The organism is Paenibacillus hodogayensis (genome assembly GCF_039536325.1).
Classification (GTDB): domain Bacteria; phylum Bacillota; class Bacilli; order Paenibacillales; family NBRC-103111; genus Paenibacillus_AB; species Paenibacillus_AB hodogayensis.
Map to the genome: position 1 here is coordinate 230,687 of NZ_BAAAYO010000008.1, position 114,944 is coordinate 345,630.

115 protein-coding genes (2 of these 115 running past the window's edge) are annotated in these 114,944 nt (G+C 56.1%); 16 read left to right on the plus strand and 99 right to left on the minus strand.

Features of this window, described 5'->3' with window-relative positions; all coding sequences use genetic code 11:
* The 49 genes from pyrH to ABD796_RS17055 all read right to left on the minus strand — a co-directional run.
* Positions 1-112, minus strand: partial view of a UMP kinase gene (pyrH, locus tag ABD796_RS16815; protein ID WP_344909461.1) — the 5' portion only. It extends 617 nt beyond the left edge of the window; only the first 112 of its 729 coding nucleotides appear in the window; it begins with the start codon at positions 110-112; its stop codon lies off the left edge, out of view.
* A gap of 120 nt (positions 113-232) precedes the next feature.
* On the minus strand, positions 233-883 hold the full coding sequence (tsf, locus tag ABD796_RS16820) for a translation elongation factor Ts (RefSeq protein ID WP_344909464.1): 651 nt from the start codon (positions 881-883) through the stop codon (positions 233-235).
* Between the two features lie 121 nt (positions 884-1,004).
* Positions 1,005-1,703, minus strand: a complete 699-nt coding sequence (rpsB, locus tag ABD796_RS16825) for a 30S ribosomal protein S2 (RefSeq protein WP_344909466.1) — start codon at positions 1,701-1,703, stop codon at positions 1,005-1,007.
* A gap of 256 nt (positions 1,704-1,959) precedes the next feature.
* Positions 1,960-2,481: a hypothetical protein gene (locus ABD796_RS16830; protein WP_344909468.1), complete on the minus strand. Its 522-nt coding sequence runs from the start codon at positions 2,479-2,481 to the stop codon at positions 1,960-1,962.
* Positions 2,474-3,049, minus strand: coding sequence for a DUF6115 domain-containing protein (locus tag ABD796_RS16835; protein WP_344909470.1), 576 nt, complete (start codon positions 3,047-3,049; stop codon positions 2,474-2,476). The genes ABD796_RS16830 and ABD796_RS16835 overlap by 8 nt, the downstream gene beginning before the upstream one ends.
* Positions 3,050-3,131: 82 nt before the next feature.
* A complete protein-coding gene (locus tag ABD796_RS16840; RefSeq protein WP_344909472.1) occupies positions 3,132-3,458 on the minus strand; it encodes a hypothetical protein in 327 nt (108 codons plus the stop codon).
* Positions 3,459-3,533: 75 nt separating this feature from the next.
* The gene (locus ABD796_RS16845; protein WP_344909473.1) at positions 3,534-4,940 is read right to left on the minus strand and encodes a flagellar assembly protein A; all 1,407 of its coding nucleotides are present in this window, start codon (positions 4,938-4,940) and stop codon (positions 3,534-3,536) included.
* A 29-nt stretch (positions 4,941-4,969) separates the two neighbouring features.
* On the minus strand, positions 4,970-5,755 hold the full coding sequence (locus ABD796_RS16850; protein ID WP_344909474.1) for a FliA/WhiG family RNA polymerase sigma factor: 786 nt from the start codon (positions 5,753-5,755) through the stop codon (positions 4,970-4,972).
* Between the two features lie 15 nt (positions 5,756-5,770).
* Positions 5,771-6,184 (minus strand): hypothetical protein, encoded by a 414-nt coding sequence (locus tag ABD796_RS16855; RefSeq protein ID WP_344909475.1) that lies wholly within the window; start codon positions 6,182-6,184, stop codon positions 5,771-5,773.
* Complete coding sequence (locus tag ABD796_RS16860) at positions 6,181-6,681, minus strand: chemotaxis protein CheD (protein ID WP_344909477.1); 501 nt, start codon at positions 6,679-6,681, stop codon at positions 6,181-6,183. The genes ABD796_RS16855 and ABD796_RS16860 overlap by 4 nt, the downstream gene beginning before the upstream one ends.
* Positions 6,678-7,298, minus strand: coding sequence for a chemotaxis protein CheC (locus ABD796_RS16865; protein ID WP_344909479.1), 621 nt, complete (start codon positions 7,296-7,298; stop codon positions 6,678-6,680). The genes ABD796_RS16860 and ABD796_RS16865 overlap by 4 nt, the downstream gene beginning before the upstream one ends.
* 2 nt (positions 7,299-7,300) lie before the next feature.
* Complete coding sequence (locus ABD796_RS16870) at positions 7,301-7,762, minus strand: chemotaxis protein CheW (RefSeq protein WP_344909481.1); 462 nt, start codon at positions 7,760-7,762, stop codon at positions 7,301-7,303.
* A 15-nt stretch (positions 7,763-7,777) separates the two neighbouring features.
* Positions 7,778-9,820: a chemotaxis protein CheA gene (locus ABD796_RS16875; protein ID WP_344909483.1), complete on the minus strand. Its 2,043-nt coding sequence runs from the start codon at positions 9,818-9,820 to the stop codon at positions 7,778-7,780.
* Between the two features lie 24 nt (positions 9,821-9,844).
* Positions 9,845-10,954 carry a protein-glutamate methylesterase/protein-glutamine glutaminase gene (locus ABD796_RS16880; protein WP_344909485.1) on the minus strand — a complete coding sequence of 370 codons (1,110 nt, stop codon included), beginning with the start codon at positions 10,952-10,954 and terminating at the stop codon, positions 9,845-9,847.
* Positions 10,955-10,996: 42 nt separating this feature from the next.
* Entirely contained in the window at positions 10,997-11,866 is an 870-nt protein-coding gene (locus tag ABD796_RS16885) for a MinD/ParA family protein (RefSeq protein WP_344909487.1), read from the minus strand.
* Entirely contained in the window at positions 11,863-13,122 is a 1,260-nt protein-coding gene (flhF, locus tag ABD796_RS16890; RefSeq protein ID WP_344909489.1) for a flagellar biosynthesis GTPase FlhF, read from the minus strand. The genes ABD796_RS16885 and flhF overlap by 4 nt, the downstream gene beginning before the upstream one ends.
* Positions 13,119-15,152 (minus strand): flagellar biosynthesis protein FlhA, encoded by a 2,034-nt coding sequence (gene flhA, locus ABD796_RS16895; RefSeq protein ID WP_344909491.1) that lies wholly within the window; start codon positions 15,150-15,152, stop codon positions 13,119-13,121. The genes flhF and flhA overlap by 4 nt, the downstream gene beginning before the upstream one ends.
* Before the next feature lie 57 nt (positions 15,153-15,209).
* A complete protein-coding gene (flhB, locus tag ABD796_RS16900; protein ID WP_344909493.1) occupies positions 15,210-16,307 on the minus strand; it encodes a flagellar biosynthesis protein FlhB in 1,098 nt (365 codons plus the stop codon).
* 32 nt (positions 16,308-16,339) lie between these two features.
* Positions 16,340-17,128, minus strand: a complete 789-nt coding sequence (gene fliR / locus ABD796_RS16905; RefSeq protein ID WP_344909495.1) for a flagellar biosynthetic protein FliR — start codon at positions 17,126-17,128, stop codon at positions 16,340-16,342.
* An 11-nt stretch (positions 17,129-17,139) separates the two neighbouring features.
* Complete coding sequence (gene fliQ / locus ABD796_RS16910; protein ID WP_344909497.1) at positions 17,140-17,409, minus strand: flagellar biosynthesis protein FliQ; 270 nt, start codon at positions 17,407-17,409, stop codon at positions 17,140-17,142.
* 52 nt (positions 17,410-17,461) lie between these two features.
* The gene (gene fliP / locus ABD796_RS16915; protein ID WP_344909500.1) at positions 17,462-18,220 is read right to left on the minus strand and encodes a flagellar type III secretion system pore protein FliP; all 759 of its coding nucleotides are present in this window, start codon (positions 18,218-18,220) and stop codon (positions 17,462-17,464) included.
* Complete coding sequence (locus tag ABD796_RS16920; RefSeq protein WP_344909502.1) at positions 18,217-18,888, minus strand: flagellar biosynthetic protein FliO; 672 nt, start codon at positions 18,886-18,888, stop codon at positions 18,217-18,219. The genes fliP and ABD796_RS16920 overlap by 4 nt, the downstream gene beginning before the upstream one ends.
* A 5-nt stretch (positions 18,889-18,893) precedes the next feature.
* Positions 18,894-19,256 (minus strand): response regulator, encoded by a 363-nt coding sequence (locus ABD796_RS16925; RefSeq protein WP_344909504.1) that lies wholly within the window; start codon positions 19,254-19,256, stop codon positions 18,894-18,896.
* Between the two features lie 22 nt (positions 19,257-19,278).
* Positions 19,279-20,601, minus strand: a complete 1,323-nt coding sequence (fliY, locus tag ABD796_RS16930; RefSeq protein ID WP_344909506.1) for a flagellar motor switch phosphatase FliY — start codon at positions 20,599-20,601, stop codon at positions 19,279-19,281.
* Complete coding sequence (gene fliM, locus ABD796_RS16935; RefSeq protein WP_344909508.1) at positions 20,591-21,589, minus strand: flagellar motor switch protein FliM; 999 nt, start codon at positions 21,587-21,589, stop codon at positions 20,591-20,593. The genes fliY and fliM overlap by 11 nt, the downstream gene beginning before the upstream one ends.
* Positions 21,590-21,619: 30 nt before the next feature.
* A complete protein-coding gene (locus tag ABD796_RS16940; RefSeq protein ID WP_344909510.1) occupies positions 21,620-22,102 on the minus strand; it encodes a flagellar basal body-associated FliL family protein in 483 nt (160 codons plus the stop codon).
* A gap of 2 nt (positions 22,103-22,104) precedes the next feature.
* Entirely contained in the window at positions 22,105-22,326 is a 222-nt protein-coding gene (locus ABD796_RS16945; protein WP_344909512.1) for a flagellar FlbD family protein, read from the minus strand.
* A 75-nt stretch (positions 22,327-22,401) separates the two neighbouring features.
* Positions 22,402-23,223 (minus strand): flagellar hook-basal body complex protein, encoded by an 822-nt coding sequence (locus ABD796_RS16950; RefSeq protein ID WP_344909514.1) that lies wholly within the window; start codon positions 23,221-23,223, stop codon positions 22,402-22,404.
* Positions 23,224-23,308: 85 nt separating this feature from the next.
* A complete protein-coding gene (locus ABD796_RS16955; protein WP_344909516.1) occupies positions 23,309-23,692 on the minus strand; it encodes a TIGR02530 family flagellar biosynthesis protein in 384 nt (127 codons plus the stop codon).
* 12 nt (positions 23,693-23,704) lie between these two features.
* Positions 23,705-24,124 carry a flagellar hook capping FlgD N-terminal domain-containing protein gene (locus tag ABD796_RS16960; RefSeq protein WP_344909518.1) on the minus strand — a complete coding sequence of 140 codons (420 nt, stop codon included), beginning with the start codon at positions 24,122-24,124 and terminating at the stop codon, positions 23,705-23,707.
* A gap of 26 nt (positions 24,125-24,150) precedes the next feature.
* On the minus strand, positions 24,151-25,767 hold the full coding sequence (locus tag ABD796_RS16965; protein ID WP_344909520.1) for a flagellar hook-length control protein FliK: 1,617 nt from the start codon (positions 25,765-25,767) through the stop codon (positions 24,151-24,153).
* Positions 25,768-25,812: 45 nt separating this feature from the next.
* Positions 25,813-26,736 carry a MotE family protein gene (locus ABD796_RS16970; RefSeq protein ID WP_344909522.1) on the minus strand — a complete coding sequence of 308 codons (924 nt, stop codon included), beginning with the start codon at positions 26,734-26,736 and terminating at the stop codon, positions 25,813-25,815.
* Positions 26,737-26,769: 33 nt separating this feature from the next.
* Positions 26,770-27,207 carry a flagellar export protein FliJ gene (gene fliJ / locus ABD796_RS16975; protein ID WP_344909524.1) on the minus strand — a complete coding sequence of 146 codons (438 nt, stop codon included), beginning with the start codon at positions 27,205-27,207 and terminating at the stop codon, positions 26,770-26,772.
* An 8-nt stretch (positions 27,208-27,215) separates the two neighbouring features.
* A complete protein-coding gene (gene fliI, locus ABD796_RS16980) occupies positions 27,216-28,538 on the minus strand; it encodes a flagellar protein export ATPase FliI (RefSeq protein WP_344909526.1) in 1,323 nt (440 codons plus the stop codon).
* A complete protein-coding gene (locus ABD796_RS16985) occupies positions 28,531-29,376 on the minus strand; it encodes a FliH/SctL family protein (RefSeq protein ID WP_344909528.1) in 846 nt (281 codons plus the stop codon). The genes fliI and ABD796_RS16985 overlap by 8 nt, the downstream gene beginning before the upstream one ends.
* A complete protein-coding gene (gene fliG, locus ABD796_RS16990) occupies positions 29,369-30,385 on the minus strand; it encodes a flagellar motor switch protein FliG (RefSeq protein WP_344909530.1) in 1,017 nt (338 codons plus the stop codon). Before fliG ends, ABD796_RS16985 begins: the two co-directional genes overlap by 8 nt.
* Positions 30,386-30,397: 12 nt before the next feature.
* On the minus strand, positions 30,398-31,981 hold the full coding sequence (fliF, locus tag ABD796_RS16995) for a flagellar basal-body MS-ring/collar protein FliF (RefSeq protein WP_344909532.1): 1,584 nt from the start codon (positions 31,979-31,981) through the stop codon (positions 30,398-30,400).
* 43 nt (positions 31,982-32,024) lie between these two features.
* Positions 32,025-32,333 carry a flagellar hook-basal body complex protein FliE gene (gene fliE / locus ABD796_RS17000; protein ID WP_344909534.1) on the minus strand — a complete coding sequence of 103 codons (309 nt, stop codon included), beginning with the start codon at positions 32,331-32,333 and terminating at the stop codon, positions 32,025-32,027.
* A 43-nt stretch (positions 32,334-32,376) separates the two neighbouring features.
* Positions 32,377-32,826 (minus strand): flagellar basal body rod protein FlgC, encoded by a 450-nt coding sequence (flgC, locus tag ABD796_RS17005; RefSeq protein ID WP_344909536.1) that lies wholly within the window; start codon positions 32,824-32,826, stop codon positions 32,377-32,379.
* Positions 32,827-32,829: 3 nt separating this feature from the next.
* Entirely contained in the window at positions 32,830-33,201 is a 372-nt protein-coding gene (gene flgB / locus ABD796_RS17010; protein ID WP_344909538.1) for a flagellar basal body rod protein FlgB, read from the minus strand.
* A gap of 255 nt (positions 33,202-33,456) precedes the next feature.
* Positions 33,457-34,236: a GTP-sensing pleiotropic transcriptional regulator CodY gene (codY, locus tag ABD796_RS17015; RefSeq protein WP_344909540.1), complete on the minus strand. Its 780-nt coding sequence runs from the start codon at positions 34,234-34,236 to the stop codon at positions 33,457-33,459.
* Between the two features lie 46 nt (positions 34,237-34,282).
* Entirely contained in the window at positions 34,283-35,677 is a 1,395-nt protein-coding gene (gene hslU / locus ABD796_RS17020) for an ATP-dependent protease ATPase subunit HslU (RefSeq protein ID WP_344909542.1), read from the minus strand.
* A 27-nt stretch (positions 35,678-35,704) separates the two neighbouring features.
* Entirely contained in the window at positions 35,705-36,244 is a 540-nt protein-coding gene (gene hslV, locus ABD796_RS17025) for an ATP-dependent protease subunit HslV (RefSeq protein WP_379119541.1), read from the minus strand.
* Between the two features lie 203 nt (positions 36,245-36,447).
* Positions 36,448-37,776, minus strand: coding sequence for an FADH(2)-oxidizing methylenetetrahydrofolate--tRNA-(uracil(54)-C(5))-methyltransferase TrmFO (trmFO, locus tag ABD796_RS17030; protein WP_344909544.1), 1,329 nt, complete (start codon positions 37,774-37,776; stop codon positions 36,448-36,450).
* Positions 37,777-37,848: 72 nt separating this feature from the next.
* Positions 37,849-39,951, minus strand: coding sequence for a type I DNA topoisomerase (gene topA / locus ABD796_RS17035; RefSeq protein ID WP_344909546.1), 2,103 nt, complete (start codon positions 39,949-39,951; stop codon positions 37,849-37,851).
* Positions 39,952-40,027: 76 nt separating this feature from the next.
* Positions 40,028-41,125, minus strand: coding sequence for a DNA-processing protein DprA (dprA, locus tag ABD796_RS17040; protein ID WP_344909548.1), 1,098 nt, complete (start codon positions 41,123-41,125; stop codon positions 40,028-40,030).
* Between the two features lie 105 nt (positions 41,126-41,230).
* Positions 41,231-42,160, minus strand: coding sequence for a succinate--CoA ligase subunit alpha (sucD, locus tag ABD796_RS17045; protein WP_344909550.1), 930 nt, complete (start codon positions 42,158-42,160; stop codon positions 41,231-41,233).
* Between the two features lie 22 nt (positions 42,161-42,182).
* A complete protein-coding gene (sucC, locus tag ABD796_RS17050; protein WP_344909552.1) occupies positions 42,183-43,343 on the minus strand; it encodes an ADP-forming succinate--CoA ligase subunit beta in 1,161 nt (386 codons plus the stop codon).
* A 295-nt stretch (positions 43,344-43,638) separates the two neighbouring features.
* Positions 43,639-43,899: a hypothetical protein gene (locus tag ABD796_RS17055; RefSeq protein WP_344909554.1), complete on the minus strand. Its 261-nt coding sequence runs from the start codon at positions 43,897-43,899 to the stop codon at positions 43,639-43,641.
* Positions 43,900-44,064: 165 nt separating this feature from the next.
* Between ABD796_RS17055 and ABD796_RS17060 the strand changes: the two genes are divergently transcribed.
* Positions 44,065-45,603 (plus strand): YifB family Mg chelatase-like AAA ATPase, encoded by a 1,539-nt coding sequence (locus ABD796_RS17060; protein ID WP_344909556.1) that lies wholly within the window; start codon positions 44,065-44,067, stop codon positions 45,601-45,603.
* A 70-nt stretch (positions 45,604-45,673) separates the two neighbouring features.
* Here the strand turns inward: ABD796_RS17060 and ABD796_RS17065 are convergent, their stop codons facing one another.
* The 27 genes from ABD796_RS17065 to ABD796_RS17195 all read right to left on the minus strand — a co-directional run bounded on the left by ABD796_RS17065 (position 45,674) and on the right by ABD796_RS17195 (position 69,733).
* On the minus strand, positions 45,674-46,054 hold the full coding sequence (locus tag ABD796_RS17065) for a YraN family protein (protein WP_344909559.1): 381 nt from the start codon (positions 46,052-46,054) through the stop codon (positions 45,674-45,676).
* A complete protein-coding gene (locus ABD796_RS17070) occupies positions 46,051-46,362 on the minus strand; it encodes an EscU/YscU/HrcU family type III secretion system export apparatus switch protein (RefSeq protein ID WP_344909561.1) in 312 nt (103 codons plus the stop codon). The genes ABD796_RS17065 and ABD796_RS17070 overlap by 4 nt, the downstream gene beginning before the upstream one ends.
* Entirely contained in the window at positions 46,359-48,392 is a 2,034-nt protein-coding gene (locus tag ABD796_RS17075) for a hypothetical protein (RefSeq protein WP_344909565.1), read from the minus strand. Before ABD796_RS17075 ends, ABD796_RS17070 begins: the two co-directional genes overlap by 4 nt.
* Positions 48,393-48,486: 94 nt before the next feature.
* Positions 48,487-49,125 carry a ribonuclease HII gene (locus ABD796_RS17080; protein ID WP_344909569.1) on the minus strand — a complete coding sequence of 213 codons (639 nt, stop codon included), beginning with the start codon at positions 49,123-49,125 and terminating at the stop codon, positions 48,487-48,489.
* A 128-nt stretch (positions 49,126-49,253) separates the two neighbouring features.
* The gene (ylqF, locus tag ABD796_RS17085) at positions 49,254-50,159 is read right to left on the minus strand and encodes a ribosome biogenesis GTPase YlqF (protein ID WP_344909572.1); all 906 of its coding nucleotides are present in this window, start codon (positions 50,157-50,159) and stop codon (positions 49,254-49,256) included.
* 77 nt (positions 50,160-50,236) lie between these two features.
* Entirely contained in the window at positions 50,237-50,746 is a 510-nt protein-coding gene (lepB, locus tag ABD796_RS17090) for a signal peptidase I (protein WP_344910296.1), read from the minus strand.
* 235 nt (positions 50,747-50,981) lie between these two features.
* Entirely contained in the window at positions 50,982-51,323 is a 342-nt protein-coding gene (gene rplS, locus ABD796_RS17095; RefSeq protein ID WP_344909574.1) for a 50S ribosomal protein L19, read from the minus strand.
* Positions 51,324-51,465: 142 nt separating this feature from the next.
* Entirely contained in the window at positions 51,466-52,206 is a 741-nt protein-coding gene (gene trmD, locus ABD796_RS17100; RefSeq protein ID WP_344909577.1) for a tRNA (guanosine(37)-N1)-methyltransferase TrmD, read from the minus strand.
* Positions 52,206-52,730: a ribosome maturation factor RimM gene (gene rimM, locus ABD796_RS17105; protein WP_344909580.1), complete on the minus strand. Its 525-nt coding sequence runs from the start codon at positions 52,728-52,730 to the stop codon at positions 52,206-52,208. The genes trmD and rimM overlap by 1 nt, the downstream gene beginning before the upstream one ends.
* A gap of 110 nt (positions 52,731-52,840) precedes the next feature.
* Entirely contained in the window at positions 52,841-53,071 is a 231-nt protein-coding gene (locus ABD796_RS17110; protein WP_344909585.1) for a KH domain-containing protein, read from the minus strand.
* Positions 53,072-53,092: 21 nt separating this feature from the next.
* Positions 53,093-53,365: a 30S ribosomal protein S16 gene (rpsP, locus tag ABD796_RS17115; protein WP_344909590.1), complete on the minus strand. Its 273-nt coding sequence runs from the start codon at positions 53,363-53,365 to the stop codon at positions 53,093-53,095.
* A 95-nt stretch (positions 53,366-53,460) separates the two neighbouring features.
* Positions 53,461-54,843, minus strand: coding sequence for a signal recognition particle protein (gene ffh / locus ABD796_RS17120; RefSeq protein WP_344909593.1), 1,383 nt, complete (start codon positions 54,841-54,843; stop codon positions 53,461-53,463).
* Positions 54,844-54,886: 43 nt separating this feature from the next.
* Complete coding sequence (gene ylxM / locus ABD796_RS17125; RefSeq protein ID WP_344909597.1) at positions 54,887-55,237, minus strand: YlxM family DNA-binding protein; 351 nt, start codon at positions 55,235-55,237, stop codon at positions 54,887-54,889.
* Between the two features lie 136 nt (positions 55,238-55,373).
* Positions 55,374-55,703: a chaperone CsaA gene (csaA, locus tag ABD796_RS17130; RefSeq protein ID WP_344909600.1), complete on the minus strand. Its 330-nt coding sequence runs from the start codon at positions 55,701-55,703 to the stop codon at positions 55,374-55,376.
* Between the two features lie 5 nt (positions 55,704-55,708).
* Positions 55,709-56,656: a ribokinase gene (rbsK, locus tag ABD796_RS17135; protein WP_344909604.1), complete on the minus strand. Its 948-nt coding sequence runs from the start codon at positions 56,654-56,656 to the stop codon at positions 55,709-55,711.
* A gap of 58 nt (positions 56,657-56,714) precedes the next feature.
* Positions 56,715-57,707: a signal recognition particle-docking protein FtsY gene (gene ftsY / locus ABD796_RS17140; protein WP_344909608.1), complete on the minus strand. Its 993-nt coding sequence runs from the start codon at positions 57,705-57,707 to the stop codon at positions 56,715-56,717.
* A 109-nt stretch (positions 57,708-57,816) separates the two neighbouring features.
* On the minus strand, positions 57,817-61,389 hold the full coding sequence (gene smc / locus ABD796_RS17145) for a chromosome segregation protein SMC (RefSeq protein WP_344909612.1): 3,573 nt from the start codon (positions 61,387-61,389) through the stop codon (positions 57,817-57,819).
* A gap of 285 nt (positions 61,390-61,674) precedes the next feature.
* Positions 61,675-62,382 carry a ribonuclease III gene (gene rnc / locus ABD796_RS17150; protein ID WP_344909616.1) on the minus strand — a complete coding sequence of 236 codons (708 nt, stop codon included), beginning with the start codon at positions 62,380-62,382 and terminating at the stop codon, positions 61,675-61,677.
* A gap of 100 nt (positions 62,383-62,482) precedes the next feature.
* Positions 62,483-63,721 (minus strand): beta-ketoacyl-ACP synthase II, encoded by a 1,239-nt coding sequence (fabF, locus tag ABD796_RS17155; RefSeq protein ID WP_344909620.1) that lies wholly within the window; start codon positions 63,719-63,721, stop codon positions 62,483-62,485.
* 330 nt (positions 63,722-64,051) lie between these two features.
* Complete coding sequence (acpP, locus tag ABD796_RS17160) at positions 64,052-64,285, minus strand: acyl carrier protein (protein ID WP_139604180.1); 234 nt, start codon at positions 64,283-64,285, stop codon at positions 64,052-64,054.
* Positions 64,286-64,392: 107 nt separating this feature from the next.
* A complete protein-coding gene (gene fabG, locus ABD796_RS17165; protein ID WP_344909630.1) occupies positions 64,393-65,133 on the minus strand; it encodes a 3-oxoacyl-[acyl-carrier-protein] reductase in 741 nt (246 codons plus the stop codon).
* 16 nt (positions 65,134-65,149) lie between these two features.
* Positions 65,150-66,103, minus strand: a complete 954-nt coding sequence (fabD, locus tag ABD796_RS17170; protein ID WP_344909636.1) for an ACP S-malonyltransferase — start codon at positions 66,101-66,103, stop codon at positions 65,150-65,152.
* 39 nt (positions 66,104-66,142) lie between these two features.
* Positions 66,143-67,129 carry a beta-ketoacyl-ACP synthase III gene (locus ABD796_RS17175; RefSeq protein ID WP_344910299.1) on the minus strand — a complete coding sequence of 329 codons (987 nt, stop codon included), beginning with the start codon at positions 67,127-67,129 and terminating at the stop codon, positions 66,143-66,145.
* Between the two features lie 2 nt (positions 67,130-67,131).
* Complete coding sequence (gene plsX, locus ABD796_RS17180) at positions 67,132-68,133, minus strand: phosphate acyltransferase PlsX (protein ID WP_344909640.1); 1,002 nt, start codon at positions 68,131-68,133, stop codon at positions 67,132-67,134.
* Complete coding sequence (fapR, locus tag ABD796_RS17185) at positions 68,117-68,713, minus strand: transcription factor FapR (RefSeq protein ID WP_344909644.1); 597 nt, start codon at positions 68,711-68,713, stop codon at positions 68,117-68,119. The genes plsX and fapR overlap by 17 nt, the downstream gene beginning before the upstream one ends.
* 306 nt (positions 68,714-69,019) lie before the next feature.
* Complete coding sequence (gene rpmF, locus ABD796_RS17190) at positions 69,020-69,193, minus strand: 50S ribosomal protein L32 (RefSeq protein WP_344909649.1); 174 nt, start codon at positions 69,191-69,193, stop codon at positions 69,020-69,022.
* 30 nt (positions 69,194-69,223) lie between these two features.
* Positions 69,224-69,733: a YceD family protein gene (locus tag ABD796_RS17195; RefSeq protein WP_344909653.1), complete on the minus strand. Its 510-nt coding sequence runs from the start codon at positions 69,731-69,733 to the stop codon at positions 69,224-69,226.
* Between the two features lie 161 nt (positions 69,734-69,894).
* On the opposite strand from ABD796_RS17195, the gene ABD796_RS17200 reads away from it, so the two are divergent.
* The gene (locus ABD796_RS17200) at positions 69,895-71,205 is read left to right on the plus strand and encodes a tRNA(Met) cytidine acetate ligase (protein ID WP_344909658.1); all 1,311 of its coding nucleotides are present in this window, start codon (positions 69,895-69,897) and stop codon (positions 71,203-71,205) included.
* A gap of 14 nt (positions 71,206-71,219) precedes the next feature.
* Here ABD796_RS17200 and ABD796_RS17205 read toward each other — a convergent pair whose 3' ends face one another.
* Complete coding sequence (locus ABD796_RS17205) at positions 71,220-72,344, minus strand: SepM family pheromone-processing serine protease (RefSeq protein ID WP_344909661.1); 1,125 nt, start codon at positions 72,342-72,344, stop codon at positions 71,220-71,222.
* Positions 72,345-72,461: 117 nt separating this feature from the next.
* Between ABD796_RS17205 and ABD796_RS17210 the strand changes: the two genes are divergently transcribed.
* On the plus strand, positions 72,462-73,754 hold the full coding sequence (locus tag ABD796_RS17210; RefSeq protein WP_344909666.1) for a sporulation protein: 1,293 nt from the start codon (positions 72,462-72,464) through the stop codon (positions 73,752-73,754).
* Positions 73,755-73,765: 11 nt separating this feature from the next.
* On the opposite strand, the gene coaD is transcribed toward ABD796_RS17210, so the two are convergent.
* Together coaD and rsmD are read right to left on the minus strand one after the other, a co-directional pair.
* On the minus strand, positions 73,766-74,272 hold the full coding sequence (gene coaD, locus ABD796_RS17215; protein WP_344909670.1) for a pantetheine-phosphate adenylyltransferase: 507 nt from the start codon (positions 74,270-74,272) through the stop codon (positions 73,766-73,768).
* On the minus strand, positions 74,269-74,850 hold the full coding sequence (gene rsmD / locus ABD796_RS17220; protein WP_344909675.1) for a 16S rRNA (guanine(966)-N(2))-methyltransferase RsmD: 582 nt from the start codon (positions 74,848-74,850) through the stop codon (positions 74,269-74,271). Before rsmD ends, coaD begins: the two co-directional genes overlap by 4 nt.
* 501 nt (positions 74,851-75,351) lie before the next feature.
* Between rsmD and ABD796_RS17225 the strand changes: the two genes are divergently transcribed.
* A complete protein-coding gene (locus tag ABD796_RS17225; protein ID WP_344909680.1) occupies positions 75,352-75,543 on the plus strand; it encodes a hypothetical protein in 192 nt (63 codons plus the stop codon).
* A 264-nt stretch (positions 75,544-75,807) separates the two neighbouring features.
* Here the strand turns inward: ABD796_RS17225 and ABD796_RS17230 are convergent, their stop codons facing one another.
* From ABD796_RS17230 to ABD796_RS17240, 3 genes are all read right to left on the minus strand, one after another.
* A complete protein-coding gene (locus ABD796_RS17230; protein ID WP_344909684.1) occupies positions 75,808-76,269 on the minus strand; it encodes a YhjD family protein in 462 nt (153 codons plus the stop codon).
* A complete protein-coding gene (locus ABD796_RS17235; RefSeq protein ID WP_344909688.1) occupies positions 76,266-77,522 on the minus strand; it encodes a DNA polymerase IV in 1,257 nt (418 codons plus the stop codon). The genes ABD796_RS17230 and ABD796_RS17235 overlap by 4 nt, the downstream gene beginning before the upstream one ends.
* A gap of 477 nt (positions 77,523-77,999) precedes the next feature.
* Positions 78,000-79,055, minus strand: a complete 1,056-nt coding sequence (locus tag ABD796_RS17240) for a LacI family DNA-binding transcriptional regulator (protein WP_344909693.1) — start codon at positions 79,053-79,055, stop codon at positions 78,000-78,002.
* A gap of 403 nt (positions 79,056-79,458) precedes the next feature.
* On the opposite strand from ABD796_RS17240, the gene ABD796_RS17245 reads away from it, so the two are divergent.
* The gene (locus tag ABD796_RS17245) at positions 79,459-80,781 is read left to right on the plus strand and encodes an ABC transporter substrate-binding protein (RefSeq protein ID WP_344909696.1); all 1,323 of its coding nucleotides are present in this window, start codon (positions 79,459-79,461) and stop codon (positions 80,779-80,781) included.
* A 274-nt stretch (positions 80,782-81,055) separates the two neighbouring features.
* On the opposite strand, the gene ABD796_RS17250 is transcribed toward ABD796_RS17245, so the two are convergent.
* Positions 81,056-85,438, minus strand: coding sequence for a hypothetical protein (locus ABD796_RS17250; protein ID WP_344909700.1), 4,383 nt, complete (start codon positions 85,436-85,438; stop codon positions 81,056-81,058).
* Positions 85,439-86,256: 818 nt separating this feature from the next.
* Here ABD796_RS17250 and ABD796_RS17255 point away from each other — a divergent pair.
* Positions 86,257-86,448, plus strand: a complete 192-nt coding sequence (locus ABD796_RS17255; RefSeq protein ID WP_344909704.1) for a hypothetical protein — start codon at positions 86,257-86,259, stop codon at positions 86,446-86,448.
* Positions 86,449-86,599: 151 nt separating this feature from the next.
* Here ABD796_RS17255 and ABD796_RS17260 read toward each other — a convergent pair whose 3' ends face one another.
* A complete protein-coding gene (locus tag ABD796_RS17260; RefSeq protein ID WP_344909707.1) occupies positions 86,600-87,670 on the minus strand; it encodes an aminotransferase-like domain-containing protein in 1,071 nt (356 codons plus the stop codon).
* Between the two features lie 444 nt (positions 87,671-88,114).
* Between ABD796_RS17260 and ABD796_RS17265 the strand changes: the two genes are divergently transcribed.
* Together ABD796_RS17265 and ABD796_RS17270 are read left to right on the plus strand one after the other, a co-directional pair.
* Positions 88,115-88,981: a DMT family transporter gene (locus ABD796_RS17265; protein WP_344909710.1), complete on the plus strand. Its 867-nt coding sequence runs from the start codon at positions 88,115-88,117 to the stop codon at positions 88,979-88,981.
* Positions 88,982-89,292: 311 nt separating this feature from the next.
* Positions 89,293-90,381: an amidohydrolase family protein gene (locus ABD796_RS17270; RefSeq protein ID WP_344909714.1), complete on the plus strand. Its 1,089-nt coding sequence runs from the start codon at positions 89,293-89,295 to the stop codon at positions 90,379-90,381.
* Positions 90,382-90,416: 35 nt separating this feature from the next.
* On the opposite strand, the gene ABD796_RS17275 is transcribed toward ABD796_RS17270, so the two are convergent.
* Entirely contained in the window at positions 90,417-91,280 is an 864-nt protein-coding gene (locus ABD796_RS17275) for an AraC family transcriptional regulator (RefSeq protein ID WP_344909718.1), read from the minus strand.
* 122 nt (positions 91,281-91,402) lie between these two features.
* On the opposite strand from ABD796_RS17275, the gene ABD796_RS17280 reads away from it, so the two are divergent.
* Positions 91,403-92,695, plus strand: coding sequence for an ABC transporter substrate-binding protein (locus tag ABD796_RS17280; protein WP_344910301.1), 1,293 nt, complete (start codon positions 91,403-91,405; stop codon positions 92,693-92,695).
* Positions 92,696-92,892: 197 nt separating this feature from the next.
* Here ABD796_RS17280 and ABD796_RS17285 read toward each other — a convergent pair whose 3' ends face one another.
* The 4 genes from ABD796_RS17285 to ABD796_RS17300 all read right to left on the minus strand — a co-directional run bounded on the left by ABD796_RS17285 (position 92,893) and on the right by ABD796_RS17300 (position 97,124).
* The gene (locus tag ABD796_RS17285) at positions 92,893-93,273 is read right to left on the minus strand and encodes a Rieske (2Fe-2S) protein (protein ID WP_344909722.1); all 381 of its coding nucleotides are present in this window, start codon (positions 93,271-93,273) and stop codon (positions 92,893-92,895) included.
* Positions 93,270-94,400: an amidohydrolase family protein gene (locus ABD796_RS17290; protein ID WP_344909726.1), complete on the minus strand. Its 1,131-nt coding sequence runs from the start codon at positions 94,398-94,400 to the stop codon at positions 93,270-93,272. Before ABD796_RS17290 ends, ABD796_RS17285 begins: the two co-directional genes overlap by 4 nt.
* Positions 94,401-94,686: 286 nt before the next feature.
* Entirely contained in the window at positions 94,687-96,093 is a 1,407-nt protein-coding gene (locus tag ABD796_RS17295) for an ADP-ribosylglycohydrolase family protein (protein WP_344909730.1), read from the minus strand.
* A gap of 149 nt (positions 96,094-96,242) precedes the next feature.
* A complete protein-coding gene (locus tag ABD796_RS17300; RefSeq protein ID WP_344909735.1) occupies positions 96,243-97,124 on the minus strand; it encodes a hypothetical protein in 882 nt (293 codons plus the stop codon).
* Between the two features lie 295 nt (positions 97,125-97,419).
* Here ABD796_RS17300 and ABD796_RS17305 point away from each other — a divergent pair, with 295 nt between their 5' ends.
* From ABD796_RS17305 to ABD796_RS17315, 3 genes are all read left to right on the plus strand, one after another.
* Complete coding sequence (locus tag ABD796_RS17305) at positions 97,420-98,112, plus strand: response regulator transcription factor (protein WP_344909738.1); 693 nt, start codon at positions 97,420-97,422, stop codon at positions 98,110-98,112.
* Positions 98,090-100,369, plus strand: a complete 2,280-nt coding sequence (locus ABD796_RS17310; protein WP_344909742.1) for a sensor histidine kinase — start codon at positions 98,090-98,092, stop codon at positions 100,367-100,369. Before ABD796_RS17305 ends, ABD796_RS17310 begins: the two co-directional genes overlap by 23 nt.
* Positions 100,370-100,575: 206 nt before the next feature.
* Positions 100,576-100,806, plus strand: a complete 231-nt coding sequence (locus ABD796_RS17315; RefSeq protein ID WP_344909746.1) for a hypothetical protein — start codon at positions 100,576-100,578, stop codon at positions 100,804-100,806.
* A 109-nt stretch (positions 100,807-100,915) separates the two neighbouring features.
* Here ABD796_RS17315 and ABD796_RS17320 read toward each other — a convergent pair whose 3' ends face one another.
* On the minus strand, positions 100,916-101,725 hold the full coding sequence (locus ABD796_RS17320) for a class I SAM-dependent methyltransferase (protein ID WP_344909750.1): 810 nt from the start codon (positions 101,723-101,725) through the stop codon (positions 100,916-100,918).
* A 143-nt stretch (positions 101,726-101,868) separates the two neighbouring features.
* Here ABD796_RS17320 and ABD796_RS17325 point away from each other — a divergent pair, with 143 nt between their 5' ends.
* A complete protein-coding gene (locus tag ABD796_RS17325) occupies positions 101,869-102,048 on the plus strand; it encodes a hypothetical protein (protein ID WP_344909753.1) in 180 nt (59 codons plus the stop codon).
* A gap of 72 nt (positions 102,049-102,120) precedes the next feature.
* On the opposite strand, the gene ABD796_RS17330 is transcribed toward ABD796_RS17325, so the two are convergent.
* Entirely contained in the window at positions 102,121-102,990 is an 870-nt protein-coding gene (locus tag ABD796_RS17330; protein WP_344909756.1) for an AraC family transcriptional regulator, read from the minus strand.
* A 208-nt stretch (positions 102,991-103,198) separates the two neighbouring features.
* Between ABD796_RS17330 and ABD796_RS17335 the strand changes: the two genes are divergently transcribed.
* Genes ABD796_RS17335 through ABD796_RS17345 form a run of 3 tightly spaced genes read left to right on the plus strand, consistent with a single transcriptional unit; the run spans position 103,199 to position 106,117 of the window.
* Positions 103,199-104,485, plus strand: a complete 1,287-nt coding sequence (locus ABD796_RS17335) for an ABC transporter substrate-binding protein (protein WP_344909760.1) — start codon at positions 103,199-103,201, stop codon at positions 104,483-104,485.
* 38 nt (positions 104,486-104,523) lie between these two features.
* Positions 104,524-105,369 carry a sugar phosphate isomerase/epimerase family protein gene (locus ABD796_RS17340; RefSeq protein WP_344909764.1) on the plus strand — a complete coding sequence of 282 codons (846 nt, stop codon included), beginning with the start codon at positions 104,524-104,526 and terminating at the stop codon, positions 105,367-105,369.
* Positions 105,370-105,421: 52 nt separating this feature from the next.
* Entirely contained in the window at positions 105,422-106,117 is a 696-nt protein-coding gene (locus ABD796_RS17345; RefSeq protein WP_344909768.1) for a histidine phosphatase family protein, read from the plus strand.
* A gap of 56 nt (positions 106,118-106,173) precedes the next feature.
* Here the strand turns inward: ABD796_RS17345 and ABD796_RS17350 are convergent, their stop codons facing one another.
* From ABD796_RS17350 to ABD796_RS17385, 8 genes are all read right to left on the minus strand, one after another.
* Complete coding sequence (locus ABD796_RS17350; protein ID WP_344909771.1) at positions 106,174-106,830, minus strand: HAD family hydrolase; 657 nt, start codon at positions 106,828-106,830, stop codon at positions 106,174-106,176.
* Entirely contained in the window at positions 106,827-107,480 is a 654-nt protein-coding gene (locus tag ABD796_RS17355) for an HAD family hydrolase (protein ID WP_344909774.1), read from the minus strand. The genes ABD796_RS17350 and ABD796_RS17355 overlap by 4 nt, the downstream gene beginning before the upstream one ends.
* 146 nt (positions 107,481-107,626) lie before the next feature.
* Positions 107,627-108,052, minus strand: a complete 426-nt coding sequence (locus ABD796_RS17360) for a GNAT family N-acetyltransferase (RefSeq protein ID WP_344909777.1) — start codon at positions 108,050-108,052, stop codon at positions 107,627-107,629.
* A 58-nt stretch (positions 108,053-108,110) separates the two neighbouring features.
* A complete protein-coding gene (locus tag ABD796_RS17365) occupies positions 108,111-108,617 on the minus strand; it encodes an NUDIX hydrolase (protein WP_344909780.1) in 507 nt (168 codons plus the stop codon).
* Between the two features lie 118 nt (positions 108,618-108,735).
* Positions 108,736-110,295: a response regulator transcription factor gene (locus tag ABD796_RS17370; RefSeq protein WP_344909782.1), complete on the minus strand. Its 1,560-nt coding sequence runs from the start codon at positions 110,293-110,295 to the stop codon at positions 108,736-108,738.
* 2 nt (positions 110,296-110,297) lie between these two features.
* The gene (locus ABD796_RS17375) at positions 110,298-112,043 is read right to left on the minus strand and encodes a sensor histidine kinase (RefSeq protein ID WP_344909785.1); all 1,746 of its coding nucleotides are present in this window, start codon (positions 112,041-112,043) and stop codon (positions 110,298-110,300) included.
* A gap of 259 nt (positions 112,044-112,302) precedes the next feature.
* Positions 112,303-114,192: an ABC transporter ATP-binding protein gene (locus ABD796_RS17380; RefSeq protein WP_344909787.1), complete on the minus strand. Its 1,890-nt coding sequence runs from the start codon at positions 114,190-114,192 to the stop codon at positions 112,303-112,305.
* Positions 114,189-114,944, minus strand: the 3' end of a protein-coding gene (locus ABD796_RS17385) for an ABC transporter ATP-binding protein (RefSeq protein WP_344910303.1). It continues 975 nt past the right edge of the window; only the last 756 of its 1,731 coding nucleotides appear in the window; its start codon lies beyond the right edge, outside the window; its stop codon occupies positions 114,189-114,191. Before ABD796_RS17385 ends, ABD796_RS17380 begins: the two co-directional genes overlap by 4 nt.

Here is a 114,944-nt window from a genome sequence, read left to right on the forward strand (position 1 = left end):
CCTGCGAAGCGATTTCCGCAATCATCTGGGAGTCGATGCCGTAACCTTGCTGGCCGGCCAGCGCTTCTCCGCTTAATTTCAGTACTACACGTTTATATTTCGGTCGTTCCACCAGGGTCTCCTCCTACGTATCGTTCCGGTATAAAAGAAGGAACACCGCGTGTTCCTCCTGCCGGGCAATGATGCGACAACCAATACCTGAACCTTCGGTATTGGTTGTCCGCGAACGACCTTATTTTTTAACTTGCGCCATTACTTCTTCAACGAAGTTGTCTTGCTTTTTCTCCATGCCTTCGCCAAGCTCGAAACGAACAAAACGGCGGATCGAAATTTTTTCGCCGATCGTGGCGACTTTTTCGTTCAGCAGCGCGTTGACCGTCTTGTCTTGGTCTTTGATGAACGGTTGCTCAAGCAGGCAGTTTTCTTCGTAGTATTTGCTGAGACGGCCTTCGACCATCTTATCGACGATGTGAGCCGGCTTGCCTTCGTTCAGCGCCTGGTTGCGCAAGATTTCACGTTCTTTGTCCAGCGCCTCTTGCGGCACTTCTTCGCGGCCGACGAACAGCGGATTCGTAGCTGCGATTTGCATCGCGATATCGCGAACGAATTCGCGGAACGATTCCAATTTGCCGACGAAGTCGGTTTCACAGTTTACTTCGACAAGCACGCCGATGCGTCCGCCAGCATGGATGTAAGATTCGACTACGCCTTCGGTAGCGATCCGGTCGCCTTTTTTGGCTGCGGCGGCCAATCCTTTTTCGCGAAGCAGCTCAGCCGCTTTCGTCAAATCGCCGTTCGCTTCTTCAATCGCTTTCTTGCAATCGAGCATGCCCGCTCCGGTTTTTTCGCGCAACTCTTTAACTGCCTGTGCCGATACTGCCATATGGATGTAAACCTCCTTTAATGTATCGTCCATAATGGGATGGACTCCCGCTTGGTTTCCTCAAAAAAAGGGCGGCAAGAGGTTAAGTAACCTTCACCACCCTTTTGTCGCTAACCGTGCATTAAGCTGTTGTTTGCTCGCCTTGATGCGCTTCGACGACTGCGTCGGCAATCTTGCCAGTCAACAGCTTGACCGCGCGGATGGCGTCGTCGTTGCCCGGAATGACGTAATCGATCTCGTCCGGATCGCAGTTCGTATCGACGATGCCTACGATCGGAATGCCCAGCTTGCGAGCTTCTGCTACGGCGATGCGCTCCTTGCGCGGGTCGATAACGAAGAGGGCGCTCGGCAAAGCTTTCATATGTTTAATGCCGCCCAGGAATTTCTCCAGACGTTCCATTTCTTTGCGAAGGATGATAACCTCTTTTTTCGGAAGCAGGTCGAACGTGCCGTCGGCTTCCATACGGTCCAGCTCATGCAGGCGGTTAACCCGCTTTTGGATCGTTTGGAAGTTTGTCAGCGTTCCGCCGAGCCAACGTTGGTTGATGTAGTACATGCCGCAACGTTCTGCTTCTTCTTTCACGGAATCTTGAGCTTGCTTCTTCGTTCCTACGAAAAGGATCGTGCCGTTGTCGTCGGCGATCGATTTAACGAAGTTGTAAGCTTCCTCTACCTTTTTGACCGTCTTTTGCAGGTCGATAATGTAAATGCCGTTTCTTTCAGTGAAGATGTAACGATCCATTTTCGGGTTCCAGCGACGGGTTTGGTGACCGAAGTGTACCCCAGCTTCGAGAAGCTGCTTCATGGAGATTACTGCCATCTTCACACACCTCCTCAGATTTGGTTTTTGTGATTCCCTCCGCCCTTCGCATCTTCCGGTGAGACTCGGGTCTTACGGACCTAAGCACCTTCAGCGGAATTGAACGGCGTGCGTGGTTAACACCGTCAACTACTATACCACAACTGAAATGCCGATTGCAACACAACTTGGGCCGTTTCGACAATCGCCCTGCCCTTCGCCGCATCTTCGGGGGAAATGCGCGCCTGCGCCGGATCGGTAACGAAGCTGCCGGGCGCTACGGAATAATGATTTTCGCCAGAATATCGTCCACCGTTGCCGGTCCCTCGAACGTATAGGAGCCCGAACGGATCCGCGTCGTCAGCTTTTTCTCCGAAAGGGCCGACATCAAACCAGAGGCATCGGGAAGAATACCGGCTTTGGCGAACAAATCGGATACTTGGGCGGCGTCCATACGCTCGGAAATGTAAACGCTATGCACCGCTTTCGGGGGCGCCTGAACGGGGGCGCTTGAGCCGGCTGCGCCGCCGGGCTGCTTAGCCAATCTGGCGCGTTCTTCTTCCGCCGCCTTCTGTTTGAGCGCTTCTAGATCCTTATCCGAATACGCCGTTTGGTCCTTCGGCACTAGCTTGTAATTCAGCTTGTCCGCCTGCGCCTGAATCTGGGCGAGCGAAGCCGGTTCCGTCTGCCCCAGCGGCCGACCCTCCAGTTCTTCCGCCTTGAGCGTCAGCTGCAGCAGGATCGCCCCGGCAATGATGCCGGAACCGAGTCCGTACAAAAAAAGTCGGTTTTTAAACACGGGCCTGATCCTCCTGCTTGGCTAATTGAATGATCAGCATCACTTCGCCCTTGTTCATATCCAGCTTTTTAGCGATATACTCAGTCGATTTTCCTTGCTGATACAACTCGAAGACCGGAGCATACCGCTCCCGGATCAGAACCGGTCCCCGGTCGGCCGGCTTTTCGCCGGAAGCCGCAGCAACGGGCTTGTCCGTACCGACGGCCGCATACGCCGGAGAAGCTGGAAACGGCGCAGGCGGCCGATTGACCGAAGGCTCCGCGGCAAGCTTTAGCCCGTCGCGGCTCAGCGAAGCAAGCTGCTCGCTCACGAGACGGTTTTGCTGCTCCAACGCCTCGATTCGTCCCTGCAGCCTTGCGGTGTGCACCTCGTGCTCCTTTTTCATGCCGCTCACCATGTCCAGGAACTGCCGGTTCTCTTCCTCCAGGTCGGCGGAAAACTGCTCCATCGTACTTTCAATTTCTTTCATCATGTTCGTTTGCTTGGAGTCCGGCTCCCGCTTCGGCACGAATCTCGCGTAAACGACGAGAACAAGCCCGAGCAAAACGATATACATCCAAGCGTTCACGGCGTTCTCATCCTTTTTGCTTTCCTGTCGGAAATCAGATTTAGACGCAAACCGGCAGCTTCACCGGGCAGTTTCCCGCGCCTCATATCGTAATGTCGATATGGCGTCCTTTGTAAGGGTGAGCCGGCCCCGCAGCGCTGTCGTCCCGTTCTTTCGCCATGCCCGCCTTTTTGGTCGCTTTTCCGCGCCCTTTGCCGCCCGTTCCGGCCTCCCGCTCGTCCCGGATATGCGGAGCGTCCGAACCTTCCACGTTCGTGCTTTGCCTGAGCTGCCGCTCTTTGCGCTGCGTCATCTTGGCCGCCAGAGCGGTCTGGTCGTAAGTCGGCTTTTGCATCAAATGGTTTTGCACTTGTCCGATCTCGCTCGTACGCGGTATGGCAATTTGCATTTCAACCGATCTGAAGCTCATTCCTTACACCCCTCCCCGGATTGTCGTGCGAATGAACCGGCGGAACGCGCTTGCGTCCGACGCCTTTCTTGCCCGCTACTCGAGCGGAAGCATGGCAATATCGCCTTCGGCATAAACGAAATAGACGCGGGACGTGGCATCCTTGACGAACCGGGTGTACCGACCGATGACGACCTTCGTGCCCCCGTACACGACGGACACGACCTTCACTCTCGCCCGATCAGTATCCTCCAGAGTCTTCTCGATTTCCAGTATACGTTCTTTGAAGCCGTTCTGCTCTTCCACCGCCTGCTTCTTCGTATGCGACAGCTTGATCCGCATCGCCAGCTTTTCCGCCGACAAGGAGCCGCTCGCCGCCAGCTGATCCAGGATGACAAGCGCCTTCTCCGTCTTATCCAGCCCTTCCTGAAGCAGCTTGAGTTGCTGGCGCAAGGTGGTAAGCTCGTTGCGCAGCTCCGGCAGCACCCCGACTTCGAGCGCGGTAGGAGTTGACATCGTATTGCCGATCGTCCGCGCCATGACAACCTCTCCGGCCTGAATCGTGCCGCCGACGATAAGCCCCTTCGGACCGATGCACTGTACCGTTTGACCTGCCCGTACCTGGGAATGCAAAATGCTTTGCGATACGATGACATGCTGCCCCGCTTCGATCGTGGCATCCTGAATGAAAGAGCATTTCAGGTTGACGCCCGCTCGGATAACCGCCTTGTTATGCCCGAGAATGCCGGCGCTGATCTCGATCGAGCCAAGCGCCTCGACCTCCGCGCCTTCGACGCCTCCGGTAATGCGCACGTCGCCCGCCGCCCTTACCTTAAAGCCCGAAAGCACGTTGCCGCGAATGACGACCGTGCCCAAAAAGTCGATATTTCCGATTTTGTAGTCGACGTCCCCATTGACCTCGAATACCGGGAAGACGTTGATCTTGTCGTTTTCCGTTCTGACGACCATGCCGTCAATGGCGGCATAAAGCGCTTTCTGCTCCCCGTCGGCAACGACGTTCTTGCCGATCTTGAAGCGGGCTTCCTTGCCCTTCAGCCCCGGCACGCTTTCGCCGCTGACCGTTTGACCCGGCGTTCCGTCGCGCGCGGGCAGCCGTTCCGCAATCAGCTGCCCTTTGCGCACATTCGTAAGTCGGGTTACTTCTTTATAATCGACAGTGCCGTCTTCCAGCTCTGCCGGTTTTTTGCTTTGCGCATCCTTATCGTATAGATTTCGAATCTCTCCGTCGATGCCTTCGCCGGGTAGATCTCCGACTGCGACTACGGTTTTCGTTTGCATAAACGGCTTAGGATCCCGGATGATGGTATGTAATACGTCTGGCTGTATGCCGTAGCGCACGTTGTTTTTATGGAGTAAGGCAATAAGATCGTTAACCGTAAGAGGGAAAGAATCCGAAAGCGTAGCGATTTGGATGGAGGCGGAAAATTTGTCCTCGGCCAGGTTCACCGTCACATAGTGCTCCACAGGCAAGTCAGTGGACAATCCAATCTCTCCTTCCTAATGGGTGACGCTTATGGCTGCATCAATTGGTTTTTCCATCTGCCGAGCGAGCCCCTAAGCCGCAATATCGCTTTGGAATGCAGCTGCGAGATGCGCGACGGCGACAGGCACATGACCTCGGCGATTTCACTCAAGGACAGCTCTTCGTAATAAAACAGCGAGACGACGGTGCGTTCTTTGTCGGTCAGCTTGTCGATCGCCTTAGCCAACGATTCCTTCAAATAAAACTCGTTCACCTGATTTTCCGGGTTTTTCGCTTTCTCGTCGACCATGAGCGAAAGTCGCGTCTCCGCTTCTTCCTCCTTGATCGGGTCGTCGAACGAGCATACGGTCGTAACCGATATTTCCTGCAGCATGTGCTGGAATTCTTTCTCGGTGATGTGCAAGTATTCGCTCATCTCCGAATCGGTCACGGTGCGCAAGTAGTGCTGCTCCAGCTTCTGGTAGGCATCCTCGATTTTTTTGGCTTTCTCGCGAACCGAGCGGGGCACCCAGTCGCCTTGCCTCAACCCGTCTATCATCGCGCCGCGGATGCGCCAGGAGGCGTACGTTTCGAACTGCAGGCCGCGTTCGTAGTCGAATTTCTCGATCGCGTCGATTAAGCCCATTATACCATAGCTCGATATATCGTCCCTAGAAACGTTTTTGGGCAATCCGATAAGAAGACGGCCGACCACATATTCGACCAACGGCAAATAGTGCTCGATCAACGACTGTTTCGCCGAAAGCAAACCTTCACTTTTCCATTGTTTCCAAACTTCCAAATTGGACAAGGGGGATTGCTTTTGTTGAATCATCAAAGTCCGCACTCCTTACTTTTCTTTCAAATGTCGCAGCGCCTGCGCGAGCTGTTCGGGTTCGGTTTCGGAAACCGTAGCGAGCTTCTGAGGCTGGAGCGGCACGAAGCTGTCGTCGCCGTCCGGCTCGGAACGGTTCAACTGCTCCTTGAGCATACCGTTCAGCTCGTCCCGGTCGTCGGGCGTCGCCTCGTTGACCGCTTGACCGATATGTCCCCGATCTTCCCCGGCTTGTGGGGCAACGCCCTTCAGGCCAATCAGGGTACCCATTATCCAGCGTAAAGCAAAAACGACGGCAAACAGGATAATAAAGCTGTAAAAGCCTTGCAGCAGCGCCCGGCTCATATAGTTGCGTGAAACCGACAGCGCGAAGGTCAGCGTGAAGCCGACGAGACCGACAATAATGTTCCAGCGCAAAGTTCCGATCATAAGAACTGTTCCTTAACTCCTTGTTGGACGGTTCGCAGTACGAGTATGCCGCTTTCCGAGTGAAACTCGATCGTTCTGCCGTGATTGCCGCCCGTATCCTCGGCCAAAACCGGGATCGACAGCAGCCTCAGCTGCACCTTGCACGATTCCACATTGCGCGGCCCGATTCTCATCGTGTCGCTCGTCGTCTGAAAGGCGAACATTTGTGCGCCTCCGGCAAGCTTCGCCACCAGCCGGGCGTTTGCCGCTCCGAGCCGGTTCATCCGGCGGACAAGCTCCGGTATGGCTGTATCGGCATATTTGGCAATGTTGAGGTTTCCTTCCTTGGCTATGTCGGAGGATGGCAGCATCACATGCGCCATGCCCGCTACCTTCACCTTCGGATCGTAGAGCGTCACCCCTACGCACGAACCGAGTCCTGTCGTTTTTAAAATGCCCGTTACCGAGGCAACGTTCAAATCCGCCATTCCCACCTTGATGAGCTGATCCTGAATCATTCGAGCGGCACTCCCAACGAAGCGAATATTTTATCGAACGATTCGGGATCGGGAACGAGGAACACATGACCTTCCACGGCATCGTTTCCTTCAAAAAACTTGGTGTCGATGAACAGCGCCCGGTCCCCCATCTCCCCGTACTGGATGAGGCCGTAGCTGACGATGGCGCCGAGCATGTCGATCGCCAGCGCGGGTACGGAAGGAGTCATGCTCAACTTTGTAAAATCCGCCAGCGAGGACAAGTAAGATCCCGCCAAAATGTTGCCGATTTCGTTGAGAGCCGACAGCTCCATCTCCGAGTAATGCTCGTCGTCCCCGCTCGTGATGCCGGCGAGGTTGGTGAGCAGCATCTTGGCCGAAGGCTGGGTCAAGAAAAAGAACATATTGCCGGGAGCGTCACCGGTCACCCGCAGGAAGATGGCGATAACGACCTGCTCTGACCCGCCCAGCACATCGACAATTTCCTCGAACGGCAGCAGATTGACTAGCGGCACCTGCATATCGACCGGACGGGCCAGCAGTTTGGATAACGCCGTTGCCGCATTGCCCGCGCCGATGTTGCCCACTTCCTTCAGGACGTCCAGTTGAAAATCGGCAAAATCGTGAAAATTGGGCATGCTCATTCTCCGAATTGCTCAAGCTGGACGATCTCGCTTTTATTGAGCACTTCTTCCAGATTCAGCAGCACGAGCAGACGGCCTTCGCCGAGCTTAGCCAATCCGCGCAAATATTTGGCGCGAATGCCGCCGACGATTTCCGGGGGCTGCTCGATCGCTTCGCTGTCGACGTCGACGACATCGTTTGCCGTATCGACGATCATGCCGACCTCCATCTCCTTGACTGCCACGATAATGATCCGCGAGTTGTCGGTGTAGTCGGCTTCCTCCAGTCCGAAGCGGCCCCGCAAATCGATAACCGGCACGACGACGCCGCGCAGATTGATCACCCCTTTGACGAACGGGGGCGTTTTGGGCACCCGGGTCAACGGCTGCATCCGTTCGATCGTCCGCACTTTGTCCACTTCTACGCCGTACTGCTCTTGAGCCAGCGAGAATACGATCACCTTAAGCTCTTCTCCCATGATGGAACCTCCCGATTATTTAATTAGCGCATTCGTATCGATAATCAGAGCCACTTGTCCATCGCCCAAAATCGTCGCTCCGGATATCGCGAACAGGTTGGTCAAATATTTGCCCAGCGTCTTCAGGACGATTTCCTGCTGACCGATAAACTCGTCCACCATAAGCGCGGCCAGCTTGTCGCCCTTGCGGATCACGACGATTTCCGTCTCCGCCTCGTCCGCTTCCGAGAAGTCGGGGACCTCGAACAGCTTGCTTAGCGACAGCAGCGGAATGATGCTGCTGCGGAACTCCATCAGCCGATTTCCGTGAACGTCGCGAATTTGCTCTTTGCGGATGACCGCGGTTTCCACAATGGAAGAGAGCGGGATCGCGTATTTCTCCGAGCCGAGGCGGACCAACATCGCCGAGATGATCGACAGCGTCAGCGGAAGCTGTACGGAAAATTTCGTACCCGCTCCCAGCCGGGAGCTGACCTGTACGCTGCCGCCGAGCGATTCGATCTTCGTCTTGACTACGTCGAGCCCGACTCCGCGTCCGGAAATGTCGGATATTTTGTCGGCCGTGCTGAAGCCGGCGGCAAACAGCAGCATATACACTTCCTCGTCTGCCAGCGTCTTGGCCTGCTCCGGCGTGACGACGCCTCTTTTCAAAGCGATGCCGAGCACCTTGTCCCTATCGATTCCTTTGCCGTCATCCTCAATCTCGATGAAGACATGGTTGCCGCTGTGGAACGCCCGCAAATGCACCGTACCGGTCTCCGCCTTGCCGGCGGCCAGCCGTTCCGGGATCGTCTCGATGCCGTGGTCGACGGAGTTGCGCAGCAAATGGACGAGCGGGTCGCCGATTTCATCGATAACCGTACGGTCCAGCTCCGTATCCGCGCCGACAATGACGAGGTCCAGCTTCTTGTCCAGCGACTTGGCGAGATCGCGCACCATCCGGGGAAACCGGTTAAATACGTTATCGATCGGCACCATCCGCAGTTTCAGTACGATGTTTTGCAGATCGCTGCTGACGCGGGCCATATGTTCCACGGTTTCCGTCAGATCGTTGCGCCGCACTTCGCTAGCCAGCTGCTCGAGACGTACCCGGTCGATAAGCAGCTCGCTGAACAAATTCATCAGCACGTCCAGCCGCTCGATATCGACGCGGATCGTGCGCGAAGCGACCGCCGTCCCCCCGCCTGCCGCTTTGGGAGCAGCGGCTTCCGCGCGGGCCGCGGCCGGGGCGACCTCGTTTCTCGCCGCCGCTGCCTCCTGCTGCACGGCTGCGGCCGGCTGCTTCTTCTCCAGCCCCCGCTTCAGACCGTCCTCGTCCATCTTCTCGGCCGTAACCTTCTCGATCTCGCTAATATTGCCGAGCTGCCTTTCCAGCTCTTCGCGTCCCGTTTCGGAGACAAGGTAGACGGAGAACGTCGTATCAAACTTCTCCTTCTCGATATCTTCCACCGACGGATTCGATTTGACGACTTCGCCGTTTTGCTCCAAAACGTTAAAGACCATATATGCCCGGGCAGCCTTGAGCACACAAGTCGCTTGGACCGACACCTCGATCCGGTATACTTGCAGCCCCGCTTCCACCGACTGGGACAAGATCGAATACTGGAACTCGTCCAGCTCGGCTTCGCCGGATGCGGCTGCCGGCGCAGCGGCTGCGGAAGGAACGGCCTTCTCGTAATCGCCGGTAACGATCGATTTCAATACCGCAACAATCGGGGATACGTCGGCTTTCCCCGTTCCGCCGTTGATAATATCTTCCACCATCGCTTCCAGCGAATCGAGGCTTTTGAAGATCGTATCGAATATAAACGGGTTCATCGCCAGCTTATGGTTGCGGACGAGATCCAGCACGTTTTCCATCTCATGAGTCAGCGAAGCCAGGTCCTCGAAGCCCATCGTCGCCGACATTCCCTTCAGCGTATGGGCCGAGCGGAATATGGTCTGCACGATGGCGATATCTTCCGGACTTGCTTCCAGCTTCAGCATATTATCGTTCAACGCCTGCAAGTGCTCTCTGGACTCGTCGATAAACATGCTCAAATATTGATTCAGTTCCATCCGACAACCCCCCTGATTGTTTCGTTACGGCTTCCCGCCCGCGTCACGTCCGACAAGCTCGGTCAGCTTGGCGGCTATCCGGTAAAGCGGCAGCTCGTGCGTCACGCAGCTTAGCTCTACCGCGGCGCGCGGCATCCCGTACACGACGCATGTTTCGCTGGACTCCGCGATCGTCGTCAGCGCGCCTGCCTGCTTCAGCGCCTGCATCCCCCGCGCCCCGTCGCTCCCCATGCCGGTCATCAGTACGATGTGACGTTTGAGCTCGCGGAACGGCAGCAGCGATTCGAACAGCATATCGACCGACGGACGGTGTCCGCTGCGCGGCTCGTCCTTGGTCAAACACACTCTATAGCCCATATCGTCGCGCTTGACGATCATATGCCAGCCGCCAGGCGCAATATATACAACGCCGTTGCGCAGCCGGTCTCCGTTCGCCGCTTCCACGACCTTGATCGCCGAAGTGGAGTCGAGCCGTGTCGCCAACGATTTGGTAAAATTCGGCGGCATGTGCTGGACGACCAGCACGGGAGCCGGCAGCTCGGCAGGCAAAGCCGAGATCACCTGCTGCAGGGCGCGCGGTCCGCCCGTAGACGTGCCGATCGCCACGAGTCGTTCGACGCGGCCGCCCGAGCCGTTAATCGTCAATTCCTTCGGTTTTGCGGCCGGGAACGACGGGGTCGGGCGAACATTCGCGACTGGAGGGGTCGGCCTCACGGGCTGCGGACGCGCCATCCGCGTCATTACGGCTATGGCCAGCTTGTCCAGAAGCAGCGACTTCACCTTGAACAAGTCTAACGAGATCGAGCCCGAGGGCTTGCGGACGAAATCGACCGCGCCGATCTCCAATGCTGCGATTGTCTCCGCAGCCCCTTCCTCGGTCAAGCTGCTCAGCATGACGACCGGGGTCGGGTTATCCGCCATAATGCGTTTTAATGCTTCCAGCCCGTTCATTTCGGGCATTTCAATATCCAAGGTAATGACATCGGGCCGCAGCCGCTTTGCCTTTTCGACGGCTTCCAGTCCGTTTTTGGCCGTATCGGCCACTTCGAAACGCCCGTCCTCCGCAATCATGTCGGAAATGATTTTACGCATGAATACGGAGTCGTCGACAACCAACACTTTGTATTTGGTCATGGGATTCACCTCACCTGATGTCGTCATGTCTGGCCCGGTGACTTATTTCAACAGCTTGATCATTTTATTCAAAAAGCTTCGAACCGCTCCGCTGGACGTTTCGGAAGGGGCAGAACCGGTGACGAATTGCGCGGCAAGACGCTCGATGCTCTTCGAGGCCGGACTGTTGGGAAACGCGATCGTAAACGGAACCTGCTTTTTGACCGCCTTGCTCACACTGCTGTCATCCTCCACAAATCCAAGCGTCGGGATGTCCAGATTCAAAAATTGTTTGGCTACATAGCTGATCTTGTCCGCCGTTTGTTTGCCCTCGTGCGCCTCGGTAACCCGGTTGACCACCAGCCGGAACTTGACCTCATGGCCGAGCGACGTCACCATTTTGATAATCGCATAGGCGTCCGTAATGGCTGTCGGCTCCGGTGTCGTCACGACGATCGTTTCTGTCGCAGCTATGATAAACTTCAGCGTTTCCTTGGAAAGCCCGGCGCCCGTATCGAAAATGATAAAATCGACATAGCCGTTCAGCTCGTTGACCTGCTCGGCGAAATAGTCGATTTCCTCCTCGGTCAGACGCATCAGATCGTTAAAACCCGAGCCGCCAGCAATAAATTCAAGATCGTGATAGCCTTTATAAATAATGTCGCGGATGCCTTTTTCCCGTTTCAGCAGATGGTACAGACTGTATGCGGGGGAGGCGCCCATCAGCAAATCGATGTTGGCAAGCCCGATATCCGCGTCGAACACAAGCGTCTTGTAGCCCAGCTTCTGCAGGCAAAGCGCGAAATTGAGCGTAAAGTTCGACTTCCCGACGCCGCCTTTGCCGCTCGTAACCGTGATGATGCGGGTATTGCGCATCGGCGATTCCGCTTGGTTGCGCACCAGATTCCGCAGTCTCTGCGCCTGATCGCTCATGATTCGCGCTCCTCGAGAAGAGCATCGATCAGCTTGTCTTCATTCGTCTCGAGAATATCGTCGGGAACGTTCTGCCCGTTCGTAATATAGGAAAGCTGGAGCGGGAAATCGTAAAGCAGGTTGACGATCGATCCGTAAGAGTCCGTCTCGTCCATTTTCGTAAAGAGCACCTTATCGAGCTTGAACCTGGAAAAATTTTCGGTAATGGCCTTCATGTCCTTGTATTTGGACGTCAGGCTGAGCACCAGGAACGTCTCGCTTTTCCCGTTCGTCTGCAGCAAGGAATTCAGCTCCGACACATACATCTGGTTACGAAAATTGCGGCCCGCCGTGTCCATGAAAATGACGTCGCAATGCTCCAACTGCTGGAACGCGCGCGTTAACTCCTGAGGCGAGAACACGACTTCGAGAGGCACGTTCAGAATCGTCGCGTACGTTTTGAGCTGCTCGACGGCAGCGATGCGGTACGTATCCGACGTGATGAAACCCACTTTGCGGTTGCGCTTGAGCACCTGCTCCGCGGCCAGCTTGGCGATCGTCGTTGTTTTGCCGACGCCTGTCGGGCCTACGAAATGGGCGATTCGTGTATCGGGGTCAATTCCTTTGCGGCCTCCCGAATGGACAATACGCTTCAATTGGTTGCGCACCGCCCGATAAGCGGATTCGTCCGTCCGATCGGAAGCTTCGTCCGCAAATTCCTCGGCCGCCCCGCGCAGCAAAGCATCGGCCACATCCGGAGCGATCTCCTGATCCAGCAGAATACGTTCATATTTGCGAATCGGTTCCGGGTAAGGGAGCCCGTCCTGCTTGTCTGCCGCGAGCCTGGAAACCATTTCCTTCATCTGCCTGATTTCGTCCATCAGCAGGTCTTCTTTGCCCTTGTTACGGGGAGCCGGAGACGTTGACTGCGCAGGAGGCGCAAGCGGCGGAACGAAAGGCTCCTCCGACACGGCTGTCGGTTTGGCTGCAGCGGCGGCTTGTCTCGAGGCTACCGCGATCGCCTCCTGCATATGCGAGACGAACGATGCGCCTGCGGGGACCGCTTGTTTCAAAGAGGCCGCGGGGGTTGGCGATTCGGGCTGCTGGGCGGTGTCGGTCGCGGCGATGACCTCGATCTGCTTTTTACCGAACAGACCGAGAAATCCGCCGGAGCGGACTTCCTTCGTATTTAAAATAACCGCGTCTTTGCCCAGATCGGCCCTGATTTTTTGCAGCGCGTCCGGCATCGAATCGACGACGTACCGTTTTACCCTCATAAATTCACCACCCCTACGCTTTGAATTTCGGCTTGAGGCTCAAGCTCGCTGTAGGACAGCACCGTAATGTCCTGCATCGTTCTTTCCAGCAGCTGGCGCAAGTACATGCGGATCGTCGGCGAAGCCAGAATGACCGGCTGCTGCCCTTGCTGAACCAGCTTGCTTACCTGCTCCGTGACTTTTTGGAAAATCGTTTGCGACGATACCGGGTCGAGCGCCAAATACGAGCCATGCTCCGTCTGCTGGACGCTTTCGGCGATTTTCTTTTCCAGCGCCGGTCCGATCGTCACGACTTTCAGCGAGTCGCCCCCGGACGCGAACTGATTCGTAATTTGTCGCGACAACGCTTGCCGCACATATTCCGTCAAGATGTCCGGGTCTTTCGTATAAGTGCCGTAATCGGCCAATGTTTCGAATATCGTAACCAGATCGCGGATCGATATTTTTTCTTTCAGCAGCTTGGCCAGTACCTTCTGGATATCGCCTACGCTGAGCACGTTCGGGATCAGCTCCTCGACAATCGCCGGGTAGCTCTCTTTGACGTTCTCGACCAGCAGCTTCGTCTCCTGTCGGCCAAGCAGCTCGTGCGCGTGACGCTTCACCACTTCCGTCAAATGCGTAGCGACGACGGACGGAGGATCGACAACGGTGTAGCCGGACAGCTCGGCCCGCTCCTTCATGCTCTCGTCGATCCAGAGCGCCGGCAAGCCGAAGGCCGGCTCGGACGTCTCGATGCCGACGATGGAATCGTCCTCGATGCCCGGACTCATCGCCAAGTAATGATTGAGCAGCAGGTCGCCGCGCGCGACCGTATTGCCTTTGATTTTAATGACATAATCGTTCGGCCTTAACTGGATATTGTCATGGATGCGAATGACGGGAACGACCAGACCGAGCTCCAGCGCGCATTGCCTGCGGATCAGAATGATCCGGTCCAGCAAGTCGCCGCCCTGTTCGGTATCGGCGAGAGGGATGAGCCCGTAGCCAAACTCGAATTCGATCGGATCGACCGACAGCAGCGACACGACGCTTTCCGGGCTGCGGACTTCTTCGATCTTCTGCTCCTCGACCATATGCTCCGTCTCCTCCGCCTTGCGGCTCAGATTGCGCTGCATCCGGACAGCGGCCAAAATAAGCAGTCCGGCGATCGGAGCCGTCGTAATAAAATGAATCGGAGTAAAGATGCCGAGAAACAAAATCGTTCCGGCGACGACATAGAGCAGCTTCGGGTAACTGAACAGCTGCGCGGTCAAATCCGAAGCCAGATTTCCTTCGGAAGCGGCCCTCGTTACGATAATGCCCGCTGCGGAGGAGATAAGCAGAGCCGGAATCTGGCTGACCAGACCGTCCCCGATCGTCAGAATGGAGAACGTTTTTAACGACTCCGACAGCGTCATATCGTGAAAGGTTGCGCCGATAATCAAACCGCCGATCATATTAATGAACAAAATGACGATGCTGGCGATCGCGTCACCTTTTACGAATTTGCTGGCGCCGTCCATCGCTCCGTAAAAATCCGCTTCCCGTTCGATCTTCTTTCGACGATCCTTCGCTTCCTGCTCGTTAATCAGACCGGAGTTCAGATCGGCGTCGATCGCCATCTGCTTACCGGGCATCGCGTCGAGCGTAAACCGGGCGCCTACCTCGGCGACCCGCTCCGAGCCTTTCGTGATGACGATAAATTGCACGATGACGAGAATGAGGAAGACGACGAATCCCACGACCAGATTGCCGCCGGCAACGAACGATCCGAACGTCGCTACAACGTTGCCCGCTTCGGCTTCGGTCAGAATGTTCCGTGTCGTGGATACGTTGAGGGCGAGCCGGAACAGCGTCGTGATGAGCAGCAAAGTCGGGAAGATGGAGAAATCGAGCGCTTGCTGGGTGTTCATCGCAATCAAAATGATCATGAGCGCGATCGTGATGTTAATGATCAGCAAAAAGTCCAGCAGAGCAAGAGGGATAGGGACGACCATCATGAGAATGATCCCGATAATTCCCGACAGTATAAATAGATCTCTCGTTCGCATGGATGCGCCCTCCTTCCCGGTTCGCTTAATGTTTCGGTTCCGCTCCAGCCGCCTTCCTTACTTGACGGCCGTCTTGCCTTTCAATTTGTATACGTATGCCAGTACTTCGGCCACCGCCTGAAACAAATCGGCCGGTATCGTTTGACCGATCTCGACCTGATCGTACAGCGCGCGGGCGAGCGGCTTGTTTTCCATCTTGACGATGCCGTGTTCCTCCGCGACCTGCCGAATTTTCAGGGCGATATAATCCATGCCTTTTGCAATGACGACCGGGGCCTCGGCTTTTTTCGGATCGTAGCGGATCGCCACGGCGAAATGAGTCGGGTTCGTGATGACGACGTCCGCTTTGGGCACATCCTGCATCATCCGCTGCAAAGCCATCCGCCGCTGTTTCTCGCGGATCTTCCCTTTGATCAGCGGGTCCCCTTCGGTGTTCTTGTATTCCTGCTTTACTTCGTCCTTGGACATCCGCAAGTTTTTCTCGTATTCGTACTTCTGGTACATGTAGTCGAACACGGCCAGCACGAGCATAATGGCGGCGATTTGCACGCCGAGCATCAGGATCAGATGCGCAGTAAACGAGAACGTGTGAACGAGCGGCCAGCGCCCCATCTCGATAAAATCGCTTCTCGCATTCCATATGGAGAAGAAGACGACAAGACCGATAACGGTCATCTTCAAAACCGATTTCAGCAGCTCCACCAGCGAGCGAAGCTTGAACAAATTAGCAATTCCTTTGATCGGATCAAGCTTGCTGAACGACATCTTGAGCGGCTCCGTCGTAAAAAGAAACCCGATCTGCGAATACGAGGCCAATATCGCCATGACCATGGCCAAGCCGAACAACGGAGCCATCAGGATCAAGCCTTCGAATATAAGCCGTCCGAACATGGTCGACACGTTGTTCAGCGTCATCTCCAGCCCCATGTAATCGTGGAAGGTGGATACGAACATGTTCTCGATTTTGTCCCGCATCAAGCTCCCGTAGCCGAAGAGCAGCAGCACGATGCCGAACAGAATAAACGCCGAAGGGAGCTCCATGCTTTTGGCAACCTGCCCTTTGCGCCGGGACTCCTGCTTCTTCTTCGGCGTCGCCTTCTCCGTCTTCTCGCCGGCAAACAGCTGCAGATCAAGCGGCAGCGCAAATCGCGACACGGTTCATTCCCCCACACGCACAGCCTGAATGTTCATGACGGTCTTGTACCGATAAGCTTGACCAACTGGTCCAACGACTGGAACAAAGAGCCGAACAAATCCTGAAACAAGTAAATAAAACCCGGAAGAATAAGGACGAGCAGTAAAAATCCAACCAAAATCTTGATCGGCACCCCGACCACGAATATGTTGAACTGGGGGGCGGTTTTGGAAAGAATGCCGAGACCGACGTCGGTCAAAAACAGCGCCACGACAAGCGGTGCGGACATTTGCAGCGCAATCGCGAACACGTTCGAGAACGCCCGCAGCAGAAACTCGTGCACGGCGCCATCCTGGATGCTGCCAAACAGCCCGTTCGACAGCGAAACCATACCGTAGCTTTTCATGATGCCTTCGAACATGTAATGATGGCCGTTAAAAGTAAGAAACAGCAGCATCGCCAAAATAAACTTGAAATTGCCGATCAGCGGACTTTGCGCGCCGGTCATCGGATCAATGACGTTGGCAATGCCGAGCCCCATTTGAATATCGATGAACGATCCGGAAATTTGCACCGCGGTAAAAAACAAATAAGCAGTAAAGCCAAGCAGCAAGCCGACCAGAACTTCGCGAATGATCGACATTACGAACACCGCATCCATGTTCGCCGGCGTCTGAAGACCGACGGTCGGGAAGATCAGGAAGGCGATTATAGCCGATATGCCGATCTTCCACTGAGGCGGCACGCCGCGTGTCGAGAATACCGGCGCGGCCAGAACAAAGGCGGTAATGCGGCAAAATATAAGCAGCCAGTTCGGCAAGTAAGGAATCCACTGTTCCATATCGGAGCCCCTTACCCGATGAACTTGTACAAATTGTCGAGCAGATTAAACGTGTAGTCGACCAGCGTCTGCAACACCCACCGTCCGAAAACGAGAATGGACAACAGTACAACGACAATCTTCGGAACAAACGCCAGCGTCTGCTCCTGAATTTGCGTCGCCGCCTGAAACACGCTGATCAGCAACCCGACCGCGAGCGCCAGCACAAGCATTGGCGCGCTGGCCTTTAGTACGGTGTAGACGGCTTCCCCGGCTAGACGAATGACGAACTCGGAACTCAACCGCCGACACTCCTTTTGCAATTTCGGCTCGGCTGCAGCCCGCTTACAGCGGTCAGACGGGATGGAAGCTGAGCAGAAGCGATTTGACGACCAGATACCAGCCGTCGACCAGAACGAACAACAAAATTTTAAAAGGCAGAGAAATCATGACCGGAGGCAGCATCATCATCCCCATGGACATCAGCGTGCTCGCGACGACCATATCGATGACGAGAAACGGAATAAAGATCATAAAGCCCATCTGAAAAGCCGATTTCATCTCGCTGATGGCAAAGGCCGGTATGAGCGCCGTGAGCGGCGTATCTTCCACGCCTGCTGGCTTCTCCGCTTTCGAATAGTTCAGAAACAGCATCAAATCTTTCTCGCGCGTCTGCGCCGCCATAAATTTTTTCAGCGGCAGCGCTGCCGCTGACAGCGCCTCAGTCTGATTGATCTCCCCTTGCAAATAAGGCTGAATCGCCGTCTGGTTGACTTGCGACAACGTGGGCGACATCACGAACAGCGTCAAAAACAAGGCGAGACCAATCAGGACCTGATTGGGCGGCATCTGCTGCGTACCGAGAGCGGTACGGACAAAGCCGAGCACGATGACAATTCGCGTAAAGCTGGTCATCAGCACCAGAATCGCCGGCGCGAGGCTGAGCACGGTGATCAACAGGATAAGCGTTACCGTATTGGCAGCCGCTCCGCTTCCCGTACCGTTGCCGATGTTGATGTCGATACCCGGAATCGGATCCGCTGCGAACGAATATTCCGGAAACGCCAACAAAACGAGTAAAACGGCGCCAAGCGCCACGGCGTAACGGCTCATCGGTCGACCTTCCGGCCGGTGTCGTCATCGCTTTGCAAAATATCTTCCATAAGCTTTTTGCGGTCCGCCATATGCTTCATCTTCGATTCGAATACGTTTTGAAAAGAAGCGGCCACTTGATTTTCATCCTCCAACGTTTCCTTCTCGCCCTTCTTCAACCTGCCCAGCCAATCGCGAAGCTTCTGCCACCCCTGAAAAGGGGCTTCCCGCTCCGGAGACAGAACGGCGGATATGTAGGCTATTTCCTCGGGATCGTCTATTTTGTGGATCAGGTTCACCGAATCCCCTACTCCGAGTATATATAGCGATTTGCCGATCTCGACGATCTGCACCGATTTGTTTGGACCGATCGGCAAACCGCCCATCGTTCGGAACACGGTGCGCGCCGGATTCCAGCTCCATTTTTTTTTGGCCAAAACCTTCATTATGATCAGAAAGATGCCGATAATGATAGTAAGGAAGAAGATGACCTTGACTATCGCCATAAACATGGCGCCCGAATCTCCGGGAAGAGCCGCACCGTCCGTACCGGCACCAAAGCCCCCCGCTTTCTCTTCGGCGTACACGCCGGCCGCACCGTACAGCCACAGGATCGGCAGAGTCGCAACGCCGGATAGGGCCAGCCGCAACGAGAAGCGGGGCAGCCTCAAGCGTCCTGCCGCACGCATGCCGGTTAACCCAATGTCTTCTTGATCGCTTCGATAACGCGGTCCGCCTGGAACGGCTTGACGATGAAGTCCTTCGCGCCGGCTTGAATCGCATCGATGACCATCGCCTGCTGGCCCATTGCCGAACACATGATCACCTTCGCATTCGAATCGAATTTTTTAATCTCCTTCAACGCGGCGATGCCGTCCATCTCCGGCATCGTAATGTCCATCGTCACAAGATCCGGCTTCAGCTCTTTATATTTTTCTACAGCTACCGATCCGTCCTGCGCTTCCCCCACAACCTCATAACCGTTTTTGCTCAGAATGTCCTTGATCATCATTCTCATGAATGCTGCGTCGTCTACGATTAAGATTTTGTTAGCCATACCTGTGTCAGTCCTCCCGAGACTATTGTAATTTTTGAATGCGATCCATTTGGCTGATGATATCGGTTACGCGAACACCGAAGTTTTCATCGATAACGACGACTTCTCCCTTGGCGATCAGCTTGTTGTTGACCAGAATGTCGACCGGTTCGCCGGCCAGCTTGTCCAACTCGATGATCGAGCCTTGGGAAAACTCCAATATATCTTTAATCAGCTTCTTGGTTCTCCCTAATTCTACGGTAACCTTCAGAGGAATATCCAGTAGTAAATTTAGATTCGTATCATCCGCATGAACGGACGGTCCCCCGAGATTGGAAAACTGCGCAGCCTGAACGTTGACGTTCCGTCCCGGAATACCGCCATAGTTGGCTGGGGCCGACGGCTGTTGGTACATCGGCTGCTGCGGCATCATTGGAGGCTGCATCATCGGTTGGCCATACATTGGCTGCTGGTAAGGCATCCCCGGCGGCTGCTGATACATTGGCTGCTGCTGATACGGATCGTAAGGCGGCATCTGCATCGGAGCGCTGTTGGCGTATCCGGCCATCGGATCAGGCTGCGGCGTCGGCTGCGGCGCTGTATAAGCGGCCGCGGCAGGCGGCTCGATCACGGGCGCGGCAGATGCCGGGGCCGGCTCGGGCTCCATGCCCGCTCCGCCGAGCAGAGTCGATACCATCTCCTTGGAGAAGGAAACGGTCAACAGCTGCATCAAGGTAGAGTCGATCAGATCGCCGATAATAAGCCGGAACGAAATTTTGACGAAAACTTCCTCGCGCGGCAGCTGGTCTTTTCCTTCGCCGTTGGGCAAATCCAAAATATTGATGCCCGGCGGGGAAATGTTGACAAACCGGTTAAAAATAGTCGACATCGATGTCGCCGACGATCCCATCATCTGGTTCATCGCTTCTTGCACGGCGCTGATATGGATTTCGGAAAGCTCCATATCGTCGGTGACATTACCCGTGCCGCCCATCATCAAATCCGCGATGACTTGAGCATCCCTCGTTTTGATAACGAGCAGATTGATGCCGTCAAAGCCGTCGACATAATTGACGTGAATCGCCACGTGCGGCCTTGGAAACTCCTTCTCCAGCTCCTCGCGCGCGATCATGGACACTTTGGGCGTCGTGATGTCCACTTTTTTGCCCAGCAGGGTCGATAAGGCGGTAGCCGCGCTGCCGAAGGTGATGTTGCCGATTTCTCCAAGCGCGTCCTGCTCGATCGGGCTCAAATAATCGTCAACGTTCGGGCTGCCGGCAGAGGACGCGCCGCCGCCGAAATCTTCGCTCGTCTGCCGCAGCAGGGCGTCGATCTCTTCTTGCGATAAATAATCTTTACTCGTCATTTTCTTCTTCCCCTTCGCTGACAATCTCCGTCACTTGTACGGCAAGCTTGTCTTTAACGGTACCCGGACTTCCGATAAATTTGAGTTTATCCCCTACTTTGATGTGCAGCCCGTCGTTTACGGGCTTATTTAAGGTAATGACGTCTCCGGCAGCCAAATTCAGAAATTCCTTGACGGTAATCAGCGATTCGCCAAGCTCGGCGATGACGGGCAGGTGCGCTTTGTATACCCGTTCCTGCAGCGCCTCCACTTCCTCGGGCGCGCGGCTTTTACGCTGCGACAAAAACTGGTGATGCACGGACAAGCGCGGCATAATCGGCTCGATGACGACATGGGGGATACACAGGTTAATCATACCGGTCGTATCGCCGATCTTCGTCGTAAGCGAGATAAGCGCGATCGTCTCGTTGGGTGACACGATCTGCATAAATTGCGGGTTCGTCTCCAGCGCCTCCATTCTCGGCGTCAGATCGATAACCGTCCTCCATGCTTCCTGCAAGCTTTCGAACGCTCTGCTGAATATGCGCTCCATGACGATCGTCTCAATTTCCGTAAGCGCGTTGATTTTGGGAGGCGAACTTCCGGGACCGCCCAGCAGCCGGTCCAGCATCGCGAAGGCTACGTTCGGATGAACCTCAAGCACCATCCGGCCTTCGAGGGGCTCCGCTTCGAATATATTTAAAATCGTCATTTTCGGTATGGATCGGATAAACTCATCATACGGCAGCTGCTCCACCTGCACGACGTTAATTTGCACGAACGTACGAAGCTGCGCCGAAAAATAAGTGGTCAAGTAACGCGCAAAGTTCTCATGAATTCGCGTCAGACTGCGAATATGGTCCTTGGAGAAGCGGACAGCGCGTTTGAAGTCGTACGCACGCACCTTTTTCTGCGTCTCTTCTTTTTTGAGCTCCTCGGCGTCCATTTCGCCGGACGAAAGCGCGGCGAGAAGGGCGTCAATCTCGTTCTGCGATAGTACGTCTACCAAAATTCATCACCCCCTTATCCGCGCATCCGCTTAGTTATTCGTGATGTTGATGTCCGTAATGTCCACACGCACCAATTTTCCTTTGGATAATATCGGGTTGATCTTATTGATTAGCGTCGTACTTATCAGATCCTGCCCTTTGGATCCGCCGACTTGATCCACCGTCAAATCCGCAAGGGTCTGCAAAATAATCGCTCTGACCCGAGGGGTCAGCAGGACGAATTCGTCTTTCGATTTGGTGTTGTCCATCAAAAACGAAAAATTGACTTTTACGTAATTTTTGCCCGCGAGATTGGTCGTGATATCCTTGATCTCCACGCTATTTGCTTTCTCTTCCTTGGCGGTCATCTTCTTCGCCTTTACGTTATCGACAGAGCTCGCCGCCTGCTCGGACGGATCGCCGCTCGGCGATTTTTTGTCCAAATAATCCCACAAAATAAAGCAGGCAAGTACAATTAAAGTGATCGCGATCAAAATCATGATCAGCCATTGCAGCATTTTGTTCTTGAACATGATTAGGGACCCTCCGGGATATTATTGTTCACCGCTACCCTGATCGATCCGACCTGATGCAGGTAAGTCTTTACGAGGCTCACCACATCCGTTACCTTCTCGGTAACGATAAATTTTTTCCCGGTCGTCAGCGTAATGAGCGTATCCGGCGTTTCCTCGATCGTTTCGATCAACAATGCGTTAATGGTCAGCCTGCTGCCGTTTAACCGTGTCACCGGTATCATGCTATCCCTCCAGAAATCGCGCACGGAACGCCCGATGTCAGGCAAGGGGGAAGCCCCCTCGCCTAACGATTACGCTTATCGTTTCAAGCTGAGCACTTCCTGCAAAACTTCATCCGAGGTCGTGATGATTTTGGAGTTCGCCTGAAAGCCCCGCTGCGCCACGATCATCTCGGTAAACTCGCCGGTCAGATCCACATTGGACATCTCCAGCTGGCCGGAAATAATCGCTCCCGTACCGAGCTCAGGATCATTCGGAACCGCGTATTCCACATCGTCTACGGATGCGTTAGGCGATACGCGATACATGTTGCCGCCCATCTTTTCCAAACCGGACGGGTTCGTCACCTTTACGACCGCCAGCTGCATGCCGTCAATCGGGGCGGACGTGCCGTCCACGTTGACGCCGATAAATTGACCGCTCTGATCGATGGAGAAAGCCGTAACCGCAGCCGGATCGATCGCCGGCAAGGGCGCTCCGCCCACGCCTACGACCCGGTAGCCGTCGGACGTGACGATCTGTCCGGCCGCGTCCATCTTGAAATTGCCGTCACGCGTTAGGAATATGCCTCCGTCTTCTCCGGATTGGACCGCAAAAAATCCGTCTCCGTCAATGCGTACGTCGGTGACGACGTTCGTCGTCATGGCACTGCCCGGCGTATGAATCGTATCGATGGCCGCGAGCGTGACGCCCAGCCCGATCTGCTTGGCGTTGACACCGCCTCTGCCATCGGCCGGAGCCGTAACACCGGACACCGACTGGCTCAAAATGTCCTTGAACATCGCGCGGCTTCCTTTGAAACCGATCGTGTTGACGTTGGCGATATTGTTGCCGATTACGTCAAGCTTCGTCTGAAAGCCTCTCATGCCCGATACGCCGGAATAAAGCGATCTTAACATTCGCGTTCCTCCTAAAATGTTGGTCGGGCTGCTTCATGCGATCCGCAACCCCGGGCTTCCGAAAAGGGCCGGCCCGTTCGCGCCGCTACAAAATCACGGCACTGTCGATTTGCGTAAATACGTTGTCCTTCATCGCCGCGCCATCCATTGCGGTCACGATCGTTTTGCTGCGGACGTTGACGATCATCGCCATGTTGTCCATCAAGATGAGCGACTCCTTCGCCCCCTTGGCTGCGGCTTTGTCGATGGCCGAGTTGATTTTGTCCATCTGCTCCGGCTTGAGCTCGATTCCCCGCTGCTGAAGCCTTACACCTGCATGATGACTAATCCGGACCAGACTGTCGCTAAATACGTCCTGAAACGATTTTGCCCCGGCCGGCTGACGGGCGTTCGCCTCGGCACGTTTGATGCCGGCAACCGATGAGACGGCGCCCGGATACATCTGGCCGATCGTCATTCGATCCGTCATGGGGAACACCTTCTACTTTTTGATCTCAATAATTTTATCGAGCGGCACTTCCTGCTCGCCGACAACCGCGATTTGCTTGTTGTCTTTGATCTTGATCGAATCGACGACACCGGACTGCGGCTGCTCCTTGCCCTTCTCGTCGATCTTCATCCAACCGACCGTCTGGCCAATCAGTGACGAGCTGAAGCCGATCGACTGCCGGAGCAGCTTCATATCCGTCGCCATATTGGTCATCTGCTCCACCGAGGTGAACGTCGCCATCTGGGCAATAAATTCCTTGTCCTCCAGCGGCTTCGTCGGGTCCTGATTGGACAACTGAGTCATTAAAATTTTCAAAAACTCGTCCTTGCCTAGGCTGCTGCTGCCTGTTTTTTGTTTCTCAACGGCGTTTTTATAATAAAACGTACCGTTCGAAACGCCGACTGTAGGCATTCGAATTCCTCCATCTTTACGGCCCGCTACACCGTTTCGTTAAACGAAGCACCGGCTGTGGCCGCTTTCGCTCCGGAGACGTTCTCCAATTCGGTCAAGAAATCGACTGGCGCAAGCTCGCGATCCGCTTGGTCGTCATTCTGGCGGCCGGACTGACCCGATTGCCGTTGCTGCTTCGATTCCTGAAACGATCCGGATTGCGGCGGATTGTATTGCGACACTTCGAGCCGATCGACCTGCAAGCCTTGCGTTTGCAGCATCGCTCTCAACTGCGCGAGCTGTCCTTCCAGCATTTCCTTGCCGTGAGCCGTGTCAGCCATAAATTGCGCGACGACTTGACCGTTGTGCATCGTGACTTTGACGTCGATATGACCGAGATGTTCCGGCATCAGCGTAATACGGACTTCCGACAAGCCGTTCGCCGTATGTACCTTCATGCTTTTCAAAGCCTTGGCCATCTCTTCGGCGAAACGATCCGCGTGAACGACATGCTCCTGCGGCTGAACCGGCGAAGCTGCGTTCGCATGGCGCACGATCGAATCCGGCTGAACCGGTGCCTGAGCGGCGCCCGAAGCCTGCATGTCCGTCTCAGCGCCGGATGCTTCCTGCTGGACCGACTGCTCGGCCGGCTGGATCGCCATCATATGCGGCATAACGGAGGCTTTGGCGGCCAGCGCTTCCAGCCTTCCTTTCAGGTCGGCTCCCCGCGCCAGCGTCTGGACGGCGGCCATATGGCGGCCTTCTTCCTGTCCGGCAGCAGCGTTGGCTGTTTTCCATCTCGACGCGTGAAGAGTGGCGGCGGCTGGAACGGCAACCGGCGCTTGCGGCTCGGCAACCGAAGGTCCCGGGATGGCGCTTGCCGCTTGCGGCGTCGCTTGCCCGCCCTTATCGGTTTCCCTTTGCATCATGGGCGCCAGCAGCTGTTCGAAGGAATCGACGAGCTGCACGATTTCCGGCTGATTAGGCTGCTGCTGCCGAAGGTCGTTTAACTGCCTAAGCGTTCTCAACAGTTCTGCATAGTTCCGCGATTGCATGGAGCCGTCCTGCACCTGTTGTGCCGGAGTCCCGGGCGATTCCGTCTCCGCAACCGGCTTCGCTTCGACCGGCTGCCACTGCTGAATAACCGCCTGAGCCAAATCAAGCAAAGCGATCATATTGTCCAGCGCATTCTGGTGGTGATCCGGAATCGTATCTTCGCCCTGCAAGCCGTTCAGCCACTCCTCCAGCAATTGCCCGCTTGATGTCCGGGTTCCTTCCGCTCCGGAAGCATCCGAAGCCGCCAGCAAGCGGACCAGAAGAGCGTCAAGGACAGATGACTGACCGAATCCGCTGACGCCGTCCTCCCCGGCCGTACCGTCCGGACTGCCCAGCAGCAAAGCGAGCGCATCGGCCAACTGCGCCGAATCGTTAGCAGACTGCCCGGAGAACAGTTTGGCCAGCACGTTGGCTGCTAGCAGGTTGCCTTGACCGGAAGCCTGCAGTCCGGCGCCGCTTTGCGTAAGCAGCGACTGAACGAGCGTATTGGCAAAAGCCGCATCGCCTCCGTTCGTTCCGGCAGAAGCGTTCCTGGATACAAGCACGCCAAGCGGAGCGTTTCCCCCGGGTTGCGTGGCGTTAAGCATCATAAAAGGATTGTTGCTCATTTTAAATTATCACCTCCTTTCCATGAAGCGTCCGCAACCTTCGCTTTAAGGAGTCAGCTTGGAGCTGAGGGCCGCAGCGACCTGCTTGTTGGCGTCGGATATGGCTGCGAGAACTTTGGCCCGACCGGCGCTGTCCATCGCGTTCAAAATATCCAGCACTTTCGCCGGGCTGCCCGTATTCATTTCAATCAGGATCGCAGCGGCGCTTTTCGGAACCATCTGCGAGAACGTCTGTCCCAAATCGTTCTTCGTTGCCGCAGGCACCGGCTTCTGGTCCTGCTGCTTGTTGACGTCGAGTCTTTCCTGAAGCGCGGCAATCTGCATGTCTTTTGCCGGAACGACGTCTTTCAACTGGATCGAGGCTTCCGCCGCAACTGCCGGCGTCATTTTCTCCAGCACCTTGCCACGATCGGCCGGTTTCATCTCGCTCAAGACAAGTACGCGTTCCTTCAGAGTCAGCGCCTCGAGAATCGGGGCCGATTTGCTCGGCATCATGCCGGCGTAGATCGACGCCAATTGCTGTACCTGAGCGCGGTACTGATCGTCGGTCTGCGTCTTGTTCTTCATCTTGTCTTCCATCTCGGTCAGTTGCGTCTTCAGTTCCTTGATCGTCTGATCTTTCTGCTGGCTTTGGCTGGAGGCGTTTTGCAGTTCGCTCTGCGCTTTCTCCAGTTGTGCCTTTAATTGTTCGACTGCCGCCGAATCGCCGGCAGCCGTTGTAGCTGCGGTCCCGCCGGAGCTGGAAGGCAGCGTCACCTTGCTTGACTTATCGGTCGTCTTTGGATCGGGTATCAGCTTCTCCAGCACCGGAACCTTGTTCGCTGCCTTCAATACATTATTCATGATGTTCGAATCGAAGAGCGCAAACATGACGCCGAGAAGCACAAGCAGGAAAATGATCGGGGTCGCAAAAAACAGAAATCGCTCGAACGCCCCGTATGAAGATTTTTCCGCTTCCGAATCCGCCATATCGCTAACCCCCTTCCGGTTGTAAGCTGCCGTCTATATCGTCTGGATGCGGCGAGTTAAAGCGATTTCGTCCAGTTCCTCCTGCTCTTTCTTCAGAAGCAATGCGGTAAACTGCGCTTGCGCCTTTTCTTTGGCTTTGGACCAAACCTTCTCTTCCATCATCTTTGCGGTCAGCGCCTGCTGCTTGTCGGCTACGTTGGCCTTGGCCCGCTCCACGTCGTGCGCCTTCAAGCGAATTTGCTGCTCCAGATGCTGCGAATACTGCTGAAGCAGCTGGATTTGCGAGATTGTCGTTCCGCGCGCCGCCTGCTCCAGCTCTTCGCCGACGCTTCTGCGCTCAACTTCCAGCTCTGACAGCGACTGCTCTTCCTGCTGCAGGCGTCCGATCGCTTCGGACAGCACCCACTCGGCCTGTTCTTTTTCGTTCGTCTTCAAATCAACCAGCTTTTGCAATGGATACCGGAACCTCATGCGCCTCTTTAGCCTCCGCCGAATTGTTCGACCAGTTGGTTGTAAGCCAGATTGTAGTCGATCTTTTCGCTCGTTTTTTGCCGCAAATAAGACCAGATCGTCTGAATATAGTCGAGAGAGGTATCTATCTCCAGGTTGGAACCCTTCTGGTACGCCCCGATATTAATAAGATCTTCCGAATCCTTATAGATGGATAATAATCGCTTCAACCGGTCGGCGGCATCGGTCTGCTGCTCCGGCACGATCTCCTTCATGCAGCGGCTGACGCTGGACAAGACATTAATCGCCGGGTAATGGCCTTTATGGGCTAAATTCCGGTCCAGGACGATATGCCCGTCCAGTATGCCGCGCACCGTATCGGCAATAGGCTCGTTCATATCATCGCCATCCACGAGCACCGTGTAAAATGCGGTAATCGAGCCTTTCGGACCGGTCCCCGCCCTTTCCAGCAGCTTGGGCAAATTGGCGAACACGGAAGGGGTATAGCCCCTTGTCGCCGGGGGCTCGCCGATCGCCAGCCCGACCTCGCGCAGCGCCATCGCATACCGGGTCACCGAATCCATCATCAACATCACGTTCAAGCCCCGGTCGCGAAAATATTCGGCGATCGTCGTCGCGATCAGCGCGCCCTTCATCCGGATCAAAGCCGGCTGGTCGGACGTTGCCACCACCACGACGGAACGGGCCAAGCCCTCCGGTCCGAGATCCCGTTCGATAAAATCGAGCACCTCGCGTCCGCGCTCGCCGATTAGACCGATGACGTTCACATCCGCCGAAGTATTGCGCGCAATCATGCCCATCAGCGTACTTTTGCCGACGCCGGAACCGGCGAATATGCCTACGCGCTGGCCTTTGCCTAGCGTCAGCAAGCCGTCGATACAACGCACGCCGACGCTGATCGGCTCGTGCACGCGCGGACGGTTTAACGGGTTGTTCACAACCGCGTTCGTCGAATAGTGAGGCATTCGCGTCGGTAAAAACGATCCGTCCAGCGGCTGTCCGAGCCCATCCAGCACTTTACCGAGCAGCTCGTGTCCGACCTGTACGGTAAGAGGCTTGCCGGTACCGACCACATCGCAGCCGGGTCCGATCGAATGCAGCTCTCCGAGCGGCATAAGAATCACTTTATTGTTGCGAAAGCCGACCACCTCGGCCTTCAACGGCTGCGCAGACTTGAACGGATAAATGTAACATACGTCGCCGACGCTGGCGTCGGGTCCTTCCGACTCGACCGTAAGTCCGATGACCTGCGTCACTTTGCCGTTTACCCGGATCGGGTCGATATGCCGCAAATAATCGATGTATTTGTGCGCTTGGGGAGCATTATTCATCCGCGTAAGCTCCTTCGCTTCGGAATGCTACCTGCTGCAAGCCTTTTTTGATTTCGTTCAGCTGCGTGTCGATTCTCGCGTCGATGCTGCCGAACGAAGAACGGATCACGCAACCTTGATCGCGTACGGTCGGATCGGGAATAATTTGCAGCTCCGCTTGCGAATCGATAGCAAGCATCAATTCCTCGCGCGAGTCGACGACGAACTGGAAGTGATCGGCCGATACGCACAAGGTGATAATACCTTGCTCTCTGCGGCGGAGCAGCACTTTCTTGATCAGCTCGACGGACCATTCCGGCTCCAGGGACAGCTGCCTGCCGACAATTTTCTCGGCGATCGAGCAGCTCAGCTCGATCAGAAACGGCTCCGACTCCTGAATCAACTGATGCTTGAGCGTCACGGCGCTCTCGATGATCGTCCGGGCTTCGGCCAGCAGCTGCTCGTATTGGCCGTGAACTTCCGCGGTCGCTTCCTCGTAGCCTTGCCGATAGCCGGTCTCGCGACCGGCCTCCCGCGCTTCGTCGGCCGTACGCGCGTCCTCCGCCCTTCGCTCGTCCCACCAGCCGTTTATTTCATCGCTCGCTTCCTGACGAATACGAGCGGCGTCTTCGTTCGCCAGGGCGACGACCGATTCGGCGTAAGACTCGGCGTCCTGAATGATTTGTTCCTTCGCGGCAAGCGCCGCGGCCACCTCGGCGGGGATCGACTCCTCTTGAACCGCTTCGGCGTCCTCGCCTGCTTCCGGCTCTTGCTCGGAAAAAATTTCGGCCACTGCAACTTGGATCAGCTTTTTATCGTCTATAGGGATATAATGCGTCGCTTTGATGACGTTAGACAATGATATCGTCTCCCCCGCCGCGAGCGATAATGATTTCTCCTGCCTCTTCCAAACGACGGATTGTCGCCACAATGCGCGTCTGCGCCTCTTCGACGTCGCGCAGCCGTACAGGCCCCATATACTCCATTTCTTCCCGGAACGTCTCCGCCATGCGCTTGGACATATTCCGGAAAATGACTTCGCGCACTTCCTCGCTGGCCACTTTCAGGGCAAGCTGCAGGTCGGCGTTTTCGATATCCCGTATAATGCGCTGAATCGAGCGATTGTCGATATTGACGATATCCTCGAATACGAACATCCGCTTCTTGATTTCCTCGGCCAGCTCCGGGTCTTGGATTTCCAGCGAGTCGAGAATCGTCCGTTCGGTTCCGCGGTCGACCCCATTCAAAATTTGCACGATCGCTTCGATGCCGCCTGCCGATGTGTAGTCCTGCGTTACGGTCGAGGACAGCTTCTGCTCCAATACGCGCTCTACTTGGTTAATGACTTCCGGCGACGTGCTGTCCATCATCGCGATCCGCTTCGCTACGTCAGCCTGCTTTTCCTGAGGCAGCGAGGACAAAATGATCGAAGCCTGGTCAGGCTGCAAATACGACAAAATGAGCGCGATCGTCTGCGAGTTTTCATTTTGAATAAAGTTCAAAATTTGCGCAGGATCGGCTTTGCGCGCAAAGTCGAACGGCCTGACCTGCAAGGTGGCTGTCAGACGGTTGATAATATCCATTGCCCGGCTGGTGCCGAGCGCCTTCTCCAAAATTTCTCTGGCGTATTGAATACCGCCCTGCGAAATATATTCCTGAACCAAGCAAATCTGATGAAATTCGGCCAGAATCGCTTCCTTCTCGGCGCTATCCACTTTTCTCACATTGGCGATTTCAAGCGTCAACTGCTCGATCTCTTCCTCGCGCAAATGCTTGAATATTTGAGCGGATACTTCCGGCCCGAGACTGATGAGCAAAATGGCGGCCTTTTGTCGCCCGGTCAATCCTTGCTGCACCGCTTTTGCCACAGGAGTCCCCCCTTATTCATCCACTAGCCACGTACGCAGCAAATTTACGAACTCCTCCGGCTTTTTCTTGGCGAGCCCTTCCAACTGTTTGCGAACCTGATTTTCGTTGGCGTTTTCCATATCGATCGTCGGCAGTTCGATCCGAGTCGGCGGAGACAGCTCCTCTTCGGCCGGTACGGCCTGCTGCTGTCTTCTCCGGCGGATGAAATATCCGGCCGCTCCGGCAATCGCCATCGCCGCAACGCCGATGCCGCCCCACATCCAATAGTTGATCGCAGTTTGTGCCGTTGCCGGCGTATCCGCGAACGGCTGGGCGAACAGCGTCACTTTGCGCCCGATATCGTCCGGGGTAAACGTCTGCCCGCTGTCTGCAAGCGTTGCCGAGACAATGCTCACCAGCGTTCTTTGAATATTGTCCTTCATTTCCTGGGTCAGCGAGGCCGGATCGTTTTTCACAGGAGGCTCGATTCCGACACTTATCGACAAATCTTTGACGATGAAAGGACTGGACACGATCTCATTCGTGATCCGATTGACTTCGTAATTGACGATCCGATTCGTCTCTTCCGATTCCGTACGCCCGCCTGCCGCTTGCCCGCCTTGGTACGTCGGAACATCGGTAGTGCCCGTCCCCGGTACGCCGCCGGTCGGATTGCCGTTGCTCGAAGCGGACTTGTTGTTCTCCTGCGTACTGATTTCGATGCCTTTGCCGTCCACGGTATTCACCGGAGTCACCAGATTTTGCCGGCTGGTCTTCTGATCGAAGTTCAAAGTGGAGATAACGCTGACGACCACTTTGTCGGGAGCGTACATTTTCCCTAGCAAACTCATAATATTTTTTTGCAGCTCGTTCTGAAACTGATTCCTGACCTGGAATTGCTGCTGAATTTGACCGGAAGTGCCCGCTATCGCCCCGTTCGTTTTGGAGTACGCAAGCAATTCCCCATTCTGGTTGGAAATCGTAATATTCTCGTATTTCAGTTTCGGAATCGTCTTGGCGACCAAGTTGTACATCGTATCGATTTGAGCCTGATCGAACCGGTAACCGTTCTCGATAATCAACATGACCGAAGCTGTTGATTCCTGAGGCTGGGTCGACAAAAACGCGCTGTCCTTCGGAACCGTGATCAACACTTTGGAGCTGGCAACGCCGTTGATTTGATTGAACATTTGTTGAATTTCGCCTTGCATCGCATTAATCAGCTTTACGTTGAACTCGTTGTCGGACATCCCGAACGTATTGCTTCCTTCAAATGCGCCGTAACCGAGCGAGCCGTTCTTGTTCAAGCCTTGTGATTCGACATCGAGCTTGATCGAAGCGGCCGCGCTTGCCGGAACCGCTATGCTCGTGCCGTCGGGGCTGAGCTGATAAGCGACTTTGGCATTATCCAAATACTTCTTGATGTTGGCTGCGTCGTTCGGCTGCAGGTTGCGGAACGCCGTTACATATTCCGTTTTCGATAAATTAATGGATGTCAAAATAATGACGGCTATCAAAATTGCGATCGTGCCGAATATCATATATTTTTGATTTTTGCTTAGCTGTTTCCAATATTGAGTCGCTTTGTCCCGATATTGGACCAATGTCTCGTTCACTATGTCACCCCGCCCGGGAATCTGCTGCGCCTACCTGGTTGAATTAAATCTGGGTCCTCATTACCTCCTGGTACGCTTCGATCACTTTGTTGCGAAGCTGTACGGTCATTTCCAGGCTGAGCGAGAGCTTCTCCGCAGCTATGGTCAGTTGGTGGACATCCGCGATTTGGCCGGTTACGAATTGGTCGTTCAACTTATCGACGGCGCTCGTCTGTTTGTTCAACCCATTCATGGCGTCGTTCAGAAACGAGCCGAAGTCTTTGGCAAGCTGGGCCGCGCCTTCATCGGCGTTCGGTCCGGCGGACGCGGACACTAGCGGTTTTTTCGGTAAAAATCCGATTTGCTGAATCATGTTTCAAACCCCTCTGAGCGGTTTATAGTATGTATAACGGCTTTTATTTGCCGATCTCCAATGCTTTGGCGACCATCGATTTCGTAGCGTTCAGAGCGGTTACGTTTGCTTCGTAGGAACGGGTGGCCGACATCATATCGACCATTTCTTTCAAAATGTCGACGTTAGGCATTTCGACATATCCGCGCTCGTCGGCGTCCGGATGAGTAGGATTATAGACTTGTTTGAAGGGGGCTTCGTCCTCGAATACGCGGGACACGCGCACACCCTCGCCCGTCGCTTCGCCAAGCGACTTTTGCAGTAGCTGGGAAAAAACGCCCGGTTCTTTCGCCTCCATCGTCACCACCTTGCGCTGGTAAGGCACCCATCGGCCGTCGACCAGCTTGCCGCGGGTCGTGTCCGCGTTGGCGATGTTTGAGGATATGACATCCATGCGAAACCGCTGCGCGGTTAGTGCGGAAGAACTAATGTCAAATCCGTTTGTAAGCTTCATTCATTATCTCCCCCCATTCAGTGCGGTGCGGTAGTTTTTCAGATCGTGGCTGACCTGACCGATCAGGACGTTGTAGCGCAGCTGGTTTTTGGCCAGGAGCGTCATTTCGTAATCGATGTCGACATTGTTCATGTTGTTGTTCATGATCGTGTTCTCATCCGTTACGACCTCCGGGACGGCAGGAGCGGCAGGACGTCCGATCGGGATATGCCTCGCATCGGTACGGCGGCCTTGAATCGACTTATTTGTCAATTCCTTCTCTAGCAGCTCTTCGAACTGCACATCAGACCGTTTGAAATACGGGGTATCCTCGTTTGCGACGTTATTCGCTATCACTTTTTGTCGAAATGTGGCCGCTCCCAAAGTCCGTTCCATCAACCCAAGGCTCGGAGTATCCCAAAAAGCCATTCCAAATACCCACTTTCGCTAAAGTTATGTAATTTCTAATTCTTCATTCACCGCGAATATTCCTTCCGCGTGTTAGAAAATGTCTAAAAAAATTTTGTAAATTGTCTATTTTTGTAACAATGCGAACCATATATATATTCCATCTAGTCACAAAAGTTTACAATAAGCAAAAAGCCCTATCTTTTCCTCAAGACAGGGCTTTGGTCACTATATTCTAGTCATCTAGGCTCTGGCGTTAGCGACGCTCTGCATCAACTGGTCGTTTAATATTTTGATATAGGTCCCCTTCATACCCAACGACCGGGTCTCGATGACCCCCGCGCTCTCCAGCTTGCGCAGCGCGTTGACGATCACAGAACGGGTTATGCCGACCCTGTCCGCTATTTTGCTGGCCACGAGGAGCCCTTCTCTGTCCTTCAATTCCTCGATAATATGATCGACGGCTTCCATCTCGCTGTAAGACAACGAATTGACGGCGACCTGCACGACCGCCTTGCTTCTGGCGTCCAGCTCGATTTCCTCCGCATGCTCGCGCAGGATTTCCATGCCGATAATTGTCGAACCATATTCGGCCATAATGAGATCGTCGTCGATGAACGAATCGCCGCCCCGCGTCAGCACGACCGTGCCGAGACGGTCTCCCCCGCCAATGATTGGGATAATAGTCACATGAGCCTGAGAAAAAAACGAATGTATTTTTTCCGTAAACATGAAGTAAGGGCTATCCGAATCCCCATTGGACGAGGTTTCTTCGATTCGTTTTAAAATATTATTATACTCTTCGGGCAAACGCCGGCTCTGCACGATCATATCGTGAAGCGTGTCGGACGAAAACTGTTCGATAACCGCATAGCCGAGCAGCTTCCCTTTGCGGCTGATCACAAAAATATTCGCTGCGATCAGATCGCGCAGCACCTCCGACATTTCCATAAAGCTGACGGCGTTCCCCGCCGCTCTTTGCAGCAGACGGTTCAAGCTTCTTGTCTTGCTCAGTAAACTCATGATTGGGGCCTCCCGGGTATTGCAGAACCTGCCAGTCGGACAGAACCTACAAAATATATTGGCTCAAGTCGCGATTTTGCGCGATGCCGGCGACCTTCTCTCGTACGTATTCAGGCGTAATCAAGATGTGGTCGAGCGTAATGTCCGGCGCTTCGAACGATAAATCCTCCAGCAGCTTTTCCAAAATCGTATGCAGCCTGCGCGCGCCGATATTGTCCGTATTCTGGTTCACGTCGGCGGCGATGCGGGCCAGCTCGGCAATCGCTTCGTCGGAAAACTCCACGCGGATGCCTTCCGTTTCCAGAAGTGCCGTGTACTGCTTTGTCAGGGCGTTTTGCGGCTCGGTCAAAATAAGCACGAAATCTTCCTGCGTCAGGTTCGTCAGCTCCACACGGATCGGGAACCGGCCCTGCAGCTCGGGAATCAAATCGGACGGCTTGGCGATATGGAACGCTCCGGCCGCTACGAACAACACGTAATCGGTTTTGACCGGTCCGTACTTGGTCATGATCGTCGAGCCTTCCACGATCGGCAAAATGTCGCGCTGCACGCCCTCGCGGGACACGTCCGGCCCGCCGCTTCTTCCGGAGCTGGCGATTTTGTCGATCTCGTCGATGAAAATGATGCCCGACTGCTCGGCGCGCTTGACCGATTCCTGAACGACTTCGTCCATGTCGAGCAGCTTCTGCGCTTCCTCTTGAATGAGCACCTGTCTGGCTTCCTTGACGGTCAGCTTGCGCTTCTTCGTCCGTTTCGGCATCAGGTTGCCGAACATCTCCTGCATATTCATGCCCATCTGTTCGTTGCCTTGACCGGCAAACATGTCGAGCATGGATGGAGCGGCGTCCTCTACCTCGATCTCGATTACCTGATCCTCCAGCTCACCCTTCAGCAGCTTCTGCTTCAGCTCCTGACGGCGTCCCAATACGCCCGGATCGGCTTCTTCCTTCTCGGCGCTGCCTGCGTTCGAGCCGCTGAACAGCATCTCCAGCGGGTTGCGCTGCGTCTTGCCCGTGGAGGCGGACGGCGCCAGCAAGGCGACAATGCGCTCGTTGGCCAGCTCCTCGGCCTTGTCGCGCACCTTCTCCATTTTCTCCGCCTTGACCATGCGGATGGCGGTTTCGACCAGGTCGCGGACCATCGACTCCACGTCGCGGCCGACGTAACCGACTTCGGTGAATTTGGTCGCTTCGATCTTGACGAACGGCGCATTGACCAGCTTCGCCAGCCGGCGCGCGATTTCCGTCTTGCCGACCCCGGTCGGTCCGATCATCAAAATATTTTTGGGCACGATCTCGTCCCGGATCGTTTCGTCCAGCAGACTGCGCCGGTACCGGTTGCGCAGCGCCACGGCGACCGATTTCTTCGCCTGCTTCTGCCCGATAATGTATTTGTCCAGCTCCGCCACGATTTGCCTCGGCGTCAGAGCGCGATTGTTCATGGAAGTCCCTCCCGACCGCATAGGCGTTTATATTTCTTCCACAATAATATTCCGGTTCGTAAACACGCAAATATCGGCCGCCGTTTCCAGCGAAGCCTTGGCGATTTCTTTGGCTGACATCTGTCCCGCATACTGCTTCAGAGCGCGGCCGGCGGCGAGCGCAAAGCTGCCTCCCGAGCCGATGGCAAGGATGCCGTCGTCCGGCTCGATAATTTCCCCGTTGCCGGATATGAGCAGCAGGCTTTGCGAATCCATGACGATCATCATCGCTTCGAGCCTTCGCAACACGCGGTCGGAGCGCCAATCTTTGGCGAGCTCTACGGCCGCCCGGAGCAAGTTGCCCTGATGCTCCTCCAGCTTGGCCTCGAATTTCTCAAAAAGCGTAATCGCGTCGGCGACCGAGCCGGCGAAACCGGCCACGACCTTGCCCCGATATAGGCGGCGTACTTTCTTCGCCTGGGATTTCATGACCATGCTGTTGCCGAACGTCACCTGGCCGTCGCCGGCGATGGCCCCTTGGCCCCCATGACGAATGGCGAATATCGTAGTTGCGTGAAAATCGCCCACTTCAATCCCCCCTCATATGTAATTGCTATAGGACGGACAAACGAGAAACAGCACCAAACATCGCGTTCTGCTGCTGTTTCTCGTAACTGGCACTTATTTGGTCGATCGTCTAAACGGCATCACGCTTCGAATGCTAGCGAAATAAAATTCCAACCCCGCCTTCATTCTTCGAAAAACATTTTCATCGTACCATAGGACAACAACTAGTTACAAGTTAAATTGTGTACATTATATGAAAAATTCTGAATTGTTTCAAGAGCCCGTTCAACGAGCAGCTCGTTTTTGCGCTTTTTATCGCGGATTTTTTGCTCCAGCGGCGGCAGCAAGCCGAAATTGGCGTTCATCGGCTGAAAATGCTTCGAGTCGGCGGTCGTGATGTAATGAGCCATGCTTCCCAATGTCGTTTCCGGCGGCACGACGAGACAGCTTTGCCCTCTGGCCATCCGTCCGGCGTTCAGCCCGGCGATCAGGCCCGATGCGGCCGATTCCACATAACCTTCCACGCCGGTCATTTGTCCGGCGAAAAACAAGTTGTCCCGCCCTTTGAACTGATACGTCGGGTGCAGCAGCTTCGGAGAGCTGATGAACGTGTTGCGGTGCATGACGCCGTAGCGGACAAATTCGGCATTCTCCAATCCCGGGATAAGCGAGAACACGCGCTTCTGCTCGCCCCACTTCAAGTGGGTCTGAAAGCCGACCAGATTGTACAGCGTGCCTGCCGCATTGTCCTGGCGCAGCTGCACGACCGCGAACGGCTGCTTGCCGGTGTGCGGGTTGATCAGCCCGACCGGCTTCATCGGCCCGAACAGGGCGGTCTGGCGCCCCCGCTTGGACATGACCTCGATCGGCATGCATCCTTCGAAATAAATCTCTTTCTCGAATTCTTTGACGGGGGCCGTCTCGGCCGTAATTAGCGCCTCGTAGAAAACGTCAAACTCCGCCTCGGTCATCGGGCAGTTCAAATAAGCGGCTTCCCCCTTGTCGTAGCGGGAAGCCAGATACACTTTGCTCATGTCGATCGAATCTTTCTCCACGATCGGCGCGGCGGCATCGTAGAAATACAAATACTCCTCGCCCGTCAGCCGCTTCAGCATATCCGACAACGCCGGCGACGTAAGCGGACCGGTAGCGACCACGGTAATGCCCTCCGGAAGCTCGGTCAGCTCCTCGTTACGCACTTCGATAAGCGGATGGGACCGCAGCGTCGTCGTCACTTCTTCGGAAAAACCGTCCCGGTCGACGGCCAGAGCGCCGCCAGCGGGCACCGCGTGCTTATCGGCGCTACGCATAATAAGCGAGTTCATCCGGCGCATTTCTTCTTTTAATACGCCGACTGCATTCGTCAAGCCGTTGGCCCGCAGCGAATTGCTGCACACCAGCTCGGCAAATTTATCGGAAATATGGGCCGGCGTTTTGCGCACCGGCCGCATCTCGTACAGCACGACCGGAACGCCTTGACTCGCGATCTGCCATGCCGCCTCGCTGCCGGCCAAGCCGGCGCCGATGACGGTTACTTTGCTTGCCTCTGTCACGATTACAACCTCCAGCTCGTTCTCCCTTGCCTCTTCGGACCGGGGCAGGCGGACAGCCCCGGCCACCGCGGCTTAATCCGCGTCGCCTTCGGCGTCCGCCTGTTGATTTTCTTCTTTATATCCGCACTCGGCGCATTGCAGGAAGGCGCCGGCTTTCGTGTTTTTCTCCACCAGCATGCCGTTGCAGGTCGGGCACGGCTTCTCGGCCGGCTTATCCCAGGAAACGAAATCGCATTCCGGGTATTTGTCGCAGCCGTAGAAGACTCGGCCCTTTTTGCTCCGCCGCTCGACCACTTGGCCTTCCTTGCATTTCGGGCAAGTCACGCCGATGTCCTTGACGATCGGCTTCGCGTTGCGGCAGTCGGGGAAGCCCGAGCAAGCCAGAAATTTGCCGAACCGGCCCATTTTGATAACCATATGGCGGCCGCACTTTTCGCAAAGGATGTCGGTGACCTCGTCCTGGATCTCGACCTCCTTCATTTCTTCCTCGGCGACGGCCAGCCGCTTCTCGAAGGTCGAATAAAATTCGTCCAGCACTTTGACCCAGTCGACCTTGCCTTCTTCGACGAAGTCCAGCTCTTCTTCCATATGGGCCGTAAACTCCACGTTGAGAATTTCCGGGAAAAATTCAGCCATCAGTTGGATGACCAGCTCGCCCAGCTCCGTAGGCACGAACTTCTTGTCTTCCATGGCGACATAGCCGCGCTTTTGAATCGTCTCCAGCGTCGGGGCGTACGTGCTCGGCCGGCCGATGCCCATTTCTTCGCATACGCGAACGAGACGGGATTCGGAGTAGCGCGGAGGCGGCTGCGTGAAATGCTGCTTCGGCTCGATATCGTTTTTGACGAGCACGTCTCCCTGCTTCAGTACCGGCAAATATTTCTCGTCCTCGGTCGTACCGTCGTCGTTGCCCTCGACGTATACCTTCATGAAGCCGGGGAACTTGATCTTCGAACCCGCCGCCCGGAACGTCGTATCGGACACCGCAATGTCGACGGTCATCGTATCGAGTACCGCGGAAGCCATTTGGCTCGCCACGAAACGCTCCCATACGAGCTTGTAAAGACGGTGCTGGTCACGGCTCAGGAACGGTTTGAGCTCCTCGGGCGTTTTGCCTACCGCTGTCGGACGTATCCCTTCGTGAGCGTCTTGGGCGTTGGCGTTTTTCTTCAAATAAATGCGCGGCGTTTCCGGATAATAGTTCGCTCCGTAAGCCGACGCGATATATTCTTTCGCTTCTTCCTGGGCAACGGGAGAAATCCGGGTGGAGTCGGTACGCATATAAGTGATCAGGCCGACCGTCCCTTCTTTCCCCAGATCGATCCCTTCATACAGCTGCTGGGCGACCTGCATCGTCTTGGCAGCCCGGAAATTGAGCTTGCGTGCCGCCTCCTGCTGCAGCGAGCTCGTAATAAACGGCGGCGCCGGGTTGCGCTGGCGCTCCTTCTCCCTCACTTCGCTTACGGTAAAAGGCGATTGTTCGATCCGCGCCAAAATCTCGTCAACCTCGGACTGGCGGTTCAGCTCCAGCTTTTCCCCGTTTACGCCGTAAAATTTCGCATCGAATTCGGTGCCGTTCACCGCCAGTTTGGCCGTAATCGACCAATACTCCTCGGGGACGAACGCCTTGATCTCGTTCTCGCGGTCAATAATGAGCTTTACGGCGACCGATTGCACCCGACCGGCCGATAGTCCCTTCTTGACCTTCTTCCACAGCAGAGGGCTGATTTTGTAGCCGACAAGGCGGTCCAGAATGCGCCGCGCCTGCTGGGCGTTGACCAGATCCATATCGATCGGCCGCGGTTGCTTGAAGGCGTCCTTGACCGCCTGCTTCGTAATCTCGTTAAAAACGACCCTGCAAGGCTCCGTTCCGCTCAGCTCGAGGTAATGCGCCAAATGCCAGGCGATCGCCTCGCCCTCGCGATCGGGGTCAGCCGCGAGATAAATGTTTTTCACTTTGCGGCTGGCGTCCTTCAATTCCTTCAGAATGGACCCCTTGCCCCGGATCGTAATATATTTCGGTTCGAAATCTTTATCCACTTCTACGCCGATCTGACTTTTCGGAAGATCCCGGATATGTCCCATGGACGCTTTGACGATAAACTTGCTGCCCAAATACTTGCCGATCGTTTTCGCTTTTGCGGGTGACTCCACAATGACCAATGAATCTGCCATAGGCTAACCGCCCTCCCCTCGAACTTTATGAACTCCTGTACGCTGTATGCAAAGGTCTAGCCGTACTTTGCGAATGTTAAAGCTTCGTATAGAAAGAGCCGGGCAGCGGCTCAATCTCTTTTTTCAAAATTAAATTTAACAGAACTGAATGCAAATGTCCAAATTCATACCCGGTGAGGACAAGCAATTCGTCAAAGGCGACCGGCTCGGCGGCCAGTAAATCGAGCAGTTTGCGCTCGTCCCCGGTCCCCGCGAACCCAGTCGGGGCGCTGTTCCTGCCGCTTGCGCCGCCTGTCCGTGCGACGCCCGGATATTCCTCGAGAATATCTTCGACCCGGGCGACCATTTTCGCCCCTTGGCGGATCAACTCGAGCGTGCCCGAGCTTTTGGGCGACGTAGCCGGCCCCGGGACGGCGAACACGTCGCGCGATTGCTCCAGCGCCTGATCGGCCGTAATCAGCGAGCCGCTGCGTTCGGCCGCCTCGACGACGACCGTGCCGAGACTGAGTCCCGAGATGATCCGGTTTCGTTGCGGAAACAGCCCTGGCCTGATCGCCGTTCCGATCGGATATTCCGTCACGATGACCCCTTTCTGGATAATGTCGATCGCTAGTGAAGCGTTTTCAACCGGATACACGGAATCGGCCCCGCAGCCGAGTACGGCGATCGTGCTTCCTGCTCCGGCCAGCGCCCCGCGATGAGCGCTCGCATCGATCCCTCTCGCCAGTCCGCTTGCCACGCAGACGCCGGCGTCAGCCAGCTTCTTGCCAAGCTCATAAGCCATTTTCTTCCCGTATGCCGTCGGCGAGCGGGTCCCGACCATGGCAATCGCAGCATTCGACAGCAGCCGCGCGTCGCCCCGGACGTACAGCACCCAAGGTGGCTGCGCAATTTCTTTTAGCAGGGGCGGATAATTCGCGTCCAAAGCGGTCAGGACGGCTATTCCTTTTGTCCGGTACAGTTCCAGCCTCTGAACGATAAAGTCTTCTGTCAGGTTGTCGCAGATCGCAACCGCGATATTCGGCTTTAACCCGAATCCGGCCAAATCCGCTGGCTCCGCCGCCAACAGACCGCTCAAGGCGCCCGATGTCGCCGCGACCAGCCGTTCGATCGTTTTCCAGCCGATTCCCTTTAACTCGTGCAATCCAAATAATACAATACGGTCGTTTAACAAGTAAAGCCCTCCCGGAATAAGAAGTCATAAAAAAAAGCAACCCTCCGTCCCCGTCGGGGATGCGGAAGGTTGCTTACCTTCGAACGCTATTTCGTTAAGCTTGTCTTATTTTACGATGCATTTTTGCAGCAGGCCTTTTTCTTCCAGAACGCCGACGAGCGTCGAACCCATTTCGGAAGGAGTCGGAGCGACTTTGACGCCGCATGCTTCCAGCGTCGCCACTTTCTCCGCCGCCGTGCCTTTGCCGCCGGAGATGATCGCGCCGGCATGACCCATCCGTTTTCCCGGAGGAGCGGTTTGACCGCCGATAAAGCCGACAACCGGCTTCGTCATGTTCGCTTTGATCCATTCTGCGGCTTCTTCCTCGGCCGTTCCGCCGATTTCGCCGATCATGATGACCGCGTACGTGTCCGGATCTTCATTGAACAGCTTCAAAATATCGATAAATTCCGAGCCCTTGACCGGGTCGCCGCCGATGCCGACAGCCGTCGATTGGCCGATACCGCGGGTCGTCAGCTGATGAACCGCTTCGTACGTCAGCGTACCGCTGCGCGATACGACGCCGACATGGCCCGGCAAGTGAATGTAGCCCGGCATGATGCCGATTTTGCATTGGTCGGGCGTAATGACGCCAGGGCAGTTAGGACCGATCAAGCGGGTCTTTTTACCTTCCATATAACGGCTGACGCGAACCATGTCGAGAACTGGAATGCCTTCCGTGATACAAATCGCCAAATCCATCTCTGCATCGACAGCTTCCAAAATCGAGTCTGCGGCAAATGCCGGAGGAACGAAAATGAGCGAAACGGTCGCTCCGGTAGCTTGTTTGGCTTCGATTACCGTATTGTAAACCGGAAGCTTGACGGTCGTGCCGTTCTCCAGAGCAAACTCGACTTCGGTGCCGCCTTTGCCCGGCGTAACGCCGCCTACGAATTGGGAGCCGTATTCCAGGCCGCCTTTCGTATGGAACGTCCCCTGCGAACCGGTGATGCCTTGCGTAATAATTTTCGTATTTTTATCGATCAAAATGCTCATCGAATGTTCATCTCCTCTCGAGTTACTTCACCAGCGAAACGATTTTTTGAGCGCCGTCGGCCATCGAATCGGCCGCTACGATGTTCAAACCGGACTCGTTCAACTTTTTCTTGCCGAGATCGACGTTCGTGCCTTCCAGACGAACGACGAGCGGACGGTTCAGACCAACTTGTTTGGCCGCTTCGATTACGCCGTCGGCGATGACGTCGCATTTCATGATGCCGCCGAAAATGTTGACGAAAATGCCTTTGACCTTCGAATCGGACAAAATGATCTTGAACGCCTCGGTTACTTTCTCCGCCGTCGCGCCGCCGCCTACGTCGAGGAAGTTGGCCGGCTCGCCGCCGTAATATTTAATGATATCCATCGTCGACATGGCCAGACCGGCTCCGTTGACGAGGCAGCCGATGTTGCCGTCGAGAGCGATGTAGCTCAGGTCGAACTTGGATGCTTGAATTTCCTTCTCGTCTTCCTCGTCGAGGTCGCGCAGCTCCAATATGTCTTTGTGACGGTAGAGCGCATTCGAATCGAAGTTGAGCTTGGCGTCAAGCGCCATGACGCTGCCGTCGCCAGTAACGACGAGCGGGTTGATCTCGGCGATCGAGCAATCCTTGTCCACGAACGCAGTATAAAGAGCCGTCATGAACTGTACGGCTTTATTGACCAGCGCGGTAGGAATGTTGATGGCGTAGGCAAGCTTGCGGGCTTGGAAAGGCTGCAGGCCGATAGCCGGGTCGATGACTTCCTTGAAAATCTTCTCCGGAGTATGAGCGGCGACTTCCTCGATTTCCGTACCGCCTTCTTCGGAGGCCATCATGACGACGCGGCCAGTTCCGCGGTCGACGACGACACCTACATAATATTCCTTCTTGATGTCGCAGCCTTGTTCGACCAGAAGGCGCTTCACTTCTTTGCCTTCCGGACCCGTTTGATGCGTCACGAGCACCTTGCCGAGAATTTGCTCGGCGTATGTACGCACTTCGTCGAGGCCTTTGGCAACCTTGACGCCGCCCGCTTTGCCGCGTCCGCCTGCGTGAATTTGCGCTTTGACGACGACGACCGGCGTACCGAGCGACTTCGCCGCTTCGACGGCTTCCTCAACCGTGAAAGCCACTTTGCCCTGAGGTACTGCTACACCATATTGTCTCAGGACTTCTTTCCCTTGATACTCATGGATATTCATTCTCCGAATCCTCCTATCAAACTGTCTTGGGTAGTGTTGTATGCAAAAAAGGGCATAATGCCCCGCTCCCCACCGAACGAACCTCTTGCCCAAAAATGCCTTACTCATTGTACCATGTTTTTTCGACACTTTGCCGAATTTTTTGTGAACAATGTGTTATATTTTTGTTTTGGACGTCATAAAGACAGCGCTTCGTACGCTTAATTGGGTTATCGCCAAGCCGCCGTCACATGGAAAAAGCGCAGGCTTTCGGCTGAAAGCTTGCGCTGTCCCGCGCGGGTGCGGCCCGCCGCTTTTACCGGTAGAGCGGCTCCGTCGGGGTCATGACCCGAGGCTCCCGCTCGGCTTGCTTGACGAAACGCATTTCGTTGCCCGTAAAGCCGCAGACGAGGCAGCCGATCGTCGGCTCCGCCTCCTCCACCGTCACCGGCTCGGTCATATTTTGTACGGAACCCGTGACCGCTTCCTTCATGAACGATTGGGATGTCGTAAACAGTACCCGGAATTTCGTTCGATTCGACCGGCAATTCGGACAAAAATACGGTTTTTCCTGCATGTACATTCACCTCGTTTCCTTCTCTTCCATTATCTCCATTCTCCGCCATTTTATTTATAAGAGATGAAGGATTTCCGCTGTCCTGCGGCGAATGGTTGTCATTCAGAAGATAAGGAAGCACCTTTTTCTGGCGATTCGAATTCGGCGGAGAGGGGCTTTTTTCTTATGTACGATAAACAATACGCCGCTTGCCTGCACGGCATCGACGGCACGATTGTCGACGTGGAGGTCGATATCAGCAACGGTCTCCCTTATTTTCAAATTGTCGGCTTGCCCGACTCTTCCGTGAAAGAGTCGACCGAGCGGGTAAGATCCGCGCTTCGCAACAGCGGGGCGGTTTTTCCGCTGGAGCGCATTACCGTCAACCTTGCACCGGCCGATCTGCGCAAGGAAGGGGCTACGTTCGATCTGGCGATCGCCGTGGGCGTGCTCTGCGCCAGCGGACAGCTGCGCCTGCCGGGCATGGACCGCTGCCTGATCATCGGCGAGCTGTCGCTGGACGGGCGATTGCGGCCGGTGCGCGGAGTTCTCGCGATGACGGATGCAGCCAGGCGTCTCGGCATCGGCCAAGTGCTGCTGCCCCTGGAAAACGTCGGCGAAGCGCAATTGATCGAAGGGATGCGCGTAGCGGGGATCGGCAGCATCGGCGAGCTGCTGCAGCGACAGGAACATTTGTTCGTGAACATCCCTCCTTCGTCGGGCTTGCGCGACGCGCCGTATTTGTCGGAACGTGACGAAGCGATCGGGGAGGATTTTGTCGATGTGTGCGGACAGTTTCAGGCGAAACGGGCGTTAACGATAGCGGCCGCTGGCTTCCATAACCTGATTTTTATTGGGCCCCCCGGCTCCGGCAAAACGATGCTGATCCGACGTCTGCCGTCCATTCTGCCTGCGCTGACCGATGAGGAATCGCTCGAGGTGACGAAAATATACAGCGCCGCCGGGCAGGCGCCGGTGCAGAACCGGCTGATTCGACAACGACCGTTTCGCAGCCCGCACCATACCGTCTCGCTGGGCGGACTCGTCGGCGCGGGCAGCTATCCGAAGCCCGGCGAAGTGAGCCTCGCCCACCGCGGCGTGCTGTTCCTCGACGAGCTGCCGGAATTTCCGCGCGGCGCGCTTGAAGCGCTTCGCCAGCCGATCGAGGACCGCCGCGTTACGATTGTCCGGGCGAAGGCCGTATTTACTTTTCCCACCCATTTTTTACTGGCCGCGACGATGAATCCTTGCCCTTGCGGTATATTCGGGTTTGCTACCCGCGCGAGCTCGTGCATATGCAGCCCGGTCAAAGTTCACCAATACCGGTCCCGGGTGTCCGGCCCGCTGCTGGACAGAATCGATATGCACGTCGAAGTGCCGCGGATCGAGTACGATTCGCTCCGGACCGGCGGCAGCGCCTCCTCCGGCGAGCTCCGAGCAAGCGTCCAGCGCGCCCTGGCCCGGCAAGCGAAGCGATACGCGAACGCGCCCCTCCGTTTCAACGGGGAGCTGACCGGACGATTGCTGCGCGAGCATTGCCGTCTGCTGCCGGACGGCCAGAAGCTCCTCGCCGATTCGTTCGAGGCGCTCGGGCTCAGCGTCCGTGCGCATGACCGCATCCTGAAGCTTGCGCGAACGATCGCCGATCTGGAAGACAGCGATACGATCGGAACGCCTCATCTGGCCGAAGCGCTCCAATACCGCTGCCTCGACCGGAAGCTTTAGCGGCGGCAAAAGCTGCGCCAGCAAGGCAAAAAACCGCCCTCCTTTTGCCAAGGGCGGCGGTTTCCCGTTCTCAGAACGCATTTTCCAGATGGTTGAGCTTGCAAAAGCTTCCCTCCGGCGTAAACATTACCGTAATAACGTCGAATCTCACTTTCGCTTCAAGCGTCTTTTTGCGGTACAGATAGTATTGGGCGGTTTCGCGCACCTTGCGCTGCTTACGGGCATCGACGGACTCCTCCGGGCTGCCGAACTTGCCCGTAGCGCGCCGCGAGCGCACTTCCACGAATACGGTCACGCCGTCGCGCTCGGCAATCAGATCCAGCTCGCCGCTCGGACAGCGCCAATTGCGCTCTACGATCCGGTAGCCTTCCTCCACCAGACGGGCAGCTGCCAGTTCCTCGCCTTGGCGGCCCAGACGGATGCGGGAATGTCCGCTCTTGCCGGCCGTCATGGCTCATCGTCCTCTCTCGCCTTGGCCCGCGAATCGGTCCGGTAGACGAAGCTCAATATTTCCGCGACAAGCTGGTACAGCTCTTGCGGAATTTGCTGATTCAAATCCAGCTTGGACAGTACTTCCACCAGCGACGGGTCTTCCTGCATCGGCACGCCGTGATCCTTAGCCTTCTGCATAATCGTTTCCGCGATATGGCCTTTGCCCTTTGCCACGACGACCGGGGAAGCGTTGCGCTCGGGCAAATAGCGCAATGCTACCGCTCTTTTGATTTGTTCCTGTCCTGCTTGCTTTCTCTTTCCGCTCATACGCGCATATCCACACCCTTGTAAGGCTTGACCCGATAAGCCGAGGCCGCTCCTCCCGGCATGGCAGCGGAGGCCGCTTCCGTCATGCCGTCCACTCCGTCCGGCTGCGCCGGCTTCGGAAACGGGCTGCATTGGAGCGACATGCACCGGTAGCCGTTGCCGAGCAAGCCCTGCTCGATTTCGCCGCGGTATCGCTCCAACAGCAGACCCAGCACCGGGGTATCGTTATGCACCTGCAAATACACTTTGCGGTCATAAACTTGAACGTCAACCAGCGTCGACCCGAGCGTATGCATATTCAAATCGAACAGCAGCCGGCAATTTTGGGCATCGATCTCCCCTTTCCGGCCTTTGCGCGACTGAACATGTACGGCCGCCGTCTGTTCGCCGCCCTCGTGCCGCACGGGCAGCAGAAGCGTCACATGCGTCAGCACCGCACTGCGGTCGGCAGACAACAGCAGCTGCTGACCGGTTATGTGCTGCACCGCCTGCTGCGCCTGCTCGCGCAGCGCCTCCGGAACGGCCTGAGAGGCGCCCAGCTGCAGCAGCACGCTCTTGAGGCTGTCCGCCGCGGCGTGGCGCTGCAGCTCGCCGGCGGACGGGGCGCCTGTCGTGGGACCGGCATCCGCTCCAGGCAGCGCGTCTCCGGCGGTGACGTGCGCAGGAGGTGCTCCGTGCTCCGCCCTGGCGACAGCGCGGGAAATCTGATGCTCGTTATCCATCCCTACTGCCTTGAGCAGCCGCCCGATCCAATGGTCTTCGGACTTCGGCTGCGCTCTTGCCGGCTCGTGGCCGCCCTCTCGAGCGGCTGCCCGATCCGACCGGTTATCCGGAGAAGAATCGGCTTTTTCCGTTCCATGAGACCCGCTAGCGGACAACCCTCGTTCCCCTTCGCCGGCCGCAGTCGATGGCCGGGCAGGCAAAGCGGGTTGGCCCGGTTGCGTTCGCGGCGGCTCCCGGACGGCACGCCCCTCCGGATCGGCGGCGCTGCGAGCGGCGTCGGAACTGCCGGCCGCCGGCTGTCTTCCTTCCTGACGCTCCGCCGGAACGGGCGCTTTGCCCGTTCCTTCCGCCAATTGATCCCCCGCATTCGGCTGGCGACCGGCGGATAGCGGTTCGGTTGCCCCGTGCCGAGACGTCTGTCCGGTTGGCTCCGTCACTGGCGCTCTTTGTTCCGGGCCGCTTCGTGCGGTCTCCGCAGCGAAAGAACGCGAAGACCCGGCTTGACCCGCGGGTTCGGACGCTTTCCCTTGGACAGCCGTCCCTCCGTCCGGACGCCCTTGCCCCGCACCCGCCTGCGACTCCGGCAAAGCGCTCCGGGCCGCTGCACCTCCAGCGCTCCCCGACGCCTCCTTGACCGCGCGCATCGCTTGAGCGAGCTTCTCCAACAGCTCCCGCAGTTCGCCGCCTTGGGCCTCCGGCAGCTGCGCCAACGCCCGCAGCGCGGCCTGCGCCTGTCCCTCCAGACGATCCAGCTGTGCAGTCAACGGCTGCCCGAACATTGCCTCCCGCAAGCTTTGGACCGCCTCGCGGGTAAGGGGCAAATTCCGCTTGCTGGCAACGATCGCCGCCTCCAACGATTGATCGGCGGGGACGTCGGCGGGCGCGGCTTTCACGATGTCCGCAAAACGCTGCACATTTTCCCTCGTCAGCGGAATACCTGCCTGCTGCAATTGATTCCCCAGTTGGCGCGCCTGCGCTCCATCCTTGATTCCAAACTTCAGAAGCAGTTCGGTCAACGAATCGTCCGTCAGCAGCGGGGGCATTACGCCGACCGGCTTCAACACCGTCTGGCTCCCGTTCGACTCCGGCTGCACCTGTAGAAATGTAACCTGACCTTGCTGGAGCGGCGACTCGAGCTTGGCCCTGACGTGGACGCCGCCGATGTTGACGATCGCGTCCTGTTCGCCGAGCAGCTGGAGCACCATCCCTTTGACCACTTCTCCGGCTTTCAGCTCCAGCGTCTTCGCCTCCGTCGGCTGCACCTCGCCGAGCAAGCTGCGCATCATTTGACCGATTTGCATGCTCATCTGGTCCGCTCCTTCCGTATATCTATCCTGCTTGTCTTATATATCGGCAGCCCTGCCCGTTTTGTACAGCATGCGACCCGATTCGGCGGCCAATTTAGAAAAGCTCCAGCTGCTCGGTCAAAATACCGCGTAAAAACGTTTTGCGGTGCATCCCGCTCGGCCCGTATTGCATAATCGCTTCTCTATGTACTTTCGTTGCGTATCCTTTATGCGAGGCAATGCCATATTCCGGATAGTCCAGATTCCATTGCAGACACAGCCGGTCTCTTGTGACCTTCGCGATGATCGACGCGGCGGCGATCGACTGGCTGACGGCATCGCCGTGAATGATCGCCAGTTGGCCGATCGGGCTGTCCACCTTCTCGGCATCGATCAGCAGGTAATCGGGCTGCACCGTCTCCGCCAGTTCCTCCAGCGCATGCTTCATCGCCAGCCGGGCAGCCTGCTTAATATTAATGAGATCGACGGTCGCGGCATCCACTCTTCCTACTCCGATACCTAGCGCCTGCTCGCGAATAATCCCGTACAGCTCCTCGCGCTTCTTCTCGCTCAGCTTCTTGGAATCGTCGATTCCTTCGATAATTAGGCCGACCGGCAGCACTACCGCCGCTGCCACCACATCCCCGAACAAGCAGCCCCGTCCGACCTCGTCTATACCGGCGACGCTTTGCGCGCCGCGGCTCCATAAATCGCGTTCGTAATCCAGCACCGCAACGTTCCTCCACCCTTGCATGATTCCTTCATTGTACTTGGATTCGCGGCGGGAGGGAAGACCGGAAGGACGGATAAACGCAAAAAAAGGCCAGCCCGCAAGCTCCGGCTGACCCGATTATGATACGAAAAGCACGCTCCGCGTCCCCCTTACTCGGACGTCGGGCGTGCTTCCTTTGCTTCCGTTACGGTAACCGGACGTTCCAGGCTGATCCGTCCCAGCTTGCCTCCGCGCAGATCGCGCAAGACGACCATGGACGCTTTCTCCAAGTTCACCGAGCCTCCGCTTTGCAGACAGCCTCTTTTGCGGCCGATCTTCTCCATCACGTCGACGATCTCGTGCGCCTCCGCTTCTCCCGCCGGCACTTCCTCCAGCTCGTAGCGCTGCTTCAGCAGTTGGGGATAGGTAGCGCTCAAGCTCCGCAAAGCATGGAAGGCCACATCTTCCACGTGCAAAATCAGATCGCTGATCGAGCCGATCGCAGCCAGCCGGTAGCCGACCAACTCGTCATCGAACTTGGGCCATAAAATGCCCGGCGTGTCCAGCAGCTCGAGATCCCCGCCCGCCTTGATCCATTGTTGGCCCTTCGTCACTCCGGGCTTGTCTCCGGTAGCCGCCACGTGCTTGCCGGCAAGCCGGTTGATCAGAGTCGATTTGCCGACATTCGGAATGCCGACGATCAGCGCCCGCACCGATCGCGGGTTCATGCCTTTGCGGATTTGAGCCTCGATCTTCTCCCGCAGCGCATGCTTCGCCCTGTCCGGAATCGACCGTACGCCTTCGCCCGTCACCGCGTCGATCGGCACCGCCTCGATACCGCTTGCGGCAAAATAAGCAATCCACTCGCGCGTAACGGCCGGGTCGGCCAAATCGGCCTTATTCAATAAAACGAGCCGCGGCTTGTTCATTAGAATATCGTCGATCATCGGGTTGCGGCTGGACAACGGCACGCGGGCATCCAGCAGCTCGATGGCGATATCGATCAGCTTGAGCTTTTCCTGGATTTGCCGTCTGGCCCTTGTCATATGACCGGGAAACCATTGAATCGTTGTCATGCGTCACCTCCCGCTGCTTGATTGGTCTACAAGCAAGCGAAGCGCCGTTAACCGACGGCGCCCCCGCTTGCTTTTTTTTAATGAATGCGTCCAATGTCGGCCAATGGCCAAAAGACGATTTCGGCGCGTCCGACGACTTTACCGAACTCTACCGGACCGATCATTCGGCTGTCCGTGCTGTCCGAACGATTGTCGCCCATGACGAACACATGCCCTTCCGGCACTTTCAACTCCGGCGCATTCAGATCGTTGTAAGTCCGGCCCGCCTGCTTCGCCTGCTCGATCACTTCCTTCAAGTAAGGCTCATCCAGTGGCTGACCATTGATATAGACGGTATCGCCCTGAACCTTAATCGTTTCTCCAGGCAAAGCGATTACACGCTTAATAAAATCTTTGTCCTGGGTCGCATGGAACACGACGACTTCACCGCGCTTCGGCGCGCGTATGTCGTAGAGCAGCTTGTTGACGATCAAGCGCTCCCCCGTATGGAAATTCGGCTTCATGGAAGGTCCGTCTACGATGTAGGAGCCGAACAGGAAGTAACGGATCAGAAAAGCGAGGCCGAATGCGATCACGAGCGCTTTGATCCATTCCCACGCTTCGTTCTTAACCTTTTTCGCCGCGGTAGCCTGTCCCGGTCCGGCCGGTACGGCTTCGACGCCGGCTACGGACTCCGTCTCGCGGTCATCGCCTGAATCCGGACGGTCGTTCCCGCTTGCCTTCAAGTCGTTATCGCTCAAAGCATCCCCCTCCAGTCAGGGTCGTTTAGTGGTCTATCGAAAACAAAAAGGGGCTTGCTTGTGACAAGCCCCCCTTCCCGTATTAGCGGATTTCTTGAATTCTGGCTGCTTTACCGCGCAGTCCGCGCAGATAGTAGAGCTTCGCGCGGCGAACTTTACCACGGCGAGCCACCTCGATCTTTTCCAGCTTCGGCGAATGCAGCGGGAACGTTCTTTCCACGCCTACACCGTACGAAACTTTACGGACCGTAAACGTTTCGCTGATGCTGCCGCCGCGGCGTCTGATGACTACGCCTTCGAACAGCTGGATACGTTCGCGCGATCCCTCGATAACTTTTACGTGTACCTTCAGGGTGTCGCCCGGACGAAAGCTCGGCAGATCTTTGCGAAGTTGTTCTTGCGAAATTTCACGTACGAGATTCATAGGTTGACTTCCTCCTTCCACTCAGATGTTCGTACTCGCTCTTATGGCCCCATATTGGCCATCCTCATCGCGCGCAGAGGACCACCGAACTAAAACTACAACAGATGATATCTTACCATATATACGCAGGGAATTGCAAGTCTTATAGCTCGCCGTTCGCTTTCAGCTTCGCCAGCCATTCCCGCTCCTTCGGCGTCAACTCCGCAGCGTCCAGCAAATCCGGCCGACGCCGAAGCGTCCGGAGCAGCGACTGCTCGCGGCGCCACTTGGCAATATGATCATGATGCCCGGACAATAGCATGTCGGGAACGCCCCATTCGCGGAACTGGGCAGGGCGCGTATAATGTGGGTATTCCAGCAGCCCGTTGCCGAACGAGTCGGTTACCGCCGATTGCTCGTTGCCGAGCACGCCGGGCAGCAGCCGGACAATGCTGTCGATCACGACCATCGCCGGAAGCTCCCCGCCCGTCAGCACGTAATCGCCGATGGACAGCTCGTCCGTAATCAAATGCTCGCGAATGCGCTCATCGTAGCCCTCATAGTGGCCACACACAAACACGAGATGCTCTTCGCCGGACAGTTCCTCGGCTTTGCGCTGCGTAAACGGCTCGCCCTGAGGACACATCAGCACAATCCGCGGAGGACGCTCGGCGGTCGCCGTCAACGCCTCCACTGCGGCGAAGATCGGCTCCGGCTTCAGCACCATGCCACCGCCGCCGCCGAACGGATAATCGTCAACCGTGTTGTGCTTGTTATGGGCATATTCGCGAAAATTGACCGTATTCAAGCTGACAATGCCTTTGTCGCGCGCCTTTCCCAAAATACTGGAGCCGAACACCCCTTCGAACATGACGGGAAACAGCGTTAACACATCGATGCGCATCAGTCGATCAAGCCTTCCAGCACATGGACGCGAATCCGCTTCTCTTCCACGTTCACGTCCAAGATGCAATCATCGATTACCGGCAGGAGCACCTGCTTGCCTTTCGGACGATCGACTACCCAGACGTGGTTCGCTCCGGGCGCCAAAATATCCGTCACCGTGCCAAGCTCGACGCCTTCGTCCGTCACGACCGAGCAGCCGATAATTTCGTGATAATAATATTCGCCTTCCTCCAGAGGTTTCCGCTCCTCGTCCGCAACTTGAAGCAGCCATCCCTTGTACGGAAGCACATCGTTGATATTATCGTGCCCCTGAAACTTCACGATATATACATTTTTGTGCGTGCGGGCAGTCTGTACCGTAACCGGGAGCACGTTCGTCTCCTCGTTCGGATCGACGAGCAGCAGCTTGCTCCCTTTGGCGAAGCGTTCCTCCGGAAAATCGGTTTGCGCCACGATTTTCAGCTCGCCCCGGATTTCGTGGGTATTGACCGCTTTCCCGACATTAAATCGTTTTCCGCTCATGGTTCCCTCCCTATCGGCTCTTTCCCGTGCTAATGGACCTCGCATATTGGGAAAAGGGCTAGGTACAGGACCTAACCCTTCATTTCCTTTAAGCCGCGCCGTTTCCGTCGTCAAGAAACGATTTCCACGGACACACGCTTGTTATGTTTCACGGCCGCCGAAGTGACGACGGTGCGCAAAGCTTTGGCGATCCGCCCTTGCTTGCCGATCACCTTCCCCATATCGGAGGGGTGAACGGACAGCCGGTAAACGAGCTCGTCTTTTACCTCCACTTCGCTCACCGCGACATCTTCCGGATGATCAACCAACGCCTTCGCGATAACGGTGATCAAATCTCTCATAGCAACCTCCAAATCAACAGATTACTTCTGTTGTCTGATTTGGTGAAACTTAGTCAAGATGCCGGCTTTGCTGAGCAGGCTGCGAACCGTGTCGGACGCTTGCGCGCCGTTTTGAAGCCATTGCAACGCCTTGTCCTCGTCGATTGCGACGGAAGCCGGCGAAGTCAGCGGGTTGTACGTGCCGATTTCTTCAATGAAACGGCCGTCACGCGGGGAACGGGAATCCGATACAACCACGCGGTAAAAAGGAGCCTTGTGAGCGCCCATACGTTTCAGACGAATGCGAACTGCCATTATGTTTTCACCTCCCTTAAAAGAATCCCTGTAACGGGTGCGATGCTTGCCAAATGAACGGGCCGCTTAAGCGGGATTCCGGGGTATCCGCCGGTTTAACCGAACGGAAACTTGAAGCCGCCCCCGCCTTTGCCCATTTTGTTTTTCAACTGCTTCATGCCCTTCGGACCGCCTGGACCCATCATCGACGAAAACTGCTTCATCATTTTGCGCATATCGTCGAACTGCTTGATCAGCCGGTTGACGTCCTGAATGGTCGTGCCGCTGCCTTTGGCAATCCGCTTGCGACGGTTCGCGTTCAGCAGCTCGGGCTTGACCTTTTCTTCCTTGGTCATCGATTTGACGATGGCGACGACGCGTCCCATCTGCTTATCGTCCACCTTCAAATCTTTCATGCCCTTCATTTTGTTCGCTCCGGGCAGCATGTCGAGCAGCTGGTCGATCGGACCGAGCTTCTTCACCTGTTCCATCTGTTCAAGGAAATCCTCGAACGTGAACTCGGCGTTGCGCATCTTGCGCTCCATCTCCGCCGCTTTATCGGCATCGATATTCGCTTGCGCCTTCTCGATCAGCGACAGCATATCGCCCATGCCAAGTATCCGCGACGCCATCCGCTCCGGGTGGAACGGCTCGAGCGAGTCGACTTTTTCGCCCATCGAGGCGAATTTGATCGGACAGCCGGTTACCGACTTGACCGACAAAGCCGCGCCGCCGCGCGAGTCGCCGTCCAGACGCGACAGGATAATGCCGCTCAGCTCCAGCTGAGCGTGAAAGCTTTCGGCGACGCTGACCGCTTCCTGCCCCGTCATCGCATCGATGACGAGCAGCGTCTCGTCCGGCTTGACCGCCTCGACGATTTGCCGCAGCTCTTCCATCAGCTGCTCGTCGGTTTGCAGCCGGCCGGCCGTATCGATAATCACATAGTCGTTGCCGTTGTCCTTCGCATGCTGCAAACCGCCTTTGGCAATATCGACCGGGCTTGTCTTGTCCCCGAGCGTAAATACCGGCGCCTTAATCTGCTCGCCGAGCACTTGCAGCTGCTTGATCGCGGCAGGCCGGTAAATGTCCGCCGCCACCAGCAGCGGACGGTGCTGCTGCTTCTGCAGCAGCTTGGCCAGCTTGCTGGAAGCCGTCGTTTTACCCGCGCCCTGCAAGCCTACCATCAAAATGACAGTCGGCGGCTTGTTCGCCTTCGCCAGCTTGCTTTGCGTGCCGCCCATGAGCGCCGTCAGCTCTTTGTTAACGATATCGATGACGACCATGCCCGGCGTGAAGCTTTTCAGTACGTCCTGACCGATCGCCTTCTCTTTCACCTTGGCGATAAATTCCTTGACGACCTTAAAATTGACGTCCGCTTCCAGCAGGGCGAGGCGCACCTCGCGCAGCGCTTCGCTAACGTCATCCTCGGTCAGCTTGCCTTTGCCGCGGAGCTTGGTCAGCACATTTTGCAGCCGGCCGGTCAATCCTTCAAATGCCATGGTCATCCCCCCGCTTCTTCGGTGGATTGGATAAAGCTGTCGTTCAATCTATATTGTACAGGTTTCGCACCAGTCGTTTCAATTCGTCCTGTCCATTCAGCGAAGCTTGACCGAATATAGCCTCGATCTGTTCCGAAAGCTCTCTTCGCTGCTCGTGCTTCCCCAGCAGTCCGAGCTTCGTCTCGCACTCTTCGAGCGTCTGCTCGGCGCGCTTGATATGCTCGTAAACGGCCTGACGGCTAATCTCGAATTCGGCGGATATTTCCCCCAGCGAGTAGTCGTCGTGGAAATAAAGCCCGAGAAACGTTTGCTGCTTCTCCGTGAGCAGCGGCCCGTAAATATCGAACAGCATATTGATACGGTTCGTCTTGCGGAGAGTATCTTCGCCAGCCATCTCGCCACTCCTCCTGGAAGAGGATGCTGTAAAGGAAAAACACTTTACAACTTCAACAAACCTTATTGTACCGATTGTTCGGAACGTTGTCAAGTATTTTACCTTGTCAGCTTGGAGGATCGCTTTCAGATCGACTTCAGGCAATCGGAGCGCCGTTCGGCACAAGCGTATCCGGCCGCAGCAGAACGACATCTCCCTCTTCGGGAACAGCCCCGAGCACAAGCACCTCGGAGACGAAACCCGCGATCCGCTTCGGGGGAAAATTGACGATCGCCGCGACCTGCGTGCCGACAAGAGCATCGGGTTCGTATCGTTTCGTAATTTGGGCGCTTGTCCGTTTCAAGCCAAGCTCCCCGAAATCCACGACAAGCTTGATCGCCGGCTTGCGCGCTTCCGCAAACGGCTCGGCGGAGACGACCGTCCCGATGCGGATATCGAGCTCGGCAAAGTGTCCATATTCCGCCATTCGAGTCAAGCTTCCGCCCCGGCGAAGCTCTCCACCTGTTCGCGCGTCGGCAGCGACGACTGCGCGCCGAACCGGGTGACCGTGAGCGCCCCGACCTTGGAGGCAAAACGAACCGCCTCCGCCAGCTCCGCCCCTTCTCCCCAGCGGACGGCCACGCCGGCATTGAATGAGTCGCCTGCCGCCGTCGTGTCGACCACATCGACTTTGTAAGCCGGGTATGTCGCTCTCGCCCCGCCGATCGCGGTGCGGACTCCTTTTTCCCCGACGGTAATTAACAAGGAAGCGTGACCGGCAATGTCCTGCAGCACGGTCATGCGGTCCTCCAGGCTGCCTGCCCCTTCGACGGTGCCGTGCGCCAATATAGCCGCTTCCGTCTCGTTCGGCGTCAGTACGTCGACCAGCTCCAGCAGCTCGGCCGGCAGCTTCTGAGCCGGGGCCGGGTTCAGTATCGTCCGCACGCCATGACGGCGGGCGATGCGCAGCGCCGCTTCCACCGCGGGGAACGGAATTTCCAACTGGACGAGCAGCACGTCGGCCGAACCGATCTTCGCCTCAGCTTCCTCCACTTGCCCGACCGTAACGAGCGCATTCGCTCCGGGCACGACGACGATGCTGTTGTCTCCGTCTCCCAGCACCTGAATCAGCGCCACGCCCGTCGTCGCTTCCTGCTCGACACGCACATGCGACGTATCGATCCCTTCGTTCCGCAGTTGCTCGATCATTTTGCCGCCGAACAGATCGCCGCCAACGCAGCCGATCATGCTGACTTCCGCTCCGAGACGCGCAGCCGCAACCGCCTGATTCGCGCCTTTGCCGCCCGGAATCATCGAGAAGCTTTCGCCGAGTATCGTCTCTCCGGGAACCGGGGATTTGGCTGTCGTGACGACCAAATCCATATTGATGCTGCCTACGACGGCAATTTTCGCTTTGCGTTTGTTCGTTTCACCCGTCATGGTATCGCTCCTTCTTGTGCTATCGCAAGCTGATTTTATGTGGCGCTTCCAGGCTTCCTTAAGATTCGTCGGCGGCTTCCTTCTGAATAAGTCCGGCGAACAGCGCGTGCACGAACTGCTCCGAATCGAAATCTTCCAGATCGTCTATCTTTTCCCCGAGCCCTACCAGCTTGACCGGAATGTTCAACTCGTTGCGGATGGCGATGACGATGCCTCCTTTGGCCGTACTGTCCAGCTTGGATAGCACCAGCCCGGTGACGCCGGTCTTCTCGCCGAACAGCTTCGCCTGGATCAGCGCGTTTTGCCCGGTCGTGGCGTCTATGACGAGCAGCGTCTCATGCGGCGCATCGGGAATTTCTCGGCGAATGACCCGGTAAATTTTGTTCAGCTCTTCCATCAGGTTCGCCTTATTTTGCAGACGTCCGGCCGTATCGCACAGCAGCACGTCGACGCCGCGCGTTTTGGCCGCCTGGATCGCATCGAACATGACCGCAGCCGGATCGGAGCCCTCCGAATGCTTGATGACGTCGACCCCGGCGCGTTGTCCCCACACTTCCAGCTGATCGATCGCAGCGGCACGGAACGTATCGCCGGCGGCGAGCAGCACCTTTTTCCCCTGCTTCTTGAACCGATGCGCCAATTTGCCGATCGAGGTCGTCTTGCCTACCCCGTTCACGCCGACAAACAGAAAAACCGTCATGCCGGTCGGGTTCATATGCAGGCTGTTGTCTTCCGGTCCCTGCATCATGGCGACAAGCTTCTCTGACAAAATCGGCTGAAGGTCGGCCGGATTCTCGATCTTCCGCTTGCGCACCTCAGTGCGAAGCTGCTCGATCAGCTCCAAGACCGTATTGACGCCGACATCGGCGCCGATCAGAATCTCCTCCAACTCCTCGTAAAAATCCTCGTCGATCTTCTTGCGCCGAAGGATCAGATCCTCCACCTTCTCCACGAACGCGGAGCGGGTTTTGCTCAACCCTTCCTTAAACTTGTTCGTGACCGTTTCGGCTTTGGCGGATATACTTTCCCGCAGCTTTTTAAAAAAACTCATGGCGACTCTCCATCCGTCGTATTTTTCTATAAACCGATTCGCCTCGCACCCATGTCAGCACGAAAACGACTTCGCTTCAAACTCTCCGTCTTCCTTGTTCGTCCTACTGCTAGGCGGTCAATGGGTTGTCCTCGTCCAGACGGACGGACACGAGCTTCGATACGCCGCCTTCCTCCATCGTCACGCCGTACAGCACATCCGCCGACTCCATCGTACCTTTGCGGTGGGTCACGACGATAAACTGGGTCTGTCCGGAAAACTCGCGCAAATATTCCGCGAACCGGCTTACGTTGGCTTCGTCCAGCGCCGCCTCCACCTCGTCCAGCACGCAGAACGGCACCGGCTTGATGTGGAGGATCGCAAACAACAGCGCCATAGCCGTCAGCGCGCGCTCCCCGCCGCTTAGGAGCTGCAGGTTTTGCAGCTTCTTGCCCGGGGGCTGGGCCACGATCTCGATGCCGGTATCGAGCAGCCGATCGGGCTCGGACAGGATCAGATCGGCCCGGCCGCCGCCGAACAGTTTCGCGAATACTTGCACAAACTGCGTGCGGATGGCGTCGAACGTCGTCTTGAAACGTTTGGACATCTCTTCGTCCATCTCCCGGATGACGAGATAGAGCGCCGTTTTGGCTTCGACCAGATCGTTTTTTTGCTCGCTCAAAAACTGATAACGCTCGTTGACCCGCTGGTATTCCTCGACGGCCCCAAGGTTGACGTCGCCGAGCGCGGCAATTTGCCGCTTCAGGTCCTTCACTTCGTTTTGCAGGGCAGGCACGTCGTCCGGCACCGGATAGCGCTGCTTCGCCAGCTCGTAGCTGAGCTCGTACTCCTCGGCCAGCTTCTTCAACAGATTCTCCAGCTCGACATCGAGCCGGTTGACGCGCACTTCGGTATGACGCAGCTGCTCTTCGACCGTCTTGAGCTGGGTGCGCTGCTCCCGCGTCAGGCTCTCGCCTTCCTCCAGCTTTTGCACCCATTTGGCCCGCTCCGCCCGTTTGAACTCCATCTGCTCGGAAGCTTCCAGCTTCTTCAGGCGGAAATGGTTCAACTGCTCGGTCTGATGGACCGTCTGGTCCTCGTTGGCCCCGATATCCGCCTCCAGTTGCTTGAGCAGCCGCCTGTTGCCGCCGCGCTCCCGCTCGGACGCTCCCAGATCGTCGTCGAACCGGCGAAGCTGCTCCTCGAGGGACTGCTTTTCCTGGCTCATCGAAGCCGTCTTCACTTTGAGCGACGTCAATTGAACCTGCAATTCCTCCTTGGCCGATTCCTTGGCCTTGCGCTTCAGCTCGGCATCGCGAATCGACTGCTGAATCGACTGCTCTTCTTTCTGAAGCGCGGCAAGCGACTGCTCGGCTCCGCTCTTCTTCCGTTCGAAGTCGCCCCGTTCGGCGGAAAGCGATTCGCGGTCCTGCGAGTAGAGGGCGGTTTGCTGCTCGGCATTTTTCCCTTCGCTGTCCAACTGATTGAATTGGGAACGAATCTGCTGCTCCTCGATCCGCTGCTGCTCGCCAAGCTGCCGCAGCTCGTCCAGCGTCCGTCCGCCTTCGGCCAGCTCGCGGCGGATGCCCTCCAGCTTCTTGCGCAGATCGCCGAGCTGGCTTTCCGCCGCGCGGATTTCCTTGTCCATCTCGTCGATTTGCCGCTTCCGGCCGAGCAGGCTGGACGTCTTCTTGTTCAGGCTTCCCCCCGACATCGAACCGCCGGGGTTGACCACATCCCCGTCCAGCGTTACGACCCGGTAGCGGTACTGACATTTGGCGGCGATCCGATTCGCTTCCTCCAACGTTTCGGATATGATGACGTTGCCGAGCATGCTGGCGATAATTTGCTCGTACCGGTCCTCGAACCGGACGAGATTGACGGCGATACCGACAAAGCCTTTTACCTCGGACAACGTCTTCTTCTCATGCTCCGGAATCGAGCGACCGCGTATGACGTCCAACGGCAGGAACGTAGCCCGTCCGGCCTGCCGGCGCTTCAGAAAAGCGATCGCTTCGCGACCCGACGCCTCGTTCTCGACGACGATATTTTGCAGCGCTCCGCCAAGCGCCGTCTCGATCGCCGTTTCCACCTCAGCCGGCACTTTGACCAGTTCCGCCACCGCTCCATGGATGCCCTTCAGTCCGTCGGCCCGTTCCTTCGCCTTCAGCACTTCCTTGACACCGTGGGCGAAGCCGTCGTAATCGTTCTCCATCTCGCGCATCGTATCGCGGCGGGAGACGAGAGCCTCCAGCTTCTGCTCCCACTTGCGCACCATGTCCTGCACTTGGCCGAGCAGTTCCTGCTTGGCCTTCAGCTCTTGTCCGAGCGCGGAGTAGCGGTCGCGGTTTTCCTGCAGCTCCCTGGCCAACCGTTCCGCCTGCTCCTGCAGCTCGCCGCGCTGGCGCACAATCCGCTCATGCTGGCCGGACCACTTGGCATACTCTTCGTCCATACGCTCCATACGGCGGGTGAGCGATTCGAGATGCTGCTCCGCATAACGCACCTCGTTGCGCGATTGCGCCATCCGGTTCAGCGTTTCCAGCAGGTCGGCTTTCAGATGCTCCTCTTCTAAGCTGCTGACCCCGCCGGCAACACCGAGAAGCCGCTCCTCTTCGGATGTCAGCTTCTCTTGAAGCTCTCCCACTTCGCGCTCCAGGGACGCATATTTCATCCGGAAAGCGTCCGCCTCGCCTTGCTTCTCCGCGATACGGCGATCTTGAGCCGCCAGCGTCTGCTCCAGTTGGTCGCGGTTGCTCAGCAAGTTTTTGCGCCGTTCCTTGAGCACCTCACCCTGGCCTTCGCTTTTCTCGAACTCCTCGCTCAGACGGAGTACCGTCTCATGAAGACGGTCGATCTCCTCTTCCAGCCGCCTGGCTTCCATCCGCTCCTTCTCCAGCAGCGCATCGTGACGGCTGACGACCGTGGACAGCTCCAGCTCCTGCTTCTGCAGCGCCTTCAGCTTCTCGCTGGCCTCGGCCCACGAATGGTGAATCTGCTCGATCTGGTACACGTACGTGGAAATTTCCCCCGACTTCAATTGTTCCTTGAGCTGCTTGTAGCGGACCGCCTTTTCCGACTGATCGCGCAGCGGCTCCAGTTGGTCCTCCAGCTCGGATACGAGGTCGTGGATGCGCAGCAGGTTTTGCTCCGTATCGGACAGCTTCCGCTCGGCTTCCTTCTTGCGGGACTTGTATTTCACAATACCCGAAGCTTCCTCAAAAATGCCGCGCCGGTCTTCGGACTTCGTGCTGAGAATTTCCTCGATCCGGCCTTGACCGATAATCGAATACGCTTCCTTGCCGATGCCGGTGTCCATGAACAGCTCGGTAATATCTTTCAACCGGCAAGATTGCTTGTTTATAAAATATTCGCTGTCGCCGCTTCGATGAATCCGGCGCGTTACCGTCACCTCGTTGAAGTCCAGCTTCAGCGCCTCGTCCGTGTTGTCCAGCGTCAGCGACACTTCGCCGTAATTGACCGCCTTGCGGGAATCGCTGCCGGCGAAAATGATATCCTCCATCTTGCCGCCGCGCAGCGAACGTGCGCTTTGCTCCCCCAGTACCCAGCGGATCGAGTCGGAAATATTGCTTTTGCCGCTGCCGTTCGGCCCGACAACCGCGGTGATTCCCTGCACGAACTCCAGCTCGGTTTTGTCGGCGAACGATTTGAATCCGGCCAACTCCAAACGTTTCAAAAACATGGCTTCACCTCAAAACTTTGCGGAGCAAAGTGACTTCAAACGCGTCCTTGACTTTTCGCATGAAAAGCCGTTATTTCCGATAAATCGTCCATTCTATTGTAGCATACAACCCGGCCCGTACACATCTTCCCGCGCTGCGGGACGGCTCTGCGAGGTTCACCGATTACCGGCTCCGTCAAGCCTTCATCCCGCCGGTACGATGTTGCTGTTCCACAAGAAAGAGCGGCTTCCGCCGCTCTCCTGTGCCGGCTGCAAACCGACTTCGTTTCCCGTGACGCAGGCTGTTTAGGCCCGCTCGTTTTTGTGAGACGCGTTCAGCCGCGCAAGCGCCTGCGAAGCCGCCTGCTGCTCGGCATCTTTCTTGGAGCGTCCCGTGCCTGAACCGAGCATCCGTTCGTCCAGCCATACCTCGGAGACGAACACCCGGTCGTGCGCCGGCCCGCGCTCCTCGACGATCCGGTATTCCACCGTACCCATCCCGCGCTGCTGCGTATGCTCCTGCAGCTTTGTCTTGAAGTCGCCCGCCTGCAGCATCGCATCCTTGACCAAGTAAGGGAACAGATGCTTGTCCAGGAATGCCCGAACCGCCTCGATTCCCTGGTCGAGGTACAACGCCCCGACGAACGATTCGAATACATCGGCCAGCAAAGCAGGTCTCGTCCGGCCGCCAGTCAGTTCTTCGCCCTTGCCGAGAAACACGCATGAGCCGAAGTCCAGTCGTTCGGCGAACTGGACGAGCGATGGTTCGCAGACGATCGACGCCCGATGCTTCGTCAGTTCGCCTTCGGGCCGGTTCGGGTATGTATGGTACAAGTATTCCGATACCGTTACTTGCAGCACCGCATCCCCGAGAAACTCCAGCCGTTCGTTATCCTGCGTTTCGGTCGAGCGTTGTTCGTTCACGTACGACGAATGGGTAAACGCCTGCTTCAGCAAATGAGGCTTGCGGAACTGGATATCCAGCTCCACTTGCAGTTTTTTCAATGATTTCAACGAAATCCACCACCCATCGTTTCGATCCCGATAGTAGGATTCGCCCGCACGTGCCGTCCGTACCCCGTCTCGCTGTCCGCATCCGGCACGCCCGGAAGCCTTATTCCGAGAAACGCTTCAAGATGATCGTCGCGTTGTGGCCTCCAAAGCCGAACGAGTTGGACATCGCGATGTTGACGTTCGCCTCTCTCGGTACATTCGGCACATAGTCGAGATCGCATTCCGGATCCTGGTTATCCAGATTGATTGTCGGAGCAATTTTGCCGCGTTCGAGCGTTAATCCGGTAATGACGGCTTCTACGCCGCCGGCGGCGCCAAGCAGATGGCCTGTCATCGATTTGGTCGAGCTGACCGCCACTTTGTAAGCATGATCCCCGAGCGCCTTCTTGATCGCCGTCGTCTCGGAACGGTCGCCGACCGGTGTCGACGTCCCGTGCGCATTGATGTAGTCGATCTCCGACGGCTCAATGCCGGCGTCGCGGATCGCCCGCGACATACAGCGCGCCGCGCCGTCCGGGTCCGGATCGGTCATGTGGTAGGCGTCTCCGGACATCCCGTAGCCGATCACTTCCGCATAAATATGCGCCCCGCGTTTCTGGGCGTGTTCCAGTTCCTCCAAGATGAGAATCCCTGCCCCTTCACCCATTACGAAACCGTCGCGACCCGTATCGAACGGACGGCTGGCCTTCTCCGGCTCGTCGTTGCGCGTCGACATGGCACGCAGCGCACAGAAGCCGGCCATACCTGTCGGACGGATCGTCGCTTCCGCTCCTCCGCAGATCATAACGTCCGCTTCGTTGCGTTGGATCAGCTTATACGAATCGCCGATCGAGTGCGTTCCCGTCGCACAGGCGGTAACCGCCGTGCTGTTCGGGCCCTTCGCGCCGAAAATCATCGAGATTTGCCCCGACGCCATGTTGGCGATCATCATCGGGATAAAGAACGGGCTTACCCGCTTCGGCCCTTTTTCCAGCAAAATTTTATGCTGCTCTTCCCAGGTCCCGAGCCCGCCGATTCCTGAACCGACGTAAACTCCGCACCGTTCGGGGTCGGTGTCCTGACCGATGTCGAGCTTTGCGTTCTTGACCGCCAGTTGGCTGGCCGCAACCGCGAATTGAACGAACCGATCCATGCGTCGTGCTTCTTTTTTGTCGATATAGTCTTCCGGATTGAAATCGTGGATCTCTGCGGCGATATGAGTCGTATAATCGCTCGTATCGAACGACTCGATAACCGAGACGCCGGACTTGCCTGCCATCAGATTGTTCCAGAACGTTTCCAATTCGTGACCCAAAGAAGACATGACGCCCATACCGGTAATGACGACTCTTCGTTTCATCAGTTCCCACCTCTTCGACATGACGGCTAATAGTATGCTTTATTGGGAAGCTCCAGACCTGCGGCCGGAGACATCGTTTGCGCATTAAAGGAGGAGAAGTCCCGTTTCAGACAAGAAAACGGGACTTTGAAACGCTAGTTTGTGATTAGGGGCTCTGCTTTCTTGCGGAAGCGGAACCTGCGCTTGCGAAGCAAGCTTGCTTACAGAAAGCTCAACCTGTGCTTCCGAAGTGAGCTTTCCTAAGGAAAGCTCAGCCTGTGCTTCCGTAGCAAGCTTTCCTACGGAAAGCTTAGCCTATGCTTCCGAAGTGAGCTTTCCTAAGGAAAGCTCTTAGGTATGAGACTTTATGTATTCAACAACCTCTCCAACGCTTGTAATCTTCTCAGCATCTTCGTCGGAAATTTCCAAATCGAACTCGTCTTCCAACTCCATAACCAATTCGACTACGTCGAGGGAATCTGCACCCAAATCGTCTTTAAACGATGCTTCAAGGGCAACTTCAGACTCTTCTACCCCCAAGCGATCGACCACGATGCGCTTCACACGGTCAAAAATATCGGACATCCCGTTCACCTCCTCCATGGTATTATACGAGAAAAGAAAACAAATTGCCATACCTCTTGCGACAGGCTCCCGCGCCCGACAAGGTCCTTCAGGATTCGACGCGCTTTTTACATATACATGCCGCCGTCTACATGGATCGTCTGACCCGTCATGTACGACGAATCGTCGGAAGCCAAGAAACGGACCACGCGGGCGATATCTTCCGGCTGGCCGAGTCTGGCGAACGGAATTTGCTGGAGCATCTGCTCGCGCGTCTCCGCCGTCAGCTTGTCGGTCATATCCGTCTCGATAAAGCCGGGAGCGACCGCGTTGACGGCGATATTGCGGGACGCCAGCTCTCTTGCAGCCGACTTCGTCAAGCCGATAACCCCGGCTTTGGCCGCGACATAGTTCGCCTGGCCGGCGTTGCCGAGCACGCCTACGACGGAGGAGATGTTGATGATCTTGCCGGAGCGCTGCTTCATCATCGGACGCGTCACCGCTTTAATACAGTTGAATACGCCCTTCAGATTCGTGGCGATGACCTGATCGAACTCGTCCTCTTTCATGCGCATGATCAAATTGTCGCGCGTAATGCCCGCATTGTTGACCATGATATCGATTTTACCGAAACGGTCCAGCGTTTGCTTGACCATCTCGTCCACCTCGGCCGCGGAAGCGACGTCGGCTTTGACCTTGAACGAGCGGCGGCCCAAGCCTTCGATATGGCGCACAACCTCTTCGGCCGCCTGTTCGCTGCCCGCGTAGTTGACGACGACGTCGGCGCCGGCTTCGGCCAGCACGATCGCGATCGCCCGCCCGATCCCCCGGGACGCTCCCGTAACGAGAGCTACTTTTCCTTCCAGCATCGCAATCCCTCCACTATCAAGATGAGGACCGCACCGCCTGCAAATCGGCAGCGAATTTGTCCAAAGCCTCGCGGCTGTTGATCGAGACGACCTGCACCTGCTTGTCGATCTTTTTGATCAGACCGGCCAGCACGGTGCCGGAGCCGATCTCCACAAACGTTTCGACGCCTTGGGCGATCATCCAGGCTACGCTGTCTTCCCATAATACCGGGGAGACGACCTGGTCCACCAGCAGGCGGCGGATTTGTTCCGCTTGCAGCACCGAGTCGGCCGTGACGTTGGCCACGACCGGAATGCTCGCATCCCGCATGGGAACGTCCGCCAGAACGCCGGCCAGACGGTCCGCCGCAGGCTGCATCAGGGACGAATGGAAAGGTCCGCTGACTTCCAGCGGAATCACCCGCTTCGCCCCGGCTTCCTTGCCCCGCTCCGCCAGCTTCTGCACGCCCTCGGCGCTGCCCGACACAACGATCTGTCCCGGGCAGTTGATGTTGGCCATCTCGACGACGCCGGCCTCTTCGGTTACGGACCGGCAAAGTCCGGCCAACTGCTCGCGATCCGCGCCGAGCACGGCGGCCATCCCGCCTTCGCCGTTCGGAACCGCCTGCTCCATGAACTCTCCGCGGGAGCGAACCGTGCGCACGGCGTCCTCGAAGCTCATCACGTCCGCCGCCACCAGCGCGCAATATTCGCCGAGACTGTGGCCGGCCACGAAATCAGGTTCGACGCCCAACTCCTTGACAGCCTCGAGAATCGCGATGCTTGTCGCGAGCAACGCCGGCTGCGTATTCGCGGTTTTTTTCAAATCCTGCTCGGGGCCATGAAAGATAAGATCGGACAGCTTGAAACCGAGCGCCTCGTCAGCCTGGTCGAACCGGGCTTTGGCGCTTGCGGACGCTTCGTAAAAGTCTTGTCCCATGCCTACGGCTTGAGCGCCTTGGCCGGGAAATACAAACGCGATACGCGTCATCGTGCAATCCTCCTTGCTAACGTAAAAGGTGGAAAAAGCTTACCAGACAAGCACGGAAGAGCCCCAGGTCAAGCCGCCCCCGAAGCCGACGAACAACAGCTTGTCGCCTTCCCGGATGCGGTTTTCCCTGACTGCCTCGGCCAACGCGATCGGGATCGAGGCCGCCGATACGTTGCCGTACTTGTTCAGGTTGATCATGCACTTGTCTTCCGGAAGCTCCAGCCGCTCCAGCGCGGATTGAATAATGCGGATGTTGGCTTGGTGCGGAATAAGCAGGTCGATCTCGCTTTTGTCGATACCGGCCTTGCGCAGCGCTTCCTCGGCCGCGCTTCCCATTATTTTGACGGCGAATTTGAATACTTCCTTGCCCGCCATGTAGATGAATTGCGATTTGGAGTCGAACAGTTCCGGGCTGATCGGATGACGGGAACCGCCTCCGCTCGCCTTCAGCAGCTCGCCGCCGGAGCCGTCCGCGCCCAACTCGAACGATTGGAAACCGCGTCCCTGCGGCACTTCGCCCAGCACAACCGCGCCCGCCCCATCTCCGAACAGGATGCATGTGTTCCGGTCCGTATAATCGGTAATTTTGGACAAGCATTCCGCGCCGATGACAAGCGCGTTGCGGTACATGCCGCCTGCGATCAGCCCCGTCGCGTTAGCCAAGCCGTAAATAAAGCCCGAGCACGCCGCCGACAAGTCGAACGCCGCCGCCTTCTTGGCGCCGAGCCGGCTTTGCACGATACAGGCCGTGGAAGGGAACGACATATCCGGGGTTACCGTGGCCACGATGATTAGATCCAGCTCCTGCGGAGCCAGATTCGCTTGCCGGAGCGCTTCCAGCGCCGCCTCATAAGCCAGATCGGAGGACGCCTGCTCCGCCGAAGCGATGCGCCGCTCGCTCATGCCCGTACGGCTGACGATCCACTCGTCGCTCGTCTCGACCATCTTCTCCAAGTCTTTGTTCGTCAATACGCGTTCCGGCACATACATGCCGGTTCCCAAAATGCCAACCGGTATTCCGTTCATCCTCATCCATCTCGCTTCCTGCTGGTTTCCGTGGAAATCGCCCCGACCAAACCGTTCGACAGAGCGATGCGTGCTTGTCTAACCGCATTTTTAAAAGCATTGGCGTCCGAAGGTCCGTGACATTTCAGCATCAGGCCGTTGATGCCCAGCAACGGAGCGGCTCCATGCTCGCTGTAATCCATTTTTTTCTTAAAGGCGGACAGCCCGGGTTTCAGGATGGCAGCGGCCAGCTTGCTCATAAACGAACGGGTAAATTCGGTTTTGAGCGCTTTGAACACGAATTCCGCCGTTCCCTCCATCGACTTCAGCAAGATGTTGCCGGCAAATCCGTCGCACACGAGCACATCGCAATTGCCGTGCAGCACCTCCCTCGCCTCCACATTGCCGACGAAATGGATCGGTGCCTGCTCCAGCAAAGGATAAGCCGCTTTGGTCAGTTCGTTGCCCTTCCCCGCTTCCGTACCGACGTTCAGCAAGCCGACGCGGGGCTTGGGAAGCCCGTTCACCTTATTGCGGTAAATGCTGCCCATGATCGCGTACTGCAGCAGGTTGTCCGGCGTCGAATCCATGTTGGCGCCGAGATCGAGCGCCAAAAACCCGCTTCCGTCCATCGTCGGCAGCATCGGCGCCAGCGCCGGCCGCTCGATGCCGTCGATTCGGCCGACGACGAGCAAGCCCGTCGCCATCAGCGCGCCGGTATTGCCGGCGGATATCATCGCATCGGCTTCGCCTTCGCGGATCAGCCGGCCGGCCACGACCATCGAAGCGTCCTTCTTGCGACGCACCGCGCGCGCAGGCTCGTCGTCCGCGGCGATCACGTCCGCGGCGTGCAAAATCTTGACGTTGGCCGGCAGCGTTCCCCCGGACAAATGACCGGTTATTTTCCCCTCGTCCCCGACCAGGACGATCTCGACATCGCTCCACTCCTTAGCCGCCAGCAGCGCTCCCGCCACCGTCATCGCTGGGCCATGGTCCCCGCCCATGGCATCAATCGCGATTCGCATGCAGCTCTTCCCCTCTTTCACTCAATTCATTGGCAAACCGGTAAATCAGGAAGTTGCCGTGAAATACCGTTTCCTCCCCGACATAGGTGAACACTTCCACCTTCGCTTTGCCCTTCTGCCCGGAGATCGAACGCACATACGCCTTGGCAATGCATTTCTCCCCCAGCTTGACCGGTCGAATAAACCGGATATCCGCGGCGGCGGTCAACGCCATCTCGTTGTTGACGACAGCGATGGCCAACGAATTCGCCTGCGAAAAAATATGGTGTCCCCGGGCAATTTTCGTACGGGAGAATACGTGCTCCTCCCTCAGCTCGAACATCGAGATCCCGCTCTTGTCCAACTGCAAATCGATGACATCCCCGATAACCTCATGAATCGGCAACGAACGGACTTGGTCGTACGTACGCTCGGCCATCAGTTTCAGGCGCTCCCTCAGCTCCGGAATGCCAAGCTCGAGCCGGTCGAGACGAATGGTCTGGATGCTTACTTTAAAAATGCGGGTAAGCTCCTCATCCGTAACGAACGGGTTTTGGTCTAGCTCTTTGGCCAGCTGTTGCTGGCGTTGACGTTTTGGCATTCTTTCGATTTCGGGCCACCGCCTTTCCGATCTGCGCGAACTCGCTCATTTGCGTTATATGAATCGACCTTATCGATTATTACCAGGTACTAAATGTTAGTATAGAATATTCCGTCCTAAAAAGAAAGGGTGCATCTCCCCAAACGCAGGAGCAGTCGTATTGTTAAAAATCGGCGGCAAATCGAGGCTGCGGGGACCTTTCGCTCGTTGTGCGCGTCAAGCACGCTGTGAAGCAGGAGGACGGCGCTCAACAAGAAAAGGGCACCTCAGCTGAATGAAGTGCCCTTTCATGCGTCGTTTGTTTAATTAAGACTTGACGATCTCTCTGTTCTTGTAAGTGCCGCATACTTTGCATACGCGGTGAGAGAGCTTCAGCTCTCCGCAGTTGTCGCATTTAACCATACCCGGTACGGACAATTTAAAGTGAGTACGGCGTTTGTCGCGGGTTGTTTTCGAAGTTCTCCGAAAAGGAACTGCCATATTCCCACCTCCTTCATCATGCTTTAGAAATCATTGCTTTTTGTCCAGCAACTGCTGCAACACGGCCAATCGCGGATCGATACGCGCTTCCGGAATGGCTGCGGGATCGATATTGAGATTCGCCCCCGTCTCCGGGTTCAAGCCTTTGCATTCGGGCGTACATAACGGAATGTAAGGCAAGCCGAGCAGAACGGTTTCTTCGATAAACGGCATCACATCGACGACCTCTTCATCGATCACGTGCAGATCGTCTTCGTCTACACCCGAGTAGCTTTTGTCGCGCGTAAACCTTTCCCGAAACGGAATAGCCAGCCGCTGTCCGTAATGGCTCAGGCAGCGCGAGCAAACAAATTCGGCGGGCAGCTCCAGCAGCCCGGCGGCCTCGACGACTTGATCGACGGCAGCCACATGCAGCGCGATATGTAGCGGTTCAGCACGCACTATATCGCTATTCTCTTGAAGCAGAAGCCCAATATCGCGGTCTTCGTCGCGACGGACCTGTCCGGATTTGGAGACCAGATCCCGAATGTTTACATGCACGTTAATCACTCCAAACAAACATAGTCTATTATAGCGATTCCGTTCCCGCTTTGTCAACATTTTCAACGCATGATATAGTAGGATTATCCACCCGGGAAGCCGTCAAGTTGGATCACGTCGGCATTTCCCCGGGCGATCCTTGATCAAAGGAGCGCTGCCATTTGAGAACGGTAGGCATTATCGTCGAATATAACCCGTTGCATAACGGTCACGTTTATCATTTCCGGCAAAGTAAAATTGTATCAGAAGCCGATGCCGTCGTCGCCGTCATGAGCGGCAGCTTCCTCCAAAGGGGCGAGCCGGCGCTCGTCAGCAAATGGGCCCGCGCGGAGATGGCGCTCCATATGGGCGCCGATCTGGTCATCGAGCTGCCCGTCGCCTTCTCCGCCCAGCCGGCGGAATGGTTCGCTTTCGGCGCGGTATCCGCGCTCGAGGCGACCGGCGTCGTCGACGCCTTCTGCTTCGGCAGCGAAAGCGGCGACCTCGATCTTCTTCGCTCGGCGGCCCGCGAGCTGCACGCACACGACGGGAGCCGCATCTCCGTGCAGACGAGCCTGGACGACTCCGACGATTCCGCTTCGGAACTCCCGGCTCCCGCTTCGTCTCGGTTCCGCGACTCGATCAGGGACCGACTCAAAAGCGGAATGAGCTATCCCGCCGCATACGCCGCTGCCGCCGGACGTCTGCTCGCCGGGCAGGGAGACGAGGAATGGCTGGCGCAGCCGAACAATACGCTCGGGCTCCACTACCTGCTCGCGTTGGAGCGTCTGCAAGGACGGATGCGCCCTTATACGATTCGTCGCCACAAATCCGGCTATAGCCAGACCGACATTACCGACGAGCGGATCGCCAGCGCAACCGCCCTGCGCAAGCTGCTGGCCGGTCAAGCGGATGTCGGCGCTCTGGAGCCGTTCGTCCCGGATTACACGCTGCGCATTTTGCGCCGCGAGCTTGCGGCCGGGCGCGGTCCGGTGCGTTGGGAGGCGCTGTACGACCCGCTGTTTGCCCGCATCGCGGTGACGCCTCCGTCGGAGCTTGCCGCCTTCGGAGAAGTCGCCGAAGGTCTCGAACACCGTCTGGCGCGCTCTCTCGCCACGGTTCGTCCCGAAGAAGGCGAACGGTTCGAGCAGCTTGTTCAGGCGTTGAAAACGAAACGGTACACCCGAACGAAGCTGCAGCGCTTGTTGACCCGTCTGCTGCTCAACCACCGCAAAGAGCCGCTCTCTCCCGAGCGGCTCGGCGAGGGCGTCCCCTATTTGCGCGTGCTCGGCTTTTCTCCCGTAGGGCAGCAGCTATTGAAGTCCATGCGCCGAACCGCCTCCGTTCCTGTGGTCGTCAAGGCGGCTTCGCTGCGGCACCCGTACCTCGATCTGGACATCCGGGCGTCCACGGTGCACGCTTCCGCCTTTCCCCATCCTGCCCAGGCGGATCTGTTCCGCGATTATGCCGAGCCCCCCGTCCGGCTTGGCTAACGACCGGTTTCCGGTCAAGTTTTCGGCTTCAAGCCTTCCAGATAACGAACCGCCTCGTCCATCGTAGCGATCGGCACGACCTTCATGCCGGTCCCGATCTTCTTCGCTTGGTCGGCGGCATCGGAGGCGTTGGGCACGTCGGCCGCCAGGTTGCATTCGCCTTTTTTGCGGTCCGCCGGCGCGAAGAAAATATCCGCCTTTTCGCGGTCGGCAGCTACGATTTTTTGCCGGATGCCACCGATGGAACATACGTTTCCGCCCGGATCGATGGTACCCGTTCCGGCGATCCGGTACCCTTTGGACAAGTCGCCGGGGGTCAGCTGGTTGAAGATTTCCAGCGAGAACAGCAGTCCGGCCGACGGTCCGCCGATTTCCCCCGCATCGATCGTCACCTTCTTATCTCCCTGGCTGGGAGCGATCTCGAGCAGCTCGGCTGTAGATATACCGAAACCGATGCGGCTGACGCCCGACGGATCGGGCTCTTTGCCGTTCTCCTTGTCGATCGCGCTCAAGTCTTTTAACGTGATGGCCAGCTTTTTCTCCGTTTTGCCGCGTTTGACGGTCACCTCGACCGTTTCATCCGCTTTCCGCGGCTTCAGCTCGGTCAGAATGTCCTCATGCTTGACGATCGGCTTGCCGCCGACCTGCAAGATCTGGTCACCGGGGTGCAAAATGTCGTAGGCCGGGTAGCCTTTCACCGTTTGCATGACGATAACGCCGCGCGAATCGATCGTAAAGGGGATGCCGGCCTGCTTGTAGGCCGCTTGAATCGAGCTGCTTTGCGAATCGAGCATCACATACTCCTGACGCGTCGAATATTCTTCCTCGGAGCTGCCTCTCAGCACATCCTGTTTTTTGCGGATTTCCGCGTTCGAGCTTAGCTTCGCGGCGATATAGCTAAAAATGCTGGAACGGCCCATCGAAACGGTCGTCAGCATGAAAGCACCCTTCTCCTCCTCGTCCCCTCCGGCCACCTGCACCATCGGTTTGAGCTCCTCCGCCGTTCCCGGCTTATAAATGTAGTACGGCACCGGTATGAAATAAAAAGCGTAAGCCAGCGCAAGGGTAATCAGGAACGAGGACAGAAAACCGCGCGTCCATATCCGTTTCGTATGTTCTCTTCGACGACTGTCGATCATGCGTATTCGCTCCTTCCGTGCTGTTGCATGGCTGCCGCAGGCTGTCAGGCTTGGTCTAAAGCGCATCCTCCGCGCGTAAACATGTACCACTGATCGATTTGTCTGGAGGGATGCCGAATGCGGCTCGGGATGTTTCACGCAAGAAGCCGCGAGTATACGGTCGCGCTTGCGATGCTGACGGCCTTGCTGGTGCTCTCGATTTTGTTGTTTCCGGAACGCGCTTTTCAGGCTTCGCTCGGCGGACTGACGGTATGGTGGAACATCGTCTTCCCCTCGCTACTCCCCTTCCTGATGCTGAGCGAGCTGCTCGGCGGATTCGGGGCCGTTCGCGCCATAGGGACCTTGCTGGAGCCGCTGACCCGGCTGCTGTTCCGCATCCCCGGCTGCGGCGGCTGGGCTATCGCGCTTGGAGCCATAGCCGGCCTGCCCGCCGGAGCCGAGGCGGCCGGCAAGCTGCGGCGGGACAACCTCGTCAGCCGGGAAGAAGGAGAACGCATCGTCGCGCTCTCCCACGTGGCCAGCCCTTTTTTCATATTGACCGTTATCGGCGCCGGTTTTATGCACAGCGTCGAGACCGGGGTCATCATCGCTATTGTCCATTACAGCTCCGCTCTTGCAATGGGGCTTCTGCTGCGTCCGTTAGGCTCTCGCCCGCCAACCCATCCGTCCGACGGCACGGGCGCGAAAACACCGTCGCGAACCGGCAATAAGCCCAAATCCGTCTTCGTCCGCGCGCTGACGGACATGCACCGGGCCCGTCTGGAGGATGGGCGTTCGTTGGGCAAGCTACTCGGCGACTCCGTAACCGGCGCCATTCAAACGCTGATGATGATCGGGGGGACCATGATCGTATTCTCCGTCCTGCTCGGCGTTCTGGATACGATCGGAATCGGCCCGCTGCTGGCCCGGCTTGCTTCCGTCCTGGCACCGGAAGCCGCAGCCCCGCTCGATACGGTGCGCAGCCTTCTCTCGGGGATGCTGGAGCTTCATATCGGCACGAATCGGCTCAGCCACTTGGCCGCCCCGGGCGCCGTCACGACCGCCTTGATCGGGGCCGCTTTGGCCTGGAGCGGGCTGGCCGTCCATTTGCAAGTAAAGACGGCCATTCGCCATACCGACCTTCGATATCGTCGCTTCTTGCTGTCCCGCACTATTCATGCCGGGATAGCGGTCGTCATGACGTTTGCGCTGTACCGGCCGCTTTCGACCTGGATGCAGAAGGCGGAGCCGAGCTTTCTGGGCGGATACGCTAACGGCTCGAGCGGTGCGGAAGCACCCTTCCTATCGGCGTGGTCCTCCTGGAGCGCCATACCGGAACGGTTCGCGGGGCTCGGAATCGGCCTGGCCGCCGTCATGCTGTTGTCCCTTCTAATATCGCTCTGGTTCAGACCCGGCCGCACGGCCCGTTAAGGACATCCGGCCTACTGTTCGTCGCCGAGCTTCTCGCGCAGCGCATTTTCCACCTCGATGGGGACCAGGTCGGCTACCGGGCCGTTGTAACGGGCGATTTCCTTGACGATGCTGGAGCTTAAATACGAGTATTGCGGACTTGTCATCATAAAGAAGGTTTCCACGTTATCGTTCAGCTTATGATTCAACGAAGCCATTTGCATTTCCGATTCAAAATCGGAGATCGCGCGCAGCCCTTTGACGATGACGTTTGCTTTCTTTTCCACCACATAGTTGATCAGCAGTCCCCCGAAGCTGTCCACTTCCACGTTCGGAACGCCGCGGGTCGCTTCTTCCAGCAGCTTCGACCGTTCTTCGACCGTGAAGAGCGGATTTTTTTTGCTGTTGTTGAGCACCGCAACGATTACCTTATCGAACACTTTGGCGGCCCGGTGAATAATGTCGAGATGCCCAAACGTGACCGGATCGAAGCTGCCCGGGTAGACCGCAATCGTATAATCGTGCTTGTTCTCGCTCATGCTTCCATCTCCTCATCGGCTTGCCGCACGCTGCGGCGATATATGGATATGGCGGTCTCCCCGTAATCCGTATGTTTGATGCGATCCAAATCCCCGATCCGTTCGCCGAACGCGTTGGCGGCATCGTGCTCCACGACGACCGTGGCCTTCTCCGCCAGCAGCTCCATCTCAAGCATCGTCCCGATCAGCTCGGGTATGGCCGTCATCTTGTAAGGCGGATCCAGAAAGACGAGATCGAAGCGGGTCTCCCGCTTGCCAAGCACCTTCAAGGCTCTAACCGCGTCGTTCCGGTACACCTCGGCTTGCTGTTCCAAGCGGGCTGCCTGCAGATTTGCCCGAACCACGTCTACGCTGCGCTTGTCCGCATCGACGAAAACCGCCGACTCGATCCCCCGGCTCAACGCTTCGATGCCGAGTCCGCCGGTGCCGGCGAACAAATCGAGCGCGCTCCCCCCGGCAAAATACGGCCCGATCATGCTGAAAATAGCTTCCTTCACTTTATCTGTCGTCGGCCTCGTTCCCATGCCCGGCACGGCCTTTAACGGCCTGCCTCTGGCCGACCCGGAAATGACTCTCACCGTCGTCCCCCGTTCCTCTCGTGCAACTGTATGATGTCTGTCAGGCTTTTTTCGGCGGGGCATGTACCCTGTGCTTCGCATGGTACATAAACGAGCAGCGCAACAGGCGTTCCGCTCTCGCAAAACCGCTCCTGCTCCGCGTTTCGTTGACCTGCGCCGAAAGCGCCTTTGCTGCTGCTATCGTATCACATTCTGCAAATAAACCACAAAATTTTACGCAGCGCATGTATAGGTTTTTCCAAATCCGGACATATTGTAGATATCGACATCCAACCAATGTCGTAGACAACCGCGGAGAAGACTTACGTTTCCCCATAAGCTCTTCGTCCGGTTTCTCCTCTCCCATGAGGGGCCCTAGCAATAGGGCCTCGAGACTATTCAGCCGTCATCCCTTGTGGGTGGCGGTTTTTTTTGTGCCCATACTTCCTAAATACACCATCAGACATGAAGCAGGGATTACCCTCCATATGACGAATTGTTCTTTCGGGAGGGGGTTGTCGCATGATCGAAAAATATAAACTCGCCAACGAGCCTGATAAAACGATGTTCGTATTTCCCGCGCTGGCTGGTAAGGTCTATGGCCATATCGTCAAAGATCGGACAGAGAAGGGGCCGGCGAAGCTCGTATTTGAGACTGCCAAGTACGAAACGGTAGAAGCGCTGAAAGCCGACTATCCGGAGGCGAACATCTGAAGCTTGTCCACGGCTACGTGCTCCAATCATCCCATCACCTGCAGGTCGCTATGCATAATGGCCTGAATGTCGAGGTATGGCAACAACAAGGCTAAGATCATACAACAACTACGGACAATTCCTTTGAACGAGATCAATAACGTTGTTATGTAGTATTTGTTAGCGTAATAATAATTTCTGTAATCGATACACTCCAATCTGTAAAAACAAAAAAAGGAACAGCGGGGTAAACCCCAAATCTGTTCCTTTTTACATTGGCTGGACTTACCCTTTAATTTTATGAACAACCTCCGAAACGTACTTGGCAAGTCTCATGCTTATCTCCGATCGCATCACTTCTCTCACTATCCCTATACGCTCCTCATAGCCCCGGCAAACATAACGATAATAAACGACCATGTCCACCTGCTCGTCACCGTGTATCTTAATACTTCTGCGCGACAACTCCCGCCTCAAATCGTACAAGTCCCTGTTTATACTGCTCATGACTACCTCGGCCGACAGCAAGTAGAGCCGTTTCAAGATATTTGTCGAGTTTTTGATATCATCAATGCTTCGCTGGACCATAGTTAGCATGTGAGGCAACAGAACATAGTCCCGGATCATCGTCAACTCTTCGGTCGTCGGGTGCGTAGCCTTTTTGTCTCCGCGAGCCTCGTATTGCTCGATGTGCTCGGGAAGCGCCATTTTTGACTCCCATCGTCCGTTAGCATCCAATTTGCTCATGCCCAATGACCTCCGATTTGTACGGCTCTCTCACGTGCCTGCCCCGTCTCCAGAAGCGACGACGCCCGTATGATTGCTGCCGATCCGTAGCGCTCTTTTATCGTATCGACGGCCCGCTCGCGTCGGATATGGCGTTCGCGGTCGTCAAACAGGTCCAGTTGGTACACATCATCATGGGAAAGGTCGGTGAGTGTGATATGAAGACGCGTGAGCGGCATACGTTGCCAATGCTCCATAAATAGACGGTGTACGGCGGCGCCCACCTCATGCGGCAAATAACTGGGGGTGCGTAACGTTACCTGCCGGCCGAATCCTGACGATCGGTCCCCATCCGTTTCGGCAGCTCCGACCCCGACGACCCGTCCCATATACCCTTGTCGACGGGCGCGTCGGCAGACCTCGATCACCAGCTCCAGCATGATCGGCTCAATCTCGGCAAACGTTTTATACATCCCCCACTTAAGCGCCCGCCCGCAATTGATCACTTTAATCTGACTTCGGATGCCGTTGACCACCGGGCTCGGATCGATACCCCTGGCAGTCTGCCAATAATACTCCGCCTGAATATCGCTCTGCTTGCCCATCTCTCGGCGCATCATCCGTTTAAAGTCTCCCAGATCGAGACGGGCGATCGCTCCGATCGTCGATAATCCCATCCTCGTAAAATGGACGGTCATGCGGCTTGCGACCATAAACATCTGATGCACGGGCAGCTCCCATAAGTCGGACATGTTGTCGCTGTCCAGCCGGTACATGCCGTCGGGACTTTTTTTGGCAAAGTTGTCAGTTGCCATTTTAGCGAGTATTTTGGTCGGGCCGATGCCGACCCTCGACCGAACACCCGTCGCCAATTGCACCCGCGTCTGGATTTGGCGCACGATCTCCTCCGTTGATCCATAGTCAGCGAGCGACCCGGTCACGTCCAAAAACTGCTCGTCGATGCTGTACGGCTCAACCTGATCGGTGATCGATTCGTATATCTCCGAGATAAGCAACGATATGGAAATATACGTCTGCATCCTCGGCCGGATAACGACAAGGTCCGGACACTTTGCCAAAGCCCCGCTTACGCGCTCCGCTGTCGTTACTCCCCTCGCCTTCGCGAGCGGGCAGGCGGCCAATATGATGCCACTACGCCGGGATGGATCGCCAACCGCAACGGGCATATCGTGATACTCTGGATGAGCCGCCTTCTCCACCGATGCGTAGAATGACTGGCAGTCTGCAAGGAAAATCACCCGTTCCCTTTTCATAAGGCACCTCCGAACAAAATACGAACATCTGTTCTTATTATAGAGGTAAATGCGATTTTTATTCAACATGAAAAAAATTACTTGTCTGGGGATAAAAAAAAGAGCAGTGAGGGTAGCCCTCTTGCTCCTTTTCGCGCTGTACTCTTCCTCGATTGCTTCCAATATAAAGGCTTTCTTGGTCGTCCGGACCGTTCTTCCTCTTCATCCATACGTTCCCTGTCGCCTAATGAGAAAGTGATTACTATTGTTGGATTGAACATCGCCGAGATTGAAATTAGTGTGATGACAAGTCAGTGTTTGGGACGACGAATCCTTCCCTCTCCCAATTAGCTCAGGAACTGCCGGCTTGAGCCCGACCCTAATCAAGACCAGAAGGGCGTAGACGGGCAGGGCAGTTCACGACGGACGATGCAAGCATCGAATTAAAGCGCCTTTACCCACAGATTAAGAATTGATGGCGTATTGGCATCAAGCTCTTTACGGAGCTTCTGCCGGAAGAACACGCACCGTAGCTCCTTCAAAGAACGAGCCCTGCAACAAAATATGCTCGTAGGGCTGATGCGGATTGGCTAGACGCCAGAGCATGCGCTCCGCTGCTCTTATGCCGCTTTCCCGAATGCGGATCACCGGTCGCGACAGCTCGGGCATATGCGGCTCCTCCATATGATGCATACTGATGAGCGAGATGTCCTCGGGAATGCGCTTGCCCACCACGCTGCACGCATGATAAATCCAGGCCAGGTCGGTTTTGACTCCGCACAGTAACGCCGTCGGCTGATGAAGCCGCAGCTTCTCGATAAATTGTGTGTTCCATTGCGACTGATTGTCGTAGGCCACCATCTGGTCCTCCGGGCGGAACGACAGTCCAGCCTCAGCCATCGCCTGCCCGAACGCTTGCCAGCGGATGACAAACCCCCGATGTCCCTCCATCCGTCCCACATACATGATGTTGCGGTGTCCGTTGGCATGCAGATAACGCACCGACTGGTGAACAGCCGTCCCGACATCCCAGGCAATGCTGTCCACCGCGGCTGCCGACCCCGGAAAATTAATTAGAATGCGCGGCACCCGCTTTGCCAGCAGGCGTTTCTCCTGAAGCTGCCCGACCATCGGCGCAATAAACAGGCCGTCCATGTAATCCAGCGGATGCAGGGCCTCCCATTCGTCGTAGCTACTGCCTTCCGGAAAAACGTAAGGGACGACAATCGTCTCCATCGCATGCCCGTATTCGGCTAGTTTGCTCTGCAAGCCTCCGATAATGAGTTGATTGATCTCCATCGCCACCGAACGGTCCGGAATGATGAGCGCAAACCGGTACGGTTTGCCTGCGGTATAGAGCGGCACGCGCTCCATCGCATGAACCCGCTCCTGATCCTTGGTCCGGTAGCCCGCCTCCTGAGCCCGCCGGATCACTTCATTACGCGTATCCTCCGACATGCCGGGTAATCCGCGTAATGCCTTGGACACGGTATGCACAGACAACCCCAACTGCTTCGACAAGTCTCTCAAAGTTATGCTTTTCCTTTTCCTCACCGCTTATCCTCTCCTCCACGCCCACCTCAAGCGGCGAAGCCGCGCGTCTTGAATTGTCCGTTACTGTGAACCTCTCCATTTAAAATGTAACTAATTTTCAACTAGAAGAAAAGCTTTTTTTACATTTAAAATGAAATAGAATCAATTTGTCGACAAACTGTGCAGGGGGTATGCGGCCAAGTGCCGCAGCAGCAAACGAGAAAAGGAGGTATTGCTTCATTTGTTCTGCGCTCGCAGCTGAAGATGCGTATCGTATTTCAGAGATGTTTATAGATAGCGTTTTCACTGATGTGTTAGCGCTTACCCGCATCCGGAGGTCAGCGAGTCGGCACCTGTACGCGCCCGACATGTCCATGCAAGCTCTCGGCATTGCCATCATCTTCATTGCTCAGGAGGTTCATCCATGCACAACTCATACAAACGAATCGGTCTGCTGCTCGCTTCCGCTGCGGCTGCCGTATCCTTGGCCGCTTGCAACAGCGGCTCAAAGGAAAGTCAAGGGCAATCCGAAAAGCAGCAGCCCACTGCGCCCAAGGAAGTAGAACTCGTGCTGTATTCGGACGTGGGCGACCCGGAAGAGGAGATCAACCGCGTCTATATCGAGCCGCTGCAAAAAAAATACCCGCATATCAAAATGAAGTACATCCGGGCTGCGGCCAACAGCGGAACGACCATGACGGATATGTTGGCCAGCAACACCAAATTCGATATTTTTTACCACGGCCGCGGCCCGTTCGAAGAAAAACTGGAAGAGTTCAATCTCATGTTCGACATGACGGAGCTCGCCCGCAAGCATCAGATCGATCTCAACCAGTTGGAGCCGACAGCCGTCCAATCCATCAAAGATGCGTTCGGCGGCAAATTGTACGGGGTCCCGGTCACGCTGAACAGCTTGCTCGTCTACTACAACAAAACGCTGTTTGACCAGTTCGGTGTCCCTTATCCGAAGGACGGACTGACTTGGGAAGAAACCTTCGATCTGGCCAAACGCCTGACCCGCTCGGACGGCGAACGTCAGGTGTACGGCTTCGGCATGAACGGCACCGCCCAGTTTGTCGGCATGAGCTCGCTGCCGGCTCCGTTTGTGGACGGCAAGACGAATCAGCCGTCGATCAACAGTGATCCGCGCTGGCAAAAGCTGTTCCAGACGGTATTCGCCAATCCGGTGATGACCGAGACGTTCGCGCTTGCCAAGAAGCTTCCGAACTGGGCATCGTTCAGCAAGGAGCATGAGCTGGCAATGATTTTGTTCACGGCCTCCGTTCCGAATGCGTTCGAAGCCGAACTGAAGGCCATGAACTGGGACATGGTCGCGATGCCAGTGTTTAAGGATGCGCCCAAAGTCGGCTCCCGCACCAATCCGATTTATTTCGGCGTCACCTCGCTCTCAAAAAATCCGGATGCCGCAATGGAAGCCATCAAATTCTGGACATCCAACGAATATCAGCTTGAGATGTCGAAGACCGGCAAACTGATGGCATCGACAAGCAAAGAAGTCAGGGACGCGCTTGGCAAAGAGTCGGCTTTCCCGGACAAAAACTGGGGGGCGATCACGTACTATCCGTTCACGCAGCTGGCCCCGCTGACCAAGTTTGACAACAAAGTGCGCTCTGTATACACGAAGCATTTGAACACGCTTCTCGCCGGTCAAGCCGACCTGAACACCGCAATGCGGCTGATGGAAGAAGAAGCTCAGCAAGTCATCAAGGAAGAACTGAGCAAATAAGGAACATCAAAGAAATAACGCACCTGCCTGATGGCAACCGGACCGATATCAGTGAAAGGCCGGTTGCCATACAGGATGGTAACTTTGTTGATGCTCATTGATGCTTCTAACGGATGAGTTTGGCTACGACTGCTCCTAGAGAGACGCCGACCGCCCCATTGCTAGAATGGGACAGCGGTGTTTTTTTTATTTTGCCAAAATGTCCAAAGACGCTTCCCACCTTCACAATGGTTGGAAGCGTCTTTGCATCTCATTCCAGAGTTAAGCTTGTTCTTCAGTTCGGCGATGACGCCAGCGACTCGATTCGAATCGTCCTCAAGCGAATCGGTTCCGCATAAGTGGCATAGGTCACACTGCGGTACTCCAGCAAGTGAACGCCGACCGTCTCCAACTGAAGCGGCTGGCTGTACGACGTCCATGCTCCTCCGTTCATGCGGTAGACCGTATCGGTGACGCTGGAACCGTATACCGAAAGCGTCACGGTGACCGGTCCGACATATGCACCGCCTGCGTCCGGCCCTGCCGCTGCCGAAATTGCCGCTTCCGTCTGCGGCGGCGACGCGAGCGGATGAATCGTAATCGCAATATTGTAGTTGCTGTAATTGGCTACCGGCAGCGTGCTCGTCGGATGCACGACCAGAACCGTCGTACCGTTGGTGCGCACTTCGTTGCCGGCTATCCGACTGTCCAGCGACAGCGTCTCAGAGGTCGTCTTGTGCGTCAGCGTGCCGGTAATGCGCAGGCCGCTTAACAGATTTCCTGTCAGGGCAAACGGAAAGTTCGCGTTGGAGACGACGAATCGGTTTTTGCCGTCGCCTGTCCCTGAACTGTTGACGGCCATCGCCAGCGGTTCGAAATACCCGAGCTTCGGACGCGGATGAATCGTCAACGTAATGTTGTAATCCGTGTAGTTGGCCAGCGGAACCGCAGACGTCGGCGTAATCGCCAGTGTGGTGTCGCCGTTGGGCCGCATCTCATTGCGGATAATCAGACTGTCCAGGTTCAGCACCGAAGCGTTAGTTTTGTGCGTCAATACGCCGGTTACCCGCAAACCGTTCAGTAAATTGGCTGTCAGCGGGAACGGGAAAGACTCCCACGGCACGACGAAGCGAATTTCCCCCGTGGCCGTCCCCGTGCTCTTAACCGTCGATTCGATCGGTTCAAACCGTCCCTGCTTCGGAATGGCGATGCCGGAATCCTCGAACCCGTACGCCTTAAGCGTCCCGCCTCCCAAGGCTTCCGTGGTGTTGTCCGCCTTGGTCGCCGTCAACTGGTACGTAAAGATCTCCTCCGGATTGTCTACCTTAATCAAAAACTCGTACGGGTATCCTTCCTTCTCGATGGTATGCGACTGACCGTTGACCGTGTACTGCATCGTCAGCTTGCTTGTCGCGGCATTCAGATCATTCACATAAACGAAGGCGTGGTAGCTGTCCGGCGATACCTGGATCACATGCCCTTTGCCCCGCGTATGCTCGCTGACCGTCCCGCGCGGGTGGTTGGCAAAAGAGTAATCCGTTTTCGCATAGCCCGGAGCCCGCACGCCAGGAATATCGAGCAGCACCGAGCGAATACCCTTAGCCGGAATCGTCAGCGTAAAGCTGCCGCTGGTCACGGCTACGGTCGACGCTGTGCCGTCCGCCTCATACACGGCTGCCGTTCCGGAATACGAAGCGCCTCCCGGCACCTTGTCTCCAAGTGCAATGACAGTAGTACGTGCGGCGTTGTCCTCGTTCATCAGCGCCAGCCCCAGCTTGCCGTCCTTGCGCGCCGCAACGTAATCGATATTCACACTGTCCGGCTGGATAATGCCTCTGTCCAGCCACAGCCACATATCCTCCTCGCCGTAGAACGTGCCCGGCGCATGGCCGAACTGGTTCGACGCCAGAAACGCGTAGCCGGACTGGTACAGCGACGGAAACGCAATGTGCTGTTCGGACTTGGCCCATGCGCTGTTGATCAGGAAGTCCTCGAGCATGGAGATAAACGACGGAATATGATGCCAGTAAATCTGCGTGTAGTCCGGTCCGACGTACGGATAATTGTCGCGCATCTGATGCACGATCATCCGGTCCTGGTAATAGCCGGGATAATTGCCGTAGCGGCCGACCGTAGCGTTGCGGGCCATCATTTCGTAGAACGGATCGCCCGTATAGGCAGAGAGCTTGACCAACGTTCCCGCCCAGTTGTTCATCGTAATGATGCTGCCGAGTCCCGGCGTTCGCCAATGCTCCGTCCCCATGCCCGCCTTGGCCAGCATCCAGCCGGGCACCGTTTCTTCGACCAGCGGAGGACCGCTTTCCTGCGGCGGCTTGGCCTGCCCGTCCGGATTGCCGAGCCTCCATTGCTCCGATCCGTGCCACCAGCGCACGAACTGCTCGACGACCTGCATCCGTTCCGCTGTCGCCACCGGGTCAATCGTATAGCTGGAGACGTCATACCCGTCGTGGTAGCCCGTCGTCCACAGTCCGGTAACGAGCAGGTTAGCATTGTCCCGGGCCGCATCCAAATATTTGGCCTCGCCTGTCGACTCATACGCGGCCAGAAACGTCATTACCATCGGGATATACTCGCCGAACACAAAGCCGTTCACATACTGCGTCTCCCGATTGTCTCCGGCATTCGGATGGTTGGCCAAATATTGATCGGCCAACTCCCGCACCATCGCCAAATAATCCGTGTCGCCGGTGTAGCGGTACAGGGCCGCCTGATCGGTCACGCCGCCCAGATTAGCGTTTTGCGAAGCCAGGTCGATCGCGGTGTCCATCAAAAACGGCATCCGGCCCTGCGTCATCTCGTACAAGCCGCCGTATACGCTGGCGGTGTAATTTTTCACCGGCCCGCCAAGCGGGGACGGCAGAACGGTCGGATAGCTTGCGCCGCCCTTGTTCGTCGTAATTTTGAAGTGGTAGTTTTGCCTGCTCAGCATGAAAGCCAGCGTCGGAATCGCCCGCTCGTCGAGAATCGCTTCGTCCTCGGTCAGCAAGTAGCGCTGCAGCGCCGTCATTGCGTTGGCGAGCGTCGTCATCTCTTTTTCTTCCATATTGTAGTGGGCACGGTTGACCGGGTCCCAGCCACCGTAATCGTCGTCCATCATCAGGTCGGTCGCATTGTAAATCGCCTCATTGATCGAATGAAACGGATTGGTGCGCAAATCCTGCAAATTGTATAAACTCTCGGTCACATGCTTGAACGTGTCGTACCAGGAGCCGAGACGGTTCACGATGCGGTAGGACACCTCGTACTCGGACTGCGCCGCGAACAGACTCGACGGAGAACCGAAGAGCGGAGAGACCAGTTGCGGCCGAACCAGGCCTTCCTCATCGCGAAGCACAAGTCCGAACGGCGCCGTATCCGGAAAAAAGTACCCTTGCGGCACGCTGGACGGGTCCATTGCGATCCCGGAGGTCACTTCTCTGCCCTGGGCTTTGACGCCTCCCTGCGGAAAATGCAGCGTGGCCATCGGCGTGAACAGGTAGCTCTCAGGGTACATCACCGAACGCTCCGGAACGGCCTTTTTCACATACAGCAGCGGCGCGGTTACGGTTTCAAAATCCGCCTCGTTCACCCCGCTGCCGCTGAAGAGCAGGAACGAGTACGCCCCCTCCTGCGGAAATTCCGCGTTCAGCGTCACCAGCGGATCGTCGGAAAGCGCATCCAGCTTGAAGGTTACCTTCAGATCGGCTTCCGTGTTGGCAAAGCTCAGGAGGATCTCGCTGCCGGATACTTTGGCATAATCCGTCGGAAGAAACCACACCGGAACGCCCGAACGGAAAAAGTCGTCCGTTATGTAGCTGCCGGCCTCGCCGTTCAGGCTGACCCGCTGCAACAATTGCGAGTATTGGTCCTTCGTGCCGATCAGCTCCGTGCGCAGCGCGGCCATCATCAAGAAGCCGAGCGGTTCGGTTTTGTGCTTCACCTGCACCCATTGCGCGCCGTCCTTGATGAAGATTTCATTTTGCACCAGACTGCCTTCCGCTCCGATCCCCTGGTGAAACACCAGCTTCACGGAATCGTTCTCGATCGAATCGGTTTTCAGCGGCGTCACATCCACCTCCGCCCACGAAGGAAACTCCGCGGACGGCAGCTCGGCCAGCGGATCGTCCGGCTGCACGATGGCCAGCAGATCGTTCTTGTCCTCGGGTGGCACGAAGTTCAGATTATCCGTCAGCAGGAAGCCTTCGCTCCGGGCATAGGTAGCAAGCGTATCCAGCAGTGAAAATTCGTGAAGACCTGCCGCCAGTGTGAAGGTCCCGACCTCGGTCCAGCGAAATCCCTCCTGACCGTGAATGCCAAATGTTTTATTGACGGTCGTTCCATCCACAGCGACCTCAAACATCCGCGTCCCCGGCGCATTTGTAGCGTAATCGCGATCTCTTACCCACAGCTTGTAATCCCCGGCTTGCGGCAAGTCTGCCTCTACAATCGCCGGGCTATTAGCCGTTACAGAGCTGCTCGTCTTGCCGCGCAAATTTTGGTTTTCCAGCCTCCAAGTGCCAAAGGTCTTGAAATTACTCGGCGTCCAGTAGTAGTAAAGCGCTTCCTCGCTAGTTGTCACGTTTTCCTCCTCTGTATGCTTCTCCGCCTGCGCCGATGGTCCAGTCCACACCGGCGTCATCAGCAGCACCGTCAACAGCATTGCGATCCAACGTTTCATGGCAAGCCTCCTGTAGGTTCAGCCGGCTCCCTGCTCCTTCTCTCTATCAGACCCGCGGCGTTTGCGGCCTTTCCGCCGTCGCCCGGCCTATCCTGCCTGTCCTTGCTCAATCAGCGTTCCGTAACCGAAGCTCCTCAGCCAACACTCTGCGAATAACCCTCCGCAATCGGCATTCTGCAAGCAGACGCTGTAGTTGGGCAGTTTCAATCCTGTCCGTCGCTATCCTCCTCTCGCTCCGCCGTATCAAAGGTTTGTACATCTCGAATGAAAGCGGTTTTCGCCTTTATCTTAAAAGTCCGCGAAAGCTTTTGTATAGTTACATTTTAGCTTCATTATTATTTCCCCTTCCAGTTGAACGCTACTTTTACTTAACCAGGGAAACGCAACACATGGGCTAATTTCAAAGCATCAAGCCCAACCCTTTGTTTCGTGTTCATTTTGTGTTTAAAGGACTTCCCCAGCAACATATCTCTAAATCCTGACATGCTGTTTCTTATAGAAAATCTCGAATAATGTTCTGGTAAGGAAAGACTTGATACTGCTCAAATAGTATAGTGCGGGAATCAAAACGGAATCCAAAATGGCATGGGGAAAAGTCCTGTGCCATTTGTTTTTTTAGGGAATTCGCGTACTCATTCCTTGACGTAACCTCCTCGTTTTTTCAAGGGGCTAGCTCAGCATGTTTGCCGATATAGCCTTGGTTGGTCCCTCCGTGAACACCCCGGGATGTACAGAACAGAGCAAGCTTCTGCGCGGAGCCGATTCCGATCGGCTGCACCGTACGGACAAAGACAACTCCGTTCGTATGATTCGGACATATGCCTCACATCTCGCAAGTAAGGACCCGTGTCAAATATTACGCTTACTGGAACCGGAAAACTCGCTTCGCCAAGGAAACGGATCGCTACGGCAAATGGTGCGCCTTTGCCGTGGAGGACGAAGAGATCGCCTACCGGATCTGCTCGTCCGAGGGGACCGCCAAAAACGGTGACCTGTTGTTTTGCCCTTGATCGCGGAGCAATGCGGTTACCGCAATGGTTCCTACATCAGCCGTCTATTGGCCGCCAAGCTGAATATGCCCCCTTCCGAATTTCGTAAAAAGCATCGACTGTAGCGTCGCTGCCGAAGCTGCGCAAGCATGATGTGAATAGGAGCAGTTACTTAAAACCGAAAGAATGGCTTGGGGAGGCTGCTTGTAGATCGGGTACGCTCCAGTTCTTCGGCAATGATGCGGATCCCCTCTTCAATATCATGCTCATCGGTTCGAATGATGCTAAGGCGCAGCAAGTTAAGCTTGGGGAAAGAGGAAAGGAAATGCTTATCGGTTGCCAGGACATCGACGCCACGATTCTCCAATCGATTGACCAAATCTTCTGTATGAATAAAGTCTGGAAGGTGTATAGAAGCGAAGAGCCCCCCGCAAGATTGGGTGGTATATATGTACTTTTCAGGCAATAATCGCCGTGAAATTGCCCTTAGATGTTTAATGCGATGACTGTACAAGGCATTCATTTGCTTCGCATGATGCGCATACATCCCAGACTTCATATAAATCTCCAGCACGCCTTGAGAAAGCACTGACGTGCTGAGATCCGCCGAATGTTTATGCCATTGGAGTAAAGGAATAAACGAATCGGGTACTACAGCCGCAGCAAGCCTTAATCCGGGCATCATGACTTTGGAAAAACTTCTGAGATAAATGACATGGCTCGCTCCATTATAAGCATGAATAGGGTCCGCTTTACGGTTTGTTTCCAAATCGGCAAGATAATCATCCTCCACAATGTAAACATCATGGGCTTTGGCGAGTTCTGCCAGTCGCTGTTTGTCCTCCGCTGTGTAAGAAGTGCCTAACGGATTATGGAAGCGCGGGATTGTATAAAAAAACTTGATCATATTACTTTGAAAATGACGTTCCAACGTTACCCAATCAATCCCGTCAGGAGTTCTTTCGATGCCGATTACGGTTTGTCTTTGTGTCTTAAGCGCAGCGAGCATTCCCCAGTAGGTTGGCTGCTCGACCAGAATGTTGGTTTTTCCGTTTGGAAAGGGCATCCCGGCCAGAAGATGGAGAGCTTGCTGAGCACCTGAAAAGATAAAAACTTGCTGTGCCGAAGGGAAAACCTGTTGCTGCTGAAAAAGCTTCACGATCTCCTGGCGAAGAGAAAGCAATCCTTGCGGATCGGGATAAGTAAATATGGAGGCTTCAAATAATTCCATCGCTTTGTTCAAGCATTGACGAAAGTCGATTTGCGGGATCGACGCGGGATCGGGAGCCGCTGATGCAAAATCGATTCGATTTGTTTGCAGCAGGGGAAGAAGCGCTTCTTTGGCTACGACAAAATAACCGCTTTTCGGACGTGAATAGATGAGATATTGATTTTCGAGTTCCTGATAAACACTAATAATGGTGTTGAGACTGCAACTGAATCGTTGGCTCTGTATACGGATCGAAGGGAGCTTCTAACCGGGTTTGAGGAGACCGTTGACGATGTCCGAACGGATGATTTGCTGAATGGATTCCTTTTTATTTGTCATAAGTACCCCTCCGACTTGAATAATTCGATCTATTGTCTGTACCCTTACAGATGGATAAACATCCAATATACGCAGTATTTTGTATCTATTATAATACAAATAATCAAACAGAAATGTATGTTATTTGAGGTGATTGTAATGAACAAGACGACCAGCGGCTGGATCAATGGTTTCCTGGGTGTACTTATCTTCAGCGGCTCGCTGCCGGCAACACGGTTGGCTGTGACGGATTTTGATCCGTTGTTCCTTACCGTATGCCGTGCCGCCATTGCCGGGGTGCTGGCGGGAGTACTTCTCCTCGTCTTCCGGCAACAACGGCCTGTACGAAGCGACATCGTTCCGCTATTGCTTATAGCACTCGGCGTGGTAGCAGGTTTCCCGCTGCTGACAGCCATGGCGCTTCAGTATGTCACATCCGCACATGCAATGATCTACATTGGGCTTCTGCCACTTTCGACGGCCATCTTCGGCGTACTGCGGGGCGGTGAACGCCCGCGACCAACCTTTTGGATCTTATCAGCTCTAGGAAGCTTCCTTGTAGCAGGATTCGCCCTAACACAAGGGGCTGCATCATCGTCGGTCGGTGATGCGTTAATGCTGGCTTCTATCATCGTGTGCGGTTACGGTTATGCGGAAGGGGCGCGACTCTCACGGAGGTTAGGGGGCTGGCAGGTGATCTCTTGGGCGCTCGTTCTATCGCTTCCCGTTATGTTACTGCTCTCGTTTTATTACATGCCGGTTACGTGGGCGGGTATCGGCGGTTCCACACTTTTGAGCCTTGCTTATGTTTCCCTGTTCAGTATGCTCATCGGCTTTGTGTTCTGGTATCGTGGTCTTGCCCAGGGCGGTATAGCAGCGGTTGGGCAGTTGCAACTCCTCCAGCCTTTCTTCGGCCTGCTGCTTTCAGCTCTCCTTCTGCACGAGCCGATTGGTTGGCCTATCTTTCTAGTAAATATCGGTGTCGTACTGTGCGTGGCAATCGCACGGCGACTTTCCTCAAAATAGGTTCACCGTCAGCTCCGACAAGAAAATGAATATATCGAGATTCGACAGAGCCAAATTAAAAAAACGGCATCTCTGCCGTCGTCGGAAGGGCTGAATTTTCTGACTGCGGCTATCCGCGGGCTGCGTTCCGTTCATGGCATTGCCCTGCTGCGTCGTCCGTTCGTTTGTAGCTGCTGCTGAACCGTGACGCTCGTTATCGCCTACCTGACAAATCAACAAAAAAAATACGACCGCTCAGCATTTGTTCCCCACCGCCCTCCCCCTATAATGAGAGTGCATGACCATACAGAAAGAAAGGGGGTATCATTCCATTGTCAACTGCCAAACGAGCGATCATTGACGTAGATATCCATCATAATGCACCGAACGTAAAAGCCATATTTCCCTACTTGCCGAAAGAGTACTCCGACCGCATATCCGAGTGGGGGCTGCTGCTTCCCAGCTATCCGTATATGAACGGCGGCAAGGGAGGGCGCCGGGTGGACGCCAATCCGCCGAACGGCGGAGCGCCGGGAACGGATCTCGACTTTATGAGAGAGCATTACCTTGACCCGTTTCACGTCGAGTATGGGATTTTAACCGGCGAGTTTTATTCGCTGGGCTCGCATCCCGACGCCCATTACGCCGCCGCGCTCGCTTCCGCTTACAACGACTACACGAGAGACCATTGGCTGGACAAGGATGACCGTTTGCGCGGCTCGATCACCATTCCGAAACAGCATCCGCTGCTCGCCGCCAAAGAAATCGACCGCGTGGGCGATGATCGGCGATTTGTACAGGTGCTGGTGCCCGGAGGAAGCGAGAAGCCTTACGGCAATGCGATTTACGAGCCGATCTTCGAAGCGTGCGTACGGCATAATCTGGTGTTCACGATTCATATCGGCAACGAAGGCCAAGGCATCAATCCGTCGCCGACCGGGGCGGGCCATGTTACCCACTACATCGAATCGCGGGCGAGCCGGACGCAAACCATGATGGCGCATATGGCCAGCCTCCTATTCAGCGGAGTCTTCGAGAAATACCCAACGTTGAAAGTCGTGATGCAAGAAGCCGGCGTCATGTGGATCGCGCCGTATTTATGGAAGTTGGACCAAGACTGGAAAGGGCTGCGGGTGCAAACGCCTTGGGTGAAAAAGCCGCCAAGCGACTATTACCGGTCCAATATGTACGTATCGTCCCAGCCGATCGAGCTGACGCCCGACCCGGCCCTGTTTGTCCCGATGCTTGACGCGCTGTACGCCAAGGAGTGCCTCCTGTTCGCCAGCGATTACCCGCACTGGGACTTTGACTCGCCGCGCCTGGCGTTTCCGAAGCTCGACGCTTCGTACGCCGACTCGATCTTTTACCGGAACGCAGCCAATCTGTACGGGCTGCAGCCGCGCACGCCCGATCGTACGTAACAGCCATCGACTCTCCCCGTGTCGAACGCGGCTAGCTAATTTTCCGACAGCTTGGCTGCATGCATTCTACGCCATTTCCCTGGCGGTATGCCATAATATTTGCTGAACGCATGTGTAAAGGTGTAAGGATCGGAATAGCCGATCATGACGGCGATATCTTGAATCGAATGCGTAGTAATATGCAGCAGCTCGAGTGCCTTGTCCATTTTGAGCTTCTCCAAGTAGCGCATTGGCGTCACGCCAACCTTTTCGGTGAACACTTTGGACAAATAAGCGCGATGAACGGACAAATAGGCGGATACGTCTTGTACCGTTATCCGCTCCATGTAATGGGTTTGCATGTATTCGATGCTTTTCGGAATCCAGTGGGCCGGACCGTTCGCAGGTTTAGCGCTTTCTTCATCTGGTGTCATCAAGCTGAATGTGCGATAGAGGACGGATTGCAGCTCCAGACTGCGCCGGTAGCCTTCGCTGGGCGGAACGAACAGTTGCTGCAGCGTATGGTGCAGCTCCTTGCTCATCACCTGTCTCAAATAAGGCTCGCTTTCGGAAAAGCCCGCTTTCGTCAGCAAAGTGTGCGACTGAGCGCCTTCAAAGGATACCCAGAGCATTTTCAGCGGCTTCTCTCCATTACCTTGTCCGTATTTGTAATGGATGTTGGGAAACATGCAAAAGGCGTCTCCCTTATTCAGCAGTACATGCTGGTGGTCGTAATACATGTGCAGCTGCCCTTGCATAATGAAATGAATGTTATACCAAGCGATATTTCTGGGTTCTATCCGGTATTCGGGCTTAGCGATATTATGTCCTACGCGCAAAAGCCAGACGCCGCCGCTTTTGGCAAATGCATCGGGAACAAAGTAAACGGTTTCATAAAATTCGAAAGCTGTTTCTCGCATGAATCGTTCTCCTCCTGCATCCTGCTTCCCTTTGTCGATTATACCATTAATTAACGACAAACTAACAAAAAAATTGTAAATGATTATCCAATTTCGCAAGGGAGGAATTTCGATTGAACCGTATGAAATGGATTTCGTTTTCCTGTTTGGCATTGGCCGTCGCTATAACCGCTACCGGCTGCGGCAAGTCCGATTCGGCGGACTCCAAGGGGACAACCGGGGATAAAGGGGCAGCTCCGGCGGTGGAAGCGCCCAAGGAGCCGATTACGCTCAGAGTATTCGAGACGCTCGGGATGACGCCGGAGCATTTCAAGCTGCTGATCGCCGATCCGGTCAAAGCAAAATATCCGTATATTACGATGGAACGCGTGCAAGGCTCGCCTAAAGCGATCACCGAAGCGCTGGCAGCGAAAGACCAGGTCGATCTGTTTACGTTTTTCAACGGCAATTGGGGCGACTATAAGGACCTGGGAATCGTGACCGACTTGAAGCCGATGCTGAACGCAGCCAAATACGATCTGAACCGATTCGATCAAGGCGCTCTGAAAACGTTGACCGATTTATCCAAATCGGGCGAGCTGTACGGACTTCCCTATCATATGCAATTCAACGCCCTCTATTATAATAAAGATTTGTTTGACAAGTTCGGGGTGGCCTATCCGGGAGACGGTATGACCTGGGAGGATGCGATGGAGCTCGCCAAAAAAATGTCGCGCCAAGAAGGCGAAACGCAGTATTCCGGGCTAACGATGGACGTTTGGACGCGCTTGACGCTGCAGCTCGGTATTCTTCCGGTCAACGCGGCGACGAACAAGTCTAATTTGACGACCGATACGTTCAAAAAAGCGCTGGAAATCGCCAAGCAAATTTATTCGATTCCGGGCAATCCGCCGAAGTTGGGCGGCGATCCGTTTCTTAAAAACAAAACGACGGCGATGTTCGCCTCGATCTCGCTGCTCGACGTGCTGCCGACGTCCGGATTGAACTGGGACGTGGCGCAATATCCGAGCTACAAGGACAAGCCGAACATCTTCACGCAATACGATCTGCACATCATGGCGATCAGCAGCACGAGCAAATACAAGGATGACGCGTTGAAGGCGATGCAGGTGTTTTTGTCCGACGACGTGTCCCGTATCAGTACGAGCCAAACCGGCCGTGTACCGCTGCTCGTCGACCCGAAGTTCAAGGAATATTTCGGTTCGGAAAATCCGGGATTGAAAGGCAAAAGGCTGTCCAGCATTTTCAAGAGCAAACCAAATCCGAATGCCGCCGCCTTTACCAAATGGCACTCCAAAAGCTATGAGATCGCCAACAAGCATGTGACCGAATATTTAAATGATAAGATCGACTTGAACACGGCAGCCCGCAATGCCGACGAAGAGATTAACAAGTGGATTCAGGACAACCCGTAGGGCGAAATCGTCCGCTGTCCCTGGCATCAGCGGCATCCGCTTGATTCGAGGGACGACCGAGCGGCGTCCGCTGAGCCGGATGCCCCGTTCCTTGCAATACGCACGCACGGTTCTCCCGATTCCGATGGTACTTCTGTTACAGAAAACCTCTCCCTTTGGCGCCGCATCCGGCCCGTTTGGGAGAGGCTTTTCCTTTATTACATATGAACCACAATCAGATCGTTATCGACGGAGACACCGAATTTCTCCACCGTGACATCATATGTTTTGGTGCGCATGGCCGCATCCACGATCATGCAGCCTGTAGAAATGTCAAATTCCCACTGATGCCAGGGGCAACGCACAATTTCACCTTCTCTTTCAAACCGAAAGTCGCCCGGGCCTCTGGAAGAAACATAGGCTGTCACCAGTCCTTTGCACAGCTCTGCCCCTTGATGAGGGCATATATTGCGCAGAGCATGAAAGACCCCGTTAATATTATAGATACCCACACTCCGACCCTCAACCTCCACAATCTTATGAGTGCCAGGCGGAATCTCTCCTACCGTCCCTACGATGTGCTGCGAGCTTCGCTTCATTGGATCTCCTCCGTTTGGCGTTGAGGCAAACCATACAGCTTGGCTGCATTCTGATAGTAGATGCTGTCCCATAGCTCATGGTCCAGTTTGGGCAGCGCTTGACTCGGTGAATCGTAATCCCAATGCGGATAATCGCTGCAAAACATCAGCGTTTCTTTGGCATAGATGCTCTCTAACAAATGATCGAAAATCTCGCGGTTTGGCGTCTCCTCGAATGGCTGTGTGGTAACACGGATATGCTCACGGAAGTATTCGCTCGGCTTCTTGCGAACCCAAGGCGTTTGCACACGCAGCCCTTTCCATTCTTGGTCGAGCTTCCACAGGAACGGGGCAAGCCACAGGACGCCGGCTTCCTGCAAAACAACCTTCAAATCAGGGAAGCGCTCGAACACCCCATCGAAAATAAAGCTGGCCAAATGTGCGGCCATTACCGCGGGACGTGCGCACCGCTGCTCAATGTAGTGAGTCACATACCCGGCCCCGGTATGAGGGCTATTTATACCTTCGCCTTCCAATCCAACGTGGATGGTGAAGGGTAGGTTATGGCGAACGCAAGCCTCGTAAATAGGATCGTAATACCGGTTTCCATAAGGAATCGAGGCTCCGCTTGAAACAATGACCTGAACCATATCGGACCGGCCTCCGACACGATCAATTTCTTGTGCAGCAAGCTTCGGCTCTTGCTTCGAGATAAATACGGAGCCCCTCAACCTGCTTTCCCGCGAAAGCCAATGCTCAATCGTATATTCATTAATCGCCCGGCAGATTGCGGCAGCATAATCATAATTGGGAATAGCATGCACCGCATAACCTTCCCCGGTCAGAATGCCGTATTCCACATGGTAGCGATCCAGATGCTGCTTTTTCATCAAATCCAAATCACTGCCGGCAGAGCCGCCGCCTTTGGGAAACGCATCGGCCATTCGGCCGCCCACGCCTCCATTAAAGTGCATGCCTCCCGGCAGCGAAGGACCGTATTGCTGCACCAGCTCTTGATAAGCTCGCGGCAAATACGGTTTTATGGCATTCATCCCCGTTGCTTGATGAATGTCGCAATCTATAATGGATCGTTTCAGCTTCGGACGCTGGTCCGCCGGTACCTTTTTATCAGTATTCGAAGTCTGCATATCTTTTGCCCCTCCAGCAGTTTATAGTAGATAGCAACCTCATATTACGTTTCCGGCGGCCAAACAACAATGCTTTCGTGTCTTGTATCTTTTGCGATTTTGTAAGGTTGTTTATGTTCTTTCACCTTTTGCTGCCTTCGTGTTCTCCATATTAATGCCCACAAAAAATAGTGAATAGCTGGATATAAACGTTTTTAACTTTGTGATTTTGTAATCTGGAATATAGAACTTCCTTTAACAAAAAAACCAGCCCATCGGGCCGGTCTTTAATGACATCGTTTGCATGTTAGGAAGGCTTATGTACAGCGGAATATTGTGCAGATATCTTCTTAAACACCTCATAGCTGCGTTGGGCGCATTCCGAAATCGCGATCGGATGAAATCCTGTCACCATGGCGTATAACGTATCGTGAAGCGGCTCGACCCAATAGGCCGGAAGCTTGTCGGCTCCGAGCTTAGCGCCCATAATCGATCCGACGGTAGCTCCGTTGCAATCGGTATCCCAGCCGCCTAGCACTGACGTCGTAACGGCCAGTTCGAAATCGTCCTTCGCAAAGATGAGCGACGCGGCAACTAAGGCTGCATTATTGTTGGTGTGGACACAATGATAGTGCTTGAACGCTTCCCAGATCCGATCGACTAAATCCAATTGGTCGACAGCACTGCGCGCAATTTCTACAGCTTTGCGAATATCGTGAGCCAATCGGCAGTTGCTAGGAATTTCACTAAGTCCAATTTCTACAATGCGCTCATTATCCGTCTCATTAAAAGCGGCTGCAATCATGGCGGCCACAAACATTTCGCCGTAAATACCGTTCTTCACATGGGAAAAGGAAGCATCCCGCCAAGCCAATTCGGCTGCCAGCTCCGGATTTCCTGCCGCGCCGTAAGCAAAGCCATCGGCTCTGATTTGAGCTCCAATCCATTCCCGATACGGGTTTAACCAAGTTCGCACCCATTCCCTTTTCTGTTCCCAGTCCTCCGTCTTTTCACCTTGCATATGGGAGGTCACCTGAGCGAAATTCAAATAAGCCTGCGTCTCCGCCGTACACACTTGCTGATAGCTAAGATACTTGTGCCACAGCTTGCCAATATCCCAAGAATCGAAATGCAATCCTTTTTCCTCTAAAAGAATTAAGCCTAACACGGTATAACGAATATCATCGTCGGATTCCATAAACTGAATATGTTCTTTCCAGCTTTTCTGGCACCAGTCATTCACTTTCAAGTCGTACTCGACGGACGCCCGCGAACTCCCCGGGGTATATCCGCGAATGGGCCAAGCATCTGCCCCTTTGAACCATAGCTCAATATTTTTCCATCCTGCTCTTCCCCCGCTGCCCGACATAAATTGAGGGTTCTCAAACGGTTTCCCCAAGGCGCACCCTATACTTCGACCGAGCCACGCACCTTGAAATTGATTGAGCCATTCGGCTTCGGATTTAGCTGTCGTGAGTTGTCGCGCTCCTTCAGGCCGCAACGCAAGAATACCGGGTAAATCCGAAGGCTCTTGATAAGGGAAATCAGCGCTAATGTCGAGCGCCATCAACTGATGATATACCGCCATCAGCTTCGCTTCCTCATCTCCGGCAGCTGCCCACTTGTCCTGAAACCCGCTTACATCGCAGCCTTCTTCTCCCCTTTGTATAATTTCCAAACGTACAATTTCCTTTAATCGCTCCCAGCCAGCCATCGTAAAACCACCTTTTACTAAGAGATTTAAGCTGATTATACTGAATTGGCTTTAGCGAATCCTCTCAATTTTCTTCACGCTTTCTCAAAATAATGGTTAACGCCAAAAACGCTCGGAAACCCGAGCGTTAAGCGCCATTCCCCGCTATGTCAATGCTTCCCCCGCGCCCGCTGCATCTCGTCGACGCGATCCCGGGTATCGGCAGGCCGGTACTGCTTAAGAACGCCTTGGTCATAGGTGAAGAAGGCATAGAAGGCGTCGTTGCCGATCTCCATGAAATACGTCCCTTCCTCCGCAAAAAGCGAGGAATAGGAGGGCGTATGATTGTCGGCATCGGGGAACAAGCTTGCATCCATTTGGACAACGGTCGATTCAAATCGTTCACGCTCGGGAACCCAGCGATGGATCTCCACAGCAGGCGGAACCCAATCCGTCTGATTGCCGACCCACTCGGGCACGCCATCGCCATCGAGATCCAAGGGAACGGCTCGATGCCCTTGAAAATCGGCAACTTGCCAGGAGTCGGTCTGTTTGTTATACACAAGCAGTCCATTTTGGGAGCCGATGGAGCCGAACGGCACTTCGATCGAGACGCCGGACGCTTCCCCGCTTATGAATGGTAATGGATTGAACCAAGTCTGATCGGGATTCTCTCCGCCGGCAGGCAAGGGACCCAGCTTCCACTCCGACTTTGCTCCCTTCAAATACGCGGTCAAACTCGAGGCTGCGCCAGCATCGGAATAAATACGAACCTCCGCCTGGGAGTCCGGCAGGGCAAAGCTTCGAACCAAATGTGCCGAGGCGGAAGGCCCCCCTTCTTCAAGAGGTTCTCCCACACTTTCGCTGAATGGAAGCTTCACCTGCTCCGGGAATAGATCCGGCCGATAGACTGCCTGAACTTGTTGCGGGCTCGCATGTCCTGCGGTCGGCGTAAGGCCGATAGGCCGATCGATCGTTTGTTCGCTGCTGCACGATATGACGGTCGGCAGCAGCAGGATGCCGAAAGCGATGCGCAAAACGGTACTCTTCACCCTTACACTCCTCTCATCGGGGCACAAGCTGAAATCGGAGAACGTGCAGTCGTCCATTTCAGTGGAACCAATCTATCAGTTTGACGTAGAAACCGAGGCAAAAGTTACAAAATGGTGCCAACACGGACGGAGCCCTATCACTAATCGCCGATCGTTCGCCCTCCTCCACCGGCCGACTTTTAAAACATTTGTAAGAATTATGATGCTTCTTTTATAAAACATCTCTAGTACACTAGGGTTATCGCTTTTGTTGGCGCGCAAACGAAAGTCATTATCTCTGGCAAGGTGGTCGAACATGCAAACCTACAATGTCCTCGTCGTCGACGACGATGCCGAAATCGTGGAAGCCATCAGCATCTATTTGAAAAAAGAATATTTGAACGTGTATGCCGCCTTTAACGGGCTCGAAGCCCTGCAAGTGCTGGACAAACAAGAAATACATCTGATTGTGCTGGATGTCATGATGCCCAAGCTGGACGGAATCGAGGCAACGCTGCGAATCCGCGAATCCCGAAACATCCCGATCCTGATCGTCTCCGCCAAAACCGAGGACGCCGATAAAATTATCGGCTTGAACGCCGGGGCCGACGACTATATTAGCAAGCCGTTCAATCCGCTTGAGCTAACAGCCAGGGTAAGGTCCCAACTAAGGCGCTATACCCGGCTCGGCGATTACAAGCCGACGGATGAGGTGATCAGCATCCGGGGACTCGTTCTGAACAAAAACATGAGGACGATTACCGTCGATGACGAAGAGGTGCGCCTGACCGCCACTGAATACAAAATCCTGGAGCTGCTGATGGAGCATAAGGGGCGCGTGTTTTCCATCGACGAAATCTATGAGAAGGTTTGGAAAGAGCCGAACTTTAACGGTGAAAATACGGTGGCCGTCCATGTCAGGCGAATCCGCGAAAAAATCGAAATCAATCCGCGCGAGCCAAAATATTTGAAGGTGGTATGGGGCATTGGATACAAAATCGAAAAATAACCGGAAGGTCATTTGGGTCCGCTTCCTGCTTGTCGGTCTGGTCGGGCTTGCTCTTCAGCTTTCTGTGGGGCTCTACCCAGATCGGGACTACATATACGGCAATCCTTTTTTATACAAAGACGACGGCCCGTTCTGGAACATTCAAGTGGAAAGAAACGTATCCGATATCGCAACCTATTACTGGAAGTTTAACAACGCAGAACCGCTTGATGCGGGAGAACCAATCGGCGAAGAATTGCTCCGGCAGTGGAAAGAGGATTTTGATTATTTGACCGGCGAAATGACCGGCCAAGCCGGGCAAGCCCTTGAAGCACAGACGATCCCGTTCACCGAATGGACGACGGCTACTCCCTCGCTGTCTGCCTCCTTGCTCGCTCTGCAGGAGAAAACGGGGAAATGGATGTCGGAGGAATGGAACAAGGAAGTCCCGGAAGCTTGGCAAACGTACGTCCAGGAGCGTTCCAAACAGTATTTCGCCGAAAAAGCCAATGAAAAAGAAGCCTTGAAAAGAACGGTAGATCGTCTGGAGCCTGTCGTCAAGTATACAATTAAAGACAATCGTCGTAACATGACGTTTTCCAACCGGGAAAGCGGGCCGGAAGGAAGCCGGCTTCCGCCGGATACGGATACGGTGCGAACAATCTCGTTTCCGATCAAGGACCGAGCCCTGTTGGAGAAATGGGGACCGAATAGTCCCATGAGCGAATTAAGCGCGTTTTTCAACCAAAACCAGTTGGAGGGCAGCTTTACGTTCCATGCTAATGCGGAGCCTACCGAGTCGGTTTCCTCGATGGACTTCATTATCTCCAAGGATTACACGCGTCTGCTCGCTATCCGGAAGCAGCTCCCCTATGAAATAGCAGGCTTGTCCGCCGCCGTTCTCGGTATCGTTCTGCTTCTGGGCTACGAATGGACCCAACGGGGAGCCGCCGATCGGCAGTACGGTCGCATCATCGCCAGGTGGCAGCGTATCCCGGTCGACCTCCGGGCCGCTCTATTCGCTGCCGTTCTCATTACCGCGTTCGGTTACGGACGGACGATTTATGGTTGGGGAATGCACTATCCCCTGTTCAGACCCGTGTTCCGCTGGGCGCTATTCTCTCTGCTGGGTGCTTATGCGGGAATTTCGGTTTGGGATGGGCTGCGGCTTTACCGGACGAAGGGAGCGCTTGCCGAGCAATGGCGAAGCAGCTATACGCTTTATGTGTGTGGCCTAATCAAGGAAACGTTCGTCCGCAAAACGATTTTGCTGAAAGCGGGGCTCCTGTTTATGTCTACGGTGCTCGTAGGTTTGGCCCTATTGGCTGTCGCAGCCGACCTTCAAGGATTCCGGCTGCTCTCCATTTTTTATATAGCGTCCTATCTGCTAATCGGCATACCGTACTTCCTAAGAAAAGCAGCGGCGCTAAACGTCCTGCTCGCCGGGCTGGACGAAATGGCTGCCGGACGCCTGAACCTGACGTTCGCGGAACGCGGGAACGGTACGCTGTCCCATATGTTCCGGCAGTTGAACAATATGAAGCAAGGCATGCAGACCGCGCTGGACAAACAGTTGAAGAGCGAAAAGCTGAAAACCGAGCTGATCTCCAACGTTTCCCACGATTTGAAAACGCCGCTTACTTCGATGATCAATTATGTCGACTTGCTGAAGCAAGAGGACGGCGTCCGGACCGGCGAGTCGGTACGCTACATTCAAGTGCTGGAAGGCAAAACGAAACGGCTCAAGGCGCTCATCGACGATCTGTTCGAGGCATCGCAATTGGCGAGCGGCACGGTCGTACCGGTTATGGAGACGGTCGATGTAGCCGCGCTGCTGCAGCAGACGCTCGCGGAATGCGGGGATAAGATCGCAGAGTCCGGTCTGCAATTCCGGGTCCAAGTTCAGCATCCGCATCTGTACGCCCGGCTCGACGGCAAAAAAACGTGGAGAGTGTTCGAGAATTTGATCCGCAATGCGCTGAGCTATTCGCTGCCGAATACCCGCGTTCATCTCGCTCTGACGGAGCAGGAAGATAGCGTTATCTTTCGCATCCATAATATTTCCGCTTACGAGATCGATTTCGATCCAGAGGAGCTGTTCGAGCGTTCCAAAAGGGGCGACGCTTCCAGGCATACGGAAGGGTCCGGACTCGGACTGACGATTGCCAAGAGCATAGTCGAGCTGCAAGGAGGATCGATGCACATCGGCATCGAAGGAGATTTGTTCAAGGTTTCGGTCCATTTCTTAAAGGGAGACGGCCCGGGAACCGAAGGATGAGGCTTAGAAGACCATGGGCGGAACAGCTTTGCCGCAGGTTCGCGCGCAGCCGGCTCTTATGGCCGATCTTGCTGCGCGCTCAGATATTCATGAATGAGTGAAGCTTTTGGAGCGACAACCTACCTATCCGGAAATGTAAAGGTATAATATAATCCATGTAAAGCCGGGCTTTCAGTGGGCGACTTCTAACCCGAGGTGACGGATGTATGCTGGTTATTTGGGCTTACTGTCTTGTAATCTTCATTCTGGCGCTTGTCATATACCGAATTTTCCGTTATCGCTTTACCAAGCTGAATAGAGAGAATTTAGGGCTCTTGATCATTGCCGGATTGTCCTCTATAACCGCCAATTTCGTCCTGTACGCCAAAATACTGTTTCTCCTATCGTTCGTCGTCCTGCTGTCGATGTTCGTCGCCGCGGCGTTTAAACGCAAGTAGTCGGCGGCAGCAGCAGAGCTCTTCGCCCTGGCTTGGCCCCGACCAATCCGGCGTATGCCTCCCCCCTTTTTTACAAGGGCTCCGATTGCTCGGGCGGCTTATCGTACGATCATTCCGCCTTGAAGACGTAGCTCGACAAAGGCTTGATGCCGTGTTGTCGCTGGGCGGCGTCCAGCAATTCAATCTCGGCCTCCATCAGGGTCGTCAGCCTAGAAGGGAGCCGCTCGATGGCTGTCAGCTCGGCGCGGTGCTGCTGCAGCGTATAAGCGACCTCCCATTCCCCATCTTGCAGCTGCGGGGAGTACACGGAATCTTCGGCGACGACGGTCCACCCGGCCGCTTCCGCCAATGCCCGGAGCTGGTTCGGCGTGAACAGCGTGCGCACGTTGGAGATACTCTCCTTCTTCCAGGCTTCGTACTGGGCTTGAATCAAGACTGCCAGCAGATGCGGATACTGCTCCGGATGCGCAATCCGGGCGTCCCATTCGGCAAACAGCAGCTTGTTCCCCCACTCTCTGGCCCTCTTGAAAACATCTGCCAGCTGCTCGGCCGACTGAAAATACCATGAACAATGAGACAACACGACGCAGTCGAAGGAATGGTCGGAAAACCGCACATCCGGACTCGACGGATCGGTTTCAAAATCGATGCGGATCCGCTCCCCCAGCGGAGACTGTTTCAAGCGCTCCGCGGCCTCGCCCAACGTCGAAGGGCTGCCGTAATCGGGAGAAGCGATATCGATGCCGTGCACAAGCCCTGTCTCGCCGGTCAAATAAGCCAACACAGCGGTCGTGTCGCCCTGTCCGCAGCCGATTTCCAGTATCCGCTGCCCTTTCCCGACGCCCCAGAACTCGGCCAGTTTCAGCCGATGGGCCGTCTGGATGCGCTGAATGGCGGCCCCCTCGACGCTGCTATTCATGCAATTGACAATATATTCAATGGGTTTGATAATCCAAAGCCTCTCCTTTCAAGTGTAATCGCCAGTCAAGCGCAAATCCGCATAAATCCGTCCCCTCCGGCGAACAATATGGAAAAACATGCATGCGAAGGGAGCGATTACCGATGAGCGATAAAGAAATTACGGAGCAAACCGCTTTTATGATTGCAGGCATTCCGACGCCGCCGGACCAAGAAAATATCGGTTCTACGGACGGGATCAGCGAGGCGGTGGAGGCCATGATGGACAAGATCGAAGATACTTTTTATTCCGAGGACGCCCGGCAAGAAAACGATCGGGAGTAATCTCCACCCGTATTCTTCCCTATCGGTCCGGCTGGTACAAAGTCAGAACGGCAAGATCCCTCTGACTTTGTACTAGTCCTCTTCCGCGTGCTCCGCCCGTCCTTGCCCTTTGCGGAAGCCGCCCGGCGACACGCCGAAGCTGCGCGTAAACGCCCGGGTAAACGAATAAATATCCGGGTAGCCGACAGACAGCGCGATCTCGGTCACCGTCAGCGAGCTGTCCAGCAGCAGCTGCTTGCCCCGATCCAGGCGCATTTTCGCCAAATAGCGCGAAGGAGGCATGCCGACCTCCTTGGTGAAAATTTTGGACAAATACGTGCGGTGCAGCCTGACGTACTTGGCCACATCCTCGACCGAAATTTTCTCGCCATAGTAAGCGTGAATGAAATCGAGGCTCTGGCGCACCCAGTCATGGGCCGTATGCGGAGGATCGTAGTCTTTGTCCGGCAGCAGCTTGCCGAAGATGCGGTACATGAGGCTGTACATCGTCATCAGATGCTTGCGGCTGTGCCCCTTGCAATATTGAAACATCTGCTGCAGCACGATCTCCATATCTTTATCGACGACAGCGCGGCGGTAAGGCCGATCTTCGGCAAAGCCGGTCATGGCCAATATTTGCCGGGCCTGATTGCCGTCGAACGTCATCCATGTCATGCGCAGCGGCCGCTCCCCGGGCACAATCTGATAAGAATAAATCGTATCCGGAAACTTGCAGAAAATATCCCCTTTGCCTAAAACCACCTGCTGCCCCCCATAAAAAAGCTGCACCTGCCCCTCGCGGATAAAGTGCATGTTGCAATAAGGCGTCTGCCGCGGACCGTTCCGGTAGACAGGTTTTGCGATGTTGGTGCCGATGCGCACCGGCCAGACGCCCCCCAGCTCGTCAAAGCCGTCCGGCTTGAACAACCACATGTCTATAAACTCCAACGCCGTCTCGTGCATCGGATCGCACCGTCCTTTATGAAAGCGCATACCCTACCAAATGCTAAAAAGTGACTACTGCATGTCATTTTATAAAGCGCCGGGACCCGGTATGATTCAGATAGCGGCCGTCGCAATGCTAATTACGTTTTATCGTACCTGTTTTTCGTACCGGTGTACAGATCGATGCCTGGAAAGATCGCTTATATTCCATGATGGAGGGGCTTCTATGAGGAAACAAGGTACGGCGGCTTTAGCGCTTTCCCTACTTGTGCTCGGCTTCACGGGCTGCTCGACTGCAGGCGGCGGATCGGCGCCGGGCGAACCGGCTCCCGGCAAAGCCGCTCCGGCCAAAGAGCCGGACCCGGTGACGCTGAAGCTGTTCACGCACCAGCCGGTGACGGCGGATGATTTTCAGCTGCTCATCGCCGACCCGGTCAAGAAAAAATACCCGTATATAATCGTGGAGCTGCTGCCTTACAAATCCACCGATCTGGAGAACGTCGTCGCTTCCAAAGAGCAGTTCGACCTGATCACGATCTGGAACGGCAATATGAATCCGAACAAGGAGCTCGGCATCTTCGGCGACATCACGCCGCTCACCAAAACGGCCGGCTTCGATCTCGGGCGCTTCGATCAAGAGGCGCTGAAGACGCTGCGGTCGTTGTCCGATCAGGGCGAATTGTACGGTTTGCCATACAACATGCAATTTAATGCTTTGTACTACAACAAGGATCTGTTCGATAAATTCGGTGTTCCTTATCCGCAGGATGGCATGACCTGGGATGATACGCTGGCGCTCGCCAAGCGGCTGAGCCGCAACGAAGGCGGCGTCCAGTACAGCGGCTTGGGCATGGATGCCTGGAGCCGTCTGACGTATCCGCTGTCCCTGATCCCCGTCGACGCCAAAACCAACCGGGCTGCGGTCAACAGCGAACCGTACCGGAAAGCGTTCTCGCTCGGAAAGCAAATTTTTTCCATACAGGTCAATGCCGCCAATTTCACAACCAACGACTTTATTAAGGAAAAGCGGCAGGCCATGCTCGCCAGCGTCAATCTGCTCGACCTGCTGTCCAAGTCCGAAGGACTGAACTGGGATATCGCGCAGTTCCCCAGCTACAAGGAGACGCCGAACATCTATGGCATGTACGACCTGCACGTCATCGCCATCAGCAGCACGAGCAAGTATAAGGATGCGGCGATGAAGGCGCTGGAGGTGCTGTTCAGCGACGACAATCAGAAGATCAGCACCCGAAAAACAGGCAGGGTCTCCCTGTTGACCAATCCGGACATCCGCAAGGAGTTCGGGGCTGACAATCCGATTCTGAAAGACAAAAAGCTAAACAGTATTTTCAAGAGCACGCCGGCCTTTGCTCCACCGTTCTCCAAGTTCCAAAGCAAAGGCAGCGAAGTCGTGCTGAAGCATTACAAGGATTTCCTTGCCGACAAAAAGGACTTGAACACGATGCTGCGGGACGCCGAGGAAGAAATCAACCAATACATTAAAACGCAATAAAACGCAATGAGACTTGACCGTACAGGAGGAGCACAACCATGAACGTATCTACCTCGTTAAACGTATTCGACGCCTCGATCAGCCATCCCGAAGCCGTCCGCCGGTGCGCCGCCGCCGGATTCGCTTCGCTGGACATGAACTATTGGGATCATCAGCAAGAGATGCTGCGCCTGACCCCCGGTGAAGAGGAGGCTTGGGCGCAGCAGATCCGCGACAGCGCGGACGCGCATGGCGCACGCTTCACCCAGATGCACGGCCCGGTTCACGGGCCGCGGTTTTCCAAGCTGGCGGCGGGCCTTACGCTGGAATCGTTCGGAACGATGGCGGAACGGTCGCTCCGTACCGCCGCCATCCTCGGCGTACCTTGGGTCGTCTTCCATCCGTCATGCATCACCGGCGAGCAGGACGAGAATTACCGGGAAGTGCTGGACTTTAACGTCCGGTTTTACGCCCGCCTCATTCCCGTAATGGAAAAGACGGGCGTCGGCATCGCGCTGGAAAACATGTCCGACGGCCGTTATTGTTCCTCGCCGCAGGAGCTGGTCGAGCTGATTGACACGCTGAACCACCCGCTCGTCGGGGCTTGCTGGGATACCGGGCACGGCCATAAGCAAAAGCTGGAGCAGGCGGCCGGCATCGGCGCCCTCGGTTCGCGGCTGAAAGCGACGCATATCCAGGACAATAACGGGATCGCCGACCAGCATCTGCTTCCGTATCAAGGGACCATTCGCTGGGACGAGGTCGTGCAGACGCTCAAGCGCATCGGCTATGAAGGCGACTTTACGTACGAAACGCACAACAGCATCCGCAATTTGCCGGACGGTATCCGCGATGCAGGATTGAAATACGCCTGCGAGTTGGGGCGCTATGTCATAACCTTGTAATTCGAAGCGAACTGAATAGAAAGAGAATTTAACCGGGTGGGAGAGAAACGGCATGAAAATTTATTTGATCCGCCACGCCGAGCCGGATTACCCGAATCGGACAATTACCGCCGCGGGGCATCGGGAGGCGCAGGCATTGGCCGAACATTTGCAGCTGCTCGGGGTGGACCGTATTTACAGCTCGCCTGTGGAGCGTGCTGTCCATACGATGCAGTATACGGCCGCGCTGCTCGGCGTGAGCCCTACGATCGAGCCCTGGACCCGGGAATTGAACTGGCAGACGCCGGATGCCGGAGGACAGCCGATGGCGGCCTGGAACATACCGGGCGAGACGGTAAGGGCCGCCTTGCCTTTTCCCGGCCGCGACACCTGGGCCCAGTACGCTCCTTACGGGGATTATGCCCGGGATTACGAAACGATCTGCAGCGCCTCCGACGCTTTTCTGGAGCGCCTCGGATACGTTCGGGAGGAGGGCCGCTACCGGATCGCGGCGCCCAGCCGGGATGCCGTCGCCGTATTTTGCCACCTCGGCTTCGGCCTGACCTGGCTGTCGCACCTGCTGGAGCTGCCTTTCCCGCTCGTCTGGAGCGCATTCTGGCTCGCCCCCAGCTCGGTAACGACGATCGTGTTCGAGGAGCGGAGCGAGCAGTGGGTGGTTCCCCGCTGCACCGGTCTCGGATGCGTAGCCCATTTGCATAAAGCCGGACTCCCCGTCTCGACTATGGGGCTGCTCGCCAATCACGATTGAATCTAACGAAAGCCCCCGAATTCGCCTTAAGCGGTTCGGGGGCTTCTGAATGGAAATCAGTACAAATAATCGTCCAGCTCGCGCATGGAGCGGATGCGGCCGATCGTCGGCACCGCCCGCCGTTCCAGCTCTTCCATACGCGCGTTATAGGCCAGGAAGGGGATGCCGGCTTGCTCCGCCGCTTTGCCGTCGATCCACGAATCCCCGACGGCCAGCCAATCGCCGGCTTCCAGATGCGGATAATGGCTGCGAAGATAGACGATGCCGGACGGCGACGGCTTCAGAGCGGTCATCTGCTCGCGCCCGGCGATATGCTCGAAGCAGGACGCGATGCCGGTACGATGCAGCGCCTCAAGCGCGGCTTCCAGCGCATTGTTCGTCAGAACCGTCAGATGCGCTCTCCCCCGCAGCCGCTCCAGCATGTCCGCTACGAACGGCTCCAGCTCCGCACCGTGCATGCCTTGCCGCTCCCCTTTCACGACGATGTCCCATACCGCCGCCTCAAGCTCGTCCGTCAGCTTTTGCGTCAGCCGCGCCGTCTCGATCAGCGTTGCGATCGTATGCTCGGCGGCCGGGAAGCCGCGCGGCAGTATGCCTTCTTCGGCCAGAAGCCCGAACAGGTCGCGCTTGATTCCCGGGAAATCGATTGCGGAGCGGAGCAGCGTATTGTCCATATCGAATAAAATCGCTTTGTAGCGTAAAATCCGCGTCATCCGATTTTATCGAGGAAGGCGAGCAAACTGTCCATATTCGTGACGTATAAGTCCGGCTCCGTCTCAAAACGGTGCGTCTGCACATGCTCGAGCCAATGAGCGCCTACCGTAAATACTCCGGCCCCTTTGCCCGCCCGCATGTCCGCTTCGCTGTCGCCGATGAAGATCGTTTCTTCCGTTGTCGATCCGAGCGCGTTCATCGCCGTGAGCACGCCTTCCGGATCGGGCTTCGGCCGCGTCATCTCGTCGCCGGAGACGGTTACGCCGAAGTAGCGCTGCATCCCGAGACGTTCCAGCGAGATGTCCAGCGTCGCCCGTCCCTTGCCGGTAACGATACCCATCCGGTATCCTCTGGCATGCAGCAGATCGAGCAGCCTGATCATATCCGCATTCGGCTTCACCCGCAGATCGTGCTCTTCGCGGTACAGTTTGTAAAACAGCTCGACCCCTTCCTCAGCGGCAGCGCGGTTGCGCAAATTCAGGCGGATAATGTCGGCTTCGGTCGGTCCGAACATGGCGACAACCTCGGCTGCAGTCAGATCGACCCCGTCATGGTTCCGGAACGCTTCACCGATGGCATGAATGCATATCGGGAGCGTATCGGCCAGCGTGCCGTCAAAATCGAACAGGATGGTTGTAATAGAAGACATACCGGGAACAACTCCATTCATATCCGTAGTAGGCTTGCCAGAAAACGCAGATTGCTTAAATGTCATTAAACGAGTACGGAGAGTCGACGACGCTGATAAGGTTTGTATACCCAAATCGGCTGCGAGCGACGCGCGCCAGCTTATGTTTACGGAACATCCCGCGTGTACAGCAAAATCCCGCTGCGCCGCTGCCAACCGTTATTGGCCCAATAACGGTTGCCGATCTCGTTGTCCTCCAGCGTGAAGAGGTGGCATTTCTCAATACCCGCCGCTTGCAAACCGGCGAGGCTGAGCGCTACCATACGACCGGCCACTCCTTTTCCCCTCACTGCCGGATCAACCGCCACGTGGTACAGAAACCCGCGCCGGCCGTCATGCCCGCACAGGCTTGTGCCCGCGACTTTACCGTCCTGCGTGGCGACGAAACTGAGCCCCGCATTGCGGCGAAGAAACGATTCGATATTCGCCTCCGAGTCCGCTTCGCTGAGCACCAGCCCTTCCGTCCGTTCCCACAAGTCGATCATCGACCCGTAATGGGCTATCGTCATCTCCGTGATTTTCAGTTCTTGCATGCCTGTTCGATGCCCCTTCCCGTTAGGCGAAACCTCGTGTTGGATTTGTGTGTTCGGTTTATTCCCCGCCCTTGTCGGACAAGCCCAGCCAGCGAAGCAACATGTCCTTGTGCCGGGGAAACGCGATCTGCTCCAGAGGGATCTCCTCCGGCGCGAACCAGCGAAGCTCCATAGACTCGTCCGACTTGACCAGTTGGCCGCCGACCAGACGGGCTTCGTAGAAGACCGTGCATACGTGCTTCCCGCCCAATGCGTCCAGAAGCCGCACGGGTTCCACCAACAGCCCCGTCTCCTCGAAAACTTCGCGCATCATGCACTGCTCCATCGATTCGCCGCGCTCGGCCATTCCTCCGGGCAAAGCCCACATCCCGTAACCGGGCTCGATGGCCCTCCGTTCCAGCAAAATGTTCCCCTGCTCCGCCAAAAGCGCCACAGCCCCGACCGATTGACCGGGGTAGAACGTATAGTGTCCTTCCGGACAATGCCGGTAGCTCTTCCCCATCACATATGTGCCGGTCAGCGCTGTGCCGCATACGGGACAATACGCATATTCCTGATCGTTCATCAATCCGACCTTTCTCCGCGCCAATGCAAGCTTCCCTTGAATGGAACGACGTTTTTTGCAGCAAAACTCTATATCTTATTGTGCACGATCGGGTGATCCGTTGTAAACGATCTCTTGATTATTTTCCCAACTCGAACTCCTTCGGCGTACAGCCCACCAGCCGTTTGAACGTTTTGGCGAACGATTTCGGATCGGAGAAGCCGACGGCCTCGGCAATCTCGTACACCTTCATCTCGCCGGAACGCAGCTTGCGCTTCGCTTCCTCCATGCGGATTCGGGTCAGCGTCTCGCTCAGCGACTCTCCCATTTCCTTGCTGAACAGGTCGCTCAAGTAGCTGCGGCTCAGCTTCACATGATCGGCGATATCCACAGTGCCGATATTGCGGCCGTAATGCTCGCGCATAAATCGGACCGCCTTGCGGATGAACGGATTTACCGGCTCGCTACCCCCGCCTTCGACAAGCGGCTTTGCCCACAGCTCACGAGCCGTTTCCGTTACGAACGCGCAGAGCGGATCGACATGCGGGATGCTGCGAATCCGGTTGAGCGACTCGAGAGCGGCATCCTCCTCCGCGCCGTAAGCGTGCTGGTGCTGACGGGCAAAACCGAACGCCAGGCCGAGCATTTCGATCAGAAAGCTGCGCAGCTTGGCCACATTGGGCCGCTGCCGCCTAATCGTCTCGGCCAGCATCTCGCTCCAATGAACCGCCGCCTCCCGGTTGCCGTTCGAAACCGCCCGCAAGAAGTCGTTGCGTTCGACATGCGGCAGCGCCCCTTCCGTCCCTACCCCGTCCGGTTCCGGCGCGTTCGTTACAAACCGCTCGGGAGTTCCGTAGAAGCGGGCATGAAGCTGACGCTCGTACGCGGACAGCGCTTCGGAGAACTGTTCCAGCCTGGACATGGCCGTTCCGAGACAGACGAAGCAGTCGGCCGTTCCCGGGGACGACTCTTTCATCCGCGCGAACAAATCCCGTGCGCAGCCGTACATCCAGTCGTGGCGCTCCTTCTCCGATGCCGACTTGGCGAAACCGTACAGGACCAGCCAGGAACGATCGTCCCACTTGACGACTGCCCGGCAGTCGGGCAAATCCCATTCATCGACGGCAGGCAGCGCTCCGGAATCCCCATCGCCAACGATCCATACCGCGAACGCTCCGCTGCCCGGAGGAAACAGCTCGGCCTCCAGCCGTTCCCGGCCACTCCCCGTCTGCGCGTAGTGGCGAAGCGCTTCCGCGAGCCGGTACGCATCGGATTGCTGGAGACGGTCCCGCCACTCGGCAAGCACCCGCTTCGTCTGCCGTTCCTCCTCCAGCTTCCCGCGTACGGTTCCGAGAATCGCCACCAGCTCCTCCGGCTCCATCGTCGGCTTCAGAATATAGTCCTGAGCGCCCAGCTTCATTGCTTCCTTGACGCAGGCAAAATCGTCCAGGCAGCTCAGCACAAGCAAGCCGACATCGTCCCGGATCGCCTTCACCTCGCGCATCAGCTCCAGTCCGTCCATGCGGGGCATGCGGATATCGGTAATGACGATATCGACGGGCTCGCGACGGAACAACTCCAGCGCCTCCAATCCGTCGGACGCTTCGCCGGCGAGCCGGAAGCCATGCTGCTCCCAATCGACCAGCGAGGTCAGACCGATACGAATAATCGGTTCGTCGTCGACGATCATAACGTTCATGCTCAAGACTCCTCCGTTCGGTGTATCGGCATCGTCAGTCTTACCGTCGTGCCTTCGTTCGGCTTGCTGAACAGCTGCATCCCGTAGGCAGGCCCGTAATACAGCCTGATTTTATCGCGAATGTTGCTCAAGCCGATCCCGCTCATCCGCTCTTTAGCTTTGGCGCCGGGCGTCTGCGTTTCCGACGCGGCCAGCGACGGCTCCATGCCCTTGCCGTTGTCCCGCACCTCGCACAGCAGCATGTCCCGGTCCAGCCAGGCTTTGATCGTAATTTCGCCTTCCTTGGCGCTGTTTTCCAAACCGTGAATAAGCGCATTTTCCACCAGCGGCTGCAAGATCATTTTCGGTACGAGGCATAACGCGGCAAGCGGATCGATATCCAGCTCCATCCGCACCGTGTCCCCGTAACGGAACGACTGGATCGACATGTAATCGCGGATCAGTCCGATCTCCTCCTTCAGAACGAGAAAATCCCCTTTCTTGCCGAGGCTGGCCTGGAGCAGACGGACGAGCGCGCTGACGGCGTCAGATATTTGCGGCGTTTTGTGGATTTTCGCCACCCATTTGATCGTATTCAGCGTATTGTACAAAAAATGCGGGTTCAGCTGGTATTGGAGCGCTTCGATCTCCGCTTCCTTCTTCAGCGATTCCTCCTGCTTCGCCTGCTTGATGGTCTCCTCCAAACGATTGAGCATCTGGTTGTAGCTGCCCCCCAGCTCGTCGATCTCGCGCAACCCCCCGGACGTCCAGTACGCCTTCAGATCGCCCGACTCGGCCCGCTTCATCAGCTTGCGCAGCAGGCGGAGCGGCCGGGAGAACAGCTTGGAGAATACGAACGAACTAATTAGCGACACGGCCAGCAAAATCGAAAAAAACACAAGCACCGTGTTACGCAGCGTCGCTCTCAAGGACAAAATGTCCGTGTTGGGCGCCTCCAGATAAGTCATCCACGCCTGCCCCGGCACGGTCAGTGGCCGCTGGGACAGCCATACGTCCTCCTCGCTGCGCACATACGGCTCCTTGTCGGCAAGAAACAGCGTGGAGCCCCGACTGTCGGAGGGAGCCCTCCGGCCGCTCTCGAAAAGGACTTCGTCGGTCGCCGTATCCCACAGCGTCACATCGGACAGCGATTGATCCGTGCGGATCTCATCGAGCATTCGCGGCAAATCCATCATAATCTTGATATAACCGACAACGACAAAGTCGCCGGGATTGTACAACGGACCGATCCAGCCGATGCCGCCGCGGCCTGCGGGCTGAACGATAAAATCGCTGCGGTTGGCCGGAATGCGGTCGCGCTTGTCCTCGTAGTCGAACGGATTGCCGTTGGCGCAAAACGAAACGCTTCCTTCGATCGCGAAACATACGTCCGTTATGCTTTTATGGTACTCCAGCTGAAAGGCCGCCGAGCGGACGATCGCCTCCTTGACAAGTCGGGAAGCGGCGTCGCCCGTCATCCGGCCGTCGCGGCTGGACAGCACCAGTTGGGCGACGGCGTCGCTTTGCAGCCAGCTCCGGTACATGTACTCCAGCTCGCGCAGCTCCCGCTCCAGCCGCCGCTGCACCTGATCGTGCTTCTTGACGACGGCCGCCCGCCACTCGGTCTCGGAGCGTTCGGAAGCGTGCATATAGAAGATCGTCAGCGCCGCAAACACCGGAACCGAGCCGATCAGAAACAAATAGACGAACAAGCGGAGCTGGAAGCTGCGGAACGGCTGCGAGCCGAGCCAACCGAACAATCGTTTCATAGGTCACCATATCCAAGTGTATTCCATTCGTAGGCAGCCGCACTATTCCAGTAGAAAGTCGCGAATGGTGATCGCGTCAACTTCATGAACACTTCCAGTTACTTCGACAAAGGGGCGGCATATTCCTACCCGCTACGCCATCAACATGGATCGAATAAGCGCTTCAACGAGAAAAGGCCCGGTTTCCCGGGCCCTCCTCTGCTGCGTGCCTATTTCGTTACACGCCTCGATACAGGCGTCGTTTGCATGCGATATTCGCTCATCCGGCATCCTGCTTTTGCTTCGCCCCGGTGAACTGGCTGTTGTACAAATCGCTATAAAACCCGTTCAGGGTCAACAACTGCTCGTGGTTGCCCTGCTCGATCACGCGGCCGTGATTCATGACCAGAATCAGGTCCGCGTCGCGAATCGTGGACAGCCGGTGTGCGATGACGAAGCTGGTACGGCCTTTCATCAGGTCGGTCATCGCCTTCTGAATATGCGCCTCGGTGCGGGTATCCACGCTGCTTGTCGCTTCGTCCAGAATGAGAATCGCCGGATCGGCCAAAATCGCCCGCGCGATCGTCAGCAATTGCTTCTGTCCTTGCGACAAATTGGACGCCTCTTCGTTCAATACGGTGTTATAACCGTCTGGAAGCGTGCGGATAAAGTGGTCGGCATATGCCGCTTTCGCCGCCTGCACGATGTCTTCCTCCGTAGCTCCGTCCCGCCCGTAGGCGATATTGTCGCGAATCGTGCCGTTGAACAGCCACGTATCCTGAAGCACCATGCCAAACATGCTCCGGAGACGGCTGCGCTGCAGCTCGCGAATATCGGTACCGTCGATGGAGATGGCTCCTCCGCTGATCTCATAAAACCGCATAAGCAGATTGACAAGCGTAGTCTTCCCGGCTCCGGTAGGTCCGACGATCGCAACCGTTTGTCCGGGGGCAATGTCGATGGACATCCCTTCGATCAGCGGAGCGTCGGGCTTGTAGCCGAACGATACGTCGCGGAAGGCCACATGGCCTTCCGGCCGGCCGGAAACTGCCGCCTTGTCGGTCTCCGGCACTTCCTCCGTCTCGTCCAGCAGCTCGAAAACCCGTTCGGCGGAAGCCAGCGCCGATTGAATCAGGTTGGCGATGTTCGCCACCTGGGTAATCGGCATCGTGAACTGCTGCGAATATTGAATAAACGCTTGGACGTCGCCGATCGTGATCGCCTGGCGAGTGACGAAGATGCCTCCGACGACGCAGACAAGCACATACCCGATATTGCCGACGAACATCATGAGGGGCATAATGATGCCGGATACGAATTGAGCCCGCCAGCCGGCGTCGTACAGCTTTTCATTAATGCCGTTAAACGTCTCCACCGATTTCCGTTCATGCCCGAACGCCTTGACGATCGTATGCCCGCCATACATTTCCTCGACGTGGCCGTTAAGCTGTCCGAGCGTCTTCTGCTGAGCGGCAAAATACTTTTGCGAACGGCCGGCGACATTCTTGGTGACGAGTATGCTGAGCGGCAGCGTGATGATTGTAATCAGCGTCAGCAGCGGGCTGATCGTCAGCATCATGACAATAACGCCGACAAGCAGCACCAGCGACGAGATCAGCTGCGCCAGCACCTGCTGAAGCGTATTGCCGATGTTGTCCACGTCGTTCGTGGCCCGGCTCAATATTTCCCCGTGCGTACGCGAATCGAAATATTTCAAGGGCAGCCGGCTCAGTTTGTCCTGCACGTCTTTGCGCAGGGAGAAGACGATTCTCTGGGCGACGCCGGCGACGATGTACTGCTGGATGAACGTGAATAAGGCGCTCAGCACGTACAGGCCGATCAGCAGCAGCAGAATGCGTCCGATCTCATCGAAATCGATGGCGACGTTCAAGCCCTTCATCTTGGCCATTGCGCCCTCGAATAAAATCGTCGTCACGCGCCCCATAATCTTCGGGCTGACGATGCCGAAAACGGTACTCAGTACGGCAGCCAAAAGGACGATCAGCAGTTGCCCTTGGCGCTGCTTCAAGTAGCCGAGCAGCCGCTTCATGGCGCTTTTGGCATCCTTGGCCTTCTGTACGGGCATGCCCATCATGCCTCCGCCCCCCGGGCCGAAGCCCGGACGAGGACCGCCTCCGGATGGAGCATTGCTTTTGTGCCGCTCGCTCATGCGCTCTCCTCCTCCGATAGCTGGGACGTCACGATCTCGCGGTACACGTCGCAAGAGGCAAGCAGCTCGCGGTGCGTGCCGATCCCGGCCACCCTGCCTTCATCCAGCACGACGATGCGGTCGGCCTCCATGATGGTGCTGACACGCTGGGCTACGATCAGCAGCGTGGCTTCGGCCGTTTCCCTCTGCAGGGCGGCCCGCAATTTGGCATCGGTCTTGAAATCCAGCGCCGAGAAGCTGTCGTCGAACACATAGACGGCCGGCTTGCGCGCGAGCGCCCGGGCGATCGACAACCGCTGCTTTTGCCCGCCGGAGAAGTTGGTCCCGCCTTGCGAAACGGCCGAATTCGTGCCTTCGGGCAGCTCCGTAATAAACTCGGCAGCCTGGGCCACCTCGGCAGCGTGCTCGACATGCTCCCGCGAAGCGGAATCGCTGCCGAAGCGGATATTGTCGGCGATTGTACCCGAGAACAGCACCGCCTTTTGCGGAACATAGCCGATCATTGCGCGAAGCCGTTCCTGCGACAAGCCGCGAATATCTTTGCCGTCAATCCGGATGCTTCCGCCGCCCACGTCGTAGAAGCGCATCAACAGATTGACGAGCGTGGATTTGCCCGAGCCGGTTCCGCCTATGATTGCGGTAACTTGTCCAGGCTGAGCCGTGAACGATATGTTCCGTACGGCGGGCTGTTCCGCGCCGGGATACCCGAACGTTACATCGTCGAATTCCACGAGCCCCCGGCCGGAGCTTTC

What these genes read in the sequence shown, in the direction of transcription:
- ABD796_RS17315 (WP_344909746.1), top strand. Translation starts at nt 100,576, where the DNA reads ATGCTGGTTATTTGGGCTTACTGTCTTGTAATCTTCATTCTGGCGCTT.
- ABD796_RS17360 (WP_344909777.1), bottom strand. Translation starts at nt 108,052, where the DNA reads ATGCAAGAACTGAAAATCACGGAGATGACGATAGCCCATTACGGGTCG.
- fliP (WP_344909500.1), bottom strand. Translation starts at nt 18,220, where the DNA reads ATGAGCCGTTACGCCGTGGCGCTTGGCGCCGTTTTACTCGTTTTGTTG.
- ABD796_RS17295 (WP_344909730.1), bottom strand. Translation starts at nt 96,093, where the DNA reads ATGGCTGGCTGGGAGCGATTAAAGGAAATTGTACGTTTGGAAATTATA.
- fabF (WP_344909620.1), bottom strand. Translation starts at nt 63,721, where the DNA reads ATGAAACGAAGAGTCGTCATTACCGGTATGGGCGTCATGTCTTCTTTG.
- ABD796_RS17350 (WP_344909771.1), bottom strand. Translation starts at nt 106,830, where the DNA reads ATGACGCGGATTTTACGCTACAAAGCGATTTTATTCGATATGGACAAT.
- ABD796_RS16850 (WP_344909474.1), bottom strand. Translation starts at nt 5,755, where the DNA reads ATGATTCAACAAAAGCAATCCCCCTTGTCCAATTTGGAAGTTTGGAAA.
- ABD796_RS17060 (WP_344909556.1), top strand. Translation starts at nt 44,065, where the DNA reads ATGTACGATAAACAATACGCCGCTTGCCTGCACGGCATCGACGGCACG.
- codY (WP_344909540.1), bottom strand. Translation starts at nt 34,236, where the DNA reads ATGAGTTTACTGAGCAAGACAAGAAGCTTGAACCGTCTGCTGCAAAGA.
- ABD796_RS17305 (WP_344909738.1), top strand. Translation starts at nt 97,420, where the DNA reads ATGCAAACCTACAATGTCCTCGTCGTCGACGACGATGCCGAAATCGTG.
- ABD796_RS16860 (WP_344909477.1), bottom strand. Translation starts at nt 6,681, where the DNA reads ATGATTCAGGATCAGCTCATCAAGGTGGGAATGGCGGATTTGAACGTT.
- ABD796_RS17265 (WP_344909710.1), top strand. Translation starts at nt 88,115, where the DNA reads ATGAACAAGACGACCAGCGGCTGGATCAATGGTTTCCTGGGTGTACTT.
- ABD796_RS17250 (WP_344909700.1), bottom strand. Translation starts at nt 85,438, where the DNA reads ATGAAACGTTGGATCGCAATGCTGTTGACGGTGCTGCTGATGACGCCG.
- ABD796_RS17110 (WP_344909585.1), bottom strand. Translation starts at nt 53,071, where the DNA reads ATGAGAGATTTGATCACCGTTATCGCGAAGGCGTTGGTTGATCATCCG.
- ABD796_RS17230 (WP_344909684.1), bottom strand. Translation starts at nt 76,269, where the DNA reads ATGAGCAAATTGGATGCTAACGGACGATGGGAGTCAAAAATGGCGCTT.
- ABD796_RS17320 (WP_344909750.1), bottom strand. Translation starts at nt 101,725, where the DNA reads ATGAATAGCAGCGTCGAGGGGGCCGCCATTCAGCGCATCCAGACGGCC.
- ABD796_RS17080 (WP_344909569.1), bottom strand. Translation starts at nt 49,125, where the DNA reads ATGCAAGGGTGGAGGAACGTTGCGGTGCTGGATTACGAACGCGATTTA.
- topA (WP_344909546.1), bottom strand. Translation starts at nt 39,951, where the DNA reads ATGGCAGATTCATTGGTCATTGTGGAGTCACCCGCAAAAGCGAAAACG.
- ABD796_RS17210 (WP_344909666.1), top strand. Translation starts at nt 72,462, where the DNA reads ATGCGGCTCGGGATGTTTCACGCAAGAAGCCGCGAGTATACGGTCGCG.
- ABD796_RS16865 (WP_344909479.1), bottom strand. Translation starts at nt 7,298, where the DNA reads ATGCCCAATTTTCACGATTTTGCCGATTTTCAACTGGACGTCCTGAAG.
- ABD796_RS16950 (WP_344909514.1), bottom strand. Translation starts at nt 23,223, where the DNA reads ATGTTAAGATCGCTTTATTCCGGCGTATCGGGCATGAGAGGCTTTCAG.
- rimM (WP_344909580.1), bottom strand. Translation starts at nt 52,730, where the DNA reads ATGAGCGGAAAACGATTTAATGTCGGGAAAGCGGTCAATACCCACGAA.
- ABD796_RS16925 (WP_344909504.1), bottom strand. Translation starts at nt 19,256, where the DNA reads ATGGCTAACAAAATCTTAATCGTAGACGACGCAGCATTCATGAGAATG.
- ABD796_RS17245 (WP_344909696.1), top strand. Translation starts at nt 79,459, where the DNA reads ATGCACAACTCATACAAACGAATCGGTCTGCTGCTCGCTTCCGCTGCG.
- ABD796_RS17065 (WP_344909559.1), bottom strand. Translation starts at nt 46,054, where the DNA reads ATGACGGCCGGCAAGAGCGGACATTCCCGCATCCGTCTGGGCCGCCAA.
- ABD796_RS17235 (WP_344909688.1), bottom strand. Translation starts at nt 77,522, where the DNA reads ATGAAAAGGGAACGGGTGATTTTCCTTGCAGACTGCCAGTCATTCTAC.
- csaA (WP_344909600.1), bottom strand. Translation starts at nt 55,703, where the DNA reads ATGGCGGAATATGGACACTTTGCCGAGCTCGATATCCGCATCGGGACG.
- ftsY (WP_344909608.1), bottom strand. Translation starts at nt 57,707, where the DNA reads ATGAGTTTTTTTAAAAAGCTGCGGGAAAGTATATCCGCCAAAGCCGAA.
- sucC (WP_344909552.1), bottom strand. Translation starts at nt 43,343, where the DNA reads ATGAATATCCATGAGTATCAAGGGAAAGAAGTCCTGAGACAATATGGT.
- ABD796_RS17340 (WP_344909764.1), top strand. Translation starts at nt 104,524, where the DNA reads ATGAACGTATCTACCTCGTTAAACGTATTCGACGCCTCGATCAGCCAT.
- flhF (WP_344909489.1), bottom strand. Translation starts at nt 13,122, where the DNA reads ATGAGGGTAAAACGGTACGTCGTCGATTCGATGCCGGACGCGCTGCAA.
- ABD796_RS16960 (WP_344909518.1), bottom strand. Translation starts at nt 24,124, where the DNA reads ATGCCTACAGTCGGCGTTTCGAACGGTACGTTTTATTATAAAAACGCC.
- ABD796_RS16880 (WP_344909485.1), bottom strand. Translation starts at nt 10,954, where the DNA reads ATGACCAAATACAAAGTGTTGGTTGTCGACGACTCCGTATTCATGCGT.
- fliR (WP_344909495.1), bottom strand. Translation starts at nt 17,128, where the DNA reads ATGGAACAGTGGATTCCTTACTTGCCGAACTGGCTGCTTATATTTTGC.
- ABD796_RS17275 (WP_344909718.1), bottom strand. Translation starts at nt 91,280, where the DNA reads ATGCGAGAAACAGCTTTCGAATTTTATGAAACCGTTTACTTTGTTCCC.
- smc (WP_344909612.1), bottom strand. Translation starts at nt 61,389, where the DNA reads ATGTTTTTGAAACGTTTGGAGTTGGCCGGATTCAAATCGTTCGCCGAC.
- ABD796_RS17335 (WP_344909760.1), top strand. Translation starts at nt 103,199, where the DNA reads ATGAGGAAACAAGGTACGGCGGCTTTAGCGCTTTCCCTACTTGTGCTC.
- fliE (WP_344909534.1), bottom strand. Translation starts at nt 32,333, where the DNA reads ATGATTCAGCAAATCGGATTTTTACCGAAAAAACCGCTAGTGTCCGCG.
- ABD796_RS16885 (WP_344909487.1), bottom strand. Translation starts at nt 11,866, where the DNA reads ATGAGCGATCAGGCGCAGAGACTGCGGAATCTGGTGCGCAACCAAGCG.
- rpmF (WP_344909649.1), bottom strand. Translation starts at nt 69,193, where the DNA reads ATGGCAGTTCCTTTTCGGAGAACTTCGAAAACAACCCGCGACAAACGC.
- ylxM (WP_344909597.1), bottom strand. Translation starts at nt 55,237, where the DNA reads ATGGCTGGCGAAGATACTCTCCGCAAGACGAACCGTATCAATATGCTG.
- ABD796_RS16855 (WP_344909475.1), bottom strand. Translation starts at nt 6,184, where the DNA reads ATGATCGGAACTTTGCGCTGGAACATTATTGTCGGTCTCGTCGGCTTC.
- ABD796_RS17205 (WP_344909661.1), bottom strand. Translation starts at nt 72,344, where the DNA reads ATGATCGACAGTCGTCGAAGAGAACATACGAAACGGATATGGACGCGC.
- ABD796_RS17225 (WP_344909680.1), top strand. Translation starts at nt 75,352, where the DNA reads ATGATCGAAAAATATAAACTCGCCAACGAGCCTGATAAAACGATGTTC.
- fliJ (WP_344909524.1), bottom strand. Translation starts at nt 27,207, where the DNA reads ATGAGGTTCCGGTATCCATTGCAAAAGCTGGTTGATTTGAAGACGAAC.
- ABD796_RS16920 (WP_344909502.1), bottom strand. Translation starts at nt 18,888, where the DNA reads ATGCGTGCGGCAGGACGCTTGAGGCTGCCCCGCTTCTCGTTGCGGCTG.
- ABD796_RS16965 (WP_344909520.1), bottom strand. Translation starts at nt 25,767, where the DNA reads ATGAGCAACAATCCTTTTATGATGCTTAACGCCACGCAACCCGGGGGA.
- rbsK (WP_344909604.1), bottom strand. Translation starts at nt 56,656, where the DNA reads ATGACGGGTGAAACGAACAAACGCAAAGCGAAAATTGCCGTCGTAGGC.
- ABD796_RS17355 (WP_344909774.1), bottom strand. Translation starts at nt 107,480, where the DNA reads ATGTCTTCTATTACAACCATCCTGTTCGATTTTGACGGCACGCTGGCC.
- flhA (WP_344909491.1), bottom strand. Translation starts at nt 15,152, where the DNA reads ATGCGAACGAGAGATCTATTTATACTGTCGGGAATTATCGGGATCATT.
- ffh (WP_344909593.1), bottom strand. Translation starts at nt 54,843, where the DNA reads ATGGCATTTGAAGGATTGACCGGCCGGCTGCAAAATGTGCTGACCAAG.
- trmD (WP_344909577.1), bottom strand. Translation starts at nt 52,206, where the DNA reads ATGCGCATCGATGTGTTAACGCTGTTTCCCGTCATGTTCGAAGGGGTG.
- hslU (WP_344909542.1), bottom strand. Translation starts at nt 35,677, where the DNA reads ATGAACAATCGCGCTCTGACGCCGAGGCAAATCGTGGCGGAGCTGGAC.
- fapR (WP_344909644.1), bottom strand. Translation starts at nt 68,713, where the DNA reads ATGCCAAAACGTCAACGCCAGCAACAGCTGGCCAAAGAGCTAGACCAA.
- ABD796_RS17055 (WP_344909554.1), bottom strand. Translation starts at nt 43,899, where the DNA reads ATGCAGGAAAAACCGTATTTTTGTCCGAATTGCCGGTCGAATCGAACG.
- ABD796_RS17375 (WP_344909785.1), bottom strand. Translation starts at nt 112,043, where the DNA reads ATGAAACGATTGTTCGGTTGGCTCGGCTCGCAGCCGTTCCGCAGCTTC.
- ABD796_RS17285 (WP_344909722.1), bottom strand. Translation starts at nt 93,273, where the DNA reads ATGAAGCGAAGCTCGCAGCACATCGTAGGGACGGTAGGAGAGATTCCG.
- ABD796_RS17325 (WP_344909753.1), top strand. Translation starts at nt 101,869, where the DNA reads ATGAGCGATAAAGAAATTACGGAGCAAACCGCTTTTATGATTGCAGGC.
- ABD796_RS17280 (WP_344910301.1), top strand. Translation starts at nt 91,403, where the DNA reads ATGAAATGGATTTCGTTTTCCTGTTTGGCATTGGCCGTCGCTATAACC.
- ABD796_RS16970 (WP_344909522.1), bottom strand. Translation starts at nt 26,736, where the DNA reads ATGGCGGATTCGGAAGCGGAAAAATCTTCATACGGGGCGTTCGAGCGA.
- fliI (WP_344909526.1), bottom strand. Translation starts at nt 28,538, where the DNA reads ATGAATAATGCTCCCCAAGCGCACAAATACATCGATTATTTGCGGCAT.
- ABD796_RS17345 (WP_344909768.1), top strand. Translation starts at nt 105,422, where the DNA reads ATGAAAATTTATTTGATCCGCCACGCCGAGCCGGATTACCCGAATCGG.
- ABD796_RS17255 (WP_344909704.1), top strand. Translation starts at nt 86,257, where the DNA reads ATGCCTCACATCTCGCAAGTAAGGACCCGTGTCAAATATTACGCTTAC.
- rpsB (WP_344909466.1), bottom strand. Translation starts at nt 1,703, where the DNA reads ATGGCAGTAATCTCCATGAAGCAGCTTCTCGAAGCTGGGGTACACTTC.
- fabG (WP_344909630.1), bottom strand. Translation starts at nt 65,133, where the DNA reads ATGCTGGAAGGAAAAGTAGCTCTCGTTACGGGAGCGTCCCGGGGGATC.
- tsf (WP_344909464.1), bottom strand. Translation starts at nt 883, where the DNA reads ATGGCAGTATCGGCACAGGCAGTTAAAGAGTTGCGCGAAAAAACCGGA.
- sucD (WP_344909550.1), bottom strand. Translation starts at nt 42,160, where the DNA reads ATGAGCATTTTGATCGATAAAAATACGAAAATTATTACGCAAGGCATC.
- ABD796_RS17330 (WP_344909756.1), bottom strand. Translation starts at nt 102,990, where the DNA reads ATGCACGAGACGGCGTTGGAGTTTATAGACATGTGGTTGTTCAAGCCG.
- ABD796_RS17380 (WP_344909787.1), bottom strand. Translation starts at nt 114,192, where the DNA reads ATGAGCGAGCGGCACAAAAGCAATGCTCCATCCGGAGGCGGTCCTCGT.
- ABD796_RS16870 (WP_344909481.1), bottom strand. Translation starts at nt 7,762, where the DNA reads ATGGGAGAAGAGCTTAAGGTGATCGTATTCTCGCTGGCTCAAGAGCAG.
- ABD796_RS16945 (WP_344909512.1), bottom strand. Translation starts at nt 22,326, where the DNA reads ATGATACCGGTGACACGGTTAAACGGCAGCAGGCTGACCATTAACGCA.
- ABD796_RS17290 (WP_344909726.1), bottom strand. Translation starts at nt 94,400, where the DNA reads ATGCAGACTTCGAATACTGATAAAAAGGTACCGGCGGACCAGCGTCCG.
- fliY (WP_344909506.1), bottom strand. Translation starts at nt 20,601, where the DNA reads ATGACGAGTAAAGATTATTTATCGCAAGAAGAGATCGACGCCCTGCTG.
- ABD796_RS16940 (WP_344909510.1), bottom strand. Translation starts at nt 22,102, where the DNA reads ATGTTCAAGAACAAAATGCTGCAATGGCTGATCATGATTTTGATCGCG.
- flgC (WP_344909536.1), bottom strand. Translation starts at nt 32,826, where the DNA reads ATGAAGCTTACAAACGGATTTGACATTAGTTCTTCCGCACTAACCGCG.
- rpsP (WP_344909590.1), bottom strand. Translation starts at nt 53,365, where the DNA reads ATGGCAGTTCGCATTCGTCTGAAACGTATGGGCGCTCACAAGGCTCCT.
- fabD (WP_344909636.1), bottom strand. Translation starts at nt 66,103, where the DNA reads ATGACGCGTATCGCGTTTGTATTTCCCGGCCAAGGCGCTCAAGCCGTA.
- rplS (WP_344909574.1), bottom strand. Translation starts at nt 51,323, where the DNA reads ATGAATCTCGTACGTGAAATTTCGCAAGAACAACTTCGCAAAGATCTG.
- coaD (WP_344909670.1), bottom strand. Translation starts at nt 74,272, where the DNA reads ATGAGCGAGAACAAGCACGATTATACGATTGCGGTCTACCCGGGCAGC.
- ABD796_RS17175 (WP_344910299.1), bottom strand. Translation starts at nt 67,129, where the DNA reads ATGAACGGAATACCGGTTGGCATTTTGGGAACCGGCATGTATGTGCCG.
- ABD796_RS16840 (WP_344909472.1), bottom strand. Translation starts at nt 3,458, where the DNA reads ATGAGCTTCAGATCGGTTGAAATGCAAATTGCCATACCGCGTACGAGC.
- flgB (WP_344909538.1), bottom strand. Translation starts at nt 33,201, where the DNA reads ATGGAACGGACTTTGGGAGCGGCCACATTTCGACAAAAAGTGATAGCG.
- plsX (WP_344909640.1), bottom strand. Translation starts at nt 68,133, where the DNA reads ATGCGAATCGCGATTGATGCCATGGGCGGGGACCATGGCCCAGCGATG.
- ABD796_RS17075 (WP_344909565.1), bottom strand. Translation starts at nt 48,392, where the DNA reads ATGAGCATGCAAATCGGTCAAATGATGCGCAGCTTGCTCGGCGAGGTG.
- ylqF (WP_344909572.1), bottom strand. Translation starts at nt 50,159, where the DNA reads ATGACAACGATTCAATGGTTTCCCGGTCATATGACAAGGGCCAGACGG.
- ABD796_RS17070 (WP_344909561.1), bottom strand. Translation starts at nt 46,362, where the DNA reads ATGAGCGGAAAGAGAAAGCAAGCAGGACAGGAACAAATCAAAAGAGCG.
- ABD796_RS16875 (WP_344909483.1), bottom strand. Translation starts at nt 9,820, where the DNA reads ATGGAACTGAATCAATATTTGAGCATGTTTATCGACGAGTCCAGAGAG.
- ABD796_RS17365 (WP_344909780.1), bottom strand. Translation starts at nt 108,617, where the DNA reads ATGAACGATCAGGAATATGCGTATTGTCCCGTATGCGGCACAGCGCTG.
- acpP (WP_139604180.1), bottom strand. Translation starts at nt 64,285, where the DNA reads ATGTCCGATATTTTTGACCGTGTGAAGCGCATCGTGGTCGATCGCTTG.
- ABD796_RS17370 (WP_344909782.1), bottom strand. Translation starts at nt 110,295, where the DNA reads ATGAACGTTATGATCGTCGACGACGAACCGATTATTCGTATCGGTCTG.
- ABD796_RS16955 (WP_344909516.1), bottom strand. Translation starts at nt 23,692, where the DNA reads ATGACGGATCGAATGACGATCGGCCAGATGTATCCGGGCGCCGTCTCA.